At 71.6% G+C, this 96,793-nt stretch carries 74 protein-coding genes, 2 tRNA genes, 5 pseudogenes and 1 other annotated feature (1 of these 82 only partly in view); of the genes and pseudogenes, 38 read left to right on the forward strand and 43 right to left on the reverse strand.

The genetic code is table 11. From position 1 onward, the window contains the following. Window positions 1-344: the end of a UDP-glucose dehydrogenase family protein gene (locus ACIBZJ_RS16150; RefSeq protein WP_395930065.1), read on the forward strand. 946 nt of this gene lie to the left of the window's left edge; the window shows 344 of its 1,290 coding nt (coding positions 947-1,290); the start codon falls outside the window, past its left edge; the stop codon is at window positions 342-344. Window positions 345-376: 32 nt separating this feature from the next. Here the strand turns inward: ACIBZJ_RS16150 and ACIBZJ_RS16155 are convergent, their stop codons facing one another. From ACIBZJ_RS16155 to ACIBZJ_RS16165, 3 genes are read right to left on the reverse strand one after another with little or no spacing between them, the layout of a single operon-like run. Next, the gene (locus ACIBZJ_RS16155) at window positions 377-2,164 is read right to left on the reverse strand and encodes a right-handed parallel beta-helix repeat-containing protein (RefSeq protein ID WP_395930067.1); all 1,788 of its coding nucleotides are present in this window, start codon (window positions 2,162-2,164) and stop codon (window positions 377-379) included. Further along, window positions 2,161-2,550, reverse strand: a complete 390-nt coding sequence (locus tag ACIBZJ_RS16160; RefSeq protein ID WP_395930069.1) for a hypothetical protein — start codon at window positions 2,548-2,550, stop codon at window positions 2,161-2,163. The genes ACIBZJ_RS16155 and ACIBZJ_RS16160 overlap by 4 nt, the downstream gene beginning before the upstream one ends. Then, window positions 2,547-3,377 (reverse strand): Bax inhibitor-1/YccA family protein, encoded by an 831-nt coding sequence (locus tag ACIBZJ_RS16165; RefSeq protein WP_395930071.1) that lies wholly within the window; start codon window positions 3,375-3,377, stop codon window positions 2,547-2,549. Before ACIBZJ_RS16165 ends, ACIBZJ_RS16160 begins: the two co-directional genes overlap by 4 nt. A gap of 255 nt (window positions 3,378-3,632) precedes the next feature. Between ACIBZJ_RS16165 and ACIBZJ_RS16170 the strand changes: the two genes are divergently transcribed. Both ACIBZJ_RS16170 and ACIBZJ_RS16175 read left to right on the forward strand, forming a co-directional pair. Then, window positions 3,633-7,853 carry a CHAT domain-containing protein gene (locus tag ACIBZJ_RS16170; RefSeq protein WP_395930073.1) on the forward strand — a complete coding sequence of 1,407 codons (4,221 nt, stop codon included), beginning with the start codon at window positions 3,633-3,635 and terminating at the stop codon, window positions 7,851-7,853. A gap of 94 nt (window positions 7,854-7,947) precedes the next feature. Continuing rightward, window positions 7,948-8,340 carry an SCO5389 family protein gene (locus tag ACIBZJ_RS16175; protein ID WP_395930075.1) on the forward strand — a complete coding sequence of 131 codons (393 nt, stop codon included), beginning with the start codon at window positions 7,948-7,950 and terminating at the stop codon, window positions 8,338-8,340. 34 nt (window positions 8,341-8,374) lie between these two features. On the opposite strand, the gene ACIBZJ_RS16180 is transcribed toward ACIBZJ_RS16175, so the two are convergent. Continuing rightward, a complete protein-coding gene (locus ACIBZJ_RS16180) occupies window positions 8,375-8,632 on the reverse strand; it encodes an Lrp/AsnC ligand binding domain-containing protein (RefSeq protein ID WP_395930077.1) in 258 nt (85 codons plus the stop codon). A 109-nt stretch (window positions 8,633-8,741) separates the two neighbouring features. Next, window positions 8,742-9,248 (reverse strand): annotated as a pseudogene (locus ACIBZJ_RS16185) (AsnC family protein); the annotation flags it as partial. A 24-nt stretch (window positions 9,249-9,272) separates the two neighbouring features. On the opposite strand from ACIBZJ_RS16185, the pseudogene ACIBZJ_RS16190 reads away from it, so the two are divergent. The 15 genes and pseudogenes from ACIBZJ_RS16190 to ACIBZJ_RS16260 all read left to right on the forward strand — a co-directional run bounded on the left by ACIBZJ_RS16190 (window position 9,273) and on the right by ACIBZJ_RS16260 (window position 25,262). Then, window positions 9,273-10,511: pseudogene (locus ACIBZJ_RS16190) on the forward strand (IS3 family transposase). Beyond that, window positions 9,551-9,679, forward strand: a sequence feature (AL1L pseudoknot). (Overlaps the previous pseudogene by 129 nt.) A 456-nt stretch (window positions 10,512-10,967) precedes the next feature. Next, on the forward strand, window positions 10,968-11,675 hold the full coding sequence (locus tag ACIBZJ_RS16195) for a hypothetical protein (protein WP_395930079.1): 708 nt from the start codon (window positions 10,968-10,970) through the stop codon (window positions 11,673-11,675). Next, entirely contained in the window at window positions 11,672-12,469 is a 798-nt protein-coding gene (mddA, locus tag ACIBZJ_RS16200; protein WP_395930082.1) for a methanethiol S-methyltransferase, read from the forward strand. Before ACIBZJ_RS16195 ends, mddA begins: the two co-directional genes overlap by 4 nt. A 48-nt stretch (window positions 12,470-12,517) precedes the next feature. Further along, window positions 12,518-14,077 carry an HD domain-containing phosphohydrolase gene (locus tag ACIBZJ_RS16205; protein WP_395930084.1) on the forward strand — a complete coding sequence of 520 codons (1,560 nt, stop codon included), beginning with the start codon at window positions 12,518-12,520 and terminating at the stop codon, window positions 14,075-14,077. 471 nt (window positions 14,078-14,548) lie between these two features. Further along, window positions 14,549-15,358, forward strand: a complete 810-nt coding sequence (locus ACIBZJ_RS16210) for an endonuclease/exonuclease/phosphatase family protein (RefSeq protein ID WP_395930086.1) — start codon at window positions 14,549-14,551, stop codon at window positions 15,356-15,358. Between the two features lie 723 nt (window positions 15,359-16,081). After that, window positions 16,082-17,380, forward strand: coding sequence for a Na+/H+ antiporter NhaA (gene nhaA, locus ACIBZJ_RS16215; protein ID WP_395930088.1), 1,299 nt, complete (start codon window positions 16,082-16,084; stop codon window positions 17,378-17,380). Window positions 17,381-17,462: 82 nt separating this feature from the next. Then, window positions 17,463-17,615 (forward strand): hypothetical protein, encoded by a 153-nt coding sequence (locus tag ACIBZJ_RS16220; RefSeq protein ID WP_395930090.1) that lies wholly within the window; start codon window positions 17,463-17,465, stop codon window positions 17,613-17,615. A 75-nt stretch (window positions 17,616-17,690) separates the two neighbouring features. Continuing rightward, window positions 17,691-18,424, forward strand: a pseudogene (locus ACIBZJ_RS16225) (cation:proton antiporter); the annotation flags it as partial. Continuing rightward, entirely contained in the window at window positions 18,411-18,863 is a 453-nt protein-coding gene (locus tag ACIBZJ_RS16230) for a CBS domain-containing protein (protein WP_395930092.1), read from the forward strand. The pseudogene ACIBZJ_RS16225 and the gene ACIBZJ_RS16230, both read left to right, overlap by 14 nt. Continuing rightward, window positions 18,860-20,153, forward strand: a pseudogene (locus ACIBZJ_RS16235) (SLC13 family permease). The gene ACIBZJ_RS16230 and the pseudogene ACIBZJ_RS16235 overlap by 4 nt, the downstream one beginning before the upstream one ends. A gap of 105 nt (window positions 20,154-20,258) precedes the next feature. Beyond that, complete coding sequence (locus tag ACIBZJ_RS16240; protein ID WP_395930094.1) at window positions 20,259-21,149, forward strand: ATP-binding cassette domain-containing protein; 891 nt, start codon at window positions 20,259-20,261, stop codon at window positions 21,147-21,149. Then, window positions 21,146-22,774: a polyketide antibiotic transporter gene (locus ACIBZJ_RS16245; protein ID WP_395930096.1), complete on the forward strand. Its 1,629-nt coding sequence runs from the start codon at window positions 21,146-21,148 to the stop codon at window positions 22,772-22,774. The genes ACIBZJ_RS16240 and ACIBZJ_RS16245 overlap by 4 nt, the downstream gene beginning before the upstream one ends. Before the next feature lie 282 nt (window positions 22,775-23,056). After that, window positions 23,057-23,410, forward strand: coding sequence for a YciI family protein (locus tag ACIBZJ_RS16250; protein ID WP_395930252.1), 354 nt, complete (start codon window positions 23,057-23,059; stop codon window positions 23,408-23,410). After that, window positions 23,407-24,621: an RNA polymerase sigma factor gene (locus tag ACIBZJ_RS16255; RefSeq protein ID WP_395930098.1), complete on the forward strand. Its 1,215-nt coding sequence runs from the start codon at window positions 23,407-23,409 to the stop codon at window positions 24,619-24,621. Before ACIBZJ_RS16250 ends, ACIBZJ_RS16255 begins: the two co-directional genes overlap by 4 nt. Window positions 24,622-24,659: 38 nt before the next feature. Continuing rightward, window positions 24,660-25,262, forward strand: a complete 603-nt coding sequence (locus ACIBZJ_RS16260; protein WP_395930254.1) for a phosphotransferase — start codon at window positions 24,660-24,662, stop codon at window positions 25,260-25,262. 59 nt (window positions 25,263-25,321) lie between these two features. Here the strand turns inward: ACIBZJ_RS16260 and ACIBZJ_RS16265 are convergent, their stop codons facing one another. The 5 genes from ACIBZJ_RS16265 to ACIBZJ_RS16285 are packed head-to-tail and all read right to left on the reverse strand — an operon-like array spanning window position 25,322 to window position 30,033. Continuing rightward, window positions 25,322-25,966, reverse strand: a complete 645-nt coding sequence (locus ACIBZJ_RS16265; protein WP_395930100.1) for a response regulator — start codon at window positions 25,964-25,966, stop codon at window positions 25,322-25,324. A 23-nt stretch (window positions 25,967-25,989) separates the two neighbouring features. After that, entirely contained in the window at window positions 25,990-27,303 is a 1,314-nt protein-coding gene (locus ACIBZJ_RS16270; protein WP_395930102.1) for a sensor domain-containing protein, read from the reverse strand. Continuing rightward, window positions 27,300-28,094, reverse strand: coding sequence for an ABC transporter permease (locus tag ACIBZJ_RS16275; RefSeq protein ID WP_395930104.1), 795 nt, complete (start codon window positions 28,092-28,094; stop codon window positions 27,300-27,302). Before ACIBZJ_RS16275 ends, ACIBZJ_RS16270 begins: the two co-directional genes overlap by 4 nt. Continuing rightward, complete coding sequence (locus ACIBZJ_RS16280; protein ID WP_395930106.1) at window positions 28,091-29,311, reverse strand: serine hydrolase domain-containing protein; 1,221 nt, start codon at window positions 29,309-29,311, stop codon at window positions 28,091-28,093. Before ACIBZJ_RS16280 ends, ACIBZJ_RS16275 begins: the two co-directional genes overlap by 4 nt. Continuing rightward, the gene (locus ACIBZJ_RS16285; protein ID WP_395930108.1) at window positions 29,308-30,033 is read right to left on the reverse strand and encodes an ABC transporter ATP-binding protein; all 726 of its coding nucleotides are present in this window, start codon (window positions 30,031-30,033) and stop codon (window positions 29,308-29,310) included. Before ACIBZJ_RS16285 ends, ACIBZJ_RS16280 begins: the two co-directional genes overlap by 4 nt. A gap of 63 nt (window positions 30,034-30,096) precedes the next feature. Here ACIBZJ_RS16285 and ACIBZJ_RS16290 point away from each other — a divergent pair. Beyond that, window positions 30,097-30,408: pseudogene (locus ACIBZJ_RS16290) on the forward strand (PadR family transcriptional regulator); the annotation flags it as partial. A gap of 388 nt (window positions 30,409-30,796) precedes the next feature. On the opposite strand, the gene ACIBZJ_RS16295 reads toward ACIBZJ_RS16290, so the two are convergent. Continuing rightward, on the reverse strand, window positions 30,797-32,002 hold the full coding sequence (locus ACIBZJ_RS16295) for a helix-turn-helix domain-containing protein (protein ID WP_395930110.1): 1,206 nt from the start codon (window positions 32,000-32,002) through the stop codon (window positions 30,797-30,799). A gap of 180 nt (window positions 32,003-32,182) precedes the next feature. On the opposite strand from ACIBZJ_RS16295, the gene ACIBZJ_RS16300 reads away from it, so the two are divergent. Continuing rightward, window positions 32,183-32,971, forward strand: a complete 789-nt coding sequence (locus tag ACIBZJ_RS16300; protein ID WP_395930256.1) for a DapH/DapD/GlmU-related protein — start codon at window positions 32,183-32,185, stop codon at window positions 32,969-32,971. A 368-nt stretch (window positions 32,972-33,339) separates the two neighbouring features. Then, window positions 33,340-34,164, forward strand: a complete 825-nt coding sequence (locus tag ACIBZJ_RS16305) for an acyl-CoA dehydrogenase family protein (protein WP_395930112.1) — start codon at window positions 33,340-33,342, stop codon at window positions 34,162-34,164. 406 nt (window positions 34,165-34,570) lie between these two features. Here the strand turns inward: ACIBZJ_RS16305 and ACIBZJ_RS16310 are convergent. The 4 genes from ACIBZJ_RS16310 to ACIBZJ_RS16325 all read right to left on the reverse strand — a co-directional run bounded on the left by ACIBZJ_RS16310 (window position 34,571) and on the right by ACIBZJ_RS16325 (window position 38,564). After that, window positions 34,571-34,653, reverse strand: a tRNA-Leu gene (locus tag ACIBZJ_RS16310). 137 nt (window positions 34,654-34,790) lie between these two features. Further along, complete coding sequence (locus ACIBZJ_RS16315; protein WP_395930114.1) at window positions 34,791-36,239, reverse strand: NAD(P)/FAD-dependent oxidoreductase; 1,449 nt, start codon at window positions 36,237-36,239, stop codon at window positions 34,791-34,793. A gap of 239 nt (window positions 36,240-36,478) precedes the next feature. After that, window positions 36,479-37,246 carry a uracil-DNA glycosylase gene (locus ACIBZJ_RS16320; protein ID WP_395930116.1) on the reverse strand — a complete coding sequence of 256 codons (768 nt, stop codon included), beginning with the start codon at window positions 37,244-37,246 and terminating at the stop codon, window positions 36,479-36,481. Between the two features lie 640 nt (window positions 37,247-37,886). Continuing rightward, on the reverse strand, window positions 37,887-38,564 hold the full coding sequence (locus ACIBZJ_RS16325) for a dienelactone hydrolase family protein (RefSeq protein WP_395930118.1): 678 nt from the start codon (window positions 38,562-38,564) through the stop codon (window positions 37,887-37,889). Between the two features lie 170 nt (window positions 38,565-38,734). On the opposite strand from ACIBZJ_RS16325, the gene ACIBZJ_RS16330 reads away from it, so the two are divergent. After that, window positions 38,735-39,157, forward strand: a complete 423-nt coding sequence (locus ACIBZJ_RS16330; RefSeq protein ID WP_395930120.1) for a hypothetical protein — start codon at window positions 38,735-38,737, stop codon at window positions 39,155-39,157. A 28-nt stretch (window positions 39,158-39,185) separates the two neighbouring features. On the opposite strand, the gene ACIBZJ_RS16335 is transcribed toward ACIBZJ_RS16330, so the two are convergent. The 8 genes from ACIBZJ_RS16335 to ACIBZJ_RS16370 form a co-directional block, all read right to left on the reverse strand. Beyond that, on the reverse strand, window positions 39,186-40,094 hold the full coding sequence (locus ACIBZJ_RS16335) for an exopolyphosphatase (protein ID WP_395930258.1): 909 nt from the start codon (window positions 40,092-40,094) through the stop codon (window positions 39,186-39,188). After that, complete coding sequence (locus tag ACIBZJ_RS16340) at window positions 40,091-40,591, reverse strand: DUF501 domain-containing protein (protein ID WP_395930122.1); 501 nt, start codon at window positions 40,589-40,591, stop codon at window positions 40,091-40,093. The genes ACIBZJ_RS16335 and ACIBZJ_RS16340 overlap by 4 nt, the downstream gene beginning before the upstream one ends. Then, the gene (locus ACIBZJ_RS16345) at window positions 40,588-41,292 is read right to left on the reverse strand and encodes a septum formation initiator family protein (protein WP_395930124.1); all 705 of its coding nucleotides are present in this window, start codon (window positions 41,290-41,292) and stop codon (window positions 40,588-40,590) included. Before ACIBZJ_RS16345 ends, ACIBZJ_RS16340 begins: the two co-directional genes overlap by 4 nt. Then, window positions 41,292-42,569: a phosphopyruvate hydratase gene (gene eno, locus ACIBZJ_RS16350; protein WP_395930126.1), complete on the reverse strand. Its 1,278-nt coding sequence runs from the start codon at window positions 42,567-42,569 to the stop codon at window positions 41,292-41,294. Before eno ends, ACIBZJ_RS16345 begins: the two co-directional genes overlap by 1 nt. Before the next feature lie 84 nt (window positions 42,570-42,653). Next, window positions 42,654-44,249, reverse strand: coding sequence for a DUF885 domain-containing protein (locus ACIBZJ_RS16355; RefSeq protein ID WP_395930128.1), 1,596 nt, complete (start codon window positions 44,247-44,249; stop codon window positions 42,654-42,656). A gap of 37 nt (window positions 44,250-44,286) precedes the next feature. After that, entirely contained in the window at window positions 44,287-44,574 is a 288-nt protein-coding gene (locus tag ACIBZJ_RS16360) for a hypothetical protein (RefSeq protein ID WP_395930130.1), read from the reverse strand. 94 nt (window positions 44,575-44,668) lie between these two features. After that, window positions 44,669-45,352, reverse strand: a complete 684-nt coding sequence (locus ACIBZJ_RS16365; RefSeq protein ID WP_035848720.1) for a response regulator transcription factor — start codon at window positions 45,350-45,352, stop codon at window positions 44,669-44,671. After that, on the reverse strand, window positions 45,349-46,923 hold the full coding sequence (locus tag ACIBZJ_RS16370; protein WP_395930132.1) for an ATP-binding protein: 1,575 nt from the start codon (window positions 46,921-46,923) through the stop codon (window positions 45,349-45,351). Before ACIBZJ_RS16370 ends, ACIBZJ_RS16365 begins: the two co-directional genes overlap by 4 nt. A 133-nt stretch (window positions 46,924-47,056) precedes the next feature. On the opposite strand from ACIBZJ_RS16370, the gene ACIBZJ_RS16375 reads away from it, so the two are divergent. Further along, window positions 47,057-48,871, forward strand: coding sequence for a PAS domain-containing protein (locus tag ACIBZJ_RS16375; protein ID WP_395930134.1), 1,815 nt, complete (start codon window positions 47,057-47,059; stop codon window positions 48,869-48,871). Window positions 48,872-49,000: 129 nt separating this feature from the next. Continuing rightward, window positions 49,001-49,978, forward strand: coding sequence for a matrixin family metalloprotease (locus tag ACIBZJ_RS16380; protein ID WP_395930136.1), 978 nt, complete (start codon window positions 49,001-49,003; stop codon window positions 49,976-49,978). Between the two features lie 394 nt (window positions 49,979-50,372). Here the strand turns inward: ACIBZJ_RS16380 and ACIBZJ_RS16385 are convergent, their stop codons facing one another. Both ACIBZJ_RS16385 and ACIBZJ_RS16390 read right to left on the reverse strand, forming a co-directional pair. After that, window positions 50,373-51,401: a MazG family protein gene (locus ACIBZJ_RS16385; RefSeq protein ID WP_395930139.1), complete on the reverse strand. Its 1,029-nt coding sequence runs from the start codon at window positions 51,399-51,401 to the stop codon at window positions 50,373-50,375. After that, a complete protein-coding gene (locus tag ACIBZJ_RS16390; protein WP_395930141.1) occupies window positions 51,398-51,973 on the reverse strand; it encodes a hypothetical protein in 576 nt (191 codons plus the stop codon). The genes ACIBZJ_RS16385 and ACIBZJ_RS16390 overlap by 4 nt, the downstream gene beginning before the upstream one ends. A gap of 150 nt (window positions 51,974-52,123) precedes the next feature. Here ACIBZJ_RS16390 and ACIBZJ_RS16395 point away from each other — a divergent pair, with 150 nt between their 5' ends. Further along, window positions 52,124-54,643, forward strand: coding sequence for a protein kinase (locus ACIBZJ_RS16395; RefSeq protein ID WP_395930143.1), 2,520 nt, complete (start codon window positions 52,124-52,126; stop codon window positions 54,641-54,643). Window positions 54,644-54,839: 196 nt separating this feature from the next. Here the strand turns inward: ACIBZJ_RS16395 and ACIBZJ_RS16400 are convergent, their stop codons facing one another. Further along, window positions 54,840-55,643, reverse strand: a complete 804-nt coding sequence (locus ACIBZJ_RS16400) for a serine/threonine-protein kinase (protein WP_395930145.1) — start codon at window positions 55,641-55,643, stop codon at window positions 54,840-54,842. Window positions 55,644-55,763: 120 nt separating this feature from the next. Between ACIBZJ_RS16400 and ACIBZJ_RS16405 the strand changes: the two genes are divergently transcribed. Together ACIBZJ_RS16405 and ACIBZJ_RS16410 are read left to right on the forward strand one after the other, a co-directional pair. Then, window positions 55,764-57,812 (forward strand): cation:proton antiporter, encoded by a 2,049-nt coding sequence (locus ACIBZJ_RS16405; RefSeq protein ID WP_395930147.1) that lies wholly within the window; start codon window positions 55,764-55,766, stop codon window positions 57,810-57,812. A gap of 39 nt (window positions 57,813-57,851) precedes the next feature. Continuing rightward, entirely contained in the window at window positions 57,852-59,708 is a 1,857-nt protein-coding gene (locus ACIBZJ_RS16410) for a hypothetical protein (RefSeq protein ID WP_395930149.1), read from the forward strand. A 304-nt stretch (window positions 59,709-60,012) separates the two neighbouring features. Here ACIBZJ_RS16410 and ACIBZJ_RS16415 read toward each other — a convergent pair whose 3' ends face one another. The 4 genes from ACIBZJ_RS16415 to mfd form a co-directional block, all read right to left on the reverse strand. Then, window positions 60,013-62,304: an FHA domain-containing protein gene (locus tag ACIBZJ_RS16415; protein WP_395930151.1), complete on the reverse strand. Its 2,292-nt coding sequence runs from the start codon at window positions 62,302-62,304 to the stop codon at window positions 60,013-60,015. Next, a complete protein-coding gene (locus ACIBZJ_RS16420) occupies window positions 62,301-62,705 on the reverse strand; it encodes a hypothetical protein (RefSeq protein WP_395930153.1) in 405 nt (134 codons plus the stop codon). The genes ACIBZJ_RS16415 and ACIBZJ_RS16420 overlap by 4 nt, the downstream gene beginning before the upstream one ends. Before the next feature lie 51 nt (window positions 62,706-62,756). Beyond that, window positions 62,757-64,439: a hypothetical protein gene (locus ACIBZJ_RS16425; RefSeq protein WP_395930155.1), complete on the reverse strand. Its 1,683-nt coding sequence runs from the start codon at window positions 64,437-64,439 to the stop codon at window positions 62,757-62,759. A 167-nt stretch (window positions 64,440-64,606) separates the two neighbouring features. Beyond that, window positions 64,607-68,227, reverse strand: a complete 3,621-nt coding sequence (mfd, locus tag ACIBZJ_RS16430; protein ID WP_395930157.1) for a transcription-repair coupling factor — start codon at window positions 68,225-68,227, stop codon at window positions 64,607-64,609. Window positions 68,228-68,430: 203 nt separating this feature from the next. On the opposite strand from mfd, the gene ACIBZJ_RS16435 reads away from it, so the two are divergent. The 3 genes from ACIBZJ_RS16435 to ACIBZJ_RS16445 all read left to right on the forward strand — a co-directional run bounded on the left by ACIBZJ_RS16435 (window position 68,431) and on the right by ACIBZJ_RS16445 (window position 73,340). Continuing rightward, window positions 68,431-69,516, forward strand: coding sequence for a hypothetical protein (locus tag ACIBZJ_RS16435; RefSeq protein WP_395930159.1), 1,086 nt, complete (start codon window positions 68,431-68,433; stop codon window positions 69,514-69,516). Window positions 69,517-69,577: 61 nt separating this feature from the next. Next, the gene (gene ppc / locus ACIBZJ_RS16440; protein ID WP_395930162.1) at window positions 69,578-72,370 is read left to right on the forward strand and encodes a phosphoenolpyruvate carboxylase; all 2,793 of its coding nucleotides are present in this window, start codon (window positions 69,578-69,580) and stop codon (window positions 72,368-72,370) included. A gap of 109 nt (window positions 72,371-72,479) precedes the next feature. Beyond that, window positions 72,480-73,340 (forward strand): aldo/keto reductase, encoded by an 861-nt coding sequence (locus ACIBZJ_RS16445; protein ID WP_395930164.1) that lies wholly within the window; start codon window positions 72,480-72,482, stop codon window positions 73,338-73,340. On the opposite strand, the gene ACIBZJ_RS16450 is transcribed toward ACIBZJ_RS16445, so the two are convergent. Both ACIBZJ_RS16450 and ACIBZJ_RS16455 read right to left on the reverse strand, forming a co-directional pair. Continuing rightward, complete coding sequence (locus ACIBZJ_RS16450) at window positions 73,308-73,877, reverse strand: hypothetical protein (protein WP_395930166.1); 570 nt, start codon at window positions 73,875-73,877, stop codon at window positions 73,308-73,310. The two genes, ACIBZJ_RS16445 and ACIBZJ_RS16450, sit on opposite strands and share 33 nt — an antisense overlap. Then, window positions 73,874-75,022 carry a hypothetical protein gene (locus tag ACIBZJ_RS16455; RefSeq protein WP_395930168.1) on the reverse strand — a complete coding sequence of 383 codons (1,149 nt, stop codon included), beginning with the start codon at window positions 75,020-75,022 and terminating at the stop codon, window positions 73,874-73,876. Before ACIBZJ_RS16455 ends, ACIBZJ_RS16450 begins: the two co-directional genes overlap by 4 nt. 216 nt (window positions 75,023-75,238) lie before the next feature. Between ACIBZJ_RS16455 and ACIBZJ_RS16460 the strand changes: the two genes are divergently transcribed. Continuing rightward, complete coding sequence (locus ACIBZJ_RS16460; protein WP_395930170.1) at window positions 75,239-76,702, forward strand: sugar transferase; 1,464 nt, start codon at window positions 75,239-75,241, stop codon at window positions 76,700-76,702. 3 nt (window positions 76,703-76,705) lie between these two features. Here ACIBZJ_RS16460 and ACIBZJ_RS16465 read toward each other — a convergent pair whose 3' ends face one another. Further along, on the reverse strand, window positions 76,706-77,503 hold the full coding sequence (locus ACIBZJ_RS16465; RefSeq protein ID WP_395930172.1) for a hypothetical protein: 798 nt from the start codon (window positions 77,501-77,503) through the stop codon (window positions 76,706-76,708). Window positions 77,504-77,593: 90 nt separating this feature from the next. Here ACIBZJ_RS16465 and ACIBZJ_RS16470 point away from each other — a divergent pair, with 90 nt between their 5' ends. Continuing rightward, entirely contained in the window at window positions 77,594-78,493 is a 900-nt protein-coding gene (locus tag ACIBZJ_RS16470; RefSeq protein WP_395930174.1) for a phosphotransferase, read from the forward strand. Here ACIBZJ_RS16470 and ACIBZJ_RS16475 read toward each other — a convergent pair. Next, window positions 78,460-79,563, reverse strand: a complete 1,104-nt coding sequence (locus ACIBZJ_RS16475; protein ID WP_395930176.1) for a glycosyltransferase family 4 protein — start codon at window positions 79,561-79,563, stop codon at window positions 78,460-78,462. The genes ACIBZJ_RS16470 and ACIBZJ_RS16475 overlap by 34 nt on opposite strands. A gap of 120 nt (window positions 79,564-79,683) precedes the next feature. Between ACIBZJ_RS16475 and ACIBZJ_RS16480 the strand changes: the two genes are divergently transcribed. The 5 genes from ACIBZJ_RS16480 (at window position 79,684) to ACIBZJ_RS16500 (ending at window position 87,781) form a co-directional block, all read left to right on the forward strand. Beyond that, on the forward strand, window positions 79,684-82,059 hold the full coding sequence (locus tag ACIBZJ_RS16480) for a glycosyltransferase (protein ID WP_395930178.1): 2,376 nt from the start codon (window positions 79,684-79,686) through the stop codon (window positions 82,057-82,059). Further along, on the forward strand, window positions 82,056-83,444 hold the full coding sequence (locus ACIBZJ_RS16485; RefSeq protein ID WP_395930180.1) for an O-antigen ligase family protein: 1,389 nt from the start codon (window positions 82,056-82,058) through the stop codon (window positions 83,442-83,444). Before ACIBZJ_RS16480 ends, ACIBZJ_RS16485 begins: the two co-directional genes overlap by 4 nt. Further along, window positions 83,441-85,072 carry an oligosaccharide flippase family protein gene (locus ACIBZJ_RS16490; protein ID WP_395930182.1) on the forward strand — a complete coding sequence of 544 codons (1,632 nt, stop codon included), beginning with the start codon at window positions 83,441-83,443 and terminating at the stop codon, window positions 85,070-85,072. The genes ACIBZJ_RS16485 and ACIBZJ_RS16490 overlap by 4 nt, the downstream gene beginning before the upstream one ends. After that, window positions 85,069-85,992, forward strand: coding sequence for a sulfotransferase domain-containing protein (locus ACIBZJ_RS16495; protein ID WP_395930184.1), 924 nt, complete (start codon window positions 85,069-85,071; stop codon window positions 85,990-85,992). The genes ACIBZJ_RS16490 and ACIBZJ_RS16495 overlap by 4 nt, the downstream gene beginning before the upstream one ends. 67 nt (window positions 85,993-86,059) lie before the next feature. Continuing rightward, window positions 86,060-87,781, forward strand: coding sequence for a hypothetical protein (locus ACIBZJ_RS16500; RefSeq protein WP_395930186.1), 1,722 nt, complete (start codon window positions 86,060-86,062; stop codon window positions 87,779-87,781). Between the two features lie 128 nt (window positions 87,782-87,909). Here the strand turns inward: ACIBZJ_RS16500 and ACIBZJ_RS16505 are convergent, their stop codons facing one another. The 9 genes from ACIBZJ_RS16505 to ACIBZJ_RS16545 all read right to left on the reverse strand — a co-directional run bounded on the left by ACIBZJ_RS16505 (window position 87,910) and on the right by ACIBZJ_RS16545 (window position 95,364). Then, a complete protein-coding gene (locus ACIBZJ_RS16505) occupies window positions 87,910-88,653 on the reverse strand; it encodes a 3'(2'),5'-bisphosphate nucleotidase CysQ (protein WP_395930188.1) in 744 nt (247 codons plus the stop codon). A gap of 151 nt (window positions 88,654-88,804) precedes the next feature. Continuing rightward, window positions 88,805-89,206, reverse strand: a complete 402-nt coding sequence (locus ACIBZJ_RS16510; protein ID WP_395930190.1) for a hypothetical protein — start codon at window positions 89,204-89,206, stop codon at window positions 88,805-88,807. A 94-nt stretch (window positions 89,207-89,300) separates the two neighbouring features. Next, window positions 89,301-90,074, reverse strand: a complete 774-nt coding sequence (locus ACIBZJ_RS16515; RefSeq protein WP_395930192.1) for an RNA polymerase sigma factor — start codon at window positions 90,072-90,074, stop codon at window positions 89,301-89,303. After that, window positions 90,071-90,610 (reverse strand): hypothetical protein, encoded by a 540-nt coding sequence (locus ACIBZJ_RS16520; RefSeq protein WP_395930194.1) that lies wholly within the window; start codon window positions 90,608-90,610, stop codon window positions 90,071-90,073. Before ACIBZJ_RS16520 ends, ACIBZJ_RS16515 begins: the two co-directional genes overlap by 4 nt. A 35-nt stretch (window positions 90,611-90,645) precedes the next feature. Continuing rightward, on the reverse strand, window positions 90,646-91,221 hold the full coding sequence (gene pth, locus ACIBZJ_RS16525; protein WP_395930196.1) for an aminoacyl-tRNA hydrolase: 576 nt from the start codon (window positions 91,219-91,221) through the stop codon (window positions 90,646-90,648). Between the two features lie 174 nt (window positions 91,222-91,395). Then, window positions 91,396-92,019: a 50S ribosomal protein L25/general stress protein Ctc gene (locus ACIBZJ_RS16530; RefSeq protein ID WP_395930198.1), complete on the reverse strand. Its 624-nt coding sequence runs from the start codon at window positions 92,017-92,019 to the stop codon at window positions 91,396-91,398. A 647-nt stretch (window positions 92,020-92,666) separates the two neighbouring features. Then, entirely contained in the window at window positions 92,667-93,644 is a 978-nt protein-coding gene (locus tag ACIBZJ_RS16535; protein WP_395930200.1) for a ribose-phosphate diphosphokinase, read from the reverse strand. Window positions 93,645-93,713: 69 nt separating this feature from the next. After that, window positions 93,714-95,219 (reverse strand): bifunctional UDP-N-acetylglucosamine diphosphorylase/glucosamine-1-phosphate N-acetyltransferase GlmU, encoded by a 1,506-nt coding sequence (gene glmU / locus ACIBZJ_RS16540; RefSeq protein WP_395930202.1) that lies wholly within the window; start codon window positions 95,217-95,219, stop codon window positions 93,714-93,716. A 73-nt stretch (window positions 95,220-95,292) separates the two neighbouring features. Continuing rightward, window positions 95,293-95,364, reverse strand: a tRNA-Gln gene (locus ACIBZJ_RS16545). A gap of 143 nt (window positions 95,365-95,507) precedes the next feature. On the opposite strand from ACIBZJ_RS16545, the gene ACIBZJ_RS16550 reads away from it, so the two are divergent. Then, window positions 95,508-96,509, forward strand: a complete 1,002-nt coding sequence (locus ACIBZJ_RS16550) for an acyl-CoA desaturase (RefSeq protein ID WP_395930204.1) — start codon at window positions 95,508-95,510, stop codon at window positions 96,507-96,509. Window positions 96,510-96,793 lie beyond the last annotated feature (284 nt).

Here is a 96,793-nt window from a genome sequence, read left to right on the forward strand (position 1 = left end):
CCACGTTCAAGCCGGACAGCGACGACATCCGGGATTCGCCCGCCCTCGCGGTGGCGAACGCGATCCGGGCCGAGGGGGCGCGGGTCACCGTGCACGACCCGCAGGGCGTCGACAACGCCCGGGCCGCGTTCCCGGAGCTGGACTACTCACCAAGCGCGCAGAAGGCCTGCGAGGGCGCGCACGTCGTGCTGCACCTAACCGAGTGGGCCGAGTACCGCCAGCTCGACCCGGCCGCGATCGCCGAGGTGGTAGCGGCGCCCGCGCTGGTGGACGGCCGCAACGCGCTCGACGCCGCGGCCTGGCGCGCGGCCGGCTGGACCGTACGCGCCCTCGGCCGCCAGTAGCGGTGAGGGCCACCCGTCGCGGGGAGCGGGCGTCAGCTACGGGAGGAAGAGGCCCGGATCTTTTCGCGCGGCGTGGCGACGGCCCGGCGGCGGGGCGGCCGGATCTTCGCCACGACCGCACCGCCGCCGATCACCGTCAGCAGCACCAGCGCCACCACCCACAGCCAGGTCCGGCCACCCTCTTCGGCCGCTCTCCGCGCCACGGTGGCGGGCTGAGCCGCGCCGATGCTGACCGGGCGGCTGACGCTCAGCGTCGCCCCGAAGTAGTCGACCCGTCCGGACCCACCGGGGATCGGCACCCCCATTCCGCCCGCCGGTGAGTCACCCGCCAGCGCGAACTGCGTCACCGCGGTGACCCGTCCGGGGTCGGTGACGGTGGGAACCGCCGAGGCGTCCCGCAGCTTCGGGTCGGCGTCGAGGCCGCTGCCCCTCTCCTGGTCGGCATCCGCGCGCCAGTCCTTCAGCGAGGAGTACGGCCGGTCGCCCCACTCGACAACCGCCCCTCCCCCGGAGCGGTGGTAGGCGTTGCCCTGGAACAGCACGTTCTTCGCCGCTAGGCCGGGAGCCTCGACGGCCGGACCGGCCCCCTGTGACAGCAGGACGTTGTTCCGGATCGTGACCCCGGTCGGGCCCACCAGCAGCTTGGCCGCGGGAGCCCGGTGCGCTCCGGACGCCCTGGTGACGATCGTGTTGTGGTAGATCGCGGTGTCGGCGACCCGGCCGGCCACGGTCAGCCCGCCGTACCAGCCGTTGCTGCGGGCGTCGTTGATGCTGACGTTGAACCGCACGGTGTTGCCGCGCAAGGCGTCGTTCGTCTGCGCGGTGAAGACCAGCAGGCCCGGGCCCGAGTTCTCGTACGACAGGTTGTACTGCAGGTACGAGTTCGAGACGTTCTGGTCCAGGTCGAACCCACCACCGTCGGCGGTGGTGCCGGTGCGGTTCCGGTACGAGACGTTGCGCTGGATCGTGACTCCGGTGGAGTCGTACGTCCAGATCCCGACCGGCCCCTCGCGCGTCGACGCGCACGCGGTGCCGTTGTGGTACGCGGACGACTGCTCGACCAACCCATTGAGCACCGAGCCGAGCACGATGCCGCTGCCGCTGTGCGTCGACGTGTTCCCGGGGTTGCCTGCGTTGTCGTACGCCGACACGCCGCGCACGGTGACGTCGGCGTGGGAGTAGGAAGGGTTCGACGCGTCGAACGCGGTGCCGTAGAACAGCAGCCCGTCGTCGCGGTTGCGGTGCACCTTCGAGTCGGTGATCGTGACGCGCTCGAAGCCGCGCCCGGGCGCAGCACCGGCGAACGCGATGCCGAGCTGAAAGCCGCTGACGTCGACGTCGCTGATCGTGATGCCGGAGAGCCGGCCCGGCACCTTCTCGTCGGCGTAGAAGAGGATTCCGCTCCAGGCGTCGTACGTGACGGCGTCACCGACGATGTCGAGGCCGCGGATCGTGATGCCACCGGCGTCGTAGACCTTGATCGCCTCGAGATCGTTCGCCTTGATCGTGGCGCGGCCGGTGCCGTAGGTGGCGATCGTGACCGGTGCCTCGTGGGTGCCGCCGTCGTCCTGGACGAGCAGCAACTGGCCCTCGAACTGGGCGCCGCCCTGCAGCAGGACCGAGTCACCGGCCCGTAGCCGCTGCTGGCTCGCGCGGGCCGGCGTTTTCCAGGCCGTCGACTCCGACCGCCCGTCGGAGGCGTCGTTGCCCGTCGGGCTCAGATAGAAAGTCCGGCCCGGCGCCGCTCTGGCGGGCAGCGCCACGGCCACGGCCCCGGCGGTGACCACGGTCGCCAGCACCAGCCGTACCAGAAATCTCACAGAGAAGCTCGCAGCGTGTCGAGCCGAGCGGTCAGGTCGTCGAGCACATTCGGCTCGAGACCGGCGGCGACGACGTCGGCGCCGAGGACGACGAGTTGGTCGGCGAGCACGCCGGGATCGGGAAGCCGGGGTACCGGGCGCCGTGGCCGGCCCTCGGCATCCGCGGCGAGATCAGCAAACACCTGGGCCACGGCCTGGAGGTTATCGCCTACGGTGTCGCGCCGGGCGTCGTCCACAGGGGTTCGAGAACGGACGCCCAGGGAGGCCACGGTCTCCTCGACCAACGGCGACGCCGCCGCGGAGAACCGCGGCGGCGTCCAGTACGACAGCAGGGTGGTCAACCGGCCCACCGAGCGGTGGAACCGGTCGACCGGAGGAGCGATCAATTCCGGAAGTAGGAGAGCAACCGGAGGATCTCCAGGTACAGCCAGACCAGACCGACCACGATGCCGAACGCGGAGAGCCAGGCGTACTTCTTGTCCGCGCCCGCGTTCGCGAGGTCTTCGATCTGCTTGAAGTCGAGCGCGAACGTCAGCGCGGCGATGCCGATGCAGACCAGGCTGAAGATGATCGCGATGCCGCCACCGCTACGCAGGCCGAGGCCGGTGCCGTCGTTCACGTTGAAGATCGCCAGCGCGAAGTTCACCAGCATGAGCACGGTGACGCCGATCAGCGCACCGATGACCCACTTCGCGAACGTCGGGGTGACCCGGATGACCTTGAACTTGTAGAGCGCGGCCATGCCGAAGAACACCGCGAACGTGGCCGCGACGGCCTGCACGACGATGCCGGGGTACGCCGACTCGAACGCCTGGCTGATCACGCCCAGGAACAGACCTTCAGCGGCGGCGTAGGTCAGGATCAGCGCCGGGTTGGTGATGCCGGCGAACGAGATGACCAGGCCGAGCACGAGGCCGGCCATGGCCGCGACGATCGCGACGCCGGTGGCGATGCTGGCCGGGAGGACGAACCAGCCGATCGCGCCGAAAATGCCGACGACGGCCAGCATCGCCACGGTGCGGACGACGACGTCGTCGACCGTCATTCGCTCGGTAGAGGACGGTGCGTAAGACTGGCCGTATTCCGGTGACTGACCGTAACCGGCGGGAGCCTGGTAGCCGCCGTACGGCTGCTGTGCCGGCGCTCGCTGGAAGGTCGCGTGCTGGGCCGACCGGTCAGCCAGCCTGCTCAGCACGGGGTTGCTGCTCTTCACGACGCCTCCTCGGCCTGGACGGCCTACGTCTTCGGCCGACCTGCTGGTCGGGACCCCAATCGTAGCGTGGTACCGCACCGAACTGACCGGTCGCGGAGTCCCGGCAACCCCTGTTCTCAGTCCGTTGCCAGGTTTCTCACCCGAATCGTAGGAAACAGACGATTGCCGCCGCTGTTTTGGTTGCGTTATCCCACTACCCACAGTGCCGGATTTCCCCTCGTCGCTAGCCTGGAGCCGGGGCGAGGGGGGTCGCTGATGAGCGTCGTATTACCCGGCGGGGGCGAGGCCGGCGGTCTCACCGAAGCCCTCGCGATCGCCCGCACGAGCGCCTCGCCGGAGCGTCCGGATTACGCGCAGTGGCTGGCCTTCGGCCAGGCCGTCAGCTGGGAGCTGTTCACCGCGACCGGCTCCGACGAGAGCCTGGCCGACGCCGTCGAGTGGGCCGACGCCGCGAACGAGGCCGACGTCCTGGAGCGGCTCTGGATCGATCGCTGTCTGATCCTCGGGCACGGTGAGCGGTACCGGCGGTTCGCCGACCTGGACGCGCTGGCCACCGCGGTGCTGGTCGCCCAGCGGATGGTGACCGAGGACTCTCCCGACGACACGGCCCGGCCGCTGGTGGCCCAGGTGGTGGCGTGGGCCAGGGCCGCCGGTCCCACGCCGGAGTACGACGAGGGCGAACGGCTCGGGATGGTCGCACTGGCCCACGACAACCTCGCCCGCCTGACCGGCACCGCGGACGCCTGGGGGGACGCGATCGCGGCCTGGCGTACGTGCGCCGCCGTGACGCGCGAGGCCTACCCGATGCTGGCGGCGGCCCTCCGGGTCGGCGCCGAGGTGCTCGAAGGGGGCGACCTGCTCGACGAGGCGATCGAGCTGACCGAAACCGTTCTCGGCGAGACCGAGGACGAAGAGGTCGCGGTCCTGTCGGCGCGCGTGCTGCGCAGCGCGCTGTTCAAGCGGTACGTCACCGGCCACGCCCCCGAGGATCTCGACCGGGCGATCGACGCCGCGGCGTACGCGGTGGCCACCCCGACGGAGCCGGACGCCGAGCACCCGGACGACGTGGCCACCTACGGCGCGCTGCGGCGGGCCCGGTACGAACTCACCGAGCGCCTCGACGACCTGGACGAGGCCATCGCCGCGCTTCGGGCCGTGACCACGGACGACCGGCGTCCGGACCACCTCTGGATGCTGGAGGCGTCGCTCAGCGCCCGGCTCACCCGGACCGGTTCGATCGAGGACGCCCGCGAACTGCTGGACTTCGACCTCACGCTGGTCGACCTCTTCCCGCCCGGCTCCCCCGACCACACGAAGGCCAGGAACGAGCTCGCGGCGACCCGGCGCGTCCTGGCCACGCTCTACCCCGACGGCGTGGACGGAACCGGGCCGCAGCCTTTCCCGGAGGTCGCCGGCGAGACCACCGACGGCACCGACGAAGACTGGATCGGCATCGCCGCGCTGCACCGGTACGAGCGGACCCGTTCCGTCGACGACCTCGACCTCGCGCTCGCCGGGGCCCGCAACTTCGCGGCCGGAGCACCCGACGGCTCCCCTGCCGTGGTCGGCCTGCTGCTCGCGCTGACCGCGCGCTTCGAGCGGACCGGGGACACCGCAGCGCTCGAGGAGGCCATCACGCTCGCGCGGGGCGCACTGCGCGCCACCGGCGGGCAGCCGTTCGCCTCGACGGTGGTCCGGCTCCGCCTCGCGGCCGCCCTGACGCTCCGGCACGCCTGGTTCGGCGACGAGACCGCGCTCGACGAGATCCTCGGCCTCACCCGGGACGCGCTCGCCGCGGTCGAGCCCGACGACCTGCTGTTCGCCCAGGCCTCGCTATTCCGCGGCGGCGCGTTCTACTGGCGGTACCTGGGCACCGGCCTGCGGTCTGATCTGGATGCCGCGATCGGGCACCTCGAGGACGCGGTGCGGACCACGCCGGCCGGGCGGGCGGATCTCGGCTCGGCACTCGGCCTGCTCGGGCAGTCGCTCGTCGAACGCGGCAACCTCGACGTCTCCCGGGCCGACCACGACCGCGCGCTCCGCCTCCTCGGCCGGGCCCTGGAGTCGACGCCGCCGGACGGCGTGCTCGCGGTCCTCGTCCTCGTCTACGCGGGAACCGGGCATCTCTGCCGCTTCCTGCGCTTCGGCACGTACGACGACCTGTCGGCGTCGATCGCGACGTACCGGGAGGCGCTGCGTCACACCGACGACGACTACCCGCGCCGCCACGACGCGATGGGAGGGCTGGCGTTCGCGCTCACGCTGCGGGCGAGCTGGAGCGGCGCGCTCGCCGACCTCGAGGAGGCTCTCCTCGCGAGCCGGGGTGCGCTGCGCGCCCTGCCCACCTCGCACATCTCGTACTCGCTGATGGCGATCTCGACGATGGCCGTCTTGTGCAGCCGGGGGCGCCGGCTGGAGCGCGCGCAGGACTTCACCGACGCGGTGGCGATCGGGTACACCGCGCTCGCGGCCGCCGACGCCGGTCACTACGCGGACGCCCGCTGGTTCGTCCGGATCTCGCTGACGAACGCTCTGCTCGACCGCGGCTCGGCGCTCGAGGACGCCCGGGACCTGGATTCGGCCGCTGACCTGACCGCCGACCTGCTCGCGCTGATGCCGGCCGACCACGTGCTGCGCCCGACGGTGGCCGGGATCCGGGCCCTGGTCCTGGTCCGGCTGTTCCGGACCTCCCGGGACGACGCACTCCTGGACGCGGCGCCCGAGCTGTTCGACGCGGCGCTGGCCGGTGTCCACAGCGAGGTCGAGCGCCTGCAGCTGCTCCTGGGCACCGCGCTGGTGGCGAGGGAACGCTGGAAGCGATACCAGGACCCGGCCGACGCCCGGCGCGCCGCGGACGCGAGCCGCTCGGCCGCGACCGCGGTCCACCTCGAGACCGGGTACCGGCTGGGCGCGGCGCTGACCTGGGCGTCGTCGGCCGGGGCTTCGTCGAACGGGGCTTCGTCGGACGGGGAGGGGACGGTTGGGGCGTCGTCGGCCTGGGCCGAGGCGGTGGAGGCTTACACGCTCGCGCTCGACCTGCTCCAGCAGCGGACGTTCTCCGGCGCCCGGCGCGACGACAGCGAGTACGAGCTCACCGAGCGCGAGGGGCTGGCGAGCGACGCGGCGCGCGCCGCGATCCTCGCCGGGGAGCCCGACCGCGCGCTCGAGCTGCTCGAACGCGGCCGCGGAGTGCTCTGGGCGCACCTGCTCGACCGCTCCAGCGAACTCGAACGCCTCCGCCGCGTCGCTCCCGAGCTGGCCGGCGAGCTCCGGGCGATCCGGCAGAGCCTCGACAGCAGCGACCACACCGCACCCGGTCTGACGGCGCCGGACCGCCTCACGATCTCGGCCGCCGACTCCGCCGACGTGCTGCGCGACCACCGCATCACGCTCGCCCGGCGCTGGAACACGCTGCTCGACGAGGTGCGCGCGCTCCCCGGCTTCACCGACTTCCTCTCCGGCCCGTCGGCCGACGTACTGCGCTCGGCGGCCGCGGAAGGACCGGTAGTCGTGGTGAACGTCGCCGCCGGCTCGTGCCACGCGCTGCTGGTCACGGGTGCGGGCGTCAGCGCGCTGCCACTGCCGGGCCTGACCCGTCAGGACGTGCTCGAGCGCGCCGGTCGGTACCCCACGGACGACGTGCTCGTCTGGCTCTGGGAGACGATCGCCGAACCGGTCCTGACCGAGCTCGGGTACACCGAGACGCCGACCGGCGCCTGGGACCGGGTCTGGTGGTGCCCGACCGGGCCGCTCACCCTGCTGCCGCTGCACGCCGCGGGCCATCACGACGGCACTGGCCGCGCGGTGATCGACCGCGTGGTGCCCTCGTACACCCCGACGCTGCGCGCGCTGCTCGACGCCCGCTCCGCGCCCCGCAGCCACGATCCGGAGACCGAGCGGATCCTCGTCGTCGCGCTCCCGGACACGCCCGGCAGCCCCCGCCTGGCCGGCGTCATCGGCGAGCGGACGCTGATCCGCGAGCTGCTCCCCGACCGGCACACGCTGCTCGAAGGCCCGGACGCGACAACGGCCAACGTCCTCGACGCGCTGCCGTCGCACCGCTGGGTGCACTTCGGCTGCCACGGGCAGCAGGACCCGGCCGACCCGTCGGGCGGAATGCTCGCGCTGCACGACGGCGGGCTGACGATCCCCGCGCTCGGCCGCCGGCTCGGCGGCACGACCGGCGAGCTCGCCGTTCTGTCCGCGTGCCAGACCGCGACCGGCGGCCTTGCGCTGTCCGACGAGGCGATCTCGGTCGCGGCGGCGATGCAGTTCGCCGGGTGGCGGCAGGTGATCGGGACGCTGTGGACGGTCCGGGACACGAGCGCCGTCGCGATCTCCCGCGATCTCTACCGGGCACTCGCGACCGACCAGCGTCTCGACGTCGACCAGGCGGCGCGGGCTCTGCACGCCTCGGTGCGCCGCCGCCGCGAGCGGATCCCGCACTGGATCCACTTCGTCCACATCGGGGCCTGAGGGGATCACCGGGCGTGTCGTACTCGACAATGCTTTTGATTTTCGTTTTCATATTGGAGGAACGAAGACTAATTTACGTGGAGAGGAAACCGACATGTCCCTCAACGTCCCCACCGCCCTGCTCGAGCGGGCCGAACATGGTCCGGTCACCGACGCGGAGTTCGTCGACTGCGTCCGGCAGTCACTGCCGTACGCCTGGCGGACGATCACCGGCGTCGTCGCCGCCGTCGAGGCGGGCCAGGCATCGTTCGCCGACGACTCCACTCCGCCGCCGTCCGAGGTCGAGCGTGGGCAGTTGCTGCGCGCGCTGGCCAGCGACGCGATCCGCGGTGCGCTGGAGCGGCACTTCGGCGTCCGGCTGGCGTTCCAGAACTGTCACCGGGTGGCGGCGTTCGTGCCGGACGCCGTCGGCGGCGTGGAGTACGCGGAGTTCGTGTCGGCCCGCGCTCAGTTGCTCAATCAATCACCCGAGCTGCGAAACTGCTGACGCGCCCGGGGCGTCAGCAGTGTTCGTGGCCCGATCACCGGCCCGAGTCAGCGGTCGGCCGCCCACGATCGGCGCGCCTGTCGGCGAGTGGGCGCGCCGCCGCGCCTTTTACCGTCTGGAGGACGAGGTTCGTCTCCAAGTCCCGGAGTTCGGGAAGGTCGGCGAGCAGCGTGGTCAGATACGTGTAGAGGGCGTCGACGCTCGGCGTCGCCACGCTCGCGTGCAGGTTGTGGGTGCCGCTGATCGCGGTGGCGAATGCCACCTGCGGGTGACCGGCCAACGCGGTACCCACCCGGTGCAGTTCGGCCCGGCGCGACTCTCATCCAGAGCAGGGTCCGCAGGCCGAACCCGAGCCGGACGCGATCTGTGTCGACATCGAGGTACAGCGGACCGGCGGTACGTAGCTCGGCGATTCGCCGGTGAACGGTGGCGGTCGAGACCCCGCTCGCGCCGGCCAGGCGCGCAACCGGAGCCCGGCCGTCCTCGTTCAGAACGGCGACTATCCGGCGGTCGGTGTCGTCCAGCACCCTCGGCGTTGCCGGGCTCTGACCGGCGGCGGTGATCGGCAGGCTCAAGTCGGCCGTCTGCTCGTCGGTCAGAGCGGTCAGTTTCTGCAGCACCCCGCCGCCCCGTCCGCCGTAGACGTTCAACAGGCAGTGGGCCTGCACATCCAGGATTCTGGCGCTGCGCGGCAGCGTCTCGAGCAGCAGTTCGTCGGCGGGTGTCGGCGCATCGGTGACGGCGACCACCTCCGTTCCCCCGGACGTGCGGCTGATCCAGGTCGTGTCCCGGCGCCGGCTGAGCGCGGCGGCCACCGGCTCGGCCGAGTCGGGCGTACAGCGGATACGAACCACCCATTGGAACCGGCCCAACCGCCGGGTGTTTCGCCCCGGGTTTGATGGAGGCATCGAACCCACGGGAGTATCGAGGTTATGGCGGCACCGAGGAAGTACCCGCAGGAGCTGCGTGAACGCGCAGTTCGGCTGGTGTTGGAAGCGAAGAGGGACCCGGCGACGCGGACGGGCGCGATCCGGCGGATCGCCGGGCAGTTGGGCATCAATCATGAGACGTTGCGGAACTGGGTGACCCAGGTCGAGGTCGACGAAGGCAGCAGGCCGGGCGCGACGAGCACGGACGCGGCCCGGATCGCGGAGCTCGAACGTGAGAATCGTGAATTGCGGCGGGCGAACGCGATCCTCAAATCCGCGTCGGCTTTTTTCGCGGCGGAACTCGACCGCCCACAACGCTGATCGTTTCTTTCATCGACACCCACAAGCGCCTGTTCGGGGTCGAGTCGATCTGTGCTGTGCTCAAAGAAGCCGGAATCAAGATCGCCCCGCAGACGTACTATGCCGCGAAGAAACGAGCACCGACAAGAAGGTCGATCACCCGATATTTCGATGATGGCCGAGATCCGCCGGGTCCACGAGGAGAATTACCAGGTGTATGGAGCGGAGAAGGTCTGGACGCAGCTCAACCGGGAAGGCCACCGGGTGGCCCGCTGCACCGTGGAACGGCTGATGCGCGCCGCCGGCCTGCGGGGAGTCCGACGGGGCGGGCCGGGCCGGCCGCGCACGACCGTGCCCGGCGCCGGACCGGACATCCGCGAGGACCTGGTCGAACGCCACTTCGCTGCCTCGGGTCCGAATCGTTTATGGGTGGCCGACATTACCTATGTCAAAACGTTCAGCGGGTGGGTGTATGCGGCGTTCGTCATCGACGTCTATTCACGGATGGTTATCGGCTGGCAGGTCGCCGATAATCTTCGCGCCAGCCTCGCGCTGGACGCCCTGGAAATGGGATTATGGAATCGTGGCCGGCACGGCACGGACCTGTCCGGGCTTATTCATCATTCCGACAGGGGCGTCCAATACGTCGCCGTGCGCTACTCGCAGCGCCTCGCCGAGGAAGGAGCGATCGCGTCGGTCGGTTCCCGCGGCGATTCCTACGATAACGCGCTCGCCGAAGCGTTCAACTCGCTCTACAAAGCCGAATTGATCCGGAACAAGGGACCGTGGCGCGGCCCGGACGATGTCGAGTACGCCACCGCCGAGTACGTCGACTGGTTCAACCACCGGCGCATCCACGGCTCGCTCGGCAAGGTCCCGCCCGCTGAGTACGAGACCATCCACACAGGACCAAAACCCGCTCTGGCGACAGCCGGGGCGTAGGAACCCAGCCTCCATCAAACCCGGGGCTTGACAGTCGCGGGCTACAGATCAGCTCGCACATGCATCGGTATGACCCCCCGCACTGCGGCAAATCCGATGTTCGTCCTGGTCCTCGAAAGTGAAAGCCCAGCTACGACAAGAGAAGCGTGATCGTCGCCAGCGGGGGAACGCCCAGCCGCACCTAGCCGAACTGACCTGACCGCCAGCCCACGGCGATATCTGTTGGCAAGTGCGGCACGAACCTCGACGCCGGATCCTGGTGACGAACGATAGGACGAGCGGGCACCGCGCTATCGACGGATGCGGACGGCTGGATGTCGCGGCGACTTGTGGAGTCGTCGGAGTGTCGACAACTCCGGTCTCGGCCACTGGGGCGGTTGAGGCGGATGCCTCAGGACACGTCCCGGTACCCGGGCGGAGTCTGGGGCCATGACACGAACAACACCGCGAGTTGCCGTGGCGGACTGGTCGGCGCGACCTGACCTCGTCGACGGCGACGATGAACGATTCACCGGATACGGCGTGATGGGGGCTCCGTTCGCCTCCGGTCACTACCTCGCACTGCGGGACATGGTGGCCAGCTCCGTGGGCCCTGCCTATCGGGCGGTCTGGCATCGGACGCCAGAGGGGCAATGGACCATTTACACCACGGCGGAGCCGGACCTCAGCTGCCCGAGGTACTTCGGCGCCGTGAGCCGGGCGGTGCGGGTCGGCCGCATCGAGGTGACTTGGAGCGGCGACTACCACTTCGACGTCATCGTCGATCAGGACCTGTCGTGGCGGATCGAGCTGGGCGCCACCGCCGCCACCCGCCTGATGACCTCGATCGGCACGGCCATGCCGCTGGCGGCGTGGGGCGACGCCGCGGTGCTGGCGTCAATGGGTCCGATGGCCAGAATCATGCTGCGCTCGGGGCGGATCCGGCTCAGTGGGCGCGCCCCCAGCGGGGCTCGGTTCCGGGTCGCGCCGCTGCAGGTATGGCCGGTCGTCGGCGGAGGCGCCACGGTGCGCGGGCAGTCGTTGGGGACGCTGGCGCCGTTGGCCGAGCAGGCGCGGCTCACCGATATGTGGTTGCCGCAGCGCGGGCTGTTTTTCATCGGCCGGGCCCGGTTCTCCGTCGTCGCCATTGGGTCCCTGCCGAGCGTTACGGGGGCCGCGTCGTGACCGCCACGACGGACCCGGTGCGGGCCGGACTCCCGGCGCGAGCGGCCGCCCTCGTGTACGGGACGCTGGCGTACGCCGCGTTCCTGGCGGTGTTCCTGTACGCGATCGCGTTCGTCGAGGACACTCGCCTGTCGATCGGTCAGGTGACGCTGGTGGCTCGGACCGTCGATCACGGCGGCATCGTCGGCTCGGCCGCGACGGCACTGGTCGTGGACGCGTTGTTGCTGATGCTCTTCGCCGTTCAGCACAGCGTGATGGCCCGGCCCAGCTTCAAGCGCGGGTGGACGCGGCTCGTGCCTGCGCCGGTGGAGCGCAGCACTTACGTCCTGCTGGCCACGGCGTGCCTGGCGGTACTCATGGCCTTCTGGCGTCCTCTACCCGGCATCGTCTGGGACGTCCCGGACGGGATCATTCGCCCGGCCCTGATTGGAGTGTCGCTGGCGGGCTGGCTAATCGTGCTGTCGTCGACGTTCTTGATCAACCACTTGGACCTGTTCGGTCTGCGCCAGGTGATCGCGCACATGCAGGGCCGGCGGCTGCCCTCATACCGGTTCGGCACCCCCCTCTGGTACGCCCTGGTGCGTCACCCGATCTATCTGGGCTTCCTGCTCGCGTTCTGGGCTGCACCGACCATGACCGTGGGACACCTGGTGTTCGCGGTCGCGACCACCGGCTATGTCCTGGTCGGGATCCAGCTGGAAGAGAGGGACCTGGTGCACGCTTTCGGCGACGAGTACCGCGCCTACCGCCGCCGGGTCCCCATGCTCATCCCGGGGGCACGCCGACGTGCCTGAGCCCGATCGTCAGCCCGCAAGCTGACCGCCGTCGGTCAGAATGAGCACATGGTGAGTCCCTCGCTGCCCCGCCGGGTCGAGGTCCTGGCGGGGCTGTCGGTCGCCATCGACCTCGGGCTCGGCCAGCCAGCCGAGCACATGCTGCGATCGGCCGTTGTCGCGAGCCGGCTCGCGGAACGGATGGGGCTGGACCGCGACCAACAGGCCACGACGTACTACGCGTCGCTGGTGATGTGGATCGGCTGCCACGCCGACTCGCAGGAGTACGCCCGCTGGTTCGGGGACGACATCGCCGTGCGCAGCGAGGCATACCTCGTGGACTGGACCGGGTTGCCGTACCTGCGCTTCCTGCTGGGAAACGTCGCCAAGGGCGAACCGGTCGGCCGGCGCGCCAAAGTACTGGCGAGATTGGTGCGCGATGCCCGCGGCCAGCTCGCCACGCTGGTGCACTCGCACTGCGCCTCCGCCGCCGTGCTGGCCCGCCATCTCGGGTTCGCCGAAGGCGTCGAGCGCGGCCTGGCATTCACCTTCGAGCGGTACGACGGCCAGGGGCTACCGGCCGGTGCGGCGGGCGCGGACATCCCGATCGAGATGCGGATCGCCGTGCTCGCCGACATCGCCGAGGTGCACTGCCGGATGTACGGCATGGACGGCGCCGTCGCGATGGCGCGCAGCCGCCGGGGTGGCCACTTCGATCCCCAGGTTGTCGACGCGTTCGCCAGCGATCCGCGGTCGCTCTTCCCGGCCTCCGATGCCGATCCCTGGGATCAGGCGCTGGCCGTGGCTCCCGACGCGGAGGTCCGCCTGGACGATGCCGGGCTCGACACCCTCGTCGGCGCGATCGGCGACTTCGTGGACCTCAAGTGCCCGTTCACGCTTGGCCACTCCCGCAACGTCGCGTCGCTCGCCCAGAGCGCCGCGCAGATCCTCGCTCTGCCGGCCACGGAGGTGATTGCCGTGCGTCGGGCCGGCCACCTGCACGATGTCGGCCGGCTGGGCGTGTCTAACCAGGTGTGGTCCAAGCCCGATGAGCTGTCCGGTGCGGAATGGGAGCGGGTGCGGATGCACCCCTATCTCAGCGAGCGCGTGCTGTCGCGGATCCCGGCCCTGGCCGATGTCACGGCCATCACCCGCAGCCACCACGAGCACCTCGACGGTTCCGGATATCCCCTCGGCCTGCGCGGTGCGGTCCTGGCCAGACCGGAACGGCTGCTCGCGGCGGCGGTCGCCTACCAGTCCGGGATCGAGCCCCGCCCGTACCGGGAAGCGTTGCCGGCCGCGGATGCGGCCGCACGGCTCAGATCGCGGGTGGTCTCGGGAGCACTGGACGGTGACTGCGTCGACGCGGTCCTGACCGCTGCGGGTCACCGTTCGGGACGGGTCCGCCGTGACCACGGGCTCACTGCCCGCGAGAGCCAGATCCTCGGGTTCGTCGCGCGCGGAATGTCCAATCGGGAGATCGCCGCACGCCTGGTGCTGAGTGAGAAGACCGTGCGCAACCACGTGGAGCGGACCTACACCAAGATCGGCGCCACCAACCGTGTCGGTGCCAGCCTGTTCGCCCTCCAGCACGGGCTGGTCGGACCCCCGGAGGAATCGGCGCCATGACGACGAGCGACCGGCGGCACAGCGCCGCCGAGCGGGCGAACCAGCCGCCCTGCCCGCGCACGACCCACGAGGCCGCCAGGTAGCCGGACGCGGTCAACGGCATAGTCACGCACGCGAAACCCGGCGACGTCGGCGATCATCGCCGGGATACTCACCGCCCAGCCACTGTCAAATCGGGCCCTGGGTGCGGGCCGAGGAGATCCGTCGAGTCGACGCCGTTAAGCGGGTGAAGCGGCGGGCCCGGCGGCTGGAATACCCATCACGTTGGCCAATCCACTTGTCGCCGACCGCACACCACTAACCGCTGCCAAGCCCTACGCCCTGTCAGCGGCTTCTTGCGTTTGGGAAGCCTACGCAGATCTCTCGCGGGTACCCCCAAGTCCTCCGGCGGGTACCCCCAAGTCCTCCGGCGGGTACCCCCAAGGCAACAAGACACCGAGTGAGGCCTGTATGCGTGTGCGTGTTCTGACGATGAACGTTCAGCATGACGCCGGCGACCCACGCCGAACAGCGTTGATCAACGCCGAACTGCGCCGGCTGGCGCCAGATGTGGTGACACTCCAAGAGGTCTGCTATCCGCACGCCTCGGACCAACTTGCTGCGCTCGTCGCCGGTACAGGATTGTCCACCACCCACCAAGCAACCGTGCTCGATCACATGCCACCAGACGCCGACGTCTACGGCGGTACCGCGCTGGCGACCCGGTGGCCGCACCGACTCCTCGACGTGGTCGAAGGGCAGAACGCCGAGGGCCTTTACTGGTACACGCTGGCCGCGCTCATCGATCTTCCCATCCTCGGTCCGCTGCTCCTGATCACACCGACCACGTTCTGGAAGACCGACGCCGAAGTCTGGCGGGAACGCCAAATGCTGGACGTGGCCGACCTGGACGCCCGACACCGCACCCAGCTACCGACGATCGTCGCCGGGGACTTCAACGCCGTCCCGCAGAGCTCCAGCATCCGCTTCCTCAGCGGCCTGCAATCCCTGCACGGACGCAGCGTCCAGTACCACGACACGTGGGCCGTGGCTGGCAATGGCCCCGGCCACACGTGGACCGTCGACAATGCGGCCGGCGCCGCGGAGATCGAACGGCTGGTCGGTCAACCCGGGTGGCGTAGCCGCATCGACTACGTGTTCGTGGGAAGCCCGCACTCTCACCCGGACGCGCGAGCGCGGATCCTCGGCGTCGAACTGGTCGGCGATCGCCCGGTCGACGGGGTCTGGCTCAGCGACCACTACGGCGTGCTGGCCGAACTGGAGTACACGACGTCGGCGTGACGACCAGCGCACGAGCTGATTCCTGATCAGGCCGCCGAGCCGGCAGCGCGGTTCCGAGCCAGTTCACACCGTCGTCCGAGAGCAGCGATCCGCAGGCGATCAACGGGTCCGGGTCGGCCGGCAAGGCCAGGCCCGCGGCCGTCAACTCGCCGAGATGCCTCTCGACGCGTCCGCGGATCTCGTCGCGGACCTGCCGCACGACCTCGATGCCCTGCCCTGCCCTGCCTGGTCGGGTCGGGTCGGGTCGGGTCGGGTCGGGTCGGGTCGGGTCGGGTCGGGTCGGTGAGCTTCCCGTCCTCGTAGCGTTAGCCGGAGAAGGGGAAGATCGGGCAGGTGTCGCCGCCGCCCATGGTGACCACGGCGTCGGAGGCTTGGACTGCGCCGACGCCGATCCCGGGCTGATGTAGGCCGACCAGATGCTGGTCCTGGGGAGCATCGACGCCATCGAACGCTTAGTTGCCGCCACCCGAGGCACTCTTCTTCAGAAGGAGCGACGATGCTGCGGCATCAGCTGCGCTGCCCGGTCTGCGGCGAGATCGTCGCCGACGCCGCCTTCCGCTGGTGACTCGGGCACCTCGCGGTGACCGGCCTCGACGGAACCCAGGTCGTCCCCAACGGTGGTGCCGTGGCGATCGAAACGTCTGGCCTGCGCTAACGTAGTTAGCGGTGTGCCGGGAAGCCTGGTCGGCGACGTCCGAGCCGACCCCGCATCCCGGAGGCCCCATGCCGTCCGTCACGCCACCACGCCTGCTCGGCCGCGGTTCCTGGCCTGAAGCGCAGCGCATCGCCGACATCCTGCGCCGCGAGACCATCGGCGGCGCGTTGCTGCTGGTCGCCGCGGTCGCCGCACTCGTCTGGGCGAACTCCCCCTGGTCGGATGCGTACGGCAGGCTACGCGACACCCACCTCGGTCCTGCGAGCCTGCACCTGGACTTGACCATCGGTCACTGGGCTGCCGACGGGCTGCTCGCGATCTTCTTCTTCGTCGCGGGTCTGGAACTCAAGCGCGAGTTCGTCGCCGGCGACCTGCGCGATCCGAAGCGAGCGGCGATCCCGATCGCCGCCGCGGTCGGCGGGGTCGCGGTGCCCGCGCTGCTGTACGTCCTGATCAACCTCGCCGGCGGCGGTCCGCTGGACGGTTGGGCCATCCCCACCGCGACCGACATCGCGTTCGCCCTGGCCGTTCTGGCCGTGATCAGCAGCCACCTGCCCTCGGCGCTGCGGACGTTCCTGCTCACCCTGGCCGTGGTCGACGACCTGATCGCGATCATCATCATCGCGGTCTTCTACACCTCCAGCCTGCAGGTCCTGCCGCTGCTCGGCGCGATCGTGCCGCTCGCCGTGTTCACCGTGCTGGTCCAACGGCGCGTCCGGTCCTGGTGGCTGCTGCTGCCGCTGGCGTTCGCCGCCTGGGCCCTCACCCACGCCTCCGGGGTGCACGCCACCGTCGCCGGTGTCCTGCTCGGGTTCGCGGTGCCGGTCCTGCGCAGTGAGAAGGCCGGCGGGCCGGACGCCGGTCCCGGCCTGGCCGAGCACTTCGAACACCGGTTCCGGCCGATCTCCGCCGCGATCGCGGTGCCGGTGTTCGCGTTCTTCGCCGCCGGCGTCACCGTCGGCGGCCTGGACGGGCTGGCCACCGCCCTCACCGACCCGGTCGCGGTCGGCATCGTGGTCGGCCTGGTCGTCGGCAAGACCGTGGGGATCACGCTCACCACCTACATGGTTTCGCGGTTCACCCGCGCCAGTCTCGACGAGGGGCTGGCTTGGATCGACGTCGTCGGCCTGGCCGTGCTGGCCGGCATCGGCTTCACCGTCTCCCTGCTCATCGGCGAACTCGCCTTCGGCGTCGGCAGCGAAAGCGACGAGCACGTCAAGGTCGCCGTCCTCACCGGCTCGCTGATCGCCGCGATCCTGGCGGCCGTCCTCCTGCGTCTGCGCAACCGCACCTACCGCCGGCTGAAAGAGGAAGAAGAGCGCGACGACGATCGGGACGGCATCCCGGACGTCTACGAGCAGTCATGAACGGGACCAATCGGGGCGGACACCGTGACGACAACCTTGCGCAAACGTCACGCAGCGTGTGCGGTAGGGCGATACTGGGGGCGTGACCGCTCCTCCGCATTCGGCGGGCTATCCCGCGTGCCGGTGCGATGTCTGCTTCAACACCTACGTCGCGCCTCCTCCGGTGGTGACCGCCGCCAAGGTCCTGTTCGCGGTCCTCGCGATCGTGGTCGCTCTCGAGCTGGTATTCGGCTGAACACCGACGGCCCCGCGAGCCGGTGACCCCCACCACTAGTCGGTGGGTAATCTCCCCTGCGGTGAGCCGGGAAGCCTGGTCGGTGGGGCCGTGGTCGGAGACGGGTTCCTCGGACTCATCCACGTCTCGCCCGACAGCGAGATCGTCGAGGTCCCCGCGGACCTCGCCCTGTTCGTGGTGCTGTTCACCGACGGTATGCACGTGTCGTTCCGGCAGCTGGGAGCCGCATGGCGCAACCCGATGCGTGCCCTCGGCCTCGGGCTGCCGCTGGCGATCGTCGGCATGGCGGTCCTGACACATTTCCTGGTCGGCCCGGGCTGGGTCACCTCGTTCCTCGTCGGCGCGGTACTGGAACCGACCGACCCGGTTTTCGCGTCGGCGATCGTCGGCCGTGCGGAGGTTGCGGCCCGGCTGCGCCAGCTGCTCGGCGTGGTGCTCGGTGTCGCGGTTCCGCCGGCGATCCGGGCGCTGGCCCGGTTCACCCACGCCAACCCCTACCTGCCGCTTTCAGTGCCGGGGCGGTGCTGCCCTCGCTGATCGGCACGAACATCGACCGCCGCGAGCGGCTGACCGTGGCCTGGTTCGGACCGAAGGGCTTCGCGGCGGTCGTCTACGGCATCCTCGTGCTCCGGTCCGGCATCCCGGAAGCTGACGAGGCGTACACCCTTGTCGCGATCTGCATCGCGTTCCCGATCGTCGCCCACAGCAGCACCGACGTGCCGATCGCGCGCATGTTCGACGTCGAGAAGCTGGTGGGGATACCCGACGACGAACACCCTTCGAAGGAGGCCGACGATGCTCGCGCGTGACCTGGTCCGTCCCTACCCGCTCGTCGCCGGTGACAGCGACGCGTTCGCCGCCGCGAAGCTCGTCGCCGAGCGCGACCTGCAAGCGGTGCTGGTCACCGCCGGTGGCCCGGACGGCGCGCCCTACGCGGTGCTGTCGGCCGCGCGGCTCCTGGAACTCATCGTCCCGGCCTACGTGCTGGACGATCCACGGCTGGCGGCCGTGGTCGACGAGCCGCACGCCGACCGGCTCTGCGAAGCCCTGGCCGGACGACGGGTGGCCGACTGCCTGCTGGAGAAACACAGGATGCCGCCGGTCGTCGCACCGGACGACACCGCCCTGGAGGTCGCCACCGCCATGGTCCGGGAACGCAGTCCACTCGTCGTGGTCGTCGAGGACGGCCGCACACTCGGCGTGATCAGCTCCGCGCATCTGCTCGACCGGCTGCTGGCGATCACGTGAGCGGCTGGCACGCCTGGGCCGCGCTGGCGATCTTCGTCGCCGTCTACGCCCTGATCATCAGCGAGCGCATCCCGCGCACCGCTGCGGCGCTCGGCGGCGCCGGGCTCATGCTCGCGATCGCCGCCACCGACGACGCCGCCGCGTTCTACGACGAGTCCACCGGCGTCGACTGGAACGTCATCTTCCTGCTGCTGGGCATGATGGCGATCGTCGGGGTGCTACGTCAGACCGGTTTGTTCGAGTACCTGGCCATCTGGTCGGTCAAACGGGCGCGCGGCCGCCCGTTCCGGGTCATGGTGATGCTGATCGTGCTCACCGCCACGGCCTCGGCGCTGCTGGACAACGTCACGACCGTGCTGCTCGTCGCGCCGGTCACGCTGCTGGTCTGCGACCGTCTCGGGCTGCCTGCCGCGCCGTTCCTGATCGCCGAGGTGTTCGCGTCCAACATCGGCGGCACCGCCACACTCGTCGGTGACCCGCCGAACATCATCATCGCCAGCCGCGCCGGCTTGAGCTTCAACGACTTCCTCGTTCACCTGCTCCCGATCGCCGTCGTGCTCACCGTCGTGCTGATCGGCCTGTGCCGGGTCCTGTTCCGCCGCGTCTTCGTGTACGACGCCGACCGCGCCGCCGAGGTCCTCTCACTCAACGAACGCGAAGCCATCCGCGACCGGCGGCTGCTCGTCCAAGGGCTGATCGTGCTCGCGCTCGTCGTCGCCGGGTTCGTGCTGCACCCGGTGCTGCACTACGCGCCCAGCGTCGTCGCGCTCCTGGGCGCCGGACTCCTCGTGGCCATCTCGAAAGTCGAGACACCCGAGGTGCTCCGCGAGGTGGAGTGGCCCACGCTGGCGTTCTTCGCCGGGTTGTTCATCATGGTCGGCGCGCTGATCGAGACCGGCGTCATCGGTCAGGCCTCGCGCGGGCTGGCCGGCACCATGGGCGGCTCCGACCTCGGTGCCACGATGATCCTGCTGTTCGGCTCGGCCGTGCTCTCCGGCGTCGTCGACAACATCCCCTACGTCGCCACGGATGGCCCCGATCACCGCCGACCTGGTCCAGAGTTCCGGCGGCAACCACGTGCTCTGGTGGGCGCTCGCGCTCGGCGCCGACCTGGGCGGCAACGCGACCGCGATCGGCGCGTCGGCCAATGTCGTCGTGCTCGGCATTGCCGAACGCAACCGGCAGCCGATCAGCTTCTGGGAATTCACCCGCTACGGCCTGATCGTCACCGCGGTCACGGTCGGGCTCAGCGCCGTCTACCTCTGGCTACGCTACTTCGCTTTCACCTGAACGGTCGTTCCCATGTAGAACCGGCGGGCGTACAGTCCTCCGTAGGTGTGCCGGGAAGCCTGGTCGGCGGTCCGATTCTTCGTGCCGATCGAAAGGCTTCCGGCGATGACCGGTTCCGCCGTGCGCACCTCCGCCCTTACCAAACACTACGGCCGCCTCGTGGCGCTCGACGACCTCACGATCGAGGTGCCCGCCGGCGAAGTGTTCGGCTTCCTCGGCCCGAATGGCGCCGGGAAGTCCACCACGATCCGGCTGATCCTCGGGCTGGCCACACCGACGTCGGGCCGAGCCTGGATCTTCGACACGGACTCCTCGGACGTGGCGACCGCTCACCACCACGTCGCGTACGTGCCGGCCGACGTGACGCTCTGGCCGCGGCTGACCGGCGCGGAAATCCTGCACCTACTCGCGCGCACCGGGCCGGGCATCGACGCCGACTACGAGGCCGAGTTGCTCGACCGGTTCACCGTCGATCTCGGTAAACGCGCCGGGACGTACTCGACCGGCAACCGGCAGAAGATCGCGCTGGTCGCCGCGTTCGCCACCCGTGCGCCACTGCTGGTCCTCGACGAGCCGACCAGCGGCCTGGACCCGCTGATGGAACAGGAGTTCCGCCGCTGCGTCACCGAGGCCCGCGACCGCGGCCAGACGGTCTTTCTCAGCTCGCATCAGCTGGCCGAGGTCGAGGCGGTCTGTGACCGGGTCGGCATCCTGCGCTCAGGCCGTCTGGTCGAGGTGGCGTCGGTCGCCGAGCTGCGCCGGTTGCACCGCTCCGAGGTGACGCTCACCTTCACCGGTACGCCGCCTGTCTTGGATGCGGTGCCCGGCGTCGATGGTGTCGAGCCGCTCGGTGAGGGACGGTTGCGGTTCGCGCTGACCGGCCCACCCGGTCCCGCGCTGCGCGCGCTGGCCAACGTCGACGCCATCGCGCTGAGCGTCCGGGAGCCCAGCCTCGAGGAGATCTTCCTCGACTACTACGGCCGGGCCACCCGATGACCGCCGTCCTGACCTCCACGCCGACCCCGGCGCGGCCGAGCGCGGCCGGCCGGGCGGTGAGCGGGCTCGCGTTCCGGCAGCTGCGTCTGGGCGCCGGATTGGTCCTCGTCACCGCCGTCGGAGTGATCTCGCTGGTCGCCGCGACCGCCGACGCGATCATCTCCGTCCCCGGCAACGTCGGGTCACTGCGCTCGCTCGCCGGCAACCCGGCCATCCGTACCCTGTTCGGCGATCCGGTCGGCCTCGACACGATCGGCGGCTTCGCCGTGTGGCGTGTCGGCACCCCGCTCTCGGTCCTGGTCTCGGTCTGGGCGATCGTGGCGACGACACGCGTGACCCGCGGCGACGAGGCTGCGGGCCGCTGGGACCTCCTGCTGGCCGGACGCACCTCCCTGCGGGCCGTCGTGTCCCGGCATCTGGCCCTGGTGGCCGCGGCCTCGGTACTCATCGGTCTCGGGGTGACCGTCGCGCTCACGGCGAGCGGCGCGGGAGGCGGCGGCGCGCTCGTGTTCGGTGCCGGGCTGGCACTGGTCGGGGCCTGCTTCGCTAGCCTCGCGGCCCTGGCCGCCCAGGTGTTCTCCGGCCGGGCCGCCGCGACCACCTCCGCCGTGGCCGTGCTCGGCGCGAGCCTGCTGCTGCGCATGCTCGGTGACGGGGTGGACGTCCTCGGCCGGCTACGCTGGCTGTCCCCGCTCGGGCTGCTCGGCCTCGCTCAGCCCTACGCCGCGAACCAGTGGCTGCCGCTGGTGGTGCTCGGCCTGGCGGCGGCCGCCCTCGCCGCGGCCACGGCCGTCGCGAGTGGCCGCCGGGACCTGGCCCGCGGTCTCGTCCCGGCCCGCCCGGTCCGGCGTGCGCGGACCGGTCTCCTCGGCTCGGTCGACGCCTTCGCGTTCCGCCGTGTCTTCGGCCCCGTGGTCGCGTGGTCACTCGCGCTGGGCGCCTACTTCCTGCTCATCGGGCTCACCGCGCAGAGCGCACTCGATTTTCTCGCCGACAACCCCATGTTCGGCGACCGGGCCGCCGACGCCGGCTTCGCGCTCTCGTCGGTCCGGGGCTTCGCGGCGACGCTGTTCGCGGTGCTCGCCCTGCCGATCGGTGGGTTCGTCTCCGTGCGGCTGGCCGCGTTCACCGAGGCCGAAGCCGACCGGCGCCTCACGCCCTTGGCGGCCGGTCCTATTACGCGCGTGCGGCTGATCGGCGCGGAGATCGCCGCCACCGCGGTGGGCGCCGTCGCCCTCGCCGTCGTCGCCGGACTGACGCTGTGGCTCGGGCTCGCGCTCAGTGGCGGCACCGAGTTCGGGTTGGGGCAGGCGCTGGGTGGCGCGATAAACATGCTGCCGATCGTCGCGCTCTGCCTCGCCGCGTCGGTGCTCGCCGTCGGCTGGATGCCCCGTGCGGTGGGCGCGGTCGGCGGGCTTCCCGCCGTCGGCGGGTTCCTGCTCTACGTCCTCGCGCTCGACGCCGGAGCACCCCGATGGCTGCTCGACTTCTCTCCGTTCGCACACCTGGCCGCGGTGCCGCTCGATCCGCCGCACTGGGTTGCCGCCGGGACCATGACCCTGCTGGCCGCCGCCGGCGTCGCCCTCGGCATTCTTCGGTTCCGCGACCGGGATCTGCGCGGATGAACGCCCGCTCCCGGCCGGGTCGAATTCCGATGTCGTCGAGTCGTGAGCACATGTTCGGCCTGGCCGGCAATCCGCACCGCTACGAGACCCTGACCCGCCGATCGTTCGCCGGACTGTGGCTGCGGCGCGGCCCGATGTCGGCGTTGACGCCGTTGGGCTCCGTCGATCACCCGCGCTCGGCGAGGCTTGTTTCGAACTTTTCCTGCGCGGATGTCGATTTCCAGGACGTCGGCTTCGACCACGGGACACCATCGGCGACCGAAGGAGACACCCGTGAAGTACATGCTCATGATGTTCGGCGGCCTCGGCGCGACGCTGGCCGACCGCAGCCCCGAGCGGATCGTCGACCTGCAGACCACGATGATGCGCATGGACGCCGAACTGCGCGAATCCGGTGAAGTCGTCGACAGCAGGCATCTGACCGACCCCATTCGGGCCACCACCGTCCGCTTCACCGACGGCACGCCCACTCCCACCGACGGCCCGTTCGCCGAAATCAAGGAATCCCTGGCCGGCTACTGGGTGCTTGAGTGCAGCCACGACCGCGCGCTCGAGATCGCCTCCCTTGTCGTCGCGGTCACCGAATACCCGATGGAGGTCCGTCGGGTCATGGACGAGACCCCCGACCAGGCGTGATTCCCGGCGAGTCGTTCGAGGGCCTGTTGCGCGAGCTGGCGCCGCAGGTCCTCGGCGCGCTCGTCCGTCGCTACGACCAGTTCGACGCCTGCGAGGACGCCGTCCAGGAAGCGCTCCTCGCCGCCACTGTCCAGTGGCCCACTGACGGCGTCCCGGACTCTCCGCGTGCCTGGCTGACCACGGTCGCCACCCGCACGCTGATCGACCACTGGCGCAACGACCACGCCCGGCGCCGCCGCGAGACCACCGCCGCGCGGGATCCGAGCCGGAACCCGGTTGCCACCGGCGACGACACGCTCGTGCTGCTGTTCCTCTGCTGCCATCCCGCGCTCTCGGAGCCATCGCAGCTAGCTCTCACTCTCCGCGCCGTCGGCGGCCTGAGCACCGCGCAGATCGCCGCGGCGTTCCTCGTCCCCGAAGCCACGATGGCGCAGCGCATCGGCCGCGCCAAAACCCGGACCCGCGAGGCCGGCGCCCGCTTCGAACTCCCCGACGACCAGACCGGCCGCCTCGGTGTGGTGCTCCACGTGCTGTACCTGATCTTCAACGAGGGCTACACCAGCACCTCCGGACCGGACCTCACCCGCGTCGGCCTCACCGTCGAAGCCATCCGGCTCACCCGCCTCCTGCACCGGCTGCAGCCCGCCGACGGCGAGATCGCCGGGCTGCTGGCACTCATGCTGCTCACCGACGCCCGCCGCGCCGCCCGCACCGACGACGACGGCTCGATCGTCGCTCTCGACCACCAAGACCGGACCCGGTGGGACGCCGCCGCGATCGCCGAAGGCCAAGCCCTGCTCGCCCGCACGCTCGGCGCCGGACCGATCGGGCCCTACCAAGTACAGGCGGCCATCGCCGCCCTCCATGACGAGGCGCCGACCGCCGCAGACACCGACTGGCCCCAGATTCTGGCGCTTTATGACGTCCTCGTCCAGATTGCGCCTGGACCGGTCGTCACGCTCAGCCGCGCCGTCGCGCTGGCCCGAGTCCATGGCCCCACCGTCGGCCTGGCCGCTCTCGGCACCCTCGAGGGCGACCAGCGGCTGGCCAACAGCCACCGCCTCGACGCCGTCCGCGCCCACCTCCTCGAACAAGCCGGCCTACCCGACGCCGCCCACGCGGCCTACCTGCGCGCCGCCCGGACCACCGCCAGCCTCCCCGAACAGCGCTACCTCACCCGCCGCGCCGCCCAGCTACGCGCCCGTTCCTGAAATATGCGGGGCCTTGGCGATGGCACGCTGAGGCGGTCCTGGTTCGACCGACCCCCGGCCCGCACGATCCCACCCCGCGAGCGCACCGCTTTCGCCGCCGAACTCGTCGTGTTCTTCGCCGACCCGCACACGCCGGCACCGGACGGCGCCCCCCACGACCCAGTCCGCGGCGTCCCGCTGGCCGCACGCGAGTCCGCGGTGCTCGCCCGGCTGAACAGCGGCGTGGTACCGCGCGCCGCGTCACTCGGCGCGCTCTGGGCCACCTCGTCGCGACCCCACCCTGGCCGGGGCCGCCGCTCTGGCTGCACGGCGATCCGCATCCGTCGAACCTGCTCGTCACCGACGCTGCGCCGGCCCGCTTGGCGGCAGTCATCGACTTCGGTGACCTCACCGCCGGCGACCCCGCCACCGACCTCTCCGCAGGATGGGCCCTCAACCTCGGCACTCCCTTCGCCGTGCACACCGACGACCCGTTCCTCGCCGCCGTCGGACGGCACACCCTCGACCAGCTTCCTGGCCGACCGGCCCGATCCTCCGGCGGAGACCATGGACGCGGTCCGGCTCGTTTCAGCAGGCTTGTCGATGCAGCTCGGCCAGGGGGTGGAATGCCTCTTGGGACGAGCTCAACGCCGCGGAGTTGACGTCGTGGCGCGGGTCGGGGTCGTCGACCGCTTGGGGATCGAACCCGTGGACGGCCTGGTCACGCGCCCAGATAGCGCAGTACGGCAAGCACCCGCCGGTTGGCGTCCTCCGAGGAGGGCAGGCCGAGCTTGCCGAAGACCGCCGCGACATGCTTCTCCACCGTGCCCGCCGACACCAGCAGGGTTTGCGCGATGGCCGAGTTGGACCTGCCCTCCGCCATCAGCGCTAGCACCTCACGCTCGCGTGCGGTGAGCGACTCAATTTCCGCGGCCCGTCTGCCGCCGCCTGCAAGCTGAGTGACCACCTCGGGGTCGAGGGCGGTGCCTCTGGCCGCGACGCGGGTCAGCGCCTCGGTGAACTCGGCGACGTCGGCGACACGGTCCTTGAGCAGATAGCCGACCCCCGCGGAGCCGGCGGCGAGCAGCCGGGTCGCGAACCTCGTCTCGATGTATTGGGAGAACAGCAGCACGCCGGTACCGGGGTGTTCTCGGCGGATGTCGATCGCTGCTCGCAGGCCCTCGGTGCTGTGGGTGGGTGGCATCCGGATGTCGATGATGGTGACGTCGGGCCGGTGCTCGGCGACGGCGGATCGCAGCGCTTCGGCGTCTGCCACGGCCGCGCAGACCTCGTGCCCGCGTTCGGTAAGCATCTGGACCAGCAACTCGCGCAGGATGGCCGAATCGTCGGCGATCACGATGCGCATGGCCGGCATCGTCTCACTGCTTCTCATGCGTGCAGGGGAAGGTCGATTTCCACCGCGGTCGGGCCGCCGGGTGGGCTGCTGATCCGCAGGCTGCCGTCAACGGTGCGGACGCGTTGGGTGAGGCCCGGAAGACCCGTGCCGGCGCCGATCCCGGCACCGCCGAGGCCGTCGTCGGACACCAGTAGTTGCAGCCTGTCGTTTTGCAGTTCGGCACGCAGCACCGCGTGCCCGGCCCCGCTGTGCTTGATCACGTTGGCCAGCAGCTCGGCCGCACAAAAGTAGGCGATGCTCTCGATCGCCGGAGTCGGCCGCTGCGGCAGGTCCACCGACAGCTCGACCGGCACCAGGCTGCCCGCGCAGAGGGTGGCCAACGCGTCCGGCAGTCCCTCGTCCAGCACCGGGGGGTGGATGCCACGGGAGAGATTGCGGAGTTCGGACAGTGCTTCGCCGGCATTGCGGTGGGCGGTTCTGACCAGCTCCCGCACCCGGTCCGGATCGGTCACCGGCCCGCCCGCAGGGCCCAGCCCCTCGGCAGCCATGTTCAGACTCATCGCCAGCGCCACCAGCCGGACCTGTGCCCCGTCGTGGAGGTCGCGCTCCAGCCGGCGCAGCAGTGCCGCCGAGTCCTCCAGGGCCAGCGCCCGGGTCTCCTCCAGACTGCGCACCCGCTGGGCGAGCTCACCCGGACCGAGCAAGGCACGCACCAGCCAGCGGTCGACCGCGACCACCGCGCGGGTGAACCAGGGGGCGGCCAGCAACGTCAGGACGCCGATGCCGGCGGTGATGAAGGTGGCGGCGAAACTGGCGGAGTGCGGAGCCCCGGCGCCGCCCGGAAACGGCGAGATCGTCCGCAGGACCGTGCCGTGCTCGTGGAGGACCAGCCAGCGCAGCGGCGTGAGGAGGTCGAATGCGGCGATCAGCCACCAGGTCGCCGCGTACAGCTGGAAGACCGCGACCGGTTGCTTCACCAGTCCGTACGCGGTCGCGCGCCAGCCCGCCTCGTCCCGCAGCCGGGCGTCCAACCGGGCGAAGAAGCCGCCGGCCGGGCGGAGTCGCGCCGGGGCAGTGACCCGATCGGCCAGCAGGCGTGCCGCCAAGGCGCGCTGGAGTGCCGCCAGGGCGCGGGAGAGGCCGAGGGCCACGACGGCGAGGACCAGTCCCAGTCCGGCGCCGACCACGGAAGCGATGAGCCCTACGCCGAGGCCGAGGAGGCTCAGCGCGAGAACGAAGCCGACCAGCGCGACCGGGACGCTGAGCAGGCAGTACCCGGCCTCGGCCCAGGCGCGTCGAGTGAAGGGTGCGGTGAGGACGGCGTGCACGACCCCCGACCGGCTCACGCGTCTCGCCGCGCCAACAGCCAGCCGCCGCCCCCCAGCGCCGCCACGACGTACAGCCAGAGCACGGCAAAGCCGACCCACGGCGTGAGCACCTCCGACACCTCGCGTGAGACGCCGAGCGAGCTGCTGAAGATCAATGTCGGCAGGAACTTCGACACCGTCGGCCCGGTCAACCCCGCGAGCAGCAGCGGCAGCACGAAGAACAGGCCGACGAGCGCACCGATCGCCGCTGAGGAGTGCCGGATCGCAGCACCCAGGCCGATGCCGATCAGGGCTACCATTGCCAGGTACGCGCCGGACAGCACGACCGCGCGCAGCACCCCGGCGTCGCCGAGGGACGGTTGCGGAACCCCGGCGGCCATGGCAGCCGTGCCGGCGAAGAAGGTCACGAAGGTGACAGTCTCACCGACCACAAGCGAGATCAGTCCGACGACGGCCGACTTGGCGGCGAGCATTGTCCACCGGCCGGGCACTGCCGCGAGCGTGGACCTGATCGAGCCGGAGGTGTACTCGCTGGTGACCGCCAGGACGCCCATCAGGCCGATGACGAGCTGACCGAGCACCACCCCGGCCAGCGCGTTGTTCACCGGGTCGAAGGACGCCGCGGCAGCCGGGCCGGGCGCTTTGGTGTTGGCCATCGCGGCCACCCCGACAACGATCATGCTGACCGTGGTGGTCAGCAGCATCCACGGTGTGGAACGCAGGCTGCGCAGCTTGATCCACTCCATCCGCACAGCCTGCCGGAATCCGTGACGTCCGGCGGGCAGGCCGGCCATCAGCGTGCGCGTCATCCCTGACTCCTCGGTTCGGCGGGGAACACCGCTGTCAGGAAATCGGGCAGCCCGGGGCCGAGGTCGTCGTCGCCCCACGGGTTCGTCGACAGCGTGAGCCGGCGATGCCCGTCAACGGTGCTGAACGAGTACGTGTAGTACCCGAAGATGCCGCCGGTGTGACCCCACAGCGTCACTCCGGTGGGCGCGGTCTTGGTCTGGAGGCCGAGCCCGTAGCTGGTACCGGGGAATACCGTCCGCGCCTCGGTGAGCAGCGTGCCGGGCACCAGCCGACCGGCGTTGAGTTCGCCGAAGAAACGGTTGAGGTCGGTGGCGCTGGAGAGCATGTCGCCGGACGCACCGGCGATCGACGGATTGAACACCGTGATGTCGACGGTCGCGCCGCTCTCGTCGAGCAGGTACCCGTGCGAGTGTGGCCCGCGGATGTGCGGGTCGGTGCCGGGCCCCGCGGTGTCGTACAGGCGAAGCGGATCGAGGATCCGGCGCCGGATCTCGTCGGCGTACCCGCGGCCGGCGACCCGCTCGATGACGAGCCCGAGCAGAATGTAGTTGGTGTTGGAGTACGACCAGGAGGATCCGGGCTCGAACAGCGGCGGATGGACGGCGGTCAGCGCGAGGAGCTCGCGGGGCGTCCACGTGCGGTACCGCTGGCGGACGACGTCGGCAATCGTGGGAAAGATCTGAGGTAGCAGGGTGGTGTAGTCGAATATGCCGCTGGTGTGCTGCAGCAGATTCCGCACGGTGATCCGGTCCTCGCCGGGCGCGACGCCCGGGAGCCAGCGTCGTATCGGATCGTCCAGGCCCAGCCGCCGCTCGGCGACGAGTTGCAGCATGACTGTCGACATGAAGCTCTTGTTGACACTGCCTATCCGGAACCGCCCGGTGGGCACGACACGCTTCGAGGTTCCGAGCTCCGAGACCCCACTGGAACCCCGCCACACCCAGTGTGGGTCGCGGACCTCGGCGAGGACACCGGACGCGGCTTTGCCGGCGATACGGTCGAGCGCCGCTTGGAACGCGGCGCTGTCCTTCGCGGGCGTGGCGGACGCAGCGGGCGTGGCGGACGCAGCGGGCGTGGCGGACGCAGCGGGCGTGGCGGGCGTGGCGGGCGTGGCCGCGGCGGGCGTGGCCGCGGCGGGCGTGGCCGCGTTCACGCCGGCTGCCGCCGCGACCGTGGCGACGGCTCCGGCCTTCAGCACGGTTCGACGGGTAATCACGACGGCGTGGTCCCCCGGTACTCGGCGCTGCCACTGGTCAGGGCGAAGAACGCTTCCTCCAGCGACCGCCCTCCGGCGGTCAGCTCGGTGACGGTGCTGTCGGCGAGCAACCGGCCCTGGCCGATCACGATCAGATGGTCGGCAGTGAGCGCCATCTCGCTGATGAGGTGGCTGGAGAGCAGCACGGTGCGCCCCTCGGCGGCGAGCGACTTCATCAGATCGCGGATCCACCGCACACCCTCCGGATCGAGCCCGTTCACGGGTTCGTCGAAGAGCAGCACTGCGGGGTCACCGAGCAGGGCCGCGGCGATACCGAGCCGCTGGGACATCCCGAGTGAGAATCCGCCGGCCCGCTTGCGTGCCACGGCGCCGAGGCCGACGGTGGTCAGCACCTCGCCGACGCGTGATCGCGGGATCGCGCTCGCGGCGGCCAGCGCGGCGAGGTGATTCTGCGCGCTTCGGCCGGGATGATAGGTGCGCGCTTCGAGCAGCGCACCCACCTCTCGTAGCGGCCAGCGCAATTCGCGGTACGGCTTGCCGTTGATGGTCGCGGTGCCGTGGTCCGGGCGGTCCAGCCCCATGACTATGCGCATGGTGGTGGACTTTCCGGATCCGTTGGGACCGAGGAACCCAGTGACCGCGCCCGGCCGGACGTCGAAGTCGAGCCCGCCCACGGCCGTCGTCGCACCATAGCGTTTGGTCAGTCCGCCTATCTGGATCATGAGCCGCTCCGCGTGTACCGAATCATGACCTCGAAGCTATTCGCGCCGCCCGGAACGCGGAACGTGGAAGACCTCCGTCTTTCCGTGGGGGATCTCCCCCACGACATCATCGGCGGCGAGGAGACCTACGGGTACGCCATCACGCGCCGGCTGAATGAGCTCGGCTTCGCCGACGTCGTGGACGGCACGGTGTACACGATCCTGCTGCGGCTGGAGAAGAACGGCCTCGTCCAGGTGGCGAAACGGCCGTCCGACGTGGGGCCGCCACGCAAGTTCTATGCACTCAACGACGCCGGCCGGAAAGAACTCGCGATGTTCTGGACGAAATGGCAGTACGTCCGTCACCAACATTGCCGGAGACCGCTTGGGGATCGAACCCTCCGACCTTCCCGACCTGCACAAAGGCCGGCCTCAGAGGCTCAGCCGTCGCCTCCATCGCGCAAGCAAGTGCCCATCGACGGCGTTAGAGCACGTGACACGGTTCGTCACTCTCTGCGGTGGGCCGCCTGGGGATCGAACCCAGAACCCGCGGACTAAAAGTCCACTGTATCCGGTAGTACTCCGGAATGACGGCTCATATGGGCCTTTGTTAACGAGTGCGCATCAGTGATAGCTGTTCTGTTCATACGACTTGTTCCAGATCGACCCTGCGGGCGCTCGTTCTGTAAAGCAGCGTGATCGGGTGCTATTGAGGTACGAGCCGCATCGGAGCCGCCAACGGCTCCCCCAACCATCGCAACAGGCACGCTTGTAGCAGCGAGGCCTAGACGGACATCGCGCTCCTGGCGAGGAGTTGACGCAGACCTGCAGGCTCATGGCCCGGCCGGTCGAGCATTGCCCTGGCCCGCTGTTGGACGGTGGCGCGACGTAGTTCCTGCGGAGCGTGCCGCTCCGCGGTGTGCAAAGAGGCAACGGCACGGTCGGCGTCGCCATGCATGTTCCAGGCGTGGAAGGCGTCGACCGCGGCGCGGGCCCGCCGTTCGCCGGTGGGCAGTTGGTCAAGCCGCAGGCGGGACGCGTATTGGACGGCGCGGGCTGAGTCACCGAGCGTGCTGTGGACGCTGATTGCGTATCCGTCCGCAATCGGTGTGCTGAACCGTGCGGTCGCCGGAACGCGAGCGGCGATCTGCTCGGCTTCGCCCAGCAGGCCCGTGGCGTCCTGCCGGTCACCGGCGACCGCTGCGGTGTAAGCGGCGGTGAGCAGCATGGATCCGCGCAGCGGCAGCGCACGCTCGCTGGTCAGCCGTTGCGCGGCGTCGCCGAGCAGCGTGAGGGCATCTGCGGTGTCGCCGTCGCGGCGCATCGCGACCGCCAGCCTGGTAGCAGCCAGGCCCGTCAGTGCAGGGTCGCCGCTGTCGCGGGCGATCGCAAGCGCTTGGTCGGCGGCGGCCCATGCGCGTCCGTTGCCGCCGACTTTGGTCGACACCTCGCTGAGCAGCGCATAGGCCTGTACGAGTGTGGCGACCAACCGCGGAGAAGCGTCCGCGGCGCGGATGATCGGCGGAAGGAGCCGCTGGGTGTCGGCGTAGTGTCCGGCGGCGAACGATGCCCGGGCGCGGACCAGCGCACCCGGAGCATCTTGGGGTGCCAGCTCGGCCTGAGGTGGTGCAGCGCTGGCGCCCAGTGCGCCGGTGACGCCGAGGCCGACCAGGGCGGTGAGCAGGGTGCGGCGTTGCATGGCGTCTCCCCTCTCGATCGGGCCGACCCTACCGGCCGTCCGGTGAGGCGTGGGGCCGCCGCGCGGGGTGATTCCCAGCTCGTCGAGCGGGATATCCAGCACATCGGAAAGACGCAGAAGCGTGTCAACGTCGGCGTGCCGGGCGCCCCCATTTTCCAGGCGGCAGACTGCGGCGCCGGACCGGTTGATACGGAGGCCGACCTCGGCTTGCGTCAGGTCGGCAAGCTGCCGGTAGCGGCGCAGGACGTGACCGCGATCAGCGGACCGGGACAAGCGGTGCGCAACGTTCATCGAGGCTCTCCCTCGCTCGTCTGCTCGGCAGAGTACGGCGAGCGATGGTGCGCACCAAGGTGCTTTGCGAAAGACGCAACCGGCCTCCGGAACACGCACTTAGAACCCGGCACCGCATGGCGGACGGGCTTTCCTGATGGAGCGTCGGCGACCGCCGAACGTCAGAACGGAGATCCCGTGATGATGCAACCCCACACCGCCACTCCGACCCCTGCCAGCGCGGGCGACCTGATCGAGGCCGGGCTGCTGAAGGTCGGACACAGCTGCGACATCCATCCCACAGCGCTATTCCTCGTCCACGACCTCGTCAGTGTGGCCCGTCAGATAGTGCTGGCCGATCACGTCAGCGTCGGGGCCTTCGTCATCGTGCACGGCGGCACCCATATCGGGGCCGGATCCAGGATCGGCCACCACACGATCGTCGGAGAGCCCGAGTACGGGTACGCGATGCGTGAGGTCTACGTAGGAGCTGGAAGCACAACCCGGCTAGGAAGCGCCGTCGTCGTGCGGTCCGGCGCGATCGTCTACGCCGGGGTGGTAATCGGCGACGACAGCACGATTGGACACCATACGCTGCTGCGCACCGACGTCCATGTCGGGACTGGCTGCCAGTTGGCCGCGAACGTCACCGTCGAACGCGGCACCCACATCGGCGACCGCGTCCGCGTGTCCCCAGCCAGCCACCTCACCGGGGCCATGACGATCGGGGACGGTGCCTACGTCGGCGCCGGAGTCCGCACCATCAACGACAAGCATTTGATCTGGCGTGACCCGGAGCACGAGGAACCGATGACACCACCGACATTTGCGTCCGGAGCCCGGATCGGAACCGGCTCGGTGATCCTGGACGGCGTTACCGTCGGAACCAATGCAGTGATTGGGGCAGGTGCCGTCGTGACCCGGGACGTCGAGCCGAACACCAAGGCTTATGGCGTGCCAGCCATCCAACATGGGCGGACCGACCGGTGAGCGCCGCGTGGGAGTGGCTGGAACCAATCCGGACGAGCGTCCCCGAACTCAGCGGACACGACTGGACCACCCTGCTCAAGCTAAGCGACGCGCTCGCACGCCGCGCAGCCAGTGCTCCAACGCCGGCGGACAGCCGTACCACGGCGGAGTGGCTGCTCGAAACCCGCGCCAGCCTGGCCGCTGACGCGCATCGCGCACCGGCCGGGCCAGCCGGCTGGGCGTGGTAGCTGCTCGCCCAGTTCCTCGCGGGCTTCCACGACCTGGACCTTCGCGATACCACCGGTCCCGGACACGGCGCCATGATCCTCACCAACGCCCGCCCGGCGACGGCCACCCGGTGGGCGGCGAGACTCTCCGACGGGGAGATCGTGGGAATCGCCGCGACCGAGCGACACGGCGGATCACGCATTCGGGAGATCACCACCCAGGCACGAATCGCAGGCACCGGCCGCTGGCTCCTGACCGGTGAGAAGTGCTGGGTGTCTCGCCTCACCGAGGCCACGGGGTTCGTGGCCTTCTTCCGAGACCCGGACGGCCAGATCAGCGCCGCGATCATCGACGCGAGGGGCGCGGGTCTCGAACGAGAGGTCACCGAACCGTCCGGCCTCGGCGGCTGGTCCTGGGGCACCCTCCGGCTCCACGACGTGCCGGTCGAGGTCGACAAGCAGCTACTCGGCGCGCCGGGTGAAGGTCTCGCGATCTTCCACCGTCACTTCACCGCGTTCCGTCCTCTGGTCACCGCGACCGCGTTGGGCACCGCAGCCAGCGTCCACCAGCACGTCCTGAGCGCGCTTGCCACCCGCCGCCAGGCAGGAATCCTTGCCCGGATTCGCGACAACGCGTTGATCACACTCGGCCGGACCCATGCTGAAATCCTCGCCGAGCTCACTGCCGTCCTCACCGCCGGACGCCTCGCCGCGAACAATCATCCCCTCGCCGACCTGATCGCGCGATCGGGCAAGGCCGCCGGCGCGGACACGGCCAATCGGGTGGTGGCGCACCTGGCTCCGTTGATCGGCGCAGCCGGGTATCAGCGCGCACACCCGGTCGCGAAGGCCCGCGCCGACCTCGCTGGACTTCTGTACGCCGACGGCATTCACGACAGCCTCTACCGCTCCGCAGGCCAGGCGCTTCTCCAACGCGTACCCATGGATGCGACGGTGCCGGCCCTGGTGAATCTGCGCGCCGCCTGACCCAGTCCCCACCGCCCCGGCCACCCGGCCGGGGCGCTCATCTTCACCCGACGACGGGTTCGCCGTTCTCCAGATACAGAGTGCGGCCAGACCCGACAGCTACCAGCGCCGCACGAACACGCCGCGCCAGCAAAGGCGACATCCGCGCATCCGGCCGTGGGTCCAGAGGAGCCTGCGGAGCCAGAGGAACCGTCCGGCGCATCGGGCCGAAGCCAGAACGCGGCTCGCCACGACCGGTGACAAGCGGTGAGGGAAGAGGTGCGGAAGGTATCGTCGCGCGGGTCACGGTGACACCGCCTGACAGAGGACGCCCGGGCCACCGGAGGGCCGCATACCTGCGTCAGAAACGGACTTGAACGCACTCAAGCCCGCGTACGTCAGAAGTCGCACAGCTGCGATGTTTTCGTGCCCGGGGCGGGAATCGAACCCGCACGCCCTTTCGGGCAGCCGTTTTTAAGACGGCCGTGGCTGCCTTTACACCACCCGGGCTCGGCTGCTTCACCGTACGGGGAGGAACCCCCCGTACGTAGCGGCTTTGCCAGAAGTGGGATCGGTCAGCCTGCACCCGACCTGAACAGGTAACGTCGCCCGGCAACCTGCCGGGCGACGTTCTGCACCCATTCTGCTCAGCGCGCGGTGCGGGCGGGCTCGGCCGGGGCCTTCTTGGCCGACTTCTCGGCGGGCTTCTCGGTGAGCTTCTCCGGGGGTCCGCCGGCGGTGGCCACGGCCTCGACGACGGTCTTCGCCGCGGGCGGCGTCGGCGTCGCGAACAGCTCGAAGCTGGCGCGCGGGTCGTGCAGCTGGCCCAGCGCCACGACCTCGCGGCGGAGGAACAGCGCGAGCGTCCAGTCGGAGATGACCCGGACCTTGCGGTTGAAGGTGGGGACCCGGCTCACGTGGTACGACCGGTGCATCAGCCAGGCGATGAAGCCCTTGGTCTTGATGCCGTAGGTCTGCGCCACACCCTTGTACAGACCCAGGCTCGCCACCGACCCGACGTGCTTGTGCTCGTAGTTCACCGGCTGGCCGCCGTTGAGCATGATCGCGATGTTCTTGCCCAGCCGCTTGGCCTGGCGGACGGCGTGCTGCGCGCTCGGCGAGCAGGTGGCGTCCGGGGTCTCCGACGTCAGGTCGGGCACCGAGGCGCAGTCACCGGCGCTCCAGGCGCCCTCGACGACGTTGCCCTCGGGGTCGACGACCTGCAGCGTGGGCAGGCAGGTCACGCGACCGCGGTCGTCGAGCGGGAGGTCGGTGTTGGCGAGCATCGGGTGCGCCTTCACGCCGGCGGTCCACACCACGGTGCGGGCGTCGAACTCCTCGCCGTCGGAGAGCACGACGTGCCCGTCGACGCACGACTCCAGCCGAGTGTTCAGCCGGATGTCGATGCCGCGGTCGAGCAGTCGCTGCACGGTGTACGCACCCATCTCCGGGCCGACCTCGGGCAGGATCCGCTGGCTGGCCTCGACCAGCACGAACCGGATGTCGGACTGGTTGAGCGTCCGGTAGTACTTCACCGCGTCGCGGACCATGTCTTCGAGCTCGGCCAGCGCCTCGATGCCGGCGTAGCCACCGCCCACGAACACGAACGTGGTCGCGGCCTGGCGCAGCTCGGAATCGTTTGTGCTGTCGGCGGCGTCGAGCTCACCCAGCACCTGGTTGCGCAGGTAGATGGCCTCGCCGACGGTCTTGAAGCCGACCGCGGTTTCCTTCAGGCCGGGAATCGGCAGGGTCCGCGACACCGAACCGGGCGCGAGAACGATGTGGTCGTAGGTCAACTCGTACGGCTGGCCCATCACCGGGACGATGTTCACGGTCCGCCGGGCGTGGTCCACGCTCTCGACGTAACCGGTGATGACGTGGGCGCCCCGGAGTGTCTTGCGCAGCGGCGCGACGACGTGACGGGGCTCCAGGTTGCCGGCGGCTGCCTCCGGCAGGAATGGCTGGTAGGTCATGTGCGGCTGCGGGTCGACGACGGTGATGCGGGCCCGCTTCGCCTTACGCTGCAGCTCCAACGCCGTGTACATACCGACGTACCCACCACCGACGACGAGGATGTGCGGTCGATCCGCGCTCATGCCTCTCTCTACCTTCCGCGCTTGCGGCGGCACCTGGTGCGGTGCCGTCAGGATTTCCTGGAGGACCCGCTCTGGTCCCTGAAAAGCGTAACCACGCTTTCTTGAACGATTCGTTGCGCGGTCGTCGGATGCGACCGCCGACACATCTTCGGCTACCCGCAACGGGACAAATCGATGCGGTCGAGGTCCCCAGTTAACAGTCTTGACCGTGTGTCACGCGTCCAAACCGGTCTTGCTTCTCACACCTGTGTCAATGCTTTGGCCTGGGCGAATATTCCATCGAGCATAGGTGCGGTGAGGACGCCCGTGAAGGTGTTCTGCTGGCTCACGTGATAGCACCCGAGTAGAGAAATGTCCGTTCCGGGCACCGCGGCGAGGGCTCCGTGGCCGAAACGGGGCCGCGGTCGCGGGGCGGTGCCGCCGAGTGCCCCGACGATCGGCCAGAACGCCGTCCAGGCGAACGCGCCGAGCGCGACGATCACCTTGAGCGTGGGTGCGAGCAACTCGAGTTCGCGGACCAGCCAGGGCGCGCAGGTGTCTCGCTCGGACGGCGTCGGCTTGTTGGCGGGCGGGGCGCACCGCACCGCGGCAGCGATCCGGACGTCGGTCAGTTCCAGGCCGTCGTCGACGTCGACGGAGGTGGGCTGGTTGGCCAGCCCGGCGCGGTGGAGCGCCGCGAAGAGCCAGTCGCCGGACCGGTCACCGGTGAAGACGCGCCCGGTGCGGTTGGCGCCGTGGGCGGCCGGGGCCAGGCCGAGGACCAGGATGCGGGCGTCCGCCGGGCCGAAGCCCGGTGCCGGGCGGCCCCAGTAGGTCTGGTCCGCGAACGCGGCCCGCTTCTCGGTCGCGACCTGCTCCCGCCACGCCACCAGCCGAGGACACGCCCGGCAGTGCGCCACCCCCGCGTCGAGCTCAGCCAGGTCAGCGGCAGCGGCGGCGAGCTTCCGCACGCCGGCCGCGGTCGCAGCGACGGGCGCGTCAGCGCCGAGGTACGCGGGACGTCCCATCCCCCCATTCTCGCGGACGCCAACCCCCCGCCCCCGCGGCACGTCCCCCGCGAAGCCCGCGGCGCGGAACGCGGGGATGCGAAGCGCACGGCGCGGGGAGGGGAGCGCGGGGGGCGCGGCGCGGAGCGCAGAGAGCGCAGGGACGCAGAGAGCACAGGGACGCCGCGCGGACCAAGCGGCGCGGAACGAGCAGGCCGGGAGCGGGGCGCGGAGCACGGCTGGGGCGGCGAGCGCGGCGGTCCGAGCCCGGGAAGGCGGGACGCGGGAGGGCGCGGCACGGGGGCAGACGCGGCACGCGGAGCGTGGGAGCGCGGCCGGGAACGCGGCGGGAGGCGCGGCCCGCGGTGCACGGCGACCGGAGCCCGGGTGGGGAGTAGGGCGACGCGAGGCGCGGCCAGCAGCGGGCCGAGCCCGGGACGCAGGACGCCGGGGCGCCGGGGCGTGAGAGCGCGGCGCGCAGCAGGGAGCGAATCCGCCCGGAGCGCGAAGCCCTGCCCGCCCAGAGCACGGGCGCCGCGCCCCCCGCCCCCGCCACCCGGCGCGCTGACCTGGGCCTGCTCGAAGCCGGGAACAGGCGAGCGCGCCGGCGTCGGTCAGGGGGCCGTCGCCAGGAGGCGCGCCCGCCTCTCACCCGTCGGTCTCAGTGCGCCACCCGCCGGAAGAGTTCCAAGCTCCGTGCCCAGGCCGTCACAGCGGCGTGGTGGTCGTACGAGTCGGGCCGGTCGTCGTTGTAGAAGCCGCGCTTCGTGCCTGGGTACTCGTAGATCGTGAACTCACCCCCGGCCTCCTCGACCGCCTTCCGAGCGAGCGCGAGCTCCGGGCCGGTGGTCGCCGCGTCCTCGTCGGCCGCGTGCACGATCGCGGCCTTGCCGCCCAACGCGCTCCAGTCCGGCGTCTTCGGCTGCCACGGCACGAGCGGATAGAACGCCGCGGCCGACGCCACGTCGTCAGTCAGGCTCGCCGCCCAGAGGGCCAGCGAACCGCCGAGACCGAAGCCCATCACGCCGATCGGAGCGCCAACGATGCCGGCGAGGTAGCGCGCGGCGCCGGTCAGGTCACCGGCCGCCCGCTCGGCCGGCAGCGCGGCGGCGAGCTTCTGGGCCTCGTCGGTCTCGACGGCCATCTCGCCCCGGTACACGTCCGGCGCGAGCACGACGAAACCCTCTTCGGCCAGCCGGTCGGCCACCGACCGGATCTGTCCACCCAGGCCCCACCACGCGGGGAGGACGAGAATGCCCGGCGCGCCGCTTTCGGACGGCTCGGCCAGATAGCCCTCCGAAGTACCGCCATCTACTGGAAAGACCACGTTCGCACCCACGGCAGGCTCCCTTTGGTAGGCAGTCACCCAATCACGGGAGTGGACCGCGTGGAGGCGGTGGCGCGCTAGGTCACATTCGACATCAACCCACCTGAATCGATGCGGAGGGGAAAGTCAGGCTTCCGACTCCCCATTCCGCCCGGGTCGGCGCGACCGGATAACGTGCGCGCATGAGCACTCTGTTGGCCGGCCTGCTCGCCGCCCCGGGTCTGTACCGGGGTCGGGGCGACGGCGCCGAGTCCGGGCCGTTCCTGGCCCGGCTGGTGGTGACGCCGGTGGTCTCGGCCCGCGGGGTGATCATCGACTACGAGGCCACTTCGGACCGCCGCGGCCTGCACCACGTCGAGCACTCGATCCTGACGACGAGCCAGGACGGCCGGCAGGCGCTGCACGTCTGCTGCACGGAGCTGCCCGGCGTGGTGACGTTCAACGAGAGCAAGCCGGGCATCTTCACCGCCTACGACGGGGGCCTCACCGCCCGCATCGTGATCACCGCACCGCAGCCGGGGGCGCTGACCTACTCCTGGTGGTGGACCCGCGACGAGGGCGAACCCAAGGAACAGTTCCGGGCGGACGTGCGCCGCACCGGCTAGTAGAGCGCGCACGGTGCCGGCCCGCGGACTAGAGCATCGACCAGGCGATCCCGTCGAGGATGTCGTGCTCGCTCGCGACGACCGAGCCGGCGCCGACCTCGTCCATCAGGGTCTTCAGCACCAGCGCGCCCGCTCCGATCACGTCCACCCGCCCGGGATGCATCACCGGGTAGGCGGCCCGCTCCTCCCGGGTCTGGGCGAGTAGCCGGGCGGTCACCTCCGCGACCTGGTCGCGGGTGATCCGGGCGTGGTGGATCGCCTCCGGGTCGTACTCGGTCAAGCCCAGGGCCAACGCGGTCACGGTGGTGACCGAACCCGCCAGGCCGACCAGCGTCCGGGCCCGCTCCACCGGGACGGTCTCGCGGGCCAGCGACACCGCCGCGACGATGTCCTTCTCGGTAGCGGCGATCTCGTCCGCGGTCGGCGGGTCGCTGTGCAGGTGACGTTCGGTGAGCCGGACGCAACCGATGTTTACGGAGCGGGCCGCGTCCACCTCGCGCGAGCCGAGGACGAACTCGGTCGATCCGCCGCCGATGTCGACCACCAGGTACGGCGGTTCACCGCTGGCCAGCCCCCGGACGGCGCCGTCGAACGAGAGCCTGGCCTCCTCGTCGCCGGAGATCACTTCGGGCGCGGCGCCGAGCGTCTCGAGCACCATCGCGCGGAAGTCGTCCGCATTGGACGCGTCGCGGCTGGCGCTGGTGGCGACCATGCGCACCCGTTCGGCACCGAGGTCACGGATCCGGCCCGCGTACTCCGCCAGCGCGACCCGCGTCCGTTCGATCGCCTCCGGCGCGAGACGGCCGGTCTGGTCGACGCCCTGCCCGAGGCGGACGATCGTCATCTCGCGCACGACGTCCACCAAGGCGTTGGCCGTGAGGTCAGCCACCAGCAGACGGATGGAGTTCGTGCCGCAGTCGATCGCGGCGACCCTCAGTGGTCGCACGGATCCGCCCCGCACGGGTTGCGTTCCCACCAGGCGCCGACCGCCTCGATCGCCTCGTCACCCAGGGGATTGACGCCGGGACCCGCGGCCAGCGCGTGCCCGGCCAGCGCGTGCAGGCACTTCACCCGGGTCGGCATGCCACCGGCGCTGACGCCGTCGATCTCCGGCACCTCACCGAGCTCGCGGCGACGCTCCAGGTAGTCCTGGTGCGCGGCCCGGTACCGCTCGGCGAGCTCCTGGTCTTCCTCGAGGCGCGACGACATGTCCCGCATCAGCCCGCCGGACTCCTCGGTGGACAGACGGGCGGCCAGGCGTGGGCAGGTCAGGTAGAACGTCGTCGGGAACGGGGTCCCGTCGGGGAGCCGGGGCGCGGTCTCGACGACGTCGGGCGCGCCGCACGGGCAGCGGTGCGCGACGCCGACGGCACCGCGCGGCACCCGGCCGAGCTGGACGGCGACGGTCTGCTCGTCGGCAGCGGCCAGGGTCACGGCTGATCGGCCGCCTCGACGCTGTCCCACATCCGCCCGTACCAGGAGCGCGGGTCGTTGACCGGCGAGCCGCTGGAGGGGGTGGAATCCGGCGTCCGGGTCTCACCGGCCCGCGTCGGGTCCTGCACGATGTACCGCTTCTCTCCCGGCTGGACGAGTTGCAAGCGCGAACTCGCCTGGCCGCGTACGTACTCGGGGTCGTTCCAGGCATCGAGCTCGGACCGCAGCGCACCGATCCGCTCGGACTGACGGGCCTGCGCGCGCTCGGCCTCGGCGATCTGGGAGCGCTGCGCGAGGTACTGCTGCACCGGGTAGGCCAGCGTGAGCACCAGCACCGCGAACAGGATCGCGAGCACGGCCGCGCGTCCGGTGAAGCGGCCCTCGCCGCGGCGGACGAACCGCCGTCCGTCGAGCATCGCGGTGGCGGAGGCCGACGTGCGGCGGACGCCGGGGCGGCGGCCTTCGCGGCTACCGGCGCCGGGACTCCGGCCCGCGCCGCGCCGCTGAGCGGGCAGCGACGAGACCGGGTAGTCGCGCTGCTTGCCCGGCACCCGCCCGGTGACCCGGCCACCGTGAGGGCTGGTGGTGCGGCCAGACGCGGCCCGCGCCGCACCCCGGGCGGCCGACGACGTCGACGGGCGGCGGTTTCCCCCGGCCCGGGACGGTCGCTGGCCGCTCGGAGTGCGGCGCGGACCAGCCATCAGACCGAGTAGCGCGGGAAGGCCCGCGCGCCGGCGTAGACCGCCGCGTCGTCCAGCTCCTCTTCGATGCGGAGCAGCTGGTTGTACTTGGCGATGCGCTCCGAGCGGGCCGGGGCGCCGGTCTTGATCTGGCCGCAGTCGGTCGCGACGGCCAGGTCGGCGATCGTGGTGTCTTCGGTCTCGCCCGAACGGTGGCTCATCATGCAGGTGAAGCTCGCGCGGTGCGCCATCGAGACCGCGTCGAACGTCTCGGTGAGCGTGCCGATCTGGTTGACCTTCACCAGCAGCGAGTTCGCGGCCTTCTCGGCGACACCGCGGGCCAGCCGCTCCGGGTTGGTGACGAACAGGTCGTCGCCGACCAGCTGGACGCGCTGCCCCAGCGTCGTCGTGAGGTTCTTCCAGCCGTCCCAGTCGTCCTCGGACAGGCCGTCCTCGATCGAGACGATCGGGTAGGCGTCGACCAGCTCGGTGTAGTAGTCGGCCATCTCGGCCGACGACTTCTTCTGGCCCTCGAACGTGTAGACGCCGTCGCTGAACAGCTCGGTCGCCGCGACGTCGAGCGCGAGCACGATGTCGGAGCCGAGCCGGTAGCCGGCCTTGTCGATCGCGGTGGCGATCAGGTCGAGCGCGGCGCGGTTGCTGGAGAGGCTCGGCGCGAACCCGCCCTCGTCACCGAGGCCGGTCGAGAGACCCTGCGCCTTCAGGACGCTCTTCAGCGCGTGGTACGTCTCGGCACCCCAGCGCAGCGCCTCCTTGAAGGAGCCGGCGCCGATCGGCGCGATCATGAACTCCTGGATGTCGACGTTCGAGTCGGCGTGGGCGCCACCGTTCAGGATGTTCAGCATCGGGACCGGCAGCGTGTGCGCGTTCGGGCCGCCGAGGTAGCGGAACAGCGGCAGCGACGCCGAGTCGGCGGCGGCCTTCGCGACCGCCAGCGAGACGCCGAGGATCGCGTTGGCGCCCAGGCGGCCCTTGTTGTCGGTGCCGTCCAGGTCGATCATCGCCTGGTCGACCAGGCGCTGCTCGGTGGCGTCGTAGCCGAGCAGCTCGGGGCCGATCTCGTCTTCGACGGCCTGGACCGCCTTCTCGACACCCTTACCGAGGTAGCGGGTGCCGCCGTCGCGGAGCTCGACGGCTTCGTAGGCGCCGGTGGAGGCGCCGCTCGGGACGGCCGCGCGGGCGACCGTGTCGTCGTCGAGGATGACCTCTACCTCGACGGTGGGGTTACCACGCGAGTCGAGAATCTCTCGGGCGGCGACGGCCTCGATCGTGGCCACGTATATCGCTCCTCAGGTCGGGGCGTCGTTTTCGTCAAAAGCGTAGTCGCGCCCCGCTGCGCGTACGCACCGGCCCGCCGGGGGTCAGACGCCGAGTAGCGCGCGCAGGTGGCGGGGGGACGGCGAACCGTGGGCGAGCATGCCGTCGTGCCACTCGCGGACGGGAACGTCCGCCGGGCGGGCGGCGGCGATCGCGCTCACCTCGGTGTATCCGACGAAGTACGTGGAGAGCTGGGCCGACGTGAGCAGCGCCCGGCGCCACTTCCCGGCCGCCTCCCGCTCCTCCTGGTAACCCTTGCCGGTCATCAGCGCCATCGCGTCGGCCTCTTCGAGTCCTTCGGCGTGGACGAGCTGGTCGAGCAGCGTGTTGATCGTCATCCGCAGCTGCATCTTGAGCTGCTGCATCCGTACCTTGGGGCCGCCGAAACCGGCCTCGGCCATCAGCTCCTCGGCGTACACCGCCCAGCCTTCGACGAACGACCCCGACATGCACAGCGCGCGAGCCCGGGTCGACGCCCGGAACCGCCGAGCGTGCGCGATCTGGACGAAATGGCCGGGCACCGCTTCGTGCACGGTCAGGTCTTTGAGCATGTAGTCGTTGTATTCGCGATAGAACGACTCGCGCCGCTCGTCCGACCAGTCGGCCGGTGTCGGCGCGATCGCGTAGAACGTCGGGACGTTCGCGGTCTCCAGCGGGCCCGGGGCGTCGCAGTACGCGGCCGCCACCCCGCGCGCGAACTCCGGCATCTCGATGATGCGGCACTCGTCGTCCGGCAGCGTCAGCAGGTCGTGCTCGCGGACGAACGCGACCGCGGTGTCCAGGTCGGCCGTCGCCAGGCTCATGACAATGGCGTCGGTCGGACGATCCGCGGCCAGCGCGTCGAGGGCGGCGCGGACGTCGTCGGAGCCGGTGAGCTCCTTCGCGGTTTCGCGGATCTGCTCGCTGATCGCGTCGAGGTGCTGTTCGGCCGCGGAGAGCAGCGCGCTCGCGGTGAGCTCGGAGTCGAGCTCGTGCCAGAGCTTGGCCTCCCAGCGGCGCCGGCCGAGCCGGGCCTCCCCGGAGGAGGTCTCCAGCTGCTGGGTGAGCCAGGCGCGATGCCGGTCGAGTGCGGCCAGCGCCGCGGCGACCGGAGCGGTGACGTCGGCGCCGGTGACCCCTTCGGCGAACCGGGGGATTTCGGTGGACACCAGCGCGGCGGTGCCGTCGATCTGCCCGAGCGCGGTCTCCACGTGGATACGCGGGCAGTCGCGCAGGACCTCCTCGGCGGTGGCCAGGACGTCGGGGATCGCACGCAGGCGGTCGGCCAGCGCGGCCAGCCGCTCGGGCGGTGGGGCGAAGTCGCGGGTGAGCAGCCCGTCGAGCAGCGCGCCGGGGTTGTGCACGAGCGGGTTCCACTCGTGCTCGCGGAGTTCGGTCAGTGCGAACAGCTGCTGGTCGACCGCGGACGCGAGCAACTGGGCGTCGACGGCGTCTTCGGGACCGAGGTCGTCGACGTCGAGTTCGGCCAGCGCGTCGGCGTCCTCCCGGAGGCGCCGCACGCGGTCGGCGACGCCGCTCGCCGAGTAGTCGGGGAGTTCGTGATCCGTGCGGTGATCGCCGGCGTAGTGCGCTGCGACGGGATCGGCCGCCAGCAGATCGTCGACGACAGCCTCGGCCGTGCTCCGGAACTCACGCGTCATGGCGAGCAACTCTATGCGCGCGCACGACGCCCCGGGTTCAGAGTGGCCGCAACAACGAGTTGGGCACCACCACAAACGGCCGCTCCCCGTCGATCCGCAACTCGGTGTCGGCCCGTGCCGCAGCGACCAGGTCCCGGCGCCCGCCCCGGGCCACGTGCCAGTCGAGCTGCACGTCCGAGGTGTCGGTTAAGAAAGCTTCCACGAATACGGGCGCACCCGGCCACTGACGTTCGAACTCCTCCGCCAGCCGCCGGGCGACATGGTTGTGCGGGTTTCCGCCCACGTGATGCACCACGAACTCCCCGCCGACGATTTCGATCCGCACGCCCGGACCTGCGGCCTCGTTCGCGGCGAGCCATTCGTCGACGGTGATGCCGCACTTCCGTGCCGGACTACTCGTACACACGAACGCACTAGTGTCAGGCCGGCGGGCGATAGCGGTACCCCACCCCTCTCACCGACTCGATCGGGCTGTCGCTCGGGTCGCTCCACCCGAGCCGGCGCCGCAGCCGCAGCACCGCGAACTTCACCCGCTCGGCCCCGATCCCGGTCGGGTCGTCCCACACCTGCGACAGCAACTGCGACGGCGACAGCACCGCCCCCTTGTGCCGCGCCAACGTGTTGAGCAGCCGGAACTCGATCGGCGTCAGGTGCACGGACTCGCCGTCCACGGTCACCGACCGCCGCACCGGGTCCAGTTGCAGCCGACCGTCGTCGTAGATCTCCTCCGACCAGTCCGGCGCCGACGACCGCCGCAGCAGCGCGGTCACCCGCGCCAGCAGCTCACCGTTGGTGAACGGCTTGGTGAGGTAGTCGTCGGCACCGCCGTGCAGGCCCCGCACCTTGTCGCGCTCCTGGCCGTGGGCGGTCAGCAGCAGCACCGGGACGTCGGAGATGTCCCGCACCCGCTCCAGCACCTGCCAGCCGTCCATGATCGGCAGCCCGATGTCGAGCACCACGAGGTCCGGACGCACCTTGTGCACCAGGCGCAGCCCTTCCCGGCCGTCCTGGGCGTGTTCCACGTTGTGCCCGGCCCGCTCGAACAGCAGCTTCAGCCCGAGCGCGATATCTGGATTGTCCTCGACAACCAGCAATTTGCTCACCGGTCCCCCTCCCGGTCACCGACCCGGCGCTGCGGCAACCAGACGGTCACCGTTGTCCCTCTGCCGAGCTCGCTCGTGATCTCCATCAGTCCCCCGTGGCGCTCGACGATCGCCTTGCTGATCACCAGGCCGAGGCCGGTACCGGGATGGCTGTGCTTCTCGACGTTCGAGGCCCGATGGAACGCCTCGAAGATCCGGTCCAGGTCCTCAGCCGGGATCCCGATGCCGGTGTCGGTCACCGAGAGCCGCCAGCCGTCGGCCGCCGGATGGCAGCGCACGGTCACACTCCCGCCGGGCGGCGTGAACTTCAGCGCGTTCCCGATCAGGTTTCCGAGCACTTGGTTGATCCGTAGTTCGTCGCCGGACATCACGTCGTCGCCGGAGGCCTCGGCCTTCAGCGTCACGTCCGCGGCTTGAGCGATCGGCGTGCGTTCGGCGACGGCCGCGCGCACCAGGTCGGGGAGGATGAGCCGGCTGGGGACGAACTGCAGCGTCCGCGCCTCCAGCCGGGAAAGCAGGAGCAGGTCCTCGATCAGCCGCAGCAGGCGATCGGCGTTCCGCTGGATCACTTCGATGAACTGGTGCTGCTCGTCGTCGAGTTCGCCCCAGTCGGGCTGGGCCAGCAGGTTGCTGAACGTGACGACCGACGTCAGCGGGCTGCGCAGTTCGTGCGACACGCTCGCGACGAACTCGTTCTTCGCCGCGACCAGCGCCGACAGGGCCTCGTTGCGCTCTTCCAGGCTGCGCTGGGTGTTCGCCCTGGTCGTCACGTCCCAGGCGTGCAGCAGCGCTCCGCCGCCGCCGACCGGCACCACGTCGATCTCCACCACCCGGCCGCCGACCAGCATCAGGTCGGTGTCCAGCGCGGTCCACGGCTCGACCAGCAGCCGGTCGAGGCGGTCGGCGACCCGGTCGGGCGCGCGCATCGCTCCGGCCATCCGGCGCAGCAGTGCGCGTGCGTCGCTGCCCGCGTACCGCGCGGGCGGCCCTGGCACGTCGAACAGTTCGAGCAGGGCCCGGTTCGTCACCGCGACCCGCCCGTCGCCGTCGACCAGCAGGATGCCGACGGTGAGCGTCTCGATCAGCCGGGCCAGCCCGGCGTGGGTCTCGTGCAGCGCGCGCTCGGCGTCCCGGCCCCGGCCGACCTCGACGCCGTAGTAGACGATCCCGCCCACGTCCGGGTCGTGCACCCGGCTGCGGACGGTCGTCGAGAGCTCGATCCAGCCGCCGCCCGCGGTCCGGACCCGCACCGGTATCGACTGCGCCGGCTCGCGCCCGCTGCGGGCGGCGACGAACGCGTTCAACACCGCTCGCCGGTCGTCCGGATGGATGAGGGAGAGCAGACGCACACGCTCCGGCAGGTCGGCCTGGTGGCCGAGGCCGCGGCTGAACGTGTCGCCCAGCGCCGTCCACGAGCCGTCCGGGTAGACGATCGCCACCGCGGCGCGCGCGGCCTCGACCACCGCGCGGAAGAGTTCCGGCCGGTCGGCGCGCACACCTGGGCGTGGGGTGTCAGCGGCCGCGCGGGCCACTCTCCCCACCGTCACCCCACCGTTCGTGACCTCGGCCACGCCCCTCCTCCGCAGGCGGGTCGTCATCCGCCGCACGCGACACGAAACTCACTTTTCACTAGTTTTGCGTATCTTTCTCATAGTAGAGACTATCTGCGCACATTGACACACGTAACGGTGGGCTGGAGGGAGCATGGAACCGGCTTCGCCGGTAGTCCGCCTCGCGGTCGTGCCGCTGGACCCCGCCGGCCGGATCCTGGCGTTCCCGCCCGGGGCTTCCGAGCTGCTCGGGTTCCCGCCCTCGACCGCCGTGGGGACGCTCTTGAGCGAACTGATCGTCCCGGCCCGGCTGAAGGACGGGCTCGAGCCGCTCTTGGCGGCGTGCGCCGAATCGGGAGAGGCCCAGCGCGCGCTGCCGGTGCGCTGCGCCGACGGCAGCGAGTTCCCGGCCGATCTCGCCGTGATCGCGATGCCGGGCGGCGGCTACACGGCGGTGGTGAGCCCGGCCCGGCCTTCTCTCGAGGAGCAGCGCCAGTCGGAGTGGTTCTTCCGCGCCCTCATCGCGCGCTCGCCCGTCGTCCAACTGGTGTTCGACCCGGACGGGCAGTGGCGCTGGTCGTCGCCGGCCGCGATCCGGCTGCTGGGGCCGGGACGGCCGATGCCGGAGGTCGTCGCCTCGCTCGTGCACCCGGAGGACCTCGACCGGGTCCGGGCGCTGTTCGGCACGGCGATGAGCGGGCCGGCCGACGCGGCCGCCGAACCCGAGGCGGTCGAGATCCGCCTGCACCCGCCGGACGCCGGCGACGACGAATGGCGCGTCTACGCGCTGACCGTGCGGAACCTGGCCGACGAGCCCGCCGTCGAGGGCATCGTGATCTACGCGATCGACGTCACCCGCGCGGTGGACGCCGAGCGACGCGAACAGCTGCACAGTGCCCGCATCGAGACCCTGATCTCCGCGCTCCGGGTCGGGATCCTGGTCGAGGACACCGACCGGCGGGCCGTGCTGGTGAACGAGGCCCTCCCGCGCCTGCTCGGCTCGGACGTCACGCCCGACCGCCTCGTCGGTCACCAGACGTCCGAACTGCTGCCCCCGGACGAGCTCTTCGCGGAGCCCGCCGCCGCCCGCGCCGAGAGCCTGCGGCTGCTGGCCCAGGGAAAACCCGCCACCGGAGCCGAGTTCGCGCTCACCAACGGCCGGATCGTGGTGCGCGACTACGCACCGATCTACTTCCACGGCGCCGTCGCCGGCCACCTGTGGGTGCTGCGCGACGTCACCGATCAGGCGACGGTCCGGCGCGGACTGGAAGAGCGCAACCGCGCACTGGCCGAGGTCGCGAACCTCAAGACCGAGTTCGTCGCCGCCGCCTCCCACGAGCTGCGGACGCCGCTGACCTCGATCGCGACGTTCAGCCAGATGCTCTGCGAGGAGCCGGACTCCCCCGCCGACCAGCGTCAGATCGCACTGGACGCGATCGCCCGCAATGCCGACCGGACGCTCAAGATCGTCGACGACCTGCTCACGTTGGCCGGGCTGGAGGGCGGCACGCTCCCGCTCACGCTGCGTGCGGTGCACCTGCCGGACGTCGTCGGCGAGGCCGTGGACGCCTTCGGGGACGCCGCCGTGCGGGCCGGGGTCACGGTGGAGCTGTCGGGCAACGTCACCGGGCCGATGCTGCGGGTCGATCCGCCCCGGCTGCGGCAGGCCGTGGACGCGCTGCTGTCGATCGTCGCGACCGCCCACGCCGGGAGCCGGATCGACGTCCGGGTCACGTTCGCGGCGGCCCACTGGACGATCCGGGTGGGGTCGCCGTCCGCGCTGTCGCAGGGCGACCACCTGTTCACGACCGGGGACCGGGGCGCGGGCAACGCGCTGTCGTTCCTGATCTCCCGGGCGATCGTGTCCCGGCACGGCGGTCAGCTGGCCACACCCCACACCGGGCAGACCGACGCGTTCGCGATCACCCTGCCGGTACGGCCGCACCTGGCCGACGGCGACGCGCTTTAGTTGCGGCTGGGGGTGGGCCCGGCCAGGCTCCCGAGCCGAAACTTTTCCGCACCGTCCCGCGCACTCGGTCCTCCCGACATGGAGGGCATGCGTAACCTGCTTCCTTTCCGGTCAGCCTCCGCCCCGACCATGCCGGTCGCCGCGCTCGCCACCGTCGCCGCCGCCGTGGCGGTCGTCGCAGGCATCGCCACCCCGGTCGCCACCAGCACCGCCGCCGCGCCGGCCGGCGTCACGATCGTCGCCGGTGACGCCGAGACCACGCTGTCCGCGGTCCGCGTCGACGGTGCGAACGTCAAGTTCCAGGGTCTGACCGTCCGCATCCCCGCCGCCGGCGAGGGTGTCCAGGCCGCCGCCGAGAGCACCTCGGGCGACCTGTCGATCACGGTCAGCCGCTCCGCCGACGGCACGGTCGTCGTCCGGACCGACAAGCACGAGTACGCCGCTGCTTCGTCGTCGCAGGCCGCGCCCGAGTCGCACGTCGCGCAGGCCGCCGCGGCCAGCACGGCCCGCGCCAACGCCGCGAAGACCTGCACCGACTCCGCCTACGCGCTGTCCGGCTGGAAGCTCTCGAGCTTCAAGTGGTACTACAACCCGGCCGGTGCCCCGGCCGCCGTGCGCGCCGGCGCCCCGGCCTCGATCTCGGCCGCCACCACGTCGCTGACCCGCGCGTGCGGCAAGAAGTCGATCAAGCTCGCCCCGTCGTACGGCGGCGCGACCGCGGCCGCCGTGCAGGTGGGTGCGGCCGGTAACTGCACCGGCAACGACGGCCGGAACGTCATCGGCTGGCGCGCGGGTTCGGGTCGCTGGCTCGGCATGACCTGCACGTACTTCAAGTCGATCAACGGCCGCAAGACCGTGACCGGCACCGACACCGCGCTGAACACGCAGTACAAGTTCTTCACCTCGGCGAAGAGCTGCAGCGGCGCGTACGACCTGCAGTCGGTCGTGCTGCACGAGCGTGGTCACTCGCTGGGCCTGAACCACGTCAGCCAGGCGTCGCACGCCAGCGCCGTCATGACCCCGGCGCTCGCCCCGTGCTCGGTCGGCAAGCGCAGCCTCGGCCTGGGCGACTACCGCGGCCTGGCCGCCACCTACGGCGTCCGCTGACCCAGCGGCACTCGCCCTGACAGCGGTCCGCCGGCGCCCCTCGCGCCGACGGGCCGCTGTCGTCGTCGGCCACTCGCGCGGTGCCGGGGCTGCAACCCAAGTGCTACCGGGGTGCACCTGCCGTGCACCTGTCGCTACGCATCGTTAGGGATGTCAGCGCGCCCCGGGTGCCTCCCAGCCTCCTGGTCCGCCAACCGGGCCGGGGCCGCTGACGATCCGGGCAGCGTCGCCCGGACCTACGCGCCGTCCCCCGCGCCACTGCCGCCGCGGTTCCGGGACGCAGCCACCGGGACGTCGTCAGCAAAGGAGCTACAGACCACGGTGGTCAGGCCGGGGTCGGTCACCAGGAGGGGGTTGACCGACTCCGGCCTTTCGCGTCCTTCGGCCCGGCGCCTCAGCGCGGCCGGGCGCGCTCCTCGTTCCGGACGTTTTCGGCGAAGCTCCGGGCCGCTGCCCGCAGCGCGGCCTCGGCGTCCAAACCCGACTGGTCGCCGGCCGCCACCAGCGCGAACAGCAGGGCTCCCAGTGCCTCCTGGTCGTGCGGAGCCTCGACCGTCGGCGGGAGCGACGGCGGCGACACCGCCACGCCCGCGCGCCGGGCCCGGGACAGGTACTTCGCGGCCAGCGACAACGCCGGCTGGGACTGCGCGACGCCGTCGAGCGCGGAATCGCGCTTCTTCTCGGCCTTCTTGATCGCTTCCCAGTTCGTGTTCACCTCGTCGGGGCCCGACACCGTGCGATCCGCGAACACGTGCGGATGCCGCCGCACGAGCTTCGCCACCAGGTCGCCGGCGACGTCGTCGATGTCGAACCCCTCGTCGGCGTTCTCCGACGCGACCCGGGCGTGGAACGCGACCTGCAGCAAGACGTCGCCCAGCTCCTCGCGCAGCGCCTCCAGGTCGCCGTCGAGCAGTGCATCGTAGGCCTCGTAGGCCTCCTCGAGCAGGTACGGCCGGAGCGATTCGTGCGTCTGTTCCGCGTCCCACGGGCACCCGCCCGGGGATCGCAGCCGGTCCATCACCGAGGCGACGTCGAGCAGCCGCGCCCCCGGCGGATCCCAGGAGCCGTAGAGGATCTCGACCTGGAAGTCGAGCGCCGGATCGGTCGCGAGCCGTTCCGCGAGCAGCGCAGGCACACCCCCGGCCGGCGTGTCACCGGTGCCCGCCAGCCACACCACGGCCCGGTCGCCGTCGGTGCCACCCGTGGCCTCGGTGCCACCCGCGGCCGTGCGCAGGTGGCTCAGCGCGACCTCGGGGTCGTCGCCGACCTCGGTCACCAGGACGCCGGCCGCGCGCAACGGATCGGCCAGCGGCAGCCACCCGGCCGCGAACACCGGGTACGTACGAACCGCGTCCCAGGCATCGGCGGTCAGCAGACCGGCGGGGAGCCTCGGCGACGTGACCAGGACGACGATGCGACTCAAGACCCGACCGATTTGACCGCTACGTCAGAGTTGCGCATCTCTGGCGCCTTCTCGAGGTCGAACCGGCCGAACCGCGGGTTCACCGTGATCGGGTTGGCTTTCTCGGCCTCGCGCAGCGCCTGCGTGTACTTCTTGGCCGCGGCGTTCTGGTCGGTGACGCCCGCCTTCGCCCATTCGCCCAGCTTCGCCTGGTAGGCCAAGATGTCGGCGAGCTGGTCGAGCGGCAGCAGCGCCAGTTCGCCGGTGATCTGCTGTCGCTGCGGCTCGAGCCGGGCCTTGGCCTCGGCCAGTTCGGCCGGCGTGACCGCCACGTTCGCCGACTCGGTCGCGGAGTGCAGCAGCTTGATGAACACGAGCATGCTCACCAGATTCGGCTTCGCCGCGCTCGGGTTCTGCTGGATCTGCTGAGCCGAAACCGGGTCGGCCACGGCTTTCGCGTAGTAGTCATCGACTCTGTCGATGCTGATCACGTCGTCACCCACGTAGGCCGCGACGGTGGGATCGGACTTGCACGACGACAGCCCGATCAGCAGGAGGGACACCGCAACGGCGGCCAGTAGACGACGGGACACCACACGCTCACAAACGCTCGAGGTCGGCTCGATCCGGATCGTCGGACACTCTACTGACGGGCGCCGACACAACGACAAGCGACGCTCCGTTCGGCGACCTGGTTACGGGTGTGTTCGCCGGGACGTGTCAACGCATGACAACCTTGAGGCGTGCTGAGCCCAGGATCTCGCCTCGCGACGTACGAGGTGCGCAAGCGTCTCGCCGTCGGCGGCATGGGCGAGGTGTACCTGTGCCGGCACCGGCTGCTCGATCGGGACGACGCGGTCAAGGTGCTCCGTCCCCACCTCGTCGCCGACCAGGCGTTCCGGCGGCGCTTCCTGCGTGAGGCCCTGTCCGCGGCCCGGCTGCGGCACCCGCACATCGTCACGGTCTACACCGCTGACGAGGTCGATCAGCAGCTCTACCTGGCGATGGAGTACATCCCGGGCGCCGACCTGGCCGCGATACTCGACCGCGAGCAGGTCCTCGAGCCCAAGCGCGCGGTCCGCCTGCTCGACCAGGTCGCCGACGCGCTCGACGCCGCCCACCGGCTCCAGATGACCCACCGCGACGTGAAGCCGAGCAACGTGCTGGTCGAGCGTCCGGGCTCGCCCGACCTCGAACCCGGCGGCCCGCACGGTGGTCCCGAGCACGCCTACCTGGTCGACTTCGGGCTCTCCAAGAGCGCCCAGGCCATGGACCAGGACATCACGATGACCGGTCAGGTCCTCGGCACGGTCGCGTACATCGCGCCCGAGCAGTTGCAGGGCGCGGTCACCGACGGTCGTTGCGACCAGTACTCGCTCGGCTGCATGGCGTTCGAGGTGCTGACCGGCCAACTGCCGTTCCCCCGCGACAACCAGGTCGCGGTCATCACCGCGCACCTCACCGCTCCGCCGCCGTCCGCGGTGGCGCTGCAGCCGTCGTTGCCGCGCGCGGTCGACCGCGTGCTCGGCATGGCGATGGCCAAGACCCCCCAGGAGCGCTTCGGCACCTGCAAGGAGTTCATCGACGCGCTGCGCTCGGCCGTCGAGACCGGCGAGACCACAGTGGTCCAGAAGCCGCCACCGCGGCTCGACCGCCGGACGCCGAGCGGCGCCGAGGCCCGCCAGGAACACGCCTGGGCGAACCCGGCGAACCAGGGCGCGGCGGTCGTCGCGGACGGCGAGTCGCGCCGCTCCCGCCGGTCGGCCGACCGCACTCCTCCCCCGCCGCCGTCGGCTCCGGTCGGCGGCGCCCGCGCGGATGCTCCGGCCGACTCCCCGCTCTCCGCTGACCCGCCGTCGTCGGCTGATCCGCTCGCTCCGGTCGACCACCCTCGGATCGACGCCGATCCGCGCGCCGCCGGAGGCGGGAAACACGCCGAACCCAGCAGCTCGCCGGCCGGCGCCGAGGCCGTCGTCGAGCCGCCCAAGGCGGTCAGTTCCGACCCGGCGGCACCGCCCGGATTCACGCTGCCCGACGACACGCCGTTCGGCCTCGGACACCTGCAGGAGCTGCCGCCGGAACGGGGGGGCAACCCGTACGCGACCTCGCGGCGGCCGACGCCGTCCGGGTCGGCGCAGGTCTCGCCGTCCGGTCAGGCACCGATCTCCGGCGGAGGCTACCGGCCCTATACCGCGACCTACCCGGCCGGTGCGCCGCTGCCGACCGACCCGGCACCGTCCGGCCGCGTGCCCGAGAGCCGGCTGTACCTGGCGGTCGTCGGAGGCCCGGACGCCGGTCGGCTGGTGCCGCTGCCCGACGGCGAGCGGACGGTCTCGATCGGACGGGTGTCGATCGGCGTCACGGTCACCGGCTGGACCGTCCAGATCGCCGGTGACGCCGACACCCAGATCAACGGTGAGCCCCTGCACGGCGTCCGGCAGTTGGCGCCGGGCGACCTGCTCACGGCCGGGCCCGCGCTGATGGAGGTACGGTCCGCCCGGCACCTGGCCCGGCTGGCACCGAACGCACCGCCACCCGACCCGGTGACGCTCGACCGGGTGGCGCGCGACCGGCTGGCCGGCGCGGTGCGCGGGCCGCAACATCCGCAGACGCTGGTGACCCGGATCGGCTGGCTGGCGCGGCGCCCACCGGTGCCGATCGCGGTGCCGGTGGGCAGCGCGGGCGGGATCGCGATCCGGGGGCCGCTACCGGCCGCGGTGCCGCTGGTGCGGTGGATCCTGACCCAGGCCGCGGTGCTGCACGACGCGCGCGACCTGTCGGTGGCGCTCGCGGCCGGGCCGACCGAGGACGAACGCTGGACCTGGGTCGCGTCGCTGCCGCACGCGCGTCCGGCGACGCCGCCGCTGACCGGCACGCACGTCGCGACGACGCGGGACGGCGCGCTCGATCTGACGACCAGGCTGCGTCAGCTGGTCGAGGTGCGGCGGGCGGCGACGGCCGACCCCCGGGCGCGCCAGCTTCTCGCGCTGCCCCGGGTCGTGGCCGTGCTCGACGATCGGCTCGGCGGCGTCGACACGGAGTTCGTGACCGCGGCGGGCGGGAGCCTGGGCGTGCACGTCGTCCGGCTGCTCCCACCGGAGGCCCGGCCCCCGGCGAGTTGCCGTCTCTGCATCGACCTCGACCCGAGCGGCTCGACGCTGACCGTCTGGGTCGCCGGCCGGAACGGCTCCCAGCGCGGAGTGTCCGACGGCGTCAGCGCCGCCTACGTGCGCGAAGTAGCCGACCTCCTCGCCGACGGTTAGCGGCCACCTGAGGGCGGCGCCGGCAGGCGAGCGCGCCTCCTCGAGGCGTCGCGCCCAGGCCGACGGGTGAGGACGTTGCCCTCGCCGTTGCTCTGACCTGGAGCCGCCTGAGGGCGGCGCTGGCAGTCGAGCGCGCCGACGCCGTGGCCCTGGGCCTGCCGCCTCAAGGAGGCGCGCTCGCCTGTCAGCGTCGTTCTCAGGTGGCCGCAACCAAAGAATCCAGGCGTTCGGCTACGGCTAGGGCGCTGGCGGGGCGTTCCGTGCGATCGGCGGCGATGGTCCACCGGACGATGTCGGCGAGTGCGTCGTCGAGGCCGGGCGCGATCGTGGGGGGCGAGGAGAGGACCTTGCGGAGCGCCAGCACCGGATCGTGATCCGGCAGCTCGCCGTGCAGGCCCTGCTGGGTGAGCGCGTAGTGCAGCGTCACACCGAGCGAGTACACGTCGCTGGCGCGCGACGGCGGCTCGCCGTGCAGCACGTCGGGATCGACGAACTCGATCGAGCCGAGCGAACCCATGCCGGTGAGCGTCATGCCGGGCGCCAGCACCTGGGAGAGCCCCAGGTCGGAGAGGCGACCACCCTCGGGGTGCAGCAGCACGTTGCCGGGCTTGATGTCGCGGTGGACGATGCCGGCCTCGTGCAGCGCGTGCGCCGCCCTGGCCGCGTGCGCGACCGCCCGCAGCGTCGCGGACTCGTCGAGCAGATAGGCCGGCTCGGCCAGCGAGCCGTCGGGCAGGTACTCCATCGAGTAGTAGAAGACGCCGCCCTGCTGACCCGCGTCGTAGAGCGTCACCAGGTACTCGGAGCGGACCGCCGCGAACGCGGCCAGCTCACGCGTGGCGCGGCGGAACACCTCCTGCGTCGTCGACCCGGACAGCACCTTGACCGCGACGAGTTCCGCCTCGACCGGCAGGCGGGACGGCGTCTTGGCGAGGAAGAACTCACCGTGGTTGCCGTCGCCCAGCGACCGGACGAACTCGTAATCGGCGATTCCTTCCACGTGCTTCTCCTTCAAGTCCGTTTCCCGACGAACCCTCACGACGGTCGGTCGGCGATGTGAAACTACCGGCCGGAGGCGACTCCCGAGGTCGGCTACCGGACACGGACAGGAGCTACGCCGGTGACAGCGCACGATGCCGGGCTACTGATGCTCGACCTGGCCCTGATACTCGTGCTCGCGCGGGTCGGCGGCTGGTTGGCCCAGAAGGTCGGCCAGCCACCCGTCGTCGGCGAGATCATCGCCGGGATCGCGCTCGGCCCGACGATCATCGGCCCGCACCTGTCGACGGTACTCGTCCCCGTCGACATCCGGATCCCGCTGTCGGCGCTGGCCAACGTCGGTCTGGTGCTGTTCATGTTCATCGTCGGCTACGAGCTGGACCACATGCTGATCCGCGGGCGGGAGCGGATCGCGGTCAGCGTCTCGATCGGATCGATCATCCTGCCGTGTGTGCTGGGGATCGGGCTGGCGTTCTGGCTGGCCTCCCGGCACGGGGTCGCGCCGGACGACCGGCTGCCGTTCGTGCTGTTCCTGGGCGCGGCGATGTCGATCACCGCGTTCCCGGTGCTGGCCCGGATCCTGACCGACCGGGGCATGCAGCGCACCCGGCTCGGTGGCCTGGCGCTGGCCAGCGCCGCCGTCGACGACGTGATCGCCTGGTCCCTGCTGGCCGTGGTGGTGACGGTGGCCGGTAGCTCGGCCGACACGTCGTGGCACACGCTGTTCGTCGTCGTCTACATCCCGTTAATGTTCTTCCTGGTGCGGCCACTGCTGCGGCGGCTGCTCCCGTTGCATTCGCGGGCCGGAGGGCTGACGCCGACCGTGCTGGCGATCGTGCTGGTCGGGCTGATGCTCTCAGCGTTCGCGGCGGAGTGGCTGGGCGTTCACGTGATCTTCGGGGCATTCCTATTCGGAACGGTCATGCCGCGTGAAGGCGGCGAGACGCTGCGTCACGACATCATGGAGAAGCTCGAGCAGGTCAGCGTCCTGCTGCTGCTGCCGGTGTTCTTCTTCACGTCCGGTCTCAAGGTCGACCTGCGCAACATCGGGTTGTCGGGCCTCGGCGAGCTGGCGCTGATCCTGGTGGTCGCGATCGTCGGCAAGTTCGTCGGCGCGTACCTGGGGGCCCGTCTGCAGCGGGTGCCGGACCGGCAGGCGTTCGCGCTGGCCACGCTGATGAACACCCGCGGGCTGACCGAGATCGTGATCCTCACCGTCGGTCTGCAACTCGGCATTCTCGACCAGTCGCTGTTCTCGCTGATGGTGGTGATGGCGGTCGTGACGACCGTGATGGCGGGTCCGATGTTGTCGGCGTTCTACTCGAAGCGGCGAATCGAGCGGGACATCGCCGAGGCCGAGCGGGCCTCGCTGGGGGTCGAGGCCGCACGGAGGGTGTTCGCCGTCGTCGACGATCCGTCATCGCAGACCGCGGACGTCGACCTGGCGGGCGCGCTGGTCGGCGCACGCCGGCCGGCCGAGGTCGTGCTGTCGCGGCTGCTGGCCTATCGCAAGCCCGCGCTGGAGGTCGGCACCGGGCTCTCCGGCGAGCTGGCGGAGATGGCGCGTTCGCTCGAGGAGACCGAGCGGCTGGCGGCCCGGGTCCGGAGGGACGATCTCCCGGTGCCGGTGCTGTCCCGGTTCTCGCACGATCTCGAACGGGATCTGGCGCGGCAGGTCACGGCGTCGGAGCCGGACGTGGTGGTGGTGCGGGCCGGGGCGCACGCGCTGGGTGACGTGGTCACCGGGGAGCTGGTGACAGTGGCGGCCGAGCGGCCTCTGATGCCCTCCGTGGTGGCGGTGCGCTGGGGCACGGATGCGGATTCGGTGGCGGCGCTGCGGGTGGGTGCGCTGATCGCCGCGGCGCGGCGGGTGCCGCTGGTGATCGACGAGGGGGCCGGGCGTCGGGCCGCGGCGGCGGTGGCGGAGCTGGAGCGGCGGGGGTTGAACGTTTCCGTGGGTGCAGTTCCCGCGGGTGCGCTGGTCGTGGCCGGTGGGATCGCGGTCGGCGACGGGGTTCAGGTGGCGGTGCGGGCGGCGCAGGACGCGGACACCGGTCCGATCGCGGACTGGATCGACCTCGTGGGGACCGCGGAGCCGGCCGGGTCTGCGGGGTCGGCCGGGTCTGCGGGGTCGGCCGGGTCTGCGGAGCCGGCGGTGGTTACGGGCTGATCGCGGGTTGTGTCGGCGGGACGCTCTATCGTTCTGGGCATGGCGGAATCGTCGCGAGCACCGTTGTCGGCTCTGCTGCGGCCGGGTGAGCGGCTCGGTTGGGTGTTCCGCGACCGGAACCTGTTCCGCCGCCCGTTCGGGCAGCCGCCCCCGACGCTCACCGAGGTGCCGGCCGACGTCGTGACCAGGGCCAGGGCCGCGAACCCGCATCTCGTCCGCAACATCGCGATCGCGGTGCCCGCCGCGCTGATCGTCAGCTTCGTGGTGGTCTGCGGGCTCGCGATCGCCAGCGGGGGCGACGGCGGCGGCAAGATCTTCCTGCTCATGCTGGTGGTCGTCGCGCTCGTGTTCGGGCTGGCCGGCGCCGCGGTCTGGCTGAGCGCGCAGAGTGCCCGCAGCGCCGCGAACCGTCCGAACGCGATGGCCGCCGAGCAGCGCGCCCGTTACGACCGCGAGCTGGCCGACTGGCACGCCCGCAAGGCCCAGTTCGAGCAGCAGGAGCAGCAGCGCAGCGAGCAGCTCCCGGAGTGGTCGCCCGCCGTACCGCCGCCGCACACCCGCCGCATCGACGTCGTCGGCGGCACGCTCTGGGGCTGGGAGGGGCTGCTCACGGTCTTCGGCTCGTCCACTCTGGCCGGCGGCGGCCAGCTCACCGTGCTCGACCTGACCGGCGAGGGTGTCGTCCGCGAACTGGCCGAGGTCGCCGGTGAGGCCGGTCTCTCCACCGATGTGCAGCTGTTCCCCGCCGATCTGGCCTCCGCCGACGTGCTCTCCGGTCTCGACGAGCGTCAGTTCGTCGACGTGCTCGTCGAGGCCGTCCACGGTGGAGAGGGCGGCGACCGGTTCGAGCGTTCGTCCGACGACCGGGTGCTCGGTGCGGTGTGCGCGGTGCTGGCGCCGGGCGGGCTGACGGTGGGGCGGGTGCTGGCCGCTCTGCGTCTGCTGCTCGGTGAGCCCGCCGGTGACGCCGAGCCGCTCACCGACGACGAGAGCCGCCGGATCTCCGACGAGCTGTTCTCGGTGTCGTACCGGCAAGAGATCGGGCCGCGGTTGCGGCAGCTCGAGTCGCTGCTGTTCCCGCTGGCGCCGCTGGGTAGCGCTGCCCAGCCGCGTCCGGCGGCCCAGCTGTCCTGCGTCGCGACGCTCAGCACCGGCAGTACCGCGCGCGACGAGGTGCTCGGCGACCTGATCGTCCAGCGCCTCACCCGGGGCGCGGCCGCGGGCGAGGCCGGCGGCACTCCGCGGACGATCGTCGTGGTCGGGGCCGACGAGATCGCGCGCAGGCACCTCGAGCGGCTGTCCGACGTCTGCGAGCGGCGCGGCATCCGGCTGGTCTACCTGTTCCGGCACCTGCGCGGTACGTCGCTACAGGTGCTCGGCGCCGGTGCGGTCGGCGTGATGCGGCTCGGCAATCACCAGGAGGCGAACGAGGCCGCCGAGTTCATCGGGCGTCAGCAGCGGTTCGTGCTGAGCCGGTTGACCCGCCAGCTCGGCGGGGCGGAGACGCACACGACCGGCGAGTCCGAGACGCAGACCAGGGCGAGCCGGCCGATGCCGTCGGTGCGCCGGCCGTGGCAGGCGCTGTCGGGGTTGGTGGGCAACTCGTCGCGGTCGTGGCGGACGACCGAGGGGCATGCCGAGGGCACGAACTGGAACAACGCCGAGACCTACGAGCGGGCCGCCGAGTTCACGGTCGAGCCCCGGACGCTCCAGGGTCTGCCCGACTACGCAATGCTGCTGGTGACGGCCGGTCAGCACGGGCCGAGCGTGACCGCGATCGAGTGCAACCCCGATATCGTCTCGCTGCCGAGGGTGGCGGCGGAGCCTCTGCCGCCGATCTCGACGGCACCCCCGGCCGCGCTGCCGCGTCCGAACCCGGACCAGCGACCGCGCTGATCGCCGGCCTCGCGGGCCCGACAGCCGTCCGCGAGCGCCGCCACACGGTCGCGAAACCGACCTTCCCGATCCAAGGCCCAGCGCGACCCGACGCGGGCGGGGGCGGTCCAGCGGGCTTACGGGCTGGCCGGCGCCGTCGGCCGACCGGGCCGGCTCTGGCGGCTGGAGCGCAGCCCAGCTGCGCGAGACACGGCCGGGGACCGCCGCAGCGGGTCTGGGCGGCGCAGCCCTCGGACACGATCGCGCCGCTGACGCGGGTGCGCCACGGACTCGACGTATTCGCCGAGTCGGCGGCGCACCCGCGTCAGGGGTTGCGGTGGGACTCGTAGCGGAAGCCTCGGCGTCCGAAGACGACTCGGGTGCCCGGCGTCAGCGTCACCTTGGTGTGCGGGTCCAGGCGGGTCCAGGACTCGCTGTTCGGTGGCGCGATGTGCGTCCCGTTGGCGGAGGCCAGGTCGATGACGTTGACGTCCCAGCCGTCGAGTTCGATCCTCGCGTGGATCCGGGAGACCACGCCCTTGGCATCGTCGATCCGCAGCGCGCGCGCCTTGCCCTGGAGGACGGCTTCGTCCCGTTCGGGCTCGCGGCCGACGACGTAGTCGGTGTCGAGCCGGAACGTCGCACCGTCGTCGAGGACCAACAACCCCAGCGGGGGACGCGGACCGGTGCGGGAGACGTGCGTGAGCTGCGCCATCGAAATGCCGCAGACCGCGCAGTACGGAACCCTGGGGTCGTTGAAGTGGTCGTTCTTGCAGTAGATGCCCAGCACTATCGGGCGGGCGTCCGCTTCCTCGGCGCCGTCGGCGGGGACCGGCCCCGGCGGCGGCTGGACGTCGGCCGGGGGCAGCGGGCCGGACGTCTGCGACGGCTCGGCCTCCTCGCCGATGAGGAGCACGGCCTCGAAGGGTGCGCCCGGGTCGAAACCGGCGGATTGCGGCGCCGCGGGCGGTGCGGACGACGGCTGCAGGGCCGGGTCGGGAACCGGCTGGTCGGGCAGCACCGGTGACGGTCCGGTCGGCGAGTACGCGGCGGGCGGGGCGTCGAACGCGCCCGGTCCGCCGTAACCCGAATCGCCGAACGGCGCGGGCGGCGCGGAGGAAGGCGCCGCCGGGGCGCCGTAGGGCCCACCGAACGGTGCCGGAGGTGCCGACGAGTCGCCGAACGAGCCGCGCTCTCCGTACGGCGCTGGCGGCGCGGACGACGGGGACGCCTCCCCGTAGGGCGCGGGCGGGGGTGAGTCCCCGAACGGCGGAGGCGGAGGCGGCGCGTCCCCGTAGGGCGCCGGGGGCGGCCCCGAGTCACCGAACGGCGGAGGCGGAGGCACGTCACCGTACGGCGGCGGAGGCGGAGGCGAGTCACCGAACGGCCGAGGCGCAGGCACGTCGCCATACGGCGGCGGAGGCGGCGGCGCCGAGTCACCGAACGGCGGAGGCGGGGGCCCGTCTCCGTACGGCGGCGGAGGCGGCGCGTCACCGTACGGCGGCGGAGGTGCCTCGCCGAACGGGCGCGGAGGCGCGGCGTCCTCGAACGGGGCGGACGCACTGCCGAACGGCGCCTGGTCGTCGCGGGAATCCGCGGACGGTTCGTCGGCCGGCGGCAGCAGCGGGGCCGAGCCCGCGGGCGGGCTCGAGAACGAAGCCGGCGGCTCGTAGCCGCTTCGCGACACCGACGCGGCGCCGCGCGGGGGAACCACGTCCGGCTCCGATCGCTCGCTTCGGAGCGACGCCGGGGTCGGCGTGAACTCCGAGTCACCGTCGAACGGCGTGAACGCCTCGGTCCGCTGCAGAATCTCCTCGTCGTCGTCCACGGAATCCACCGAGTCCACCGAGTCGACAGACCGAACAGACTCCACGGACCCGCCCGACAGCGCCGATCCCACCGTCGAAGCGACACCCGTCCCGGTCTCCGAAGGCGCCGAACGTCCCGAAGGCCCCGACACCGAAGACGGCTCGACCCCCGAAGACGCACCCCCCGAAGACGTGCTCCCAGAAGACCCGGCCCCAGCCGAGTCCGGCACAGCCACCCGAGGCCCGGACCCCACAGCCGGCGCAACCGCTGCAACCGAGCCCGGCGCGGCCGCCGGGGCCACCCCCGACGGCGGGCCGAACACGAAGCCACCCGCCCTCACCACGCCCGCATCGAGCCGCGACCAGGGATCCGCCGCCGACCCGTCCAGCGAATCCAGTGCGCCCCGGATCACCCGGGCCGGCGCCGGAATCATCCGGTCGACCCACGTCAGCGCGTCCCGCCCGTCCAGCACGATCTCGCCGTCATCGGTGGAGACCGAGACCTGCGCGTCGCCGTGCACGATCACCGCGACGCCGTCGCCGACCGGACCGAACGCCGCCAGCGCCGGGAACTCGTCCGCCGCCGAGATCAACAACGAAGCCAGCCGTCGGCCGAGGCGACGCCCGTCACCCGAGGCCGATCCCGCCGCCGACGCGATGGCATCGAGAACCGACGTCGTCCGCTCGTCGTCGCCCTCGGGCGCCGCGTAGAGCAGCACGAGATCGCCGTACCGGGCCAGCAGACCGGAGCCGGCGACCGGCGCAAGCGTCCGTTCGTCCGGCTTCTCATCGTTGTTTCCTGTGGTCACACGAACCTCCCACCCCGGAACCGCCAGTGGATCGAGAACACCCTCATCGGGCCGTTCGCGAAGACCCAGACTGCCATCCACACCAGGATGAAGAGAATCCAGTACGAAAGTGACTGCAATCCGGTGAGCCCGTCGATCCCCGGGACGACGCCGGCCAGCAGCAACGCCCAGACCAGCAAACCCTCGTTGAGGAACGTGAGCAAGCCGAACAGCGTCGGCCAGTCCTTCTCCCACCGCCACTGCATCAGCAGGTGGTACAGCAGCTCCCAGAGCACACCGACCACGGCGACCGTCACGATCACGGTGTACGCGATTCGGTACTTAGCTCCGAAACCCACACCAAGCGGCAAAAATGGCGTCACGACCAGCGCCACCAAGCCGCCCAGGACCAGCGTGAACACGATCCTCGACTGAATCCGACCCCACAGCGTGGGCAACATTGAACGATCCCCTCAGATCTGCTTGTTCCGTGCCCACTTGAGCCACTGGCTCACCGACCGGATCGGCCCGATCCGCCGGGCGAACCCACGGCGGGCCAGGTCGTCCGCGATCTCCTGCGCCGCCACCTGCAGTCCGAGGAACGTGTCGACACCCGGGAAGTACCCGCCCAGGGTCGGCGAACCCGACGCGTACATCCGGCCCTCGCCGTTCGCGGTGCCCCGGAGCTCGAACGTCCGCTCGACGTCGAGCCGCCCGACCGGGTTGCGCCCGACGCCGCTGTGGTCCATGAGGTCGGCCAGCAGCCGGTGCTCACGGATGTCGGCCTGCAGACCGGTGCAGTCGATGATGAAGTCGGCCGGGATCTCGCTGACCTGCCCGTCACCGAGCTTCACCCGGCTGACCGTCCGGCCGTCCGCACCGATCGTCACGGCCTCGGCCGTGCCCTCCAGCGTGTGGTACCAGTTCCCGGTCCGGCCAGCGTTCATCTGCGCCTGCCAACGCCGGCGCCACGGGGTGTTCGTACCGCCCATGTCCTTGTACGCCTGGGCCCGCTCCGGGCCTTCGAGCTTGCGCACCCGGGCCTTGAGCTGACCGCCCCAGACCGACTTCGGGTAGTTGAAGCCCTGGTAGGCGAAGCCGTTGCCGCCTTTCCGGCGCAACCAGGCCCCCTTGCCGTGCGAACCGCGCACGTACGTCCGGAACAGGTGGACGATCTGCGTCTGCAGGCCGTACTTCTCCCGGTCGTCCATCAACCGCTGCAATACCCGCGAGGCGACGATGCCACCGCCGCGGACCAGCACGGTGCCCGGCCGGGACCGCAGGAACGTGTAGATGTGCTCGTGGTCCTCGTACGCGTTGACCACGTGGTGGAAGTCCTGGTGCTGCGTCCGGAACTCCTGCAGCTCGGGCAGGAACTTCAGGCCCGGGTACCCGATGCCGACGTGGACGTACTGCGAGCGGTACGCCACCCGCTTGGTCGGCGCGGCGCCGTCGGGTGGCGTCAGAATCGTGAAGTAGCCGCCACCGTGACGGCGGCGCACCATCCGTACCTGGCCCTTGACCAGCATCTCCCACCAGCGGATGCGCTTGGCCTCACGCTCGAGGTTCTCGAACACCATCCCGGCGCGCGGCGTGTAGTAGTCCGCGAACAACGGCTCGACCAGCACCTGCCAGAGCGCGGCCGGCGACTTGTCCTTGACCGCCTCCTCGACGGCGTAGGACGGGAAACCCCAGATGTTGTCCGGCCGCGACGCCGAGTCCGACCGGATCCGCTCCGACCGCGGGATCTGCGAGACCCGGGTCAGGTACTCGTAGGTCTTCCAGGGGGTGTCGATGTTCGACAGGATCCGGATCTGGTCGGTCGGGACGCCCGCGATCCGCAGGTAGTCCACGGTCACGAACGATCCGATACCACCACCGATCGTCACGAACGGGATGTCGACGATCGGGATGCCGGCCGCCGCCACCATCTGGTCCGACCAGATGCTGGTCTGGAGTAACTCCGGCGTGAGGTCACCGCCACCGGCCGGAGCCGACGCCGGATACGAGGCCTGGTGCTGATGCTGAGGTGGCGCGGTCGGGTACACCGCCGTCGGGGGAGCCGCCGGACGCTGGCCGGGCGCGCCGCCGCCGGGAGGGCCGGCCGCGAACCCGGGCCCCGTACCGGGCGTCTGACCGGGATACGGACTGGTCATGACCCTCACCATCTGCTCGCAACGACAAGAACCGCAGCGGACTCCTGCCCACTGCGGTCGGAACGCTAGGCGAGCCCGCAGCCCGCCCCCTCTGCTCTGACGCCTATACGACTAGTGGAGCGCCCGACGCACGAATGCGCCGGGCACGCCCCGAGACGGTACCGGGACTAGACCTTCGCAGGATCCGGAACCATCGCGTCGATGAAGTCGGAAGCCCAGTCCAGGAGGGTTGTATCGCGCAACGGCTGACCGCCCACCCGGGCCGTCGACGGCCGCGGCACCAGCACCACGTCCACCGCCTGCTTGTACATCGCGCCCGGGTACAACCGCTGCAGCCGCATGACCTTCGACTCCGGCAGACGAAGCGGCGCGAACCGGATCTGCTTGCCCTGCAGAGAAACCTCGGTCACCCCGGACGACCGCGCCTTCACCCGGAACGACGCCACCGCGAACAGGTTCTCCACCGCCTCGGGCGGGTTGCCGTACCGGTCGCGGATCTCCTCCCGCACCGCCGCCAGCTCCGCCGGCGTCGTGACCCCGGCCAGCTTCCGGTACGCCTCCAGCCGCAGCCGCTCCCCCGGGATGTAGTCGTGGGGCAGGTGGGCGTCGACCGGCAGATCGACCTTGACCTCGGACTCGATCTCGGACTTCTCGCCCTTGTACTCGGCCACGGCCTCGCCGACCAGCCGGACGTACAGGTCGAAACCGACGTTCGCGATGTGCCCGGACTGTTCGCCGCCGAGCAGGTTGCCCGACCCGCGGATCTCCAGGTCTTTCATCGCGACCGCCATACCGGCCCCGAGGTCGGAGTTCTGCGCGATCGTCGCGAGCCGGTCGTGCGCGGTCTCGGTCAGCGGACGCTCCGGCGGGTACAGGAAGTACGCGTACGCACGCTCGCGCCCACGGCCCACCCGGCCCCGGATCTGGTGCAGCTGCGAGAGCCCGAGCACGTCGGCCCGCTCGACGATCAGCGTGTTCGCGTTCGGGATGTCGAGACCGGACTCGACGATCGTGGTCGAGACCAGGACGTCGTACTCCTTCTCGTCGAACCCGAGCATCACGCGTTCCAGCGCGTCCTCGTTCATCTGGCCGTGCGCCACCGCGACCCGGGCCTCGGGCACCTGCGAGCGCAGCCTGGCCGCCGCCCGCTCGATCGACTCGACCCGGTTGTGCAGGTAGAACACCTGGCCCTCACGGAGCAGTTCGCGACGCACCGCGGCCCCGATCTGCTTCTCCTCGTACGGGCCGACGAACGTCAGCACCGGGTGCCGCTCCTCCGGCGGCGTGAGGATCGTCGACATCTCGCGGATGCCGGTCAGCGACATCTCCAGCGTCCGCGGGATCGGCGTCGCCGACATCGTCAGCACGTCGACGGCCGTCCGCATCTGCTTGAGCTGTTCCTTGTGCTCGACGCCGAAGCGCTGCTCCTCGTCGACGATCACCAGACCCAGGTTCTTGAACCGGGTGGACGCCTGCAGCAGCCGGTGCGTACCGACCACGATGTCGACCTCACCGGACGCCAGCTTCGCGACGGTCTCGGCCGCCTCGGCGTCGGTCTGGAAGCGCGAGAGCTGCGCGACGACGACCGGGAACTGCGCCATCCGCTCGGAGAACGTCAGGAAGTGCTGCTTGGCCAGGATCGTCGTGGGCACCAGCACGGCGACCTGCATGCCGTCCTGCACGGCCTTGAACGCCGCCCGCACCGCGATCTCGGTCTTGCCGTAACCGACGTCGCCGCAGATCACCCGGTCCATCGGGTAGGGCTTCTCCATGTCGGACTTGACCTCGTTGATCGCGACCAGCTGGTCGGGCGTCTCCACATAGGGGAACGCGTCTTCCAGCTCGCGCTGCCACGGGGTGTCGGCCGCGAACGCGTGCCCCTTCGTGCTGGTGCGGGCCGCGTAGAGCCGGATCAGCTCACCGGCGATCTCCTTGACCGCCTTGCGGGCCCGGCCCTTGGCCTTCTGCCAGTCGGCGCCGCCCATCTTGTGCAGCGCCGGCGACTCACCGCCGACGTACCGGGTGAGCTGCTCCAGCGAGTCGGTCGGCACGAACAGCCGGTCGCCCGGCTGGCCGCGCTTGCTCGGCGCGTACTCCAGCACCAGGTACTCGCGCTCGCCGCCGTTGATCGTCCGCTTGATCATCTCGACGTAGCGGCCGACGCCGTGCTGCTCGTGCACCACGAAGTCGCCCGGCTGCAGTTGCAGCGGGTCGACCGCGTTGCGCCGCCGCGACGGCATGCGCCCGCGCTCGCGCCCGGAACCGGCCCTCGCGCCGGTCAGGTCGGACTCGGTGAAGACCAGCAGCTTCGCACTCTCGAGCACGAACCCACCGGCGAGCTGGCCGGTGGTCACCAGCACCGAGCGCGCCTCCGGCTCGGACTCGACGTCGGCCACCAGTTGCGCGCCGACCTCGGCCTCGCGGAGCGTCTCGGCCGCCCGCTGCGCGGACCCCGGCCCCTCGAACACCAGCACCGTGCGCCAGCCCTCGGCCGCGCGCCTGCGCACCTCTTCGGTGGCCCGCCGGCTGTCTCCGCGGAACGCGTCGACCGGCTTCGCGTCGAGCGCCAACCACTCGCGGGCTGCGCCCGGATCGTCGACCGTCGGGATCCGTACGTCGAGCGCGTCGTCCTCGAACTCCGATTCGGACGCCACGGGAGCCGCCGACGTGCCGAACGGCGCCACCGTCCACCAGGGCAGGCCCCGGCCGGTCGCGGCCGAGCGCACGTCGGCGAGGCTGCGGAACGCCGCCGCACCGAGATCGATCGGGGCCTCGCCGCCACCGGCCGCCGCGGCCCAGGACGCGGCCAGGAACTCCGCGCTGGTCGCGACCAGGTCGCGGGCCCTGGCCCGGATGCGCTCGGGGTCGCAGAGCAGCACGTGGGTGCCGGCCGGCACCGCCTGCACCAGCAGTTCGAGCTTGCCCGAGCCTTCCAGCAGCGCCGGGGTCAGCGACTCCATGCCCTCGACCGGGATGCCGTCGGACACCTTGTCGAGCATCTCGGCCAGCGCCGGGTGATCCTTCGCCAGCTGGGCCGCCCGGTCGCGCACCTCGGGCGTGAGCAGCAGCTCACGACAGGGCGGCGCCCAGAGCCCGTGGGTGGCGATCTCCAGCGAGCGCTGGTCGGCCACCGCGAAGTACCGGACCTCTTCGACCTCGTCGCCCCAGAACTCGACCCGGACCGGGTGCTCCTCGGTCGGCGGGAACACGTCGAGGATGCCGCCGCGGACCGCGAACTCACCCCGCTTCTCGACCAGGTCGACGCGGGCGTACGCGATGCCGACCAGCCGCTCGACCACTTCGTCCAGCGGAGCGGTGTCGCCGGTCTGCAGGCCGACCGGCTCCAGGTCGCCCAGGCCGGCCAGCTGCGGCTGCAGGACGCTGCGGACCGGAGCGACGACGACGTCGAGCGGGCCGGTGGTCGGGTCGTCGGACGACGGGTGCGCCAGCCGGCGCAGCACCGCGAGCCGGCGGCCGATCGTGTCGGCCCGCGGCGACAACTTCTCGTGCGGCAACGTCTCCCAGGCCGGGTAGACCGCGACGCGGTCGGGCGGCAGCAGGCAGGTGAGGGCCGCGGCCAGATCGTCGGCCTCGCGGCCGGTCGCGGTGACGGCCAGCACCGGCCCGCCACCGGTGCGCGCGCCGGCGAGCGTCGCGACCACGAACGGACGCAACGATTCGGGGGCGGTGAGGTCGAGTTCGCCGGCATCCGGCCCGGACGCGCGGCGCCCGGCCTCGACGAGAGCGGGGTCCGTACGGGCAGCGGCGAGCAGACCACTGAGGCTCATGCAATGCCTTCCACTTGCTAATAGACAGCACGAAACCCCCGATCGGTGGATCGGGAGGCGTGCCGTGCATCTCCAAGCCTACGCCGAGCCTCTGACAAAACGGATGGCCGCGGGCGGCCGCACCACCTGTGACCGCCACCTGTGCCGCCACCTGTGACCGCCACCATCGTTTCCACCCCGGGTAGCCGGGCACTTGCGTTGGCGTGACGCCTGACGAGTCCGGCACCACCGAAGAAACGGACACCACCGCACCGCCGGCCGCACGCGCGGCCGAGTGGCGGTCCTACCTCCGCCCCGGGCTGCTCATGGTCGGGGTGCTCGGGATCCAGCTCGCGTTCATCCTGTCCTACGTCGGCGCGTGGCACGCCCCGCGGGCCGACGGGTTACCGGTCGCGGTGATCGAGTCCGCCGCCACGCAGCAACTGCAAGCCGAGGTCGACGCCCGGAGCGACGCGGTGGCGCCCCGCACGTACACCGACCGGACCCCGGCCTTCGAAGCGCTCGGCGACCAGGACGTCTACGCGGTGTTGCTCGACGGCCCCGATGGCCTGGAGCTCCACCTGGCCTCGTCCGCGAGCGGCGCGGCGGCCGAGGCGCTGACACAGGTGTACGGCCAGGTCTCGACGCTGACCGGTATCCCGGTGAACGTCTACGACGACCATCCGCTCCCGGCCACCGACAACCGGGGCATCTCGCCGTTCTACCTGGTCGTCGGCTGGATCGTCGGCGGCTACCTGGTCTCGACCCTGCTCTCGTTCGTCGCCGGTGCCCACCCCGAGCCACGCCGGGGACGAATCCGGGTGCTCGCGCTGCTGTTCTACGCGATCGCGTCCGGCATCGGTGGCGCGGTCGTCGTCGGACCGGTGCTCGGCATCTGGCATCAGAATCTGGTCCCGCTGGCCGCGCTCGGCATCGTCGTGGTGTTCGGCGCCTCGATCACGTCGGCCGCGCTGTCGGCGCTGCTCGGCGCCGTCGGCACCGGGCTGACGATCGTGTTGCTGGTCGTGCTCGGCAATCCCGGTTCGGGTGGTCCGTTCGCCCCTCAGATGCTGCCGGGGCCGTTCCGGGAGATGCACACCTGGCTGCTGACCGGTGCGGCGACCCAGGCGACCCGGGCGACCGTCTACTTCCAGGGCCACGGGCTCCCCGGCCTGTACCTCGTGCTGTTGCTCTGGTGCGGGATCGGGACACTGGCCTACCTGGGGTCGATCACGCTCCGCGGGCGCCGAGCGTCTCACTACTTGATCGATGCGGGGCCGACGCCGCAGCGCGGCGGATCAAGCCTCTAGGCTGGGTTAACACGGGACACCGAGGTCCCGGCGCATCGCCACTCGAGTCCGGGGAGCCGTCATGTCCGACGCGCAGGCAGTGCCTTCCGACCTGTGGGGTCTGGGTAACGTCACGCCCGACGCGGCCAACGAGGCCGACCGGACGCTGCGGGCCGACATTCGCCGGATCGGCAATCTGCTGGGCGAGACGCTCGTCCGCCAGGAAGGGCCCGACCTGCTCGAGCTGGTCGAGAAGGTCCGGGCCGCGGCCCGTACCGACGCGGCCGCCGCCGCCGACGCGTTGTCGGGCATCGACATTCCGACCGCGATCCGCCTCGTCCGCGCGTTCGCGACGTACTTCAACCTGGCGAACATCACCGAGCAGGCCCACCGCGGCCGCGATCTGCGCCGACGCCGGGCCACGCAGGGCGGGTGGCTGGACGGCGCCGCCCGCCGGCTCAAGGACCGCGGTCTCACCGCGGACGAGATCAAGACCGGCGCCGAGCAGCTGGCGATCCGTCCGGTCTTCACCGCGCACCCCACCGAGGCGGCCCGCCGGTCGACGCTGGCGAAGCTGCGCCGCGTCGCCGACCTGCTGGAGGCCGAGGCGACCGAGGCCGCGGTCTCCGGCCAGCCGGAAGGAACGGTCAGCGCCCAGACCAACCGCGAACTCGCCGAGGTCGTCGATCTGCTCTGGCAGACCGACGAGCTGCGGCTGGAGAAGCCGGAGCCTGCCGACGAGGCCCGGAACGCGATCTACTACCTGAACGACCTGCACGCCGACGCCGCACCCGCGGTGCTGACGAAGCTGGCCGACATCCTGGCCGACCTGGGCGCGGAGGTGCCGCCGACCGCGACCCCGCTGACGTTCGGCAGCTGGATCGGCGGCGACCGGGACGGCAACCCGTACGTGACACCGCAGGTCACCCGGGACGTGCTGCGGCTGCAGTACGAGTACGGCATCCGTGACACCGACTCCGACCTGGCCGCGCTGGTCGAGGAGCTGTCGGTGTCCGATCAGGTCGTCGACGTCTCCCAGGAGCTGCTCGACAGCGCCGAGGCCGACCTGGCGAACCTCCCCGAGCTGGAAGGCCGGTACCGGCGGGTCAACGCCGCCGAGCCGTACCGGCTCAAGATCCGCTGCATGCGGGCCAAGCTGGCCAACACCCGCACCCGGCTGGCTCGGAACACCCCGCACCAGCCCGGACGCGACTACCTGGGCACGACCGAGCTGATCGCCGACCTCGACCTCATGCGCCGCTCGCTGCTCGCGCACCGCGGCGAGCTGATCGCGAACGGCCGGCTGACCGAGTTGATCCGCACCGTGTCGGCGTTCGGCCTGCACCTGGCGACGCTCGACATCCGTGAGCACTCGGAGGCCCACCACCAGGCGCTCGCGCAGTTCGTCGACCGGGTCGGCGAGCTCTACGAGCCCTACGAGAACCTGAGCCGCGAGGCCCGCACCGAGTACCTGGCCCGCGAGCTGGCCGGGCGCCGCCCGCTCGGCGGTCCCGACACCCGGCTCGACGAGGCCGGCGCGAAGACGTTCGGGGTGTTCGGTGCGATCCGCGACATCCTCGACCAGTTCGGCCCCGAGGTGATCGAGTCCTACATCATCTCGATGACCGAGGGTGTGGACGACGTACTGGCCGCCGCCGTGCTGGCCCGCGAGGCCGGCCTGGTCGACGTCAACGGTGGCCTGGCCCGGATCGGGTTCGTGCCGCTGCTCGAGCAGGTCGCCGAGCTGAACGTGGCCGGCGAGATCCTCGACCGGCTGCTGTCGGTGCCGGCGTACCGGGCGATCGTCACGGCCCGGGGTGACGTCCAGGAAGTCATGCTCGGGTACTCCGACTCGAACAAGGACGCCGGCATCACGTCCAGTCAGTGGCAGATCCACCGGGCCCAGCGGTCCCTGCGTGACGTCGCCCAGCGCCATGGCGTCCGGCTGAGGCTGTTCCACGGCCGGGGCGGGACCGTCGGCCGCGGCGGCGGGCCGACGCACGAGGCGATCCTGGCCCAGCCGTACGGGACGCTCGACGGCGCGATCAAGGTGACCGAGCAGGGCGAGGTCATCTCGGACAAGTACGCGGTGCCGTCGCTGGCGCGGGAGAACCTCGAGCTGACCGTCGCAGCGGTGTTGCAGGCGACGCTGCTGCACACCGAACCGCGGCAGCCGCAGGAAGACCTCGACCGGTGGTCGGACCTGATGGACCGGGTCGCGGCACCGGCGCAGCAGGCCTACCGGGACCTGATCCACGACCCCGACCTGCCGCGGTACTTCTGGGCCTCGACGCCGGCCGAGTTGCTCGGCGCGCTGAACATCGGGTCGCGGCCGTCGAAGCGTCCCGACACCGGGTCGGGCCTGGCCGGGCTGCGGGCGATCCCGTGGGTGTTCGGCTGGACGCAGTCCCGGCAGATCGTGCCGGGCTGGTACGGCGTGGGCACCGGGTTCGCGGCCGCTCGCGAGGCCGGTTTCGGCGACCTGCTCGCGGACGCCTACGAGCGCTGGCACTTCTTCAGGGCGTTCGTGTCCAACGTCGAGATGACGCTGGTCAAGACCGACCTGTCGATCGCGCGCCGGTACGTGGAGAGGCTGGTCGACCCGTCGCTGCAACACATCTTCGACAAGATCACCGCCGAGCACGACCGGAGCGTCGCCGAGATCCTGCGGATCACCGGGGAGCCGGCACTGCTCGACGCCCAGCCGGTGCTGCAGCGGACGCTCGCGGTGCGCGACACGTACCTGCAGCCGCTGCACCACCTGCAGATCGAGTTGCTGGCGCGGTACCGGGCCAACGAACAGGACCCGCAGCTCCAGCGGGCCCTGCTGCTCACGATCAACGGCGTCGCCGCCGGCATGCGCAACACCGGCTGATGTCAACTCTGCGTTAACAATCCGGTCGCGACCCGGACGCATGCGTAACATCGGTTGAGTTCTCCGTTCGGTCAGTGCCGATCGTTCGGTCCCCACACGGAGGACTGCCATGAGAACGAGACAACTCGGTACCGAAGGCCCCTACGTCAGTGCGGTCGGGCTCGGCTGTACGGCGTTCAGCCGCCTCGAGGATGACGACGTCCCGATCGCGGTGATCCGGTCCGCGCTCGACCACGGCGTCACGTTCTTCGACACCGCGGACGTGTACGACGACGGGCACAACGAGGAGATCCTCGGGCGGGCGTTACGGCGGCACCGCTCCGAGGTGACGCTCGCCAGCAAGGTCGGGCTGGTGCCCGACCCGGTGCGCGCGGACGCTTCGCCGCTGCACATCGAGACCGCGATCGACGCCAGCCTCTACCGGCTCGGCGACGATGTCGTCGATCTGTACTACCTGCACCGGGTCGACCCGCGGATCCCGCTGGCGGAGACCTGGGGCGCGATGGCCGACCTGGTCGAGAAAGGCAAGGTCCGGCAGCTGGGGCTGTGCGAGGTCACGGTCGCCCAGGCCGAGGAGGCGGACGCGATCCACCCGGTCGCGGCGATCCAGTCCGAGTTCTCGCTGTGGAGGCGCGACCCTCTGGAGACCGGCGTCGTCGACTGGTGCCGGGACCACGGCGCGGCGTTCGTTCCCTACGCGCCGCTGGGCCGCGGCCCGCTGACCGGCGCGGTCACCGCGTCGGACGGGCCGGCCGCCCCGAACCTGCTGGGTCAGGTCCGGGAGGTGGCCGGCCGCTACCGGGCCACGCCCGCGCAGGTCGCGATCGCCTGGGCGCTCGCGCAGGGCGAGCACGTGATCCCGATCCCCGGCACCAGGCACCGCCGTTACCTGCAAGAGAACGTCGGCGCGACCCTGCTGACCCTCGAACCTGACGACCTACGTGCGCTGGAACCTCTGCTCAACCGGTGAGGGCCGGCGGAAGTAGCCGAGCGCCAGTACCGCGAGGACGCCCAGGCTGACCGCGCCCGCGCCGCCGACCAGGAACAACAACCGTCGCGGCGGCCCGCTCGGCGCGACCGGCACCATCGCGGGCACGACGAGCTCGGCGACGACCTGCGAATCGTCGACGCTCTGCCGGACCCCGGCCCGGGCCAGCGCGTTCGCGATGCCCGCGCCGCCCTCGGCATCCGGGCCGTTGACGCTGACCCGGATGTTCACGGTGGCCGGCTGCTGGGCGACGATGGTGCTCTTCGCGACCGCGGCCGGCCGTTCGCCCAGGGACGTGGCGATGTCGTCGAGCGTCGCCGGTGCCGACAGATAGGCCACGTACCGGCTGGTCGCCAGCGTCAGATCGTCGGAGCCGACCTCGCCGGGATCGCGCGGGGAGAGGCTGAGCACAGCGGTGCTGGTGTAGGTGTCCGGCTGCGCGCGCACGTAGGCGACCGCGGTGGCGCCCAGGCACAGGATCAGCGCGATGACCAGCGCGAACGGCGAACCCCGGCTCATCGGACGGCCTCCTCGAGCACCCGCTCGGGAACGGTCGCCGGTGCCGGCGCCGGCCGGGAGCGGCGGCGCCGGGCCAGCGCCGCGATGCCGAGCATCAGCAGTGCGCCGACCCCGACCCCGGCCAGCACCAGCGGCGGGAACACCGGTCCGAAGACCGGGGCCACCCCCGGCCGCCGCGTGACCGTCACCTCACCGAGCGGCGACGGAATCTGCTCACCGGCCGTGAGCAGCGCGGATCCGTCGTCGGTGTAGGTGATCGCCTCGCCCTGCGGTGCCCGGTCGAGCGCGAACCGCCTGGGCACGCCGTTGCGCAGGGCGCGGACCACGTCACCGTCGGGCGCGTCCCACTCCAGTGCCGCGCCGTGCGTCCGCAGTGCGAAGTGCACACCGTCCGGCGAGACCGCTCCCCCGGTGATCGCGAGCGCCACGGCCGGGCGGCCGGGCAGCAGTGGCCGGAGGTCGAGCGACCCGGCCCGGCGCAGCGTGGTGACCGGCTCCAGCGGTAGCTGGGCCTGGTACACCGGCGCCACACCCGACGAGGTCTTGCCGACCAGCACGATCTGGCCGGCCAGCGTCACCAGCAGCGCCTCGACGTCGTGCGTGCCGTCGGGATAGCGCAGGTCGTAGCGGCTGACCGCGTTGACGGCCGGTACCGGGTTCTGGCGGGTCACCGGGATCCCGGCGCGGGCCGAGTCGAGTGTGCGGCCCGGTACCCAGCGGTACAGCGACACCGCCGGGCGCGGGCTCGTGTTGCCGCCGGTGTCGGCGAGCCAGAGCGCACCGTCCGCGGCCACCCCGACGTCCTCGATGTCGACGGATCTCTCGCCGGAACCGCGCAGCGCGGCGGCCGGGTCATGGGCCCGCGGAAGCGTGAGGATCGTCTGCCGGACCGCCCGGCACCGGCCGTTCAGCGCGTCGACCTGCCAGACCGTCACCGGCGCGGTGTCGTTGACGACGTAGAGCGCGCCGCGGTCGGCCGCCATCCCGCTGATCTGGTCGAGCCGCGGGTCGGTGACCGTGCAGCGCGTCGACGGTGGGGCGTAACTCGTCCGGGGGTCGGTGCCGGCCGCATGGGCCGGGCTCGCCATTACGGCGACCAGCGCCGCCGTGGCGAACGACGTCAGGCGGACTCCCGGAACGACCATCCGCGCGTTGCCTCCGCCTGCCCGGGCCGGGCGCGCCCGACTATTCCCTGTCCGCCGTCAGGCTACCGTCTTGCCCCGTTTAGTGTAGGCCCGTACCTAAAAGTGGATTTATGCGTTTGACTATCCGAGAAATACCAGTTCGTCACGTTTGACGGCGGGGGGACGGATGATCGACCGGGGCGTCCGCAGGACCAGCTGTGCACCGGGAGTCGGTAGATGACCGCAGAGCAGGTCACCGACACCCTCGTACTCTCTCGGATCACGGAATCGCTCGACACTCCATCGACCGCGGTCGCGGCCGATCGGCAGGACACCCTGCGGCGAGCCGCGGTCGCGGCCTGCGACGCGGCCGCCGCGGTGGCCACCGCGCTGGTGCTGGGGTGGCTCGTCGACGTGTTGCCGCTGCGCGAGGCGCTGGCCGTCCCGGCCGCGTGGACGCTGACCGCGTGGTCGATCGGCGCGTACCACCGCCGCCGGTTGAAGATCCGGCTCAGCGACACTCGGGCGCTGCTGCTCACGACCGTGGTGCTGTGGGCGGTGCTCGGCGTCGGCACGGCCGCGCTGCCGCTGATGGGCGTGCGGCCGCTGATGCTCGTCGCGATCCCGGCGACCGCGCTGGCGGTCGGCCTCGGCCGGGCCGCGCTGACCCGCCTCACCCCGGTGGGGAGCGCGCTCGCGGCCGCGCCGGTCGTCGTCTACGGTTCACCGGACGCGGTCACCCGCTACTGCGCCGCGACCGCCCGCGACACCCGGGCGCCCGCCGTCGCGGCTGCCTGCATCACCGATCCGGGCTCCTGGGACGCACTGCCCCCGGGGCTGGCCGTCGTCGACGCGACGGCCGCCGATCCCGACCGCGCTCTCGACGCCGTGGTGGCGGCCGTCCGCCGGACCGGTGCCGACACCGTCGTGGTGACCGGCACCTACGATCCGGACGCTCTGCGCCGGCTCTCCTGGCGGCTCGAGCAGCACGGGGTCGGCCTCGCCGTCACCCCGCTGTGGCCGGTCAGCCCGGATCGGGTCACGGTCCGCGCCTACGGGGACGCCACGCTGGTCGAGGTCGCGCCGCCGCGGTACGACGGAGCCCGGCTGGCCGTGCGCTCGCTCGCCGACCGGCTGATCGCCGCTAGCGCGCTGATCGTGCTGTCACCGGTGCTGCTGGGCGTCGCCGCGGTGGTGAAGGCGACCAGCCCGGGCCCGGTGCTCTTCACCCAGCTCCGTACCGGACGGGACGGCCGCCGGTTCCGGCTGCTCAAGTTCCGCACGATGGTCGCCGACGCCGAACGGCTGAAGTCTGCCCTGTCCTGCGCGAACCAGTACACCGCCGGGACGCTGTTCAAGGTCCGCGACGACCCCCGCGTGACGCCGGTCGGCACGCTGCTGCGGGCCCTGTCCCTGGACGAGCTGCCGCAGCTGGTGAACGTGCTGCGGGGCGAGATGGCGCTGGTCGGGCCACGTCCGACGGCCACACCGCCGGAGCAGATGCGCGACGACTACCGCCGCCGGACGCTGGTGAAGCCCGGGCTGACCGGGCTGTGGCAGGTGAGCGGGCGGTCGAACCTGCCCTGGGAGGAAGCCGTCCGGCTCGACCTGCGCTACGTCGAGAACCGGTCGCTGGCGATGGACTTCGACATCGTCCGCCGGACGCTCCCCGCGGTGCTGTCCCGGGACGGGGCCTACTAGCGGCTAGCGGCTGCTCGGCGCGATCGACCGGGTGATCACTGCTCCGGGGTCGAACCGGACGGTGTCGACGTCGGAGAACGGGTCGTCGAGGGAGTCCATCTCGACGGTGTCCTCGGGCGGGATCGGGCGGGGCAGCGCGGCCGTCGCGAGCAGCGTGCCCGGCATCGAACCGGGCGCCGGCCGCGGTCCCACCGGCACGTACGCCTCGGCCGAGCCGTACCGCCGCCGCACGTACCACCGCACTCCGGAGGCCGCGAGCGCCCCGACGACCACCGCCGCGACCGCCGCACCGCCGAGCAGCGTCGCCTCGCTCGGGCCGGCCGGGCTCGTCGGCACCGTCGCTCTGGCCAGCATCCGGCCGCCCAGCACCGGGTCGGCCGACGCCCGCTCGATCACCAGCGCCGCGATCCGGTTCGCCGCCTCGGCCGCCGTCGCCGCCGCCTGCGCGGTGACCGTGATCGCGACGTTCGCCGTGGTCGCGGGCATCGTCACGGTCAGGCTGTTCTGCAGGTCGGTCGAGGGCACCCCGGCCGTCGCGGCGGCCTGCCGGACCACGTACGGCGACGCCGCGTAGGCGACGTACCGCGGCACCATCAGCGTCACCGACGTGGCACTGACCGGGCGTTCCCCCACCGGAACGAACGCGATGACCGCCTGTGCCGACCAGGTCACCGGCCGGGTTACCACGTGCGCGGCCGAACCGGCGAGCACGGCCAAGGCGGCGACCAGGAAGAACAGCCAGCCGCGCAGCAGGAGCGGGGGGTGCTGCGGGGTGGGCGCCGGGGGGTCGAGGCTGGTCACGACGGATCCTTTCCGAGTTCCAGGACGCGGGTGTCCTTTTTACGTCTTTTCGGTAGTTTGACTCATCTTCGTCCTTTAGGCTGCCGACCCGTGGCACCGTTCCTCTCGTCCGGGACCGCTGGATCGGTCACCTCGTCGGGTCTTCCCGAGGCAGCGCGAACCGCGCTGACCGGGGTCGGCGTCCCTCCGGAGGCGCTCGTACCGGGTTCGTTCGCCGGGCCGCGGCGTCCGCTCCGGCGCTTCCTCGGCGACGGAGTCGTCGTCGAGGTCGCGACCGGTGAGGCCGGGCGGCTTCGGCTGCGGCGGGAGCTCTGGGGCCGGAGCTGGGCCCGCCAGGTCGGCATCCCGACCGTCCCGGTGCTGGACGCCGATCCGGACGGGGCCTGGCTGATCGCGGAGTGGTGGAAACCCTCGCCGCCGACCGGCGAGCGCTTCCTGGACGACGTGCTCGCGGCCGCGCTCCGGATCGCCGGGTCGCCGCCCCCGGAGCCAGGGCCGCCGCCGGCCGTCTGGGTCTCCGACCGGCGGGCCGCCCCGATCCGCCTGGCGCGCGGGGTACTCGGCGGCGTCCCCACCCGGTCTTGGCTGGCCGCCCGCCGCGCCGCCGCGGCGCTGCCGACGGTGCCGGTAGCGCACGGCGACTTCTACCACCGCAACGCGCTGTGGTGTCCGGAGCGCGGCGGGCTGCACGTCGTCGACTGGGAGTACCTCGGGCCCGGCCCGCGCTACGGCGACCTGGTCCGGCTCTGGACGCTGCTCCCGAGCCGCACCGACCGGGACTCGCTGCTCGGCCGGATCCTCACGCTGGCGCCGCCGGCCGAGCACCAGGAGATCGGCACGCTGGCGCGGTATCTCGCCCTGCGGCTGCTGGGCGAGAACGTCAAGGGCAGGCGACGAGACCGCCACCACGCCGATGTCGCCCACGCCCGGTCGATCCAGCCCGAGGCCCGGGACCTTCACAAGGCGCTGAGCTGCAGAACCTCCCCGTAGAGATCGAGCAGGCGGGCGGCCGAGTCGTCGCCGATCGTCAGCGACGCCCGGCGCCGGCCGGCGTCCGCGGCCGCCCGGGCCGCCTCGGTGTCGCTGAGCACCGCGACGACCGCGCCAGCCAACGCCTCCGGGTCCTCCGGCGGCACGATCCAGCCGGTTCCCGGCGGAACCGCCTCGGCCATCCCGTCGACCGCGGTGACCACCAGCGGACGCCCGAGCGCCATCGCCTCCAGCGGCACCAGCGACATGCCCTCCCAGCGCGAAGGGCAGACCACCACGTCCGACGCGTACATCCAGCTCAGCGCGATCGAACGATCCACCGGGCCGGTGAAGTCGACGCCCTCGGCACCGGCCCGCCGGACCGCAGTCTCCAGCGCCGGGCGGGCCACACCGTCGCCGACCAGCACGAGCCGGGCTCCCGGCACCGCCGCCCGGACCGCCGGCCAGGCGTCGATCAGCACGTCCTGGCCTTTCTGCCGGGCCAGCCGGGCCGCGCACACCGCCACCGGCGTCCCTGGGTCGAGGCCGAGTTCCTCCCGCACCGCCGGGCGCGGCCGGGCCCGGACCGGTTCGACCGACGCCGGGAGCACCGCGTTCGGCAGCACTTCCATCCGGCCGCGGAGGCCGTGCGCGACCCCGGTGTCCCGCTCCGCCGCGCTGACGCACACGACGACGTCGGTCCAGCGCAGCGCGTACCGCTCCCAGGCCAGTACGGCCCGGCGCAGCGCCCCGTCCACGGCCTGGAACGACCAGGCGTGCGGGCTGAACACGGTCGGCACCCGCCCGCGCAGCACCGACCGGCCGATCAGCCCGGCCTTCGCGCAGTGCAGGTGGACGACGTCGGGCCGGACGTCGTCGAGGATGCGCCGGAGCTGCTGGGCCTCGGCGAGCATGCCGGGGCCGGGACCCCGCACCGCCCGCCAGGTGACCACATCGGCACCCCGCGCACCGGCCAGCGCCGCCAGGCGCCCCCCGGGACACGCGACCGTGACGTGAACGCCGTGTTTGGCCTGGTACTCGACGTAGTCCCCCACGCAGTGGGCCAACCCGGTGTTCACCGCATGGGACACGTGCAGAACCTGGACGGACGACACTAATAACCCTCCAGCACACAATGAGGTTCGTTCTTGCCTTTATCAGCGTAAAGAGACTAAAACGACCCAGGCGACCCTGCCGGGAGGACAAAGACCATGGCGCATTCCGCGATCACCCCGCCGTTGCGAGCTCTGGTCGTGACGCCCAGCGGAGTCCTCGGTGGAGCGGAGTCCTGGCTGCTCGCGATGCTCGACCACACCGAGCGGCTGCAGCCGTGGGTCGTGATGCTGGCCGACGGCCCGCTGCGAACCGAATTGCTCGACCGGCGTGTCCCGACGATCGTCCGGCCGGTGGGACGCACCGCCTGCGCCCTCGCGTCCGGGGCGAGGTGGCTGGCCACGACGCTGCGCGAGCTCGACCCGGACGTCGTGGTCGGCAACGGCGTGAAGGCGCAGTGCGTCGTCGCACCGGCGGCGCACGCGGTCGGCGTCCCGTCGGTGTGGGTCAAGCACGACTACAGCTACGACCGGCGGCTCGCTCCCTGGCTGGCCAAGGCGTCCGGCCGGGTCGTGGCGACCGCCGAGGACGTCGCGGCCGGCGCCCGGCGGCCGGACACCGTCGTGATCACCCCGCCGCGGCCGGCCCCGCCGGTCTCCCGCAGCGAGGCGGTCGAGGTCCTGCGCTCGCTCGACGTGCCCGCGGGCGACCGGTTGCTCCTGGTCATGCCGACGCGGTTCGTGCCGTACAAGGGCGTGGACACCGCGATCCGGGCGCTCGCGCAGCCGAACGCCGCGGCCTGGGACCTGCTCGCGGTGGGGCCGGACGACCCGACCCGCCCGGGTGAGCGCGAGCGGCTGGCGTCGCTGGCCGCCGATTGGGGCGTCGCCGGCCGCGTGCACCTGCGCCAGAGCGTCCCCGGAGTAGGCCGGCTACTGGCCGGAGCGGACGCGGTCGCGGTGCTGACCCGCCCCGACGGCCCCCGCACACCCGGGCGCGAGGGGTTCGGCCTCACCGCCCTGGAAGCGCAGCTCAGCGGCGTGCCCGTGGTGGCTGTGGACGACGGGGGGCCGGTCGCACGGCGTATCGGACCGCAGCCGTTCGGTGCGGTCAGCCGCGGAGCCGGGCTGCTGGTGCCCCCGGCGGACCCGACCGCGGTCGCGGGCGCACTGGCCGCGCTCGGCGATCCGGACGTGCGGGAGGCGCTGGGCGCCGAGGGCCGGCGCCGGGTCGCCGACCATCCCGACGCGACGACCCAGTCGGCGCGGTTCGCCGCGCTGCTGGCCGAGGTGGCACGCCGGCCGGGCGCGGGGCTGGCCGCATCCCCGGCGATCAGCGTGGTCAGCCCGGTGCTGGACGAGGCCCGGCTGATCGACGGCCTGATCGGCACGATGGCCGCCCAGCTCGGCCCGGACGACGAGTACGTGCTGGTCGACGGCGGGTCGGTGGACGGCACCGCGGAGCGGATCGCGGCCTGGGGCGCCGAGGACCGGCGCATCCGGCTGGTGAGGCACGACGGCGGAACGATCGGGTACAGCCGCAACCTCGGCGTGGCGGCCGCCCGGCATCCGTTCATCGCCTGCACGGACGCGGGCTGCACCCCGTCCGCGAGCTGGCTGAACGGCTTCCGGGCGGCGGCCGCGGAGACCGCGGCCTCGGCCCAGCGGCTGCGTTCGGACGGCACGACCTACCCGAGCGAACTGCCGATCGAGCTCTACGTCGGGGTGTACTCGGCCGCGGTCCGGCCGAACTCCTGGTTCGAGCCGGCGATGGCCGCGATGAACTGGCCCGACCCGGTCGAGCTGCGCCGCCGGACCGCGTTGCGCGCGCTGTACGGGCGGCTGTTCGGGCGCGCGTTCTCGGCGAGCCGGGTCGACGGCCGGTCGGTCGGGTTCACCCGGGACGTCTGGGCCGCCGCGGGCGGGTTCCCCGAGCACCTGCGGACGGCCGAGGACGAGGCGTTCGGGCGGGCCGTCCGCGACCTCGGCGCCCGGACCGCGCTGACCCTGGACGCGGCCGTGACCTGGTACCAGCGCGCTTCGGTCGGGGCCGCGTTCACACAGTTCCGCGGCTACGGGCGGGGCGGAGGCACCGGCGGTTCGGGCTGGCTGCTGCGCCGGGACGCGATCCGGGTCGCCGGGTACGCCGGAGCGGCGGCCGCGGTTCTCCGGGGTGGGCGGACCGGGCGGGTACTGGCCCTGGCCGGTGCGGCCGGGTACTTCTCGCTGCCGATCGCGCGGGTGGTGCGGCGGCGCCAGTCGCCGCTGGTGGTGCCGCTGGTGCCGGTCGCCGCACTGGTCAAGGACGGCGCGAAGCTCGTCGGCACGGCCGAGGCGCTGCTGGCCCGTGTACTGGGCCGCCCGCTGGACCCACCCGCCCGCACGGCCGGGGGACCGCCTCCGGCCGGGTACCGGCCCCGCCATCGCGCCACCGGCCCGCAGCCGGTCCGGCTCCCGCCGGGCCCCGGTGCCGCGGCCCGGTACCGCGACCGTATCCCGGCCGGGGTCGGGCGGGTCATCGAGGCCGAACCGTGACTGGACCGTTCCGTCCGCGGCCCGATCACCTGCCGATCGCGGCCGTCGCACTGGTGTTCGCCGCTCCGGCGGTCGGCGACCGCCCGATTCCCGGCGGTGGCGGTGACCTGCAGGTCGTCCACGTCGTGTGTGTGGCGGCGATCGCCGTCACCGGGCTCTGGGTGCTGGCCGGACGGCTACCGGTCTCGTTCCGGCTGTGCGGTCGCGTCGCGCTGGGCCGGCCGGAGATCCGTCCGCCGCTCTGGTTCGGCGCCGGGCTGGTCGCGGCCGCCGCCGCGTCCACGTCGACGGCCGCGGACCAGGTCCGCGGGCTGAAGGTCACCGCGACCTACGCCGCCGGATGGCTGGTGCTGCTCTCCGTCCTGCTGGTCGCCACGTCCCCGGGCAAGCTGCGGACGCTCGTCGGCGCCGCGGTCGTGGGATCGCTGGCCGTGACGCTGCCGATCCTCAGTCAGGCCGAGCGTCTGAAGCCGGTGTACGGCGGCGCGGTCGTGCGCAACCGCGCGCAGTCGATCTTCGCGGACCCCAACCAGTTCGGGTGCTACGCGGCGCTGATCGTGCTACTGGCGGTCGGGTGGTTCCTCGCGGCCCCGCAGCGGTGGGAACGGGTGCTGGCGGTGGCCGGCGGCTCCGGGGCGGTGGCGGCACTGGTGCTGTCGCTGAGCCGGGGGGCCTGGCTCGGCACCGCGGCCGGGCTGGTGACCGCGGCGGTCCTGCACCCGGCCGTGCGGAGGGCGCTGGTAGCGGCGGTGGCGGTCAGCGCGACGCTGCTCGCGGCCGGGCTGCTGGTGTCGCTGACCGCGCCGGCCGAGGTGCGGGGCGGACCGGCGGCCGGGCTGGTCGAGGTCGTGGTGGACCGGATCGCGGTGATCGACGACCGGGCCGCGAACCCGCACGACGTGCGTCCGATCACCTGGCGGGAGGCCGTACGGCAGTTCCGGGAGCATCCGGTGCTCGGGAACGGGCCCGGGTCGTTCAGCCGGTTGTCGGCGCAGTCGCCGTCGATCATCCAGTTCGCACCCCGGCTGCACGCCCACAACGCGTTGCTGCAGCTCGGTGCCGAGACCGGGGTGGTCGGGCTGGCCGCCGGGCTGGGGTTCGCCGGGAGCTGCGGCCTGGCCGCGCTGGTGACGGCCCGCCGCCTCCGGCGCACCCTCGACGCCGAGGCGACGGTCGCGGACGCCGGCGCGGGTGACGCCGGGCGCACGCTGGGGCTGGTCGCGGGCGCGGCCGGGGCGCTGGTCGCGCTGTCGGTGCACCTGATGGTGGACTACCCGATCCGGAACCCGGTGCTGATGATCGCCGCCTGGTCCGTCGCCGGGCTGCTGCTCGCCACCGGCTCCGCGATCCGCGCGCCGGCCGACGCGGCCCTGGTCCGCGCATGACCGCGACCCCTACCCGGCCGCCCGGGGAACGCAGCGCGGATCTGCGGGGGATCGCCCGTGCGGGCTCGATCAGCCTGATCGGATCCGGTGCCTCCGCGGTCCTCGGCTTCCTGCTCGTCGTCCAGGTCAGCCGCGGGCTCGGCGCGGCCGGCGCGGGCGCGTTCTCGGTGGTCGTCGCGGTCGCGATGACGATGGCCGTGGCCGGCCGGTTCGGCACCGACACCGCGCTGGTCCGGATGGCACCCCGGCTGCGCGCGCTCGGCCGCTCCCGCGACATCGGCGCCGCCGCGGTGGCCGCGCTCGCACCGGTGTTCCTCGGCACCACGGTGCTCGCGGTGATCGCCTGGTGGGCGGCGCCCCATCTGGTCGACGTCGTCTTCGAGCACCCCGCCCCGGCCGCCGCGACCTGGCTGATCCGGATCGCGGTGGCCACGGTCCCGCTCGGCGCGACCGGGTTCGTCGCGCTGTCGCTCACCAGGGGGCTGGGCAGCGTCGTCCCGCTCACCGTCGTCGAGAGCATCGCGAAGCCGGCGCTGCGCTGCGCGTTCGTCGCGGCCGCGCTGGCGATCGCGCACTGGAAGTGGCCCGGCGCCACCGCCGGTCCGGTGATCTGGACGACGATCGCCTGGGCCGTCCCGACGCTGATCGGCGGCCTCTGGTCCGCCGTCCTGGCCTACCGGGCGCTGACGCCGCTGCGCTCCGAGCCGGCCGCCGCCGAAGCCGGTCCGGCGGCCACCTGGCGGGAGCTGTGGCGGTTCGCGACTCCCCGGGCGGCGGCGTCGGCCTGCGAGATCGCCGGCATGCACGCCGGGATCGTGCTGGTCAGCGCCTTGGCCGGCGTCGCCGAGGCCGGCGTCTACAACGCGGCGCTCCGGCTCGCGCTGGCCGGGACGCTGGCCCTGCAGGCGCTCCGGCTGGCGATCGCCCCGACGCTGGCCCGCCTCCTCACGGTCGGCGACCTGGGCGGCGTCGAGCACCTGCACCGCACGGCGTCGGTCTGGATCACTGTCGTTTCGTTCCCGCTCTACCTGGTGTTCGTCGCCTGGCCGGGCGAGGTCCTGCGACTCTTCGGGCCGGGCTTCTCGTCCGGCGCGACCGCGCTCGCGATCCTCGCCGCCGCGACGCTCGTCAACCTCGCGACCGGCCCGGTCTCCACGCTGCTGCTGATGAGCGGACGCTCGGCCCTCACGCTCGCGGTCACGCTCACGTCGCTGAGCGGCAGCGTCGCGCTGGCGGCCACGCTGATCCCGCACTACGGGGTCACCGGCGCCGCGCTCGCCAAGGGCGCGGCCGTGATCGGCGAGAACATCGCGGTCACGGTCATCGTCCGCCGGAAGGTGGGCGTCCGGACGTTCTCGCGCCCGCTGTGGCTGGCCGTCGCCGGCGGCGGCGCCTGCTTCGTCGTCCCGGTGGTGATCTTCGACGTGGTGAACGGCGCTATCGGATCTGCCGCACCCGACTTCACCGCCGCGGCCGCCCTGGTGCCGCTCGGCGCCGTCGCCTACCTCGGCCTGCTCTGGCGGTGGCGGCGCGCGCTGGCGCTCGCCGAGCTGGCCGACGCACTCCCCCGACGCCTCCGGTTCCGCCGGTCCGCCCCTCCGTCCGACGCAAGCGAGGAGTACCGATGAACACCCTGCGCCACGTCGAGGTGCCGGATCGGTGGAGAGCCGCGAAGCGGCACGTGCCACGCCCGGTGAAGCGGGTCGTCCGCCGGGCGGTCCGCCGGTACGGCGAGCGCACCGCCGACAGCCGGGCCCTCCCCGACTTCCTGATCATCGGCGCGAAACGCGGCGGCACCACGTCGGTCTGGAACTGGCTGGTGCGCCACCCGAACGTGGCCCCGATGTTCCCGTCGCTGCAGCAGATCAAGAGCCCGCACTACTTCGACGTGCACTTCGCGCGCGGCGAGCGCTGGTACCGGTCGCACTTCCCCAGCTGGGCCGCGATCGAGCGGGCCGCGCAGCGCACCGGGATCCGGCCGCTGACCGGCGAGGCCAGCCCGTACTACCTGTTCCACCCGCTGGCTCCGGAACGGGTGCAGCACACGGTTCCGAAGGCGCGGCTCCTCGTCCTGCTGCGCAATCCGGTCGACCGCGCCTACTCCAACTACTGGGAACGACGCGGTTCGAACGCGGAGTGCCTGTCGACGTTCGAGGCCGCGATCGACGCCGAAGAGGAACGCCTGTCGGGCGAGGCCGAACGGATCGTCGCCGATCCCGGCTACCACTCCTACCACCACGACTGGCACAGCTACCTGGCCCGCGGACGGTACGCCGAGCAGCTCACCGGCTGGCTCGACCGCTTCGGCCGGGACCAGCTGCTGGTCCTGCCGTTCGACGACCTGCGCCGGGACGCGAACGGCGCCTACCGCGCGGTCCAGGAGTTCCTCAGCCTGCCGGTGGTCGAACCGCCGCGGCTGGCGCATCACAACAAGCTTCCGGTGCCCCCCATGGCCCCGGCGACCAGGGCGCGACTCGTCGAGTACTTCCGCCCCTGGAACGCCCGTCTGACCGAACTGCTCGGGACCCCCCTCGACTGGGATCGCTGAGCCATTCCCTAGGAGAAACGTGCGTCCTCCCTCAGCCCGAATCCGCCGCGCGCTCACTGTGTTCGCAGTGCTCGCGCTGCTCGCGGCGGTGTTCCCCTCCGCCCACCCGGCGACGGCCGCCGGTACGGCCACGACCAAAGTCTTCACTGCGGACGCTCAGCCCACGTGGCAGACCAACGGCACGGTGTGGGCGGTGACGATCGTCCACGGGGTCGTCTACATCGGCGGCAACTTCTCGGCCGTGCGTCCGCCCGGTGCGGCGCCCGGCACCCGCGAGGAGCCTCGCGACAGCCTGGCCGCGTTCGACGCCCGTACCGGCGACCTGCTGCCGCTCTCGCACACGTTCTCGTCGCCCCGGTACGCGTTCAGCGTCTCGAAGCCGGACGTGTCCTGCGACGTCGACTGGGACGCCCAGTACTACAGCTGCGACACGATCTACCGGATCAAGGCGTCTCCGGACGGGTCGAAGATCTACGTGTCCGGTGACTTCACCAGCGTGGACGGCCTGCCGCGGACGAAGGTCGCCGCGTTCGGCACCGCGGGTGCGGCGACCTCGAACCCGGCGCTGGACCGGACGTTCGCCCCGAGCGGCATCAACTCGCGGGTACGGGCGCTGGCCGTCGGTCCCGACTCGGTGTACATCGGAGGCCTGTTCGTGCAGGCCGGCGGCCAGCCCCGGCAGCGGCTCGCGGCGCTGAGCGCGCGCACCGGCGTCGTCCTTCCGTTCGCCGCCCGCGCCGACGCCGAGGTGCTCGCGTTGTCGCTGTCGGCCGACCGCAGCCGGCTGGTCGTCGGCGGGAACTACGACACGCTCAACGGCGTCGCCCAGCACGCACTGGGCGCGGTCGACCCGGCCACCGGCGCGAGCACGGCCTGGGCCTGGCGTGGCGTCCCCCGCACGTCGTACATCACCGACATGGCGGTGGACAGCAACGCGGTCTACGTCTCGTCCAACGGCGAGGGCACCTGGGACGGCCGGGCCGCGGTCGACCCGCAGACCGGCGTCCTGAAGTGGTTCGACAGCTGCCTCGGGGCGACGTGGGCGCTGGCCCTGCACGGTGACCTGCTCTACAGCGGGTCGCACGCGCACAACTGCAACGACACCGCGGGGGGCTTCCCGGAGCAGGCCACCGACCTGCCCGAGCCGCGCTACTACCGGCTGATGGCCCAGACCACCCGCGGGAGCAGCACGTCGATCCAGTACTGGTTCCCGTCCACCAACGGCGGCGACCCGAACATCCCGGCGACCCGGTCGCCGTCGAAGCTCGGGCCGCGGGCGATGGCCAGCGACGGGCGGTCGCTCTGGGTCGGCGGTCAGTTCACGACCGTCAACGACGTGCCCCAGCAGGGGCTGACCCGGTTCACGACGACCTCGACGTCGAAAGCGCCGTCGACGCCGGCCGCGCCCACGGTCTCCAACAGCGGGGCGGACGCGGTAACCGTGACCTGGCGTGGGGTCGAGGACCTGGACGACCCGGTCGTCACGTACGAGATCTACCGCGGCTCGGCGATGGTGTACCGCGGGCGGGCGTCGGCAAGGCCCTGGGAGACGTCGAAGAGCTACCAGTTCACCGACCGGGGTCTGACCGCGGGAACGAGCGTGCAGTACCGGGTACGAGCCGTGGACGGACGCAACACCGCCGGGGCGTTCTCACCGATCGCCACCGCCACCGTCGGCCGGAGCGCGGAGCCGGCCGAGACCTGGCCCCAGGACCAGTGGGAAGACGCCACCTGGCAGCAACGCCGCACCCCCTGGGACCAAGACTGGCCCAGGTGGGGCGGCTGGTAACCGGCCCGCCGGGGCCGCCGTTGTTCTGGCCTGCAGCCCGTTGAGCGCGGCGCTGGCAATCGAGCGCGCCGACGTCGTGACATCGGCGAAGCGTCATAAGGAGGCGCGCTCGCTTGTCAGCGTCGTTCTCAGCGGGCCGCCCCGATGGCGGCCAGCAGGGGCTGGGCCAGCTCGGGGCGGCAGATCAGCAGGTCGGGCTGGTACGGGTTCGGGTTGTTGTAGACGAGCGGGGACCCGTCGACCCGGGACGTGTGCAGGCCGGCGGCGCGGGCGACGACCACCGGCGCGGCCGAATCCCACTCGTACTGGCCCCCGTCGTGCAGGTACGCCTCGGCCTGGCCGCGCAGCACCGCCATCGCTTTCGCACCGGCCGAGCCCATCGGCACCAGCTCGGCGTCGAGCTTCTCGGCCACCGCCTCGGCGTACGACGGCGGACGGCTACGGCTGACCAGGATGCGGGGCCGCGCCGGCGCCGGACGCAACGCGGGCGGGTTCTCGCTGCTCAGGGTCGGGCCCAGACCGGGCAGCGCGACCGCACCGGCGACCAGTTCACCGTCTTCCCAGAGCGCGACGTGGATGGCCCAGTCGTCGCGATCGAGCTCGGAGTACTCCCGGGTGCCGTCGAGCGGGTCGACGATCCAGACCCTCCGGGCGCTCAGCCGGGCTTCGTCGTCAGTGCCTTCTTCCGAGAGCACCGCGTCACCGGGGCGCAGTTTCGCCAGCGCCGCGGCCAGGAAGTCGTGCGAACGCTGGTCTCCTTCGGCCTTGAGGCGGCTCGCCGGGACCGGACGGCGGGTGCGCAGGCGGAGCAGGATCACTCCCGCGTGCGTCGCCAGGAGGCGCGCTAACTCGACATCCGAGTCGCACGTCATCCGCTCCGCGACCGTATCCGCGTCGGTAATCACCTGGCGTAACCCCCTGACCGGCGCCGCTGGCTCGACACCTCGACTCCGAGGCTAGCGGCTGAGAAACCTCGTGAACACCGGGCGCGATCGGCGGTTCGGATCCACCGGACGGGGGATTTCACAGCCGCACCCAGGAGGTCTGCAGCGGCTTGGCCTGGGGCGAGCGCAGCGGTCGGAGCACCAGGCTGAACAGCCCGACCGGGACGTCGAACTCGGCGCGCCCCTCGTCGTCGGTGGTGACCGTGAACGTGGACCCGGTACAGCGCACCTCGGCCGAGGCCCGTTGGGCCGGAAGCACCTCGAGGCTGATCCGGCGTCCGTCACCGGCGTCGGTGACGCGGAGGTCGGCCCCACCGTTCCGATGGCCGAAACGCATGGTCCGCACGGTCGGGTCGGCGGCCGCGCGACGGTCGTGGTCGAGGACCGAGTCGAACATCAGGTCCGCCACGAGCGTATCGACCGGACGGGCCTCGAATGCACGACGCGCTGCCGCGCGTACCGAATCCGGCACGACGTTCACAGGCCCTCCTTCGTCCACCCGGACGTCCCACGGCCGGGCGTTCTCCTCGGAGGAGTGGGCCCTACGCAACGGTTCCGGTGACACTTGCTACCTCCTAGGAAGAGCCGGCGGTCGCCGGGTTGATACCTGTGTCCTCGACGATTCCGCGAAGTTTCTCCAGGCAGCGGCCCCGGGTGGGCCCGATGCTGCCGATCGGGATGTCGAGGGCGGCGGAGATCTCGTCGTAGCTGGGGGCCGGGTCGATCAGCAGCAGTTGCAGCAGCTCGCGGCACCGGGGGGTGAGCCGGCCGAACGCGGTCCGCATCTCCGCGTCGCGCTCGGCGGCGAGCAGGGCGGCGTCCGCTTCGGGGGTGGCGATCCGGAGCCGGTCGGAGCCGGGGTCGAGCTCCTCGCCGGAGAGCACGGTGCGCTTCGACCGGCCGAGCAGCCGGAGGCACTCCCGGCGCGCGGTGGTCGCCAGCCAGGCGCCGACCCGGCTCGGGTCGCTGAGCCGGTCGATGTTTTCCACCAGCCGCAGCCAGGTCGTCTGGCTGATGTCTCCGGCGTCACCGGGGCTCAGCCGGTGGTTGCGGGCGACGGTCCAGATCAGGCCGCCGTAAGCGTCGACCAGGGCGTCCCAGGCGCTGTGGTCACCGCTCGCGGCGGCGCCGACCAGCATCGCGGCCTCGTCCGGGGTCAGGTTCATCCGACGGCCGGGACGCCGGACCGGCTGGGGCTCCGGTGCGTCGTCCTCGACCGCGGGTTCGTCGATCAGCCCGGAGAGCCCGGCGATCTCGTCCGGCTCGAGCTGTGCGGGCGGCTCGGCCGGTACGTCCTCGGGCAGCGTCGCCGGACCGATCCGTGAGATCGGCCGCCCGGCCGCCGTCATCGGGGCGAGCCGCCGGACTCGGCGGGTCCGTTGCTGGGCTCAGCGGAGCCGTTGCCGGGGCCGGCGTTGCCGGAGGCTGCGGGGGGTTTGCCGGAGCCGGCGTTGCCGGAGCCGGCGGGGGCGTTGCCGGGGCTTGCGGGGGCGTTGCCGGGGCTTGCGGGGGCGTTGCCGGCGACGGCCGGGGCGCCGCTGGGGCCGGCGGGGGCGAAGCCTGGGGCCAGGCGGACGACGCCGCCGTCGGCGAACAGGGCCTCGTGGCCCCGGCGGCGCTCGTCGCGCACCCAGGCGTCGACCTCGGAGCGGGCGACGTGCAGGATCCACTCGTCGACCTGCGTGGTCGGCTGCTCGACCGGGTGCCGGGCCGGATCCTTCGCGTTGGCCAGCGCTTTCACGGTCGGCCAGCGTTCGGCCATCCGGAGCCAGGTCAGCTGCGAGACGACGGCCGCGTCGCCCCGGTCGAGGCCCGCCGTGGTCGCGATGCCCCAGATGCTTTCCATGTGCTGATCGACCAGCCCGTCCCACAGCTGGTCAGCCACACCCAGGTCCCCCGACATAAGGGACAATATACGTGCTATTTGGCGTGGAAGGTGTTCTGGACGGTGGCCAGGTCGGCGCCGAACAGGGCTTCGACCGCGTCCGCCGCGTTGTCGACCAGGAGCGGCAGATCCTTGCGCTCCGTGCTGCTGAAGTCGCGCAGGACGAAGTCGGCCGGATCCTGCCGGCCCGGCGGGCGGCCGATGCCCACCCGCACCCGGAGGTAGTCACGGGTGCCGAGCGACGTCGAAATCGAGCGCAACCCGTTGTGCCCGTTGTCGCCGCCGCCCTGCTTGAGCCGGACGGTGTCGAACGCGATGTCGAGCTCGTCGTGGACGACGATCGTCCGCTCCGGTGGCACGTGGTAATAGCTGCGTAGTCCGGCGACCGGGCCGCCGGACTCGTTCATGTACGAGAGCGGCTTGGCCAGGATGACCCGGTGGCCCCCGAGGCGTCCCTCGACCACCTCGGCCCGGGACTTGTGCTTCGTGAAACGTCCGCCGGCCCGCTCGGCGAGCAGGTCGACGACCATCTGGCCGACGTTGTGCCGGTTACCGGCGTACTTCGGGCCGGGGTTGCCCAGCCCGACGACGAGCCACGGGTCGTCGGCCATGGTTCCTTCCCTGAGACGAGTCCGGCCGGAGCCCGAATCGGGCCCCGGCCGCTCAAAAAACGAATCAGACGCCAGCTCTCACCGGTCGGCTGCAGACACCGGCGGGCGAACGTTCACCCTCAGGCGCCCGAGCGCAGTGGTCTGCTGCAGACACCCGCGGGCGAACGTTCACCCTTAAGCGTCGGCGGTCTGCTTCTCGTCGCGGACGACACCGGCCTCGGCCTCGGCGGCCACCAGCTCGGCGTCGGCCTGCGCCGCGCTCTGCTGAGCGACGACACCGACGACGGCAGCCTCGGGGTCGGTCACCAGCGTGACGCCCTTGGGCAGCGCGACGTCCTTGGCCAGCAGCTGCTTGCCGATCTCGAGACCGTCGATGTTGACCTCGACGCCGTCCGGGATGTTGGTGGCCTCGGCCTCGACCGAGAGCGAGTTGAGGTCCTGGTTGACCAGCCCACCGCGCTCGACGTCGCCGACGAGGACGAGCGGGAGGTCGATCGTGACCTTCTCGCCCTTGCGGACGAGCAGCAGGTCGACGTGGTCGATGGTGGACTTGATCGGGTCACGCTGGACGGCCTTGGGGAGCGCGAGCTCCTTGCCGCCGTCGATCTCGATCGTCAGCAGGGTGTTGGCACCGTGCTTGATGGCGTTGGTGAACTCTCGGGCCGGCAGCGCGATGTGCCGAGGCGCCTGCCCGTGCCCGTACAGCACGGCGGGGATTTTTCCGGCCCGGCGCGTGCGGCGTGCGCCGCCCTTGCCGAACTCAGTGCGCGGCTCGGCGGCGATTCGGACCTCGGACACGACTTAACTCCTCGAACGCAAGCGTGAGTATCGATTGGCGTGCTGGGCGAGGGGCCGTGTCGTGGGCACCGCAGACGACGCAACCACGAATCAGCGCGTCGATCACGGAGCCTGCGACACAGCCCCCTCGCCGGGCAACCCCACTATCCTAACCCGCCGCACCTCGCCACGACGAACCCGCCCCCGCCCAGCAAAGAAGTCCGAGCCCGCCAGAGCACCACCCGCGACATCAGCGAATCCCACCGACAGACAAACCACCCACCAACCCAAAGCCCGCCAGAGCCCACCAACAGCCAAGCCCACCACCGCCGCACCCCAACCGGATCCCCCACAAAGAAGCCGCACCCAACCTCCGAGCGCCCCGAGGCCGCGAGCGCTGACCTGGAGCCCGCCCAGGGCGCGCTGACAGTCAGCCCACCAACGCCGCACCCCCACCGGATTCCCCACAAAGTAGCCGCACCCGATCACCGAGCGCCGCCACCCGAGACCCGCCCTAACCCGGAGCCCGCCCAGGGCGACGCTGACAGTCGAGCGCGCCGACGCCGTGGCCCCAGGGATCCCGCCATAAGGAGGCGCGCTCGCCTGTCAGCGTCGTCCTGGGCGGGCCGCCCACCCAACAGTCGGCGTCGTGCTGGGTGGGCCGCCCACTAAGAAGCGCCGCCGAAGAGGCTGGTCACCGACCCGTCGTCGAAGACCTCGCGGATCGCGCGGGCGATCAACGGGGCGATCGAGAGCACGGTGAGCTTGTCGAGTTCCTTCTCCGGGCCGATCGGCAGCGTATTGGTGAGGATCACCTCGCTGATCGGACCGTTCTTCAACCGCTCGGTCGCCGGGTCCGACAGCACCCCGTGCGTCGCGGCGACCACGACGTCGGCCGCACCTTCTTCCCGCAGCGCGTCGGCGGCCTTCGCGATCGTGCCGCCGGTGTCGATCATGTCGTCGACCAGGATGCAGGTGCGGCCCTTGACCTCACCGACGACGCGGTTCATCACGACCTGGTTCGGCACCAGCGGGTCACGCGTCTTGTGGATGAACGCCAGCGGCGTCCCGCCGAGGACGTCGGTCCAGCGCTCGGCCACCCGCACCCGGCCGGAGTCGGGAGCCACGACGGTCAGGTCGCGCCCCGCGTACCGCTCCTTGACGTAACGCGCCAGCAGGTCCAGCGCGAACAGGTGATCCACCGGGCCGTCGAAGAATCCCTGGATCTGCGCGGTGTGCAGGTCCACGGTCAGGATCCGGTCGGCACCCGCGGTCTTGAGCAGGTCGGCGACGAGCCGGGCCGAGATCGGCTCCCGGCCCTGGTGCTTCTTGTCCTGCCGCGCGTACGGGTAGAACGGCACGACGACCGTCACCCGCTTGGCCGAACCACGCTTGGCCGCGTCCAGCATGAGCAGGAGCTCCATGAGGTGGTGGTTCACCGGAGCGCACATGCTCTGGATGATGAACGCGTCGGACCCGCGGACGGACTCCTCGAACCGGACGAACAACTCTCCGGACGCGAACTCCAACGCCCGGGTCGGCGTCACTTCGGTCTCGAGATCGACAGCGATCTCCGCAGCCAGCTCCGGAGCCGCTCGACCACTCAGGAGCACCAAGCTTTTCCGGCTCTTGGCGTGAATTGCCATCGGTTCTGCGTCACTTTCAGTGCAGCCGGGCGGCAGCGGTCCGACCGGTGAGGGGGCGTGTCCGGGGATCTAGTGGTCGCTGCCAGCACCGGGGATTTCGGTCGCGGCAGGAGGATTCGACTCCTCGACGGTACCTTCCCCGGACGCGACGCGCCGAGCAGTCGCCGCAGCTTCCGCCGCGGGCGTGCCGGGACGACGGCGCTCGACCCACCCGTCGATGTTGCGCTGCCGGGATCGGGCCACCGCCATCGCGCCCGCGGGCACGTCCTCGGTGATGACCGAGCCGGCCGCGGTGTAGGCACCGTCACCCACCGTGACCGGAGCGATGAACATCGTGTCGCTTCCCGTTCGCGCGTGGCTTCCGATCGTCGTGTGGTACTTCTTCACGCCGTCGTAATTGACGAAGACGCTCGACGCGCCGATGTTCGACTGCTCGCCGATCGTGGCGTCGCCCACATACGTGAGATGCGGCACCTTCGAGCCTTCGCCGATCGTCGCGTTCTTCGTTTCGACGTACGTCCCCACCTTGGCCTTGCGGGCGAGGACCGACCCCGGCCGGAGGTAGGCGTACGGGCCGACGGTGGCGTCCGGGCCGATCTCGGCCTGGACCGCGTGCGCGCGGACGACCGACGCGCCTTCGCCGACACGGGTGTCGATCAGCGTGGTGTCCGGGCCGACCTCGGCCCGGTCTTCGATCACGGTCGCGCCGCGCAGCTGGACGTTCGGGTGCACGACGACGTCGCGGCCGAGACGCACGTCGACGTCGAACCAGACGCTGGCCGGGTCGACGACGGTCGCACCGGCACGCATCGCGACGGTGACCAGCCGGTCGCGGAGCAGCGCGCGCAGACCGGCCAGCTCCACCCGGTCGTTGCAGCCGAGCGTCTCCCGGTAGTCGGGCGCCACCATCGCGGCGACCGGGTGACCGTCTTCCACCAGCAGCCCGAGCACGTCGGTGAGGTACTCCTGGCCCTGGTCGTTGTCGGTCGTGAGCCGATCGAGCATCGCGGCCAGGTGCTTGCCGTCGAACACGTACATCCCCGAGTTGATCTCGGCGATCGTGCGCTCCTCGGCGGTGGCGTCCCGGTGCTCGACGATCCGCCGGACGCGGCCCTCGGGGTCGCGGACGATCCGGCCCAGGCCGGTCGGGTCGGGCACCGACGCGGTGAGCACCGTGGCCGCGTTACCGGCCTCCAGGTGCCCGCTGACGAGCGCCTGCAGCGTCTCGGTGGTGAGCAGCGGAGTGTCGCCGTTCAGGACGACGACCGGCCCGTCCAGGGCGGGCAGCTCGGCCAGCGCGCAGCGGACCGCGTGGCCGGTACCCAGCTGCTGGTCCTGGACCGCGGTCACGGCCCGCGGGTTCTGCTCGACGGCGTGCGCGCCGACGCGTTCACGCTGGAAACCGACGACGACCACCAGGTGCGCCGGATCCAGCCGACCGGCTGCGGCCATCACGTGCCCCACCAGGCTGCGTCCGCACAGCTCGTGAAGGACCTTGGGGGTGTCGGACTTCATCCGGGTACCTTCGCCGGCGGCGAGGATCACGACGGCAGCCGGGCGGGCCGGGCTCGTCACAACGGTCTCCTGGGGATCTAGGCAGCTAGCTCGTCAGCCGCATGCTACTTAGAGGTCCGCAGAAGAGGAAAAGCTCGGCCGCCAGGACTCGAACCCGGACAAGCGACACCAAAAGACGCTGTGCTGCCTCTTACACCACGGCCGAATGCATCTCGATTCTTCCACAACCACGCTCGCGGAGTCCTTCCGCGCGGATACTTGCCAAACCTACGGGTGCGTAGGTTACGCTTCCGTAGGCGTCGGTTACTGCGACGCGACCGCACGGCCACGATGCTGAAGGGACTATCCATGACTCCGACGACCGCCGCGACCGCGGAAGCGGTGACTCCGGCCCCGGAGACGGCCCCGGAGACTTCCGACACCAAGCGTTCCGGGCAGCGTCCGATCACGTTCGGGCGGAAAGGCAACATCGAGATCGCGTTCCTGTGGTTCTTCGTCGTCGTCCCGTTCGTCGCGGTGATCGCCGCGGTGCCGTGGGTCTGGGGCTGGGGCCTCACCTGGGTCGACGTCGCGATCTTCGCGGTCTTCTACGTCGTCACCGGCTTCGGCGTGACGGTCGGTTTCCACCGCTACCTCACGCACGGCGCGTTCAAGGCCAAGCGCTGGATGCGGATCGCGCTGACGATCGCCGGCACGATGTCGGTCGAGGGCGCGCCGATCCGCTGGGTCGCCGACCACCGGCGGCACCACCAGTACTCCGACCAGGAGGGTGACCCGCACTCGCCGTGGCGTTTCGGCGAGTCGACCAAGGGTCTGTTCAAGGGCCTGGTCTGGGCGCACGTCGGCTGGCTGTTCGAGCGCGACAACTCCAACGCGCGCCGGTTCGCCCCGGACCTGATCCGCGACAAGGACATCCGCCGGATCCAGCAGAACTTCGTGCCGATCATGCTGTTCTCGCTGTTCGGCCCGGCCGTCATCGGCGGACTGGTCACCTGGTCCTGGTGGGGCGCGGTCACCGCGTACTTCTGGGCCGGCCTGGTGCGGGTCGCGCTGGTGCACCACGTCACCTGGGCCGTGAACTCGGTCTGCCACGTGATCGGCGAGCAGCCGTACCGGTCGAACGACAAGGCCCGTAACTTCTGGCCGCTGGCGATCCTGAGCTTCGGCGAGTCCTGGCACAACTCCCACCACGCCGACCCGACCTGCGCGCGGCACGGCGTCGACAAGGGTCAGATCGACACGTCGGCCCGCCTGATCTGGCTGTTCGAGAAGGCCGGCTGGGTCTGGGACGTCCGCTGGCCCAAGCGCGAGCGCTTCGAAGCACGGCGAGTCGAAAAAGCCGCCGCCTGATCCACCCCCTCAGCGGCCCCTGCGCAATGCGCAGGGGCCGCTGCACGTTCGCGCCGGAGCCCGCCCAGGCGCGCTGACAGTCGAGCCACCGACGCCGCAGCCGAACCGGATTCCCCACAAAGAAGCCGCACCCGACCTCCAAACGCCGCCACCGGCGACCCGTCCTCACCTGGAGCCCGCCCAGGGCGGCGCTGACAGTCGAGCGCGCCGACGCCGTGGCCCCAGGGATCCCGCCATAAGGAGGCGCGCTCGCCTGTCAGCGTCGTCCTGGGCGGGCCGCCCAC

Source organism: Cryptosporangium sp. NPDC051539 (genome assembly GCF_044454545.1).
Lineage (GTDB): Bacteria > Actinomycetota > Actinomycetes > Mycobacteriales > Cryptosporangiaceae > Cryptosporangium.

Coding starts and splice junctions, on each gene's coding strand:
- ACIBZJ_RS16320 (WP_395930116.1), bottom strand. CDS start 37,246: ATGGGACGTCCCGCGTACCTCGGCGCTGACGCGCCCGTCGCTGCGACC.
- ACIBZJ_RS16345 (WP_395930124.1), bottom strand. CDS start 41,292: ATGGCTGGTCCGCGCCGCACTCCGAGCGGCCAGCGACCGTCCCGGGCC.
- ACIBZJ_RS16490 (WP_395930182.1), top strand. CDS start 83,441: ATGACCGCGACCCCTACCCGGCCGCCCGGGGAACGCAGCGCGGATCTG.
- mfd (WP_395930157.1), bottom strand. CDS start 68,227: ATGAGCCTCAGTGGTCTGCTCGCCGCTGCCCGTACGGACCCCGCTCTC.
- ACIBZJ_RS16295 (WP_395930110.1), bottom strand. CDS start 32,002: ATGAACGTTGCGCACCGCTTGTCCCGGTCCGCTGATCGCGGTCACGTC.
- pth (WP_395930196.1), bottom strand. CDS start 91,221: ATGGCCGACGACCCGTGGCTCGTCGTCGGGCTGGGCAACCCCGGCCCG.
- ACIBZJ_RS16265 (WP_395930100.1), bottom strand. CDS start 25,966: ATGCGCATCGTGATCGCCGACGATTCGGCCATCCTGCGCGAGTTGCTG.
- ACIBZJ_RS16330 (WP_395930120.1), top strand. CDS start 38,735: ATGAGCACTCTGTTGGCCGGCCTGCTCGCCGCCCCGGGTCTGTACCGG.
- ACIBZJ_RS16315 (WP_395930114.1), bottom strand. CDS start 36,239: ATGAGCGCGGATCGACCGCACATCCTCGTCGTCGGTGGTGGGTACGTC.
- ACIBZJ_RS16300 (WP_395930256.1), top strand. CDS start 32,183: ATGATGCAACCCCACACCGCCACTCCGACCCCTGCCAGCGCGGGCGAC.
- ACIBZJ_RS16250 (WP_395930252.1), top strand. CDS start 23,057: ATGCTCATGATGTTCGGCGGCCTCGGCGCGACGCTGGCCGACCGCAGC.
- ACIBZJ_RS16275 (WP_395930104.1), bottom strand. CDS start 28,094: ATGACGCGCACGCTGATGGCCGGCCTGCCCGCCGGACGTCACGGATTC.
- ACIBZJ_RS16460 (WP_395930170.1), top strand. CDS start 75,239: ATGACCGCAGAGCAGGTCACCGACACCCTCGTACTCTCTCGGATCACG.
- ACIBZJ_RS16375 (WP_395930134.1), top strand. CDS start 47,057: ATGGAACCGGCTTCGCCGGTAGTCCGCCTCGCGGTCGTGCCGCTGGAC.
- ACIBZJ_RS16505 (WP_395930188.1), bottom strand. CDS start 88,653: ATGACGTGCGACTCGGATGTCGAGTTAGCGCGCCTCCTGGCGACGCAC.
- ACIBZJ_RS16480 (WP_395930178.1), top strand. CDS start 79,684: ATGGCGCATTCCGCGATCACCCCGCCGTTGCGAGCTCTGGTCGTGACG.
- ACIBZJ_RS16410 (WP_395930149.1), top strand. CDS start 57,852: ATGGCGGAATCGTCGCGAGCACCGTTGTCGGCTCTGCTGCGGCCGGGT.
- ACIBZJ_RS16170 (WP_395930073.1), top strand. CDS start 3,633: ATGAGCGTCGTATTACCCGGCGGGGGCGAGGCCGGCGGTCTCACCGAA.
- ACIBZJ_RS16495 (WP_395930184.1), top strand. CDS start 85,069: ATGAACACCCTGCGCCACGTCGAGGTGCCGGATCGGTGGAGAGCCGCG.
- ACIBZJ_RS16245 (WP_395930096.1), top strand. CDS start 21,146: ATGACCGCCGTCCTGACCTCCACGCCGACCCCGGCGCGGCCGAGCGCG.
- ACIBZJ_RS16355 (WP_395930128.1), bottom strand. CDS start 44,249: ATGACGCGTGAGTTCCGGAGCACGGCCGAGGCTGTCGTCGACGATCTG.
- ACIBZJ_RS16175 (WP_395930075.1), top strand. CDS start 7,948: ATGTCCCTCAACGTCCCCACCGCCCTGCTCGAGCGGGCCGAACATGGT.
- ACIBZJ_RS16535 (WP_395930200.1), bottom strand. CDS start 93,644: ATGGCAATTCACGCCAAGAGCCGGAAAAGCTTGGTGCTCCTGAGTGGT.
- ACIBZJ_RS16205 (WP_395930084.1), top strand. CDS start 12,518: ATGGTGAGTCCCTCGCTGCCCCGCCGGGTCGAGGTCCTGGCGGGGCTG.
- ACIBZJ_RS16550 (WP_395930204.1), top strand. CDS start 95,508: ATGACTCCGACGACCGCCGCGACCGCGGAAGCGGTGACTCCGGCCCCG.
- ACIBZJ_RS16210 (WP_395930086.1), top strand. CDS start 14,549: ATGAACGTTCAGCATGACGCCGGCGACCCACGCCGAACAGCGTTGATC.
- ACIBZJ_RS16445 (WP_395930164.1), top strand. CDS start 72,480: ATGAGAACGAGACAACTCGGTACCGAAGGCCCCTACGTCAGTGCGGTC.
- ACIBZJ_RS16240 (WP_395930094.1), top strand. CDS start 20,259: ATGACCGGTTCCGCCGTGCGCACCTCCGCCCTTACCAAACACTACGGC.
- ACIBZJ_RS16515 (WP_395930192.1), bottom strand. CDS start 90,074: ATGACGGCGGCCGGGCGGCCGATCTCACGGATCGGTCCGGCGACGCTG.
- ppc (WP_395930162.1), top strand. CDS start 69,578: ATGTCCGACGCGCAGGCAGTGCCTTCCGACCTGTGGGGTCTGGGTAAC.
- ACIBZJ_RS16380 (WP_395930136.1), top strand. CDS start 49,001: ATGCCGGTCGCCGCGCTCGCCACCGTCGCCGCCGCCGTGGCGGTCGTC.
- nhaA (WP_395930088.1), top strand. CDS start 16,082: ATGCCGTCCGTCACGCCACCACGCCTGCTCGGCCGCGGTTCCTGGCCT.
- ACIBZJ_RS16450 (WP_395930166.1), bottom strand. CDS start 73,877: ATGAGCCGGGGTTCGCCGTTCGCGCTGGTCATCGCGCTGATCCTGTGC.
- ACIBZJ_RS16230 (WP_395930092.1), top strand. CDS start 18,411: ATGCTCGCGCGTGACCTGGTCCGTCCCTACCCGCTCGTCGCCGGTGAC.
- ACIBZJ_RS16455 (WP_395930168.1), bottom strand. CDS start 75,022: ATGGTCGTTCCGGGAGTCCGCCTGACGTCGTTCGCCACGGCGGCGCTG.
- ACIBZJ_RS16425 (WP_395930155.1), bottom strand. CDS start 64,439: ATGACCAGTCCGTATCCCGGTCAGACGCCCGGTACGGGGCCCGGGTTC.
- ACIBZJ_RS16285 (WP_395930108.1), bottom strand. CDS start 30,033: ATGATCCAGATAGGCGGACTGACCAAACGCTATGGTGCGACGACGGCC.